The organism is Bacillus sp. 01N42_2 (assembly GCF_056399565.1).
The window spans coordinates 225981-317155 of sequence record NZ_JBFTRO010000004.1; the positions used below are offsets into that span (position 1 = coordinate 225981).

A 91175-nucleotide genomic window follows, 5' to 3' on the forward strand; every position below is an offset into this window, starting at 1 on the left:
TTTTCCTTTTAATAAATGAAACACAGCACTCGGAGTCCGTTCGCCGTCTATTTTGTCCAGACAGTCGAGAACCACGGTATCAAAGTAGTTTATCGCCAATCTAAACACACCTACATTTCTTCTGTGACAAGTTTCGTTTTTTGGTTCTTTTTATTTTAACAGATTTTCATATAAATTTGACGTTTAAAGTCATCTTTTGGGGGGAAGTGCTAAAGAGAATCCCTTATGTGATAAGCATTCTCAATCATTTTTCTGTTGAAATTTGACACTAACATCATTACAATAAGTAAGAGGAATAGGTGTTATATTTAAAAAATATATAAGGTAAACCATTTGTTCCAACACGAACAATCTGGGAGGTTTTTTTTCATGGCAAAGTACACAATCGTAGATAAAGATACGTGTATTGCATGCGGCGCCTGCGGAGCTGCGGCACCAGACATTTATGATTATGATGATGAAGGCATTGCATTCGTTACACTTGACGAAAATAAAGGTGTCGTCGAAGTTCCGGAAGTGCTGGAAGAAGATATGATTGACGCATTTGAAGGATGCCCTACTGATTCAATCAAAGTTGCGGATGAGCCGTTCGAAGGCGACCCGCTGAAATACGAATAAAAAAGCCCTCCCCGTGAGAGGAGCTTTTAGTTCTTGAATAAGACTCCGGCTGTTATCGGCCGGAGTCTTATTTTTTTGCGTGATCAAACAATTAAAAAAGCGCCCGCCTGTGTTTTACAGAGCGGGCGCTTTGGAGCGGCTATTGTGTCTGGATGCTGCGTTTTTGTTCAATCCAAGGTTTAAGCTTCGTAAAGATGAACGTAAAGACGATGGTGATGATAACGCCTTTTACAATGTTAAACGGCAGAATTCCTGCCACAACCGCCGTTTTTAGTTGGCTGTTTGACAATGCCGGTGAATGTAAAAACCAAGTATACGCGGGCAGGATGAGAATATAGTTCAAAATACTCATCAGCACGGTCATTGCTGCGGTTCCGGCCAGCAGGCTCACTGCAAGTCCTTTAGCAGATTTGAGCTTTTTAAACATAAACGCCGTCGGCAGAATAAACAGCGTCCCCGCGATAAAATTGGCTGCCTGCCCTACAGGCACGCCGGCCATGCTTCCTTGAATGATATACTGCAGAATATTTTTAATCGCTTCAACCGCAATCCCCGCCGCTGGCCCGTAAACCAAAATGGCAATAATTGCAGGAACGTCACTGAAATCAATTTTCAAGTAATCCGGCAGACCCGGAAACGGGAAATTTAACAGCATAAGCACAAACGCAATGCTGCTAAGCATACTGATGACAACTAATTTTTTTACTTTCACAATGCTCTCTCCTTTTCGATCAAATCTCTCGAAAAGAGGAAAGGTTCTTTTGCACCTCAATAAAAAAACCGCTTTTAATAAAAAGCGGGAGCTTACTAAGGCTTGGCAAAGAAACGTTAGATATAAGCATCAAAACGTCTGCTGAACCTCCATCTTCTCCCATCCAGACTATACTGTCGGCTCCGGAATCTCACCGGATCCTGCCGCCGAAGCAGCTCGCGGGCTTAGAGCATGACGCTCATCACCGCCGGTAGGGAATTTCACCCTGCCCCGAAGATTGATCTTATGAATTTATTCACATTATATATGATCAAATTGTAATTGTATAGAGAACTGCTCAATTTTATATAAAATATTGATAAAGCCCATTTTAACTGAATTATCGGCTTCCTTTTCTCCTTTACTGCGTCAATACACATTGACACTCAATTAAGAATATGATAAATTATCAGATATTTAGTCAGCTAAACTAGGAGGAAATCTAACAATGTTTCGAGTTTTGGTCTCAGATAAGATGAGCAATGACGGCTTAAAGCCGCTGATGGAATCAGACTTTATAGAAATTGTTCAAAAAAACGTCGCGGATGCAGAAGATGAATTACATACCTTTGATGCCCTGTTAGTCCGCAGTGCCACAAAAGTAACCGAAGAATTGTTTAAAAAGATGACTTCTTTAAAAATCGTCGGCAGAGCCGGTGTCGGCGTAGACAACATCGACATTGATGAGGCCACAAAACATGGAGTTATCGTGATAAATGCGCCGAACGGAAACACCATTTCAACGGCAGAGCATACATTCGCGATGATTTCTTCATTAATGAGACACATTCCGCAAGCTAATATTTCAGTCAAATCAAGGGAATGGAACCGGACGGCTTTTGTCGGAGCGGAACTTTACGGAAAGACTTTAGGTATTATCGGTCTGGGCCGGATCGGAAGCGAAATCGCCCAGCGCGCCAGAGCATTCGGTATGACTGTCCATGTATTCGATCCGTTCTTAACCGAGGAGAGAGCCGGCAAAATCGGCGTGAACAGCCGGACATTCGAAGAAGTGCTTGAAAGCGCGGATATCATTACCGTTCACACGCCTTTAACAAAGGAAACAAAAGGTCTGCTTAACAGAGAAACCATTGCCAAAACAAAAAAAGGCGTCCGCCTGGTCAACTGTGCAAGAGGCGGAATTATTGATGAAGCTGCGCTTTTGGAAGCGCTGGAAAGCGGGCATGTCGCAGGCGCTGCGCTTGATGTGTTTGAAGTGGAGCCTCCTGTTGAGTCAAAACTCCCAGATCATCCGTTAGTGATCGCCACACCTCACTTAGGCGCATCAACGAAAGAAGCACAGCTGAATGTCGCGGCGCAGGTTTCTGAAGAAGTGCTGCAGTTTGCTAAAGGTCTGCCTGTCATGTCGGCGATCAATCTGCCTGCGATGACGAAGGATGAATTCAAAAAAATTCAGCCTTATCACCAAATTGCTGATAAAATCGGAAGTCTCGTGTCACAATGTATGAAGGAACCCGTCAAGGATGTTGCCATTCAATATGAAGGCACCATCGCAAAACTTGAAACATCATTTATTACAAAAAGCCTGCTGTCCGGCTTCTTAAAACCGCGTGTAGACTCAACTGTCAATGAAGTGAACGCCGGCGGTGTAGCAAAAGAACGCGGAATCAGCTTCAGCGAAAAGATTTCCTCCAATGAAACAGGATATGATAACTGCATCAGCGTAAAAGTGACCGGAGACCGGAGCACCTTTACGTTAACAGCTACGTATATCCCTCACTTCGGTGAACGAATCGTTGAACTGAACGGCTTTAATATTGACTTAAATCCTGCCGGCCACCTCGTTTATATCCAGCATCAGGATACGACCGGTGTAATCGGACGCGTCGGACGCATCCTCGGCGATAACGATATCAATATCGCTACCATGCAGGTAGGCCGTAAAGAAAAAGGCGGAGAAGCCATTATGATGCTTTCTTTTGATAAACATTTAGATGACAAAGTCGTCGATGAGCTGACTTCCATTCAGGATATTGTCTCAGTTAAATTGATTGACCTTCCGTAACAAACAAAAAACCCAAAACATTCATATGTTTTGGGTTTTTTACATTTAATGGTTTGGAAGCGGATTAGGCGCGGCAGGCACAGCGATCGGTTTTGTCACATCATAATTGCCGATTTTCTTTGTATGTGCATGTGTGAACAGCACCTCAGAATAACCGAATTCCTTCGCAGTTAACAGAAGCCCTTCAATCATTAAAATGCCTTCCAACGAATCTTCAATTTTATGTTTTTCGGACAATTGGATCCGCAGCTGCTCGCCGTATTCCCTTTCCGATACCGATGCAATCGCATCTGCTTCTATGACGCTCGCGGTCTGTGAGTCCCCGTCTGTTGTTTTCATCCCGTCAATGGCCTGATAAACTGAATAATAGGTTTGTTCAGACGGGATGAGATACTCTTGTCCCAGACTGTCGCGGTAAGAAAAATACGCCCGGTTGGCCTGCTTATGTACGGACATCTCAGCCGAAAGGCCGGAAGCTTTAAAAAAATCCTGACCTTCTCCGTTTTGAATCTTTGTCAATTTTATCCGCTCGTAAGGACTCCAGGTCAAAGTCTCTTCCAGCATCTTTTTCAATAAATCCGCTTCGGCAGCTGATTCGATTGAAAGCCGTCCGTTTACCTGCACAAGCAAATCTTTCTTAACCGCGGTTACTTGCACACCGTCCAAAAGCTGAGGAACAGAAAGGAAAGATTCGGGCACTTCTAAGTTTTCTGCATCAGAGAATGCCTCTGAAACCGATTCGTCAGGCTTCTTTTTTTCAAAACTGACCGGAATGACGGCGGATGTATCTGAATCGGCAAACGCCAAAGTAATGTAATTGTTTTTGTTTTCGTTAGAAACGACAAACGTCTTCTGATCCGGCTTGACAGCAGCTGACTGACTGGCTTTTTCGGCTTGACCGCTGTCAGCTGTAAGATCACCGGCAGATTCGTTTTTTGTCATCAGGTGAGGAGATATAATAAGAGCGATGCACAATGCGCAGATGCCGGCGGCGGCGGGGCCAACCCAGCTTCGGGCCGGTTTTTTCCTGTACTGTCTACCCGTTTCAACATTCCGGTAAATGGCCTCTGGTGAACGATGATCTCTAACCGCCGGAAGTTGTCTTAACAACTCCTCTACCCTTTCTTCGTTCCAATATGACTTCATCATCCATTAGCTCCTCCCTCAAAAGCTCCATCTGTTTCCGAAGTATTTTGAGCCCTCTGTGTTGGGTCGTTTTGACTTTGCTTTCCGAGAAGCCAAGAGCGGCGGCTGTTTCCTGAATGGAATATCCCTGAATAAATCTCAGGATAATAACAGCTCTTTGATCTATAGTGCAATGATCAAGCGCGGTATAAATTTCCCGGACATTTTCATGCTGTACGGCGAGTTCGTCCGGAAGCAAATGCTGATCTCTGACATCTTGTGTATCCCAATCAAACGTACCCATAATACGCTGTCTGATCGTCTGCTGCTTGCGGAACCAGTCAATCGCCACATGGCGCGCGATGGACAACAGCCATGTTTTTTCACTGCTTCTTCCTTCAAAAGTATGATAAGAATTTAAGACGCGGATATACACTTCCTGCGCCAGATCCTCAGCCTGTGTCTTATCTTTCACCATATAAAATAAAAATTGGTATAAATCTTGATGGTATGAATCATATAATATCTGAAAGGTTTCTTCCATGGGAAGCCCCTCCGTTCACTTTTTTGTCGTAAAAATGCGTTGAAAAGTTACATTACAACTATATTACGAGAAACTGGAATTTGGAAGGGAATTTATATTAACATATTCTTAAATTTTTTAAAGAAGAAATAAACAAAAACACCCGCATGTTCTGCGGGTGTTTCGTATGGAACAAGATTGTTCGTCAATTTCAGACGCCATCCTGCACTTTTGTCGGAATATAAAATGTAAATGTCGTTCCTTTGTCAATGCTGCTGTGCACCGCAATTGAGCCGCCGTGGGCTTCCACGATATTTTTCACGATGGCAAGTCCGAGTCCGGTTCCTGCCCTGCCCCTTGTTCTCGCCTTGTCCGCTTTATAAAAACGTTCAAAAATAAAAGGCAGGTCCTCTTCAGGTATTCCCGAGCCGGAATCTTTAATATCGATTTTCAAACCGTCTTTCACGGTCTGAACCGCGATATGAACGTTTCCGCCTGACTCTGTGTGACGCAGCGCATTATCTATAAGGTTGGTAAACACCTGCTCCATTTTGTCTTCGTCAAAAACACACTCCGGCTGAGACACGGCAATGTCTTCTGTAAGCGAAACCTCTTTTTCTTTCGCTACACCGGAGAATTTCCGGGAGATCTTCTCCAGAAATTCATGCAGATTCACCGTCTCATAATGCAGGCCCGTATGTCCGGATTCCATTCTGGCCAAATCCAGCAAATCATTGACGAGCCGGCCCATGCGAAGGGATTCATCATAAATGATCTGCGCGATTTCTTTTTTCTCCTCTTCGGTGCTTGCAATGTCGTCCACTATTGCTTCGCTGTATCCCTGCAGCATAGAAATCGGGGTTCTGAGTTCATGACTGACATTGGCAATGAAATCTTCACGCAGCTTATCAAGCCTGCGCTCTTCGGTCATATCACGGAGCACGGCTACGGCGCCGCGGACGTGTGATTCCGCATAAAGAGGCGACATTAATAAAACCCATGACCTTCCTTGAAGCGTCATCTCAATCATTTGCTCTTTTTCTGTGCTTACGGCATTTTGGAAAAGCTCTTTTGCCTCAGGCGGAAGGTTGTCTCCTTCTTTAATATTCATATTCTGCTCATAATACCATGCCTGCAGAAATCGTTCAGCCGGCGGGTTAGTCACCAAAATGGTGCCGTCGATATTGATGGTGATAACTCCGTCTGCCATACTGCTTAAAATATTGGACAGCTGTTCTTTTTCCTGATTCAGCGCGTTGATATGAAAATTGAGCTGCCGGCCCATCTGATTAAAGGCGATGGCAAGCTCCCCGATTTCATCTTGAGTAAGAATCGGAATCTTTGTATCAAACTTTCCTTTCGCCAAGTCCTGGGCGCCTTCCCGCATTTTCCGAAGCGGGTATGTCACCCTGCTGGACAAGAAGAAGGCGAAAAACGTTGTCAAGACAATGGCGATGCCCGCCGCAAGAAAAATATAGCGTGTCGTATGTTTCGTCGTATCTTTGACGGCAAGCAGCGACTGAGATAAAAAGACCATGCCTTTTTTGCCGTCTTTTTCATACGGCACTCCGACGATCAGCCGTTCGTTATCCGAACCGGCATTGTTGGGCACCGCGCGTTTGCTTACTTTTTTGCGGTCTGTCAGCGCCTTGTGCAGATCCCGGTCGTGTTTGATCTGTTCCAATGTAATAGAGGATAAATGATTATCGTCATTGGGCGAATACCAGACATGCTTATCATCCTGAATGATCGCGATGCTCGTTAAATTGTCCGCCAGCTCCCACGTGATGGATCTGGCAAGCGGCTGGTCTTCATGATTTTCTATAATGACCGCAATTTTATCGGCAAGCTGCGTTAAATCTTTTTCCGCTTCTTCTACGTGGTAATTTTCTATAAACTCCAGAAGCAGCACCGTTAAAATAAACAAAACAATTAATACGAGTGAAAGAATGGTAAACCAAAGCTTTCCTACTACGCTTTTCCAAAACTTCATTCAGCGCCTACCTCGAATTTGTATCCGACTCCCCAGACGGTAACAATTTTTTTCGCCGCTCCCGGGGATACTTTGTTTAATTTTTCACGGAGCCGTTTGACATGAGTGTCAACCGTTCTCAGGTCACCGAAGAATTCATACTGCCACACTTCTTTTAAAAGTTTTTCTCTGTCATACACTTTGTCCGGTGTTTTTGCCAGAAAGTACAGCAGTTCATATTCCTTCGGCGTCAGGCTCACCTCTGTGCCGTCCGCGGTCACTCTATGAGCATCGTGATCGATGGAAAGATGTGAAAAGACGAGCACATTTTTTGTCGGCGTATTGGCTGTCAGATAGGATGTTTGGGAAGCTCTTCTTAAGAGCGCCTTTACCCGGAGCACCACTTCTCTCGGGCTGAAAGGCTTCACGATATAATCGTCCGTGCCAGCTTCAAACCCCTGGACGCGGTTGGCTTCTTCCCCTTTTGCCGTCAGCATGATAATCGGCGTCGCTTTTTTTTCTCTGAGCTGCCGGCATACTTCTATTCCGTCCGTTCCCGGCATCATTAAATCCAAAAGCACCAGATCATAATCTGATGCCAACCCCATTTTAATGGCCTCATCACCGTTTTCCGCTTCTTCAATCACATAGTTTTCCCGTTCAAGGTACATTCTTAAAAGGCGTCGAATTCTGGCTTCATCATCTACTACTAATATTTTAGTTTCATTTGTTTGATCCATCGTTTTCCCCCTGCTTTCCTTCTGTTACTATCATTTTAACAAACTGTACGGCTGCTTGAGAACTGTATCGGCTTTCGGCTCTATGCGTACGAATGAAGTCCGGCAAGCACGAGATTCACAAAAATTAAGTTAAACATAATAATGGCGAAACCGATGACGGCAAGCCACGCGGACTTTTCGCCATGCCAGCCTCTCGACAGCCGCAAGTGCAAGTACGCTGCGTAAAATAAAAAGGTGATCAGCGCCCATACTTCTTTCGGGTCCCAGCCCCAAAAACGCGTCCATGCAAGCTGCGCCCAGATCATCGCAAACACAAGCGCGCCGAGCGTAAATACCGGAAAGCCGATAGAAACGGCGCGGTAGCCGACTTCATCTACCAAGTCCAGATTCACATTTTTGACGAGCGGGCTTAAAAGAGCGCTGATTCTCTTTCTGAATATCAGTCTGAGGGCGCCGTATAAGACGAGACCCGCGCCAAACGACCAGATCACCGTATTGACCTTTCTGCCTGAAAAAATAGCCGGAAGCTCAATAAACGGCTTCATCGCGCCTTCTGTAAGCAGTTCTCCCTCATGCGGGCCGACAAGCGCAGGCATATCATATATCATGACGCTTTTGGCGTCTTTTTTATCCACCCAATTAAATTCGGCTTTGTAGTCCGCCAGCCGGAATGCCGAGGTGACGGCGATAAATGCCACGGTCGTCACGATAATAAACATGATGAACTCGAGCCAGAACGTTTTTTTGACCGGTCTGGACTGGTCGACATGCTTTAACAGGAAAATGACGCCGGCTACAAAGCTGATCGCAAGAATCGCCTGCCCGAGCGCCGCCGTCGTGACGTGAATGTACAGCCAATTGCTCTGCAATGACGGAATAAGCGGCGTAATATCGGCGGGAAACATGCTTGCGTACGCGATCAGCAAAAGCGCGACAGACAATGTGAACATGCCTAAAGACGGCAGTCTGTAAATAAAGTAAATAATAATAAAAGCGAGAACAAGCATCATGCCGAATGACGTTGTAAATTCAAACATATTGCTGACAGGCGCATGTCCGCTTGCCGACCATCTCGCAATGAAGTAGGCGAGATGGCAAAGAAATCCGACAATGGTTAACGTGATTCCGATAGCCGACCAGCGGCCCTTACTGTCCTTTGCGCCTTTTGTTCCCCGGATGGCGCCGCCGAAAACCGGGACGGCGATTAAATAAATCAAAAAGGCAGCATAAAGAAAATTTGCGCTCAGCTCCGCCATGACACCACTCCTTTTTCATTAGGCCTGATTTTTGACCAGTTCTTTTTGATCGGCCGGTTCTTTAATCTCCGTCCCGCTAAGAACATATCCGATATCCTTTTTCAAACCGAACCAGTTTTTGTTCGTATGCCCTGCCACAAGCACTTCGCTGTCACCGGTTTTGATCCAGATCCTTCTGTGCTGCCAGTACATCCCTTGAATGACACCGATCATAAATATCGCGCCCCCGACGGCAAGCACCCATAAGGTTAAATCTTTTCTGACGGTGAGACCTGTAATGTTTTTCGTTTCCACATGGTCGAATTTTAATTTGTACTTGTTATTTGCGGAACCTTCAACAGTCTGCTGAATCGCAACAAAGCTTTTCTCCCCTTTCGGCTTGTCAGGAGCCGTGACTTTAAAGACGAAAGCCGGATTGTTTGGGACCTTTGTTTTCGTGCTCGGTTCTCCGTCCTTATTAAAATAAAAATCGGGAAGATAACTGGCAATCTGCACTTTGTAACCGTTACCAAGATCATAGTCCGTGTCGGGATCAAGAAGATTGATCTTCAGTTTGCCGAATGACCGTTTTGTTTTTTGGTCGATCAGCTGGAATACCATCCGATCGAGCTGGTTTTCTTTATAGTCCACCTGATACACAGAATAGGAGTCAAACCGCAGCGGTTCATTGACGCGGATATCGTTTTCTTTGACTCTTTTAAGCTTTGGCTTTTCACCGAATACGATGTCGCCCTCCCTCTTGTACAAAACCGCATCCGTTGTGAAGGATTTTGCGACTTTGCCGTTTCCGGCTCTGTCAATGGCATCGGCGAATACTTTTTTCTCAGTGTTTTTATTATACGTCTCCATGGTGAACCGGTTGTTTTTTAAGTAATATTGGCCGTCGGTGCCGGGAATCTGGGCGGTTTCGCCTTCACGGACCCAGAGCGTTTCATCGACGTACATACCGGGTACAAATCTCAGCATGGCTCCGATCAGAAAAATGATCAGGCCGATATGATTAACGTAGGGGCCCCACCTTGAAAAACGGCCCTTTTCTGCGAGAATACTTCCCTCTTGTTCCCGCACTCTATAATGCTTTTTTTTCAATCGTGATCTGATGCCATCAGCCGTATCCCCGCTCAGCTCAGTTTCTGTCCGGCTGTATAGACGCTGCCGTCTTAAAAAGACCGGATTCCGCTGAACGCCTTGGTTTTTCAGCGCCCTGTACAACGGAATCACCCGATCCAGGCTGCAGATGACAAGTGATACGCCGATTGATGCGATCAAGAGCATATACCACCATGAACCGTACAGGTGATGAAACCCCAGCAGATAATACAATTGGCCGATTGTGCCGTACTGCTGTTCATAGTATGTATCCGGCTGAGCGCCCGGCGGCAGATAAGCTTCCTGCGGAAAAACCGTGCCGAATGCCGACGCCGCCAGAGTAATGACGATCAGCCATATTCCGACTTTAACGGAAGAAAAGAAATTCCATACCTTATCTACAATTGTTTTGTTATATGTTTGCGAACGTCTTGCGCTGCCGTCGTACCGCATATCGGCAAGCGGCGACTTTTGATCATCAAGCGGCTTTCCGCATGACTCGCACAATACCGTCCCGGCTGGATTCACGTGTCCGCATTCACATTTGACCTTTTTCATGAAGACGCCTCCGGCTTAATTAAATTCATATAGTCATGAACCATGCGTTCTGTCATCGTGCCGGTCACCACTTTCACGACTTTTCCGTCGGGATTGATCAAAAATGTCGTCGGGATAGGCGAAACGCCGTACGCGTCCAGCACTTGCCGGTCAGTATCAAGCGCAACAGGGAAATTGACGCCGTATGTTTTCATAAAATTATGTACTGCAATTTTTGATTCGCCGACATTTACCGCAATCACCTCGACACCGAGGTCTTTAAAATGCTTGTATTGATTCTCCATATAGGGAAATTCCTGCTTGCACGGCTCGCACCACGTTCCCCAGAAATTCAGAAAAACACCTTTTCCTTTTAACTGACTCAGTTCTATGAGTCTGCCCTCTGTATCTTTCAGCGCGAAATTCGGGGCTTTGGACCCCTCAGATATACGCTCGCCGTTTGAGTAAACAGCATTATAGACGGTATATCCGAGCGCGCAGAGTAAGATGAGAAGGATGCCGGTCCGAATGAATAAACGCCGCCGTTTTTTGTTCATTGTACACTGCTCCCCTCCCCTGCCTGCAAATCCATTCAATTATATCATCTTCGCGTTTTGTAATTTTTGAAGGTTATGTGAAAATTAGAAAGCGTTTTTACCGTGTTCAGCTAAAGCCCGCAGCCTTTTCACCTCATGCGGCGTCAATTCTCTTGCGTCTCCTGTGTGAAGGCCTCTTAAATCTAAAAAGGCGTATTCTTCACGTTTGAGCTTCAGCACGTCATGACCGATCGCCTCAAACATGCGGCGGACCTGTCTGTTCCGTCCTTCATGAATTGTCAGCTGAATAATGCTCGTCTGCTTTCTTTTGTCCAGAGAAAGCATTTTCGCTCTGGCCGGCGCTGTCTTGCCTTCTTCAAGCTGAATGCCGCGCTCAAGCTTCCGCAGAAGTTCCTTGGAAGGAATCCCCTTCACTTTGGCGACGTACGTCTTATCAATTTCGTATTTCGGGTGCATGAGTTTGTTGGCAAACTCGCCGTCATTTGTCAGTAATAAAAGACCGCTCGTATCATAATCAAGTCTGCCGATCGGATAAATACGCTGCGGCACTTCTTTGAAAAAGTCGGTTACCACTTTCCGCCCTTTATCGTCATCAGAAGCTGAGATCACTCCTCTCGGTTTATAAAGCAGGAAGTACACGGGTTCTTCCCGCTCCACCTTTAATCCGTTTACTTCAATCTGATCAGAACCGGTCACTTTTACGCCGAGCTCTGTTATTACTTTTCCATTCACCTTTACTTTTCCTTCTTTTATCAGCTCTTCTGCCTTTCTGCGTGATGCCACGCCGGCATGAGCAATAACTTTTTGCAGTCTTTCCATGTCGTTCACCTCAAGTATAATCTTACTTTTTTCCCCTTGAACAAACAAGCTTTTTCAAGGAGCATTATTCTGATATATAAAAAGCGCCTCAATCAGGCGCTTCCAAATAATAACGTAACTATGATGATTGATGCAACCACCCCGATCAAATCAGCAAGAAGACCAACCTTTAAAGCATCCCCCATTTTTTTGATGCCGACCGCACCGAAATACACAGTCAGGACATACAGCGTCGTGTCAGTCGATCCCTGCATGACCGACGCCAGTCTGCCGATAAATGAATCAGGCCCGTACACGGCGATCAAATCCGTCGTCATGCCGAGCGCCGCCGTACCCGAAATCGGACGGATCAGAGCAAGCGGCACGACCTCTGCTGGAATACCGAGCGCCGTAAAGAAAGGCTTGCAGAGCCCCATGACAAAATCAAGCGCGCCCGAGGCCCGGAATACGGTTATCGCCACAAGCATCCCGACCAAATACGGAATGATGGAAAACGCAATCTCAATTCCTTCTTTTCCGCCTTCAACGAATGATTCATAAGTCGGCACTTTTTTGATCGTGCCGTATATCAATATACCGGCGATAATAATCGGAATCATGGCTAAAGACAGCCAATTCACCATTTCCATTCGCTTACCTCCCTTTTCTTTTGCGGCGGTACCAGAAGTAGCGGTCAATGAAAATCGCGCCGATACCCGAAATTAAAGTCGCTAAGATGGTCGGTCCGACGATATCGGTCGGTGATTTCGCCGAATAAGCCATGCGGACGGCAATGACGGTTGTCGGTATCAATGTAATGCTCGAAGTATTTACCGCCAAAAAGGTAATCATGGAACGGCTGGCCTCAGACTTGCCTCCGTTCAGCTTTTTCATCTGCTCCATGGCTTTAATGCCGAGGGGCGTCGCCGCATTTCCCAATCCGAAAAAGTTTGCCATGAGATTTGATAAGATGTATCCCATTGCCGGATGATCAGGGGGGATATCAGGAAACAGCTTAGAAATAAACGGACGGCACATTCTGCTGAATATATCCAAAAGACCGGACTGCTCAGCTATTTTCATCAGGCCGAGCCAGAACACGAGGACGCTCATTAATCCGAACGAGATCGTAACCGCTTCTTTCGCTCCTTTAAAAACCGCTTCATTCACATCCTGCAAGGTTCCGTTAAACATCGCAAAGACCAGTCCGATTACCGTCAGACAGACCCAGATTAAATTGACCATGCTGAACCGCCCGCCGCGCTCATAAACAGGCTCGTAAACGTTTCAATGAAATGCTTTTTCGGTTTTTTAAGGTGCTCGTTTTCATAATAGACGGGGACCTTGGCGATCACTTTCCCATCATGCATAACAGTCATCCGGCCGACGACATCAGGAATGAGAGAAGCATCCTTTTTCCAGGCTTTTTTCGGCTTTATTAAGGTTGTGCTGATTTTCACATCATCGATTTCATCCTCTTTTAACAAATACTTGACATCCCGGGAAATAAAAGCGTGTTTTCCGTAAAACGTCTTTTTCAGCTTCGGGATGCCGCCTTTTTTGGCGACGATATAGGTTTTATAGTGCTCAAAGACATAATTAAACATATTCATATGGTCATCCCAGTCATCCGGATCATTTATGGTGACTGCGATAAGATCCGTTCCGTCTTTTGAAGCCGTCGAAACGAGTGTCCGTTTCGCGATTTTTGTGTAACCCGTTTTTCCGCCTGTGCTGTAACGATAAAGCCCTGTCAGAAGCTTGTTTTTATTTTTCCATACCCGGTCCATCGTTTCCGCTTTATACACTTTGGTGCCCGAAACAGTTCGGTATTCCTTGATCTTCATCGCGTATTTAGTCAAAAGGGCCATATCATACGCCGTTGAATATAAATTTTCATGGTCGTCCAGCCCGTGGGGGTTTTGAAATTTTGTATTATCCATTCCGATTTGCTCGGCTTTTTGGTTCATCATAAATACAAAACCGTCAAGACTTCCGCCGACATATTCAGCAATGGCCGCAGCGGCGTCATTTCCTGACCTCAGCATAAGCCCGTAAACGAGATCTTTCAGTTTCACTTTTTGTCCCGGCTGAAGATAAATGGCTGAGCCTTCCGTTTTTACGGCATTCGGCGAAACCGTCACCATCTCTTCCATCTTCCCTGATTCAATCGCCAGCACCGCCGTCATGATTTTCGTAATGCTCGCGATCCGCCGCTTATGGTGTTCGTCCTTAGCAAACAACACCCTGCCTGATGCACCGTCGATAATAATTGCGCTTTTTGCGCTGACATGTATTTGGGCATGTGCCGTATTTCCGTCTGTAATGGAAAACAAAATAACAAAAGTCAAAAGAAATACGGCAGCTTTTTTGAGAAAGCGCATGAATGCTCACGTCCTTGTTGTGGGTTTGTACAAGTTTATGCGCATGTCCATGACTTATGAATACCAATTGCATCTCTTTTACGTAAAAAAACTCTCCCTTTTGGGAGAGTTTTTTATCTGGATGATACCATATTCGAGCCTGATGCTTCATATTGCGCCAATTCTTCACGCATGCGCAGAAACTCACTGCTCAGTGAAAGCAGAAGGCTCCGCAGCGAATCGGGCACATGCTGATAAAATTCAATCGCACTTTGGCCTGTATAAGCGGCGCGGCTGTTTTCGTACCACGTATCCTTTTTCGGCATGAAAAATTCTTCCACGCACTGATGATACACCTTATAAAGCGTTTTTTCCGCTCTCGCCTCATGAAACGGCTCCTGCATTAAGAGCCGGCGGCAGGCTTCCTGGGCGCCTTCGCAAAAGACGGTCATCCTTCTCAGCACACTGAGCACGTCGCGGCAGTATGCCTCATCCGCCTTTCCAGAAGCCTGCATTTCCGGTAATGTCGTATGATTTAAATAACTGTTGACCATCGTGACAACCTCGGCTAAAAATTCACCAGTTTCTTCAGTATGGGCCCTCACAATCGAATTTCCCATTTCCGTCCGTTTCCTTCCTCTCTTGTACTTCGTCAATTTGCGTTATTCATCAATGGCCTTTCCCTATTATCGTATGATGAAAAACCGTTATTATTTAATATCCTCAAAAGTTTGGTTGAAGTTTTCAAAGAATAAGTCGGCTTCCTCATGGAGAACGTCTTCTTCCGCATTTTCAGGAAGAGGCGGAAGCTCGTCCAGTGTTTTCAAGCCGAATTGTTCAAGAAATACCGGGGTCGTGCCGTATAAAATCGCCCGGCCGGGACCGTCGGCGCGTCCCACCTCACACAGCAGCGCTTTTGACACGAGACTGTGCAGAATCCGCTCAGACTTCACGCCCCGGATATCTTCAATTTCCGCCCGTGTAATCGGCTGCTTGTATGAAACGATCGCCAGCACTTCTAAAGAAGCCTGTGACAGTCCCTTTGACGGCACCTCGATTAATTTTTTCAAATAAGGCACGAATTCTTTTTTCGTTGCAAGCATATACGTATCCGCATATTCGGTCAGCTCAATGCCCCTGCCGTCTTCCTTGTACTGGGCGGCCACTTCTTCCATGATTCCGGCCAGTTCCGCTTCTTCTATTTCAAGCACCGTCACCAATTGCTTTTTGGTCAGCCCTTCATCACCCGCCGCGTACAGCAGGGCCTCCACAATCGCTTTCCAATTCACGATATCAAGCGCCATGAATGGATTCACTCCCCGTAATGTATATATCTGAAAAGTTTTCTTCCTGTTCGATGATAATCTGCTGATTCTTCATCAGCTCCAGAACGGCTAAAAACGTCACGACGAGATGGTCTTTTTGCCGAGAAGGAAAAAGCTCCGTAAAGTTGATTCTTCTTCCCGCCGTCTTTAAGCTTTTTACGATTTCGTTCATTCTGTCTTCAATCGGTATTTCCTGTCTTGTAATGGTGGTTTCTTTCGGCCGCGAGATTTTTTTACGCTGAAGCACCTTTTGAAACGCACCGATCATGTCATAAACGGTCACCGACAGCCTCTGCTCCGTCTGTTTGATTTCTTTTGCATACTCACTTAAATCACTCGGCGGCTTTGTAAATGACTTTTGTCTTTCTTCTTCCCGCTCTTTTAAATCCTTCGCAGCGGTTTTATATTTTCTATACTCAATCAGCTTTTCAATCAGTTCGTCCCGAGGGTCTTCCTCTTCAAGCATTTCATCTTCAAACAGCTCTTCCTCTTGTTTTGGAAGCAGCATTCTGCTTTTAATGCTGAGAAGCGTCGCCGCCATGACCAGATATTCACTGGCGACATCAAGTTCAAGCACTTGCATTGTATGTACATATAATAAATATTGTTCAGTAATGGTTGCCACGGGTATGTCGTATATGTCGATTTCAAGACGGTTAATCAGATGAAGCAGCAGGTCCAATGGGCCTTCAAACGTATCAATTTTCACTTGATATTCTACCATTATCTCACCATTTTCAATATCACTCTCATTGCCGGAAAAACTGGCTACCCTTTAGTATAATCCACCGAAATGCTCTCGTCCAATACTTTTCTAATTGTGCTTCGTTATTTAGAAAATACTGAAAAAAGAAGGTATACGCCTATACCTTTAAAGGCGGATGCACATATGATAGCCGTGTAAACATGAAACAAAGGGAGGCTGATTTCAGATGGGCGGAGCTTGTTTCGGCGGAGGTTTTGCATTAATTGTCGTTCTGTTTATTTTGCTTATTGTCGTAGGGGCATCTTATATCTGCTAGTTCTTCACGTTTCAGACACCAAGCCGCTCTTTTTTTCCTTTTCATAACGCTGTGGTACACTGGTTTTAGCAAAAGGAGGAAGCGGCTTGTATCCAAAAGCTTATATCGGCTTTTTGGCCGAATTTCACGCATCAAGAGATTATTTTGAGTGTCATGAACTGTTAGAAGAATATTGGAAAGAAAGCCCGCCTGAGGAGCGGAGCATTCATTGGGTCGGCCTGATTCAGCTAGCCGTCGCTCTGTATCACCAGCGGAGGGGAAATGAAGCCGGGGCGAAACGGCTGATCGCCAACAGCTTACGCATTCTGAGGGCTGAAAAACAGGCTGTCAGCTCTCTCGGCCTCAGCCATCCAAAGCTGATAGAGCTGATAGAATCGCTGTCAGACGATATAAAAGCCGGCCGGCCGTACAAAAGTGTTATGCTGCCGATTACAGATGACACTCTGAAAGAAGCGTGTCTTGCCGAATGCCGCCGCAAAGGCTATACATGGGGGCAGGCCGGCGTATCAGATACCTTTCTTATTCATAAACACCGCCTGCGGGACAGGACGGATGTCATTAAGGAACGCGAACGGGAAATGGAGAGAAGAAAAAAAAGCAGAGGCTGACGGACAGCCCTGCTTTTTCTGCATAAAAACAGCTCCCGAAACCGTGAAGATTCCGGGAGCATTTGTCAGTTATTATATGAAATATCCTGATCTTTTTGATGTTGACAGCGTTCAAAAAAGCTTTGCGTTAATTCATTCGGAACGAGTGCCTCCGTTTTGAACAGACGTTTTAAGGCGTCCATCATTTGCTTTCCGATTCCTTGATGGCGGTGAGAAGGATTCACGCTGATATGGCGGATTTCAACCTCTGAGTCTTTTTTTTCGACTCCGATCGCTCCGACGATATCTTCATCCTCTTTCCAAAGAAAGAGCTGGCGGCCAGTATCCGTTTCATAGTCCTTTATTGTCTGCTGAAGCTGCTTGAGATCTTTTTCATTCGGCATAAATGACAGAAGACCCATTGCAATCTTTTCAAACGATTTTTTATAACGAATTAACATAAAAACCCCTCTATATCCAAAATGTCCATTCATGTCCTAGCAAACGGATGAATAAAGGCGATCCGTTTCCTCACATTATATCATTTTCGCCGCTGTTTTAAACGCTTTTCAACAAATTATTCAAATGAACGGTTTAGATTCGCCATTTCAATGGCGGATACTGCGCAATCCGCTCCCTTATTTCCGGCTTTTGTTCCGGCGCGTTCGATCGCCTGCTCAATGGTTTCAGTCGTTACGATACCGAAGATAACCGGGACGCCCGTCGCCGTGCCCGCTTGAGCGATGCCTTTTGCCGCTTCGTTGCAGACATAGTCATAATGCGTTGTCGCTCCTCTGATCACCGTGCCGAGTGTAATAACGGCATCGTATTTTTTCGTTTCCGCCATTTTTTTTGCCGCAAACGGGATTTCAAACGCTCCCGGCACCCAAGCAACGTCAATGTCATTTGATTCTACACCGTGGCGAAGCAATGTATCTTCCGCTCCGCTTAACAGCTTGCTCGTAATAAATTCATTAAATCTGCCGACGACGATTCCGATTTTAAGTCCTGTTCCTACTAAGTTACCTTGTATGATATTCATATGTTATCCATCCTTTTTTGTGAGATTTGTTTTTAGAAATGAAGCAAGTGTCCGAGTTTGTTCATTTTGGTTTGTAAATAATTCCTGTTATGCTCACCCGCCTCCATTTGAAGCGGCACCCGTTCTGAAATGCTCAGTCCGTATCCTTCAAGGCCGGCGATTTTCCGGGGGTTATTGGTTAAAAGTTTCATATGCTGAACCCCCAAATCGCGGAGAATCTGGGCGCCGATCCCGTAGTTGCGCAGGTCAGGCAGAAAGCCGAGCGCTTCGTTCGCTTCAACCGTGTCATACCCCTCTTCCTGCAATCGATACGCTTTCAGCTTATTGATTAAACCGATTCCTCTTCCTTCCTGACGCAAATACAATAAGACGCCTCGGCCCGCTTCGGCAATTTGCGCAAGCGCGGCATGAAGCTGAGGCCCGCAATCACAGCGGTGGGATGCAAACACATCGCCCGTCAGGCATTCTGAGTGCACTCTGACAAGAACGGGTTCGCTGCTAAACGGGACATCGCCCATAACAAAGGCGAGGTGTTCTTTTCCGTCAACCTCGTTTGTATATCCGTAAACCCGGAACGTGCCGAAGTCAGTCGGCAGCGTAATGTCAACTTCTCGGTTCACAAGTGTCGTAATGTTGTAACGGTATTCTATTAAGTCTTTTATCGTAATCATTTTCAGCCGGTGGCGTTTGGCGATTTCTGATAACTCCGGCACTCTGGCCATTGTGCCGTCTTCATTCATAATTTCACAAATGACGCCCGCTCCTTGAGAGCCGCATGCTTTTGCAAGGTCAACGGCTGCTTCCGTGTGGCCCGCCCGCTTCAGGACGCCTCCTTTTTTTGCGATTAAGGGAAAAATGTGGCCCGGACGCTGAAAATCGTCAGACACAGATTCCTCGTTCAACAGCGCCTGAATCGTAAAAGAACGTTCTTGAGCGCTGATTCCTGTTTTTGTCAGTCTGTGGTCAATGCTGACCGTAAACGCGGTTTCATGTGAGTCCGTATTATGATCGACCATCGGGTGAAGATCCAGCCGGGCGGCAATATCTTCAGAAAGCGGCGTGCAGATCAGGCCCCTCCCATGGGTCGCCATAAAATTGACCACTTCAGGTGTGGCATGCTCAGCGAGCGCTAAGAAATCTCCTTCATTTTCTCTGTCTTCATCATCGACAACGATGATGACTTCACCTTTTTTCAGCGCCTCTAACGCCTCTTCTATTGGATGAAACATATTGATCTTCCTTTCTAAAAGCCGTTCTCGCTTAAAAAAGCTTCTGTGATCGTTTGATTGCTTTTCGTTTGTTCTGTTTTGTGCAAAAAGCGGTATAAATATTTGCCGATCATGTCACACTCAATATTTACAGTCGAACCGACTGTTTTCGTCTGAAAAACCGTTTCTGAGATGGTATGCGGAATAACGGATACCGTCACGCTTTCGTCTGATAAACCGAAAATCGTCAGGCTCACGCCGTCTACCGTAATCGAACCTTTCAACACGAGCGTTTTCGTCAATTCGGGCGAAAGTTTCAGATCGTAATAAACCGCGTTGCTTTTTTTCTCGATCCGGGTAATTTCCGCCGTTCCGTCCACATGCCCGGATACAAAGTGGCCGCCGAAGCGTCCGTTGGCGGACATCGCTCTTTCCAGATTGACTTTGCTGCCTTTTGACAAGCCGTTCAGTGAAGTGGCTTTTACGGTTTCCGGCATGACATCAACTGTAAATTGTTTATCAGAAAATCCGGTTACGGTCAGGCAGATGCCGTTTACCGCGATGCTGTCGCCAAGTTTCACATCGCTTGTCACTTTTGAAGCGGCGATGGTTAATGCCATGGAAAGGCCTGTCTTTTTGATTGCTTGGATCGTGCCTGTTTCTTCAACGATTCCTGTAAACATCGTCACCATCCTTTCCGTCTTTAGGTATGGCCGTCAGTTTTATATCCGGCCCGATTTGGGTGATTTGTGTGAATTGTAAATGGGGGACATCTTTCATTGATTGAAAACCTTCACCGGAGATCAAGCTGGGAGCAAGCGTTCCTCCGATTAATTTAGGGGCGAAATAGAAATGAAGCTCCTCGAAACAGCCTTCCTTGACAAAACTTCCGTGTACGGATGCGCCGCCTTCCACATAAACGGACATTATGCCGTTTTCAGCGAGAATGCTGAGCACCTCAGGAATGTGAATGCGGTCTGTTTCAAGCGAAAAGACTTTTATTCCGAGTGCGGTCAGCCGGTCTTTCTTTTGCACGTCAGCGTCTTTGGCCGTAAATATCCATGTCGGCGCGGCGCCGTCAGTGACCACATTTGCCGTTTCCGGAATGGTCAGCTTTGTATCGAGAATGACTCTGACCGGCTGCTTGACCGCATCGGGCAGCCTGCAGGTCAGGCTCGGATTATCGGCTTTGACTGTGCCTGCTCCGACAAGAATGCTTTGATGCGATTTCCTGTATTGCTGGGCATCAAGCCTTGCCGCCTCTGAAGTAATCCATTTGCTGTCACCGGTTTCAGTCGCTGTTTTCCCGTCAAGGCTTGCGGCCGCTTTCAAGGTGACATACGGAAGTCCGGTCCTCATGAAGTGAAGAAACATTTTATTCAGCTCTTCTGCCTGCTGCCTGAGAATCCCGGTTTTCACTTCGATGCCCGCTGCTTCCAGCATTCTGATGCCTTTTCCGGCGACTAGCGGATTTGGATCCCTCATAGCGACAAATACCCTTTTTATCCCCGACTTTATCATCAGTTCGGCGCATGGCGGTGTTTTTCCGTAATGGCTGCAAGGCTCGAGCGTCACATACATATCTGCGCCTTTTGCGTGACTGCCTGCCATATTGATCGCGTGCACTTCCGCATGGGCTTCTCCGTATTGCAAATGGGCGCCCATTCCGACGATCTGGCCGTTTTTGACGACGACAGCACCGACAAGGGGATTGGACTGCGTCTGCCCTTCACCGCGTCTGGCAAGCTCTATTGCCGTATTCATATAATATTCTTCCATCGTTATCCCTCCCTTCTTCCACGCAATTTGGCGTCAAAAAAGCCCCGAATGTTTACACAGTTCGGGGCTTTGCCAGTTTTAATCCATAGGAAATAAGACTATACAGTATGATTATTTTTTGCATAGCTTCTCTCATCCTTCTCCCATCCAGACTTTCACTGTCGGCTTCAGCTTTTCACTGAATCCACCGTATACAGATGCATACGGGTCACGGGCTGTAAAGCGCAAAACGCCTTATTACCGCCGGTCGGGATTTTCACCCAGCCCCGAAGGATACAATCAATATTTTTTTGTCCTTATCCGCTATTATAACATCCTTTGCGGCAGGCGCAATGAATTTGCACCTGCTTTTTCAGAAAAATAAAAAGCGCCCCTTTCCCAAAAAAGGCGCCTTTACTTATTCGTTTACTTTAACAACCTTCAATAAGCCGTCAATCCGGTTTGATTTGCTGAAATACGCTTTAATCTTATCTCCTTTTTTCACATCGGAGAGATCCTGCTTCAGCTTGTCGCCGTTAAAAATGATTTTTGTGCCGTTTGCTGCCGTGCCGTGGTATTCGGTTCCTTCTATTTTCGTAATTTTATATGTTTTCACTGTATATTCTTCTTTTTCCTGAGACAGGGTTTGTCCGATAGCCGTCGGCACGTCTTTCAGCTCAATATCGTTTATGACCATAAAACCGCCCGCCAATAACAGCAGCAGTACAAGTAAAATGGCTGCTTTTGTTTTAATTCTTCCCATTTTTCTACCTCCAGCCGTATCAATCTATTCATTACTATGTCATATTCCTTTTTTTCATGAATAGAAAACCGTTCTTCCCTGCGTGAGTTATTCATATAACGTTTCGTCAAGGGAAGATGTTTCATGTATCTGTAAAACTTTCTATCTATTAAATAGATATACGAATTTATGTTCTGTTTTTGTGGGTAGGGAGATTAATTTATATAAAAAAAAGCAGTTTTCTCATAAAGAAAACTGCCGTACGGTTTATTTCGTCTTGCGGATTTCGTTAAACGGGAAGAAGACGAATTTTGATGTGCCCGCGATTTGTTTTTTCGTAAAAAGACCGAGGCCGTTGCGGCTGTCCATAGATTCTCTGCGGTTATCACCCATGACGAAATATTTGTCGTCCGGCACTTTCACCGGGCCGAAGTCTTCCGTCAGCCGGTCATAGCCGTCTTGCTTCGCTTTTTTCTTGTTTGCCGCTAAATACGGTTCGGACACTTTTTTGCCGTTGATGTACAGCTGGTCGTTTTTCATTTGCACCGTGTCGCCGGGAAGTCCGATAATCCGTTTGACATAGTGTTCATTTTCTCCGTTCAGAACGACGATCTGGCCGCGTTTGAAGTCGCTTATGTATTTGACCGTCATATTGACAAAGATCCTCTCGCGGTCATGCAGCGTCGGTTCCATTGATCTTCCGTCAACGAGATAAGGAGCAAATAAAAAGTTGCGGATGAGCAATGCGAGAACGACAGCGATGATAATGGCTTTCGCCCAATCAAGTACGGCGCTTTTTTTAGAAGTTTTTTCTTTTTCTGATTTCAAGTGATTTCCTCCCAATAGCCATGGTCGTTTTTATTTTACCATGAATCCCTGCACAGAGGGCAAATAAGCCCCGCACCTCATCCATTTTTTTCATTTTATAAGCCGGATCTGCTGATTTTACGGTATTTTACGAAGCTTCCGATCCGCCAAATGCACAAATACACAAAAGCAAGCTCCATTGTTAAAACGGCAAATTCCGTCGCGTCAATGTTTTTGAAATATTGACTGAGTACGATACGGATCGCAATAATCGCGATAATGACATATTTAAAGTTTTTATTCCGCTTAGAGTACACAAAGCCGTCTTCCCGGATTTCATATGCGGTTTGCGACAGCATGATGAAGCCAAATACTGCGCCTAACAGCCCGGCGATGGCGAGCTCCCAAACAGCGGGAAGATGAAACGGCTTTCCGGGGATATTCATGAGCTGGCTGATGCTCAATGAAAAAATGACGGCGATAATCAAAAGCGGGAGAATGATGCCGAAGCCGCCGCCTTTAATCGGCCTGTTTCCTTTTTTCAGCCTGAACCAAAAAATAAGTGCGATAATGATAATGACAAATAAAACGGTTGCCAATTGAACCAACGTTTTTACCTCTTTTCATTCTTGTAATCGGTCTTTTACACTATACCAGAGTGACTGCCGAAGTTCATATATGTATTTTTTCATGATTTACACATGAGAATTTTCATATACATAAAAAAACCCGCCTCCAAAAGGCGGGTTTTTCCGTCATTAACCTTCTACACGGACTTCTTTCATTTTGTCTCCGTTAGACATGTTTTTCGCGTGCTCTAAACCGCTTGTCACTTTTCCGAATACAGTATGAACGCCGTTTAAGTGCGGCTGCGGGTCATGTACGATGAAGAATTGGCTTGAACCCGTGTCTTTACCGGCATGCGCCATTGATAAAGAACCGGCTTCGTGCTTATGCGGATTGCCTTCTGTTTCACATTTGATCGTTTTTCCGCTTCCGCCCATGCCTGTCCCAGTCGGATCTCCGCCTTGGCTGACAAAGCCCGGAATCACACGGTGGAAAATAACGCCGTCGTAGAAGCCTGTATTCGCCAGGTTTTCAAAGTTAGCGACTGTATTAGGCGCTTCATTCGGATAAAGTTCAAATTCGATTCTGCTGCCGTTCTCCATTTCGATGTAACCAGTTTTCATTCTCATTCCTACTTCCATATGTTTTTTGTCAAAGCCTTCTTCAATATGAATTTCAATTGTAAGCCGGCTTTCTTTTTGATATTCTTTTGAAGGAAGATGCGTCTGCTCTTCTTTTCGCGGCTATTATACCACACCTTCAGCCGGAAAACGAATCTCCCCGCTTCCAAAGAAAGAAAATGAAACCAGAACAGCATCACAGCCGTCTATGTAACGGAACTGCTTCACGCAGTCCCTCACAAACCGCTTCAAAACGGCATTTGTGAAAAGAAGGAGGTTAACCGCTTTGAAAAAAATGTGGATTGGATTGCTGGCGGCGGCCGCAGTATTGTGCACAATACCGAAAATCAGCCTGGCCGATGCCGCAGTCGGAGATGTTATCGTCACACTGGGGGCAGATCTGTCAAACGCAGACCGTCAGAAAGTGCTTGACGAATTAAATGTCCCTGATAACGCGACAAAGGTGACAGTCACGAATAAAGAAGAACATGAATATCTGGGAAAATATATATCGAATGCCCAAATCGGCACAAGAGCCATTTCTTCATCATCCATCACGGTGGAAAAGAAAGGGTCCGGACTTGACGTCCAAACCCATAATATTGATTCCATTACGGATGAGATGTACTTAAACGCCCTGATGACAGCAGGCGTGAAAGATGCAAAAGTATACGTGACGGCGCCGTTTGAGGTATCAGGAACCGCCGCATTGACAGGAATCATTAAGGCGTATGAAGTGTCATCAGACAAAGCGATTTCAGAAGACGTAAAACAGGTCGCCAACCAAGAGCTTGTCACAACTTCAAATCTCGGGGAAAAAATCGGAGATAAAAACGCCTCCGCGCTTATCGCAAACATTAAAGACGATTTCGCGAAAAACGGTGTGCCCGATACAAAAGAAGGAATCGAGAAAAAAGTCGATGATGCGGCATCAAACCTTAACATTACACTGACTGACGCTCAAAAAGACCAGTTAGTTTCATTGTTTAATAAAATGAAAAATGCCAAGATTGATTGGGGCCAAGTCGGCAATCAGCTCGATAAGGCAAAAGACAAAATCACAAAATTCATTCAATCCGATGAAGGCAAAAGCTTTATTCAAAAAGTCATTGATTTCTTCGCTTCAATTTGGAATGCGATCGTGTCTGTATTTACAGGAGACAGCGGATCAACTTCTTCAAACAGCTGAGACAAAAAAGAGACCGGACTCCATTGTCCCGGTCTCTTTTTTTTATTTATTGTTTGACCCCCGTCTTAAACGGCAGATCCAGCTTTACGATGTCTTCATAAGTTTCCCTTTTAATGACAAGATGCGCTTCGCCGTCTTCCACAAATACGACGGCAGGCCGCGGAATGCGGTTGTAGTTGTTAGCCATGCTGTACCCGTATGCTCCCGTGCAGAAGACGGCGAGAAGATCGCCTTCTTTCACTTCCGGAAGATCTATATCCCAGATGAGCATATCTCCGCTTTCACAGCACTTACCCGCAATGGACACCGTCGTGTCGTGGTGTTCTCCGATTCTGTTTGCCGAAACGGCTTCATATTTGGCCTGATAAAGCGCAGGACGGATATTGTCGCTCATGCCTCCGTCAACCGCTGCATATTTACGGGTGCCGGGAACTTCTTTTTGCGAGCCGATGGTATAAAGCGTCGTTCCGGCGTCGCCGACGAGCGAGCGCCCCGGTTCAATCCAAATTTCCGGAATGTCAAAAGCATGCAGCGCTGCGTTTTCTTTTACAGCTTCGATTATTTTTTCTACGTAGACGGCAGGATGAAGAGGTTCATCCTCTTCCGTGTAACGGATGCCGAAGCCGCCCCCTAAATTCAGCACTTCAGAGACGAAACCGAAAGATTCTCTCCATTCACTCAGTTTTGCGAAGATTTTTTCTGCGGCCAGCACAAAGCCCGCCGTATCAAAAATTTGTGATCCGATGTGGCAGTGAACACCGAGAAGATGGATATGGTCTGACTGCAGCACTTGCTCAATCGCCTTTTCTATTTGCCCGTTATGCAGATCAAAGCCAAATTTGGAATCTTCCTGTCCGGTCGTAATATAATCATGCGTATGCGCCTCTACCCCCGGGGTGATGCGCAGAAGCACATCCATGGTGCGACCTGATTTGCTGCACAGTTCCGCGAGTAAGGATATTTCATAAAAATTATCAACGACGATGCAGCCGATTTGATGATCGAGCGCCATTTTCAATTCTTCTCTGCTTTTGTTATTGCCGTGAAAATGAATCCGGTCAGCCGGAAAACCAGCCGAAACCGCCGTAAACAGCTCTCCGCCGGATACAACGTCCAGTGAGAGCCCCTCCTGCTCAGCAAGCTGTATCATTGCAACGGAGGAAAACGCCTTGCTCGCGTATGCGACCTGCGCTTTTAAATCCGCGTCAATGAATGCCTGTTTAAAGCTTTTAGCGCGCTCACGTATTAAAGCCACGTCATAAACATAAAGAGGCGTGCCATAATGCTCAGCTAAATACAGGGCATCCACACCTCCGATTTCCAGATGACCTAGTTTGTTTTGTCTGCTTGTGCCATGTAAGAACAATGCTCATTCCCTCTTTCTGATCCGCATATGGGTGAAAAGGACAGCTTTTTTTGAGCTGTCCTTATACAAGTCCCGCATAAGTTAAGACATACAATATCATAATCTTCTGTCGGTTTCAATGCGATTATGAACCGCTTGGCTGTCTTTGACGGTCTTTCGGGTGAACAATGCTCGGTCTGACTTTCGCTCCCGGCACTGTCGTCCTGACGAGCACCTGCCACAGCGCCTTTCCGTTAAACGGTAAAAACGGCCATAAATACGGTGTATGAAACGAGCGGATACCCGCCATTAAAATCAGCAGCAATGTAAAGCCGATAACAAAACCTTTTACTTTAAAAATGGCCACGAGCACCATTAATATGAGACGTATCATTTTATTAGCGAGGCTGAGTTCATAGCTCGGCGTGGTAAATGATCCGATTGCGGCGATCGATACGTACAGAATCACTTCGGCAGAAAACAGCCCCACCGCTATGGCAATTTGTCCGATCAGCACCGCCGCTATCAGGCCCATGGCAGTCGATAAGGCGGTCGGCGTATGGATCGCGGCCATCCTGAGAAACTCAATCCCCAAATCAGCCAGAAAGATCTGCAGAATGATCGGAATGTGCGTATTTTTATTTAAACCGATAAAATCCAATCTTTCAGGCAAAAGTGACGGGTCGAGAACAAAGAGGAACCAGATCGGAAGCAGAACAGTTGAAGCGATAATACCGAAAAACCTGATCCATCTTAAAAATGTTCCGACAGAAGGCGCCTGTCTGTATTCTTCCGCATGCTGAACGTGGTGAAAAATCGTTGTGGGCGTTATGATCACGCTCGGTGACGTATCAACGACGATAATGACGTGCCCTTCTAATATATGATTGGCGGCCACATCAGGACGCTCCGTGTATCTGACCATCGGAAACGGGTTGTAGCCTTGTTTGACGATAAATTCTTCCACCGTTTTATCAGCCATCGTCAGTCCGTCAATGTCAATCGCATTCACTTCGTTTTCAACGATGCTGACAAGGTCCGGATCTGCGATGTCCTCTATATACACAATGGCAAGATCCGTTTTAGAACGCTCGCCGACTTTCGTAATTTTGACGCGGAGCCTTTCGTCTCTGATCCTTCTTCTGATTAACGCTGTATTAATGACGATACTTTCGATAAATCCGTCTCTTGCCCCGCGAACGACTTTCTCTGTATCCGGTTCTTCGGGTGTGCGTCCGGGGTAATTTCTGACATCAACGACGAAGGCGAAACCGGCGTCTTCTACGATAACGGCCACAAGTCCGGAAAGCACTTGATCCGTCGCTTCGTCGAGCGTTTTGACTTTTTGGACCTGCTGGTTCACAAGCCTGTTTTCAACAACATCAAGCGCATCATCCGCGTTCTCGTCATAATTATTGACATCGACGAGCTGTTCTATTAAATGAATGATAAACAATGTATCGGTTAACCCATTGACAAAGTAAATCTGGACTTCCCGGTCTAATACTTGAACTTTGCGGACTCCGATATCGTAGCTCGTCCCCATACCGACGCGGTCTTTAAAAAATTGTTCATTTTTTCTAGGATCCCGGTATACTTTTATCATGTTTTCCGGTTTTTCCGGCATGATATTCGCTCCTTTCTAAAATGAATTCGACAGCCTTCATCGTGATCGGCGAGCCTTTGGATATGTCATCTTTTCTTCCCATTTTTCCTATATCGCCGATGCCCACAACGAGGGGAACGTCCAGTTTGTCAAGACAATACACCGTATCTCCGTTCATTCTGTGCTCGTCCATTTCTCTCATTCCGGTTTTATCGACGCCAAACTCCGTCACTTCTCCATCACGGTCAATGGAGACATCGACTTTTGTCCATTCAGCCTGATGGGTTTTAGAAGCGACGGCAATCACCCCAAGCACTTCAATGTCTTGATGTGAGGCGACATATTTCAGCGCCGTTTCGCCCGGCCCTTCCCCTTGCAGGCCGGAATCGTCAAACATGACAAACACCGGGTCATGCGGCGCGGCTTTAATCAGCTGAACGAGTTCCGGACCGGTTCTGGTTGACGGATTGCCTTTTGATTGGGAAATACATCGTCCGCCTGCTTTTTCCGCGGCATATTCAATCGTTTTAGCGGCGTATACGTCTCCGTCTGTCACAAGGATGACCTTCCGTTTCGTCATCAGACATTATCCTTTCGGTTTAAAAATAACGGCAACAAGAAATGCAAATAAAATCGCTGAAGATATACCGGCGGAGGTCAGTTCAAAAATCCCCATGGCGATCCCGATAAATCCATGCTCGTGAGCCTGATGCATGGCGCCGTGCAATAAGCTGTGACCGAAGCTGACGATGGGAACCGTCGCGCCCGCACCTGCGAATTCGATAAATTTGTCATATATTCCGAACCCATCCAACAAGGCGCCGATGACGACAAAAGTTGTCATCACATGGGCGGGTGTCAGTTTAAAAATGTCAAGCAGCAGCTGACCGATAATGCATATGATTCCTCCGCAAACAAAAGCCCACAGATATTCCATTTATGATGCACCTCCCGCTCGCTCAAATACCACACCGTGGGCGATGGTCGGAATGGTTTCCTTCTGCTGAATCATTGTCGGACTTAAAAGCGCTCCTGTCGCGACAACGAGAACCCTGTTAAGAGAGCCCGATTTCAGTTGATTAAAGATATGTGTGTACGTAACGAGCGCGGAGCAGGCGCAGCCGCTTCCGCCCGCAAACACCTGCTGATCCGGCGTATAGATGAGAAGACCGCAGTCATCGTGTTTCGTTCCCGCGGGATAGCCTTCTTCCTTAAGCAAATCTTTTAAGATCGGCGAGCCTACGCCTGAAAGGTCTCCCGTTAAAATCAGATCGTAATCATCCGCCGTGCGGTTCAAATCCTTCAGGTGCTGTTTGATTGTATCGGCGGCAGCGGGCGCCATGGCTGAGCCCATATCAAACGGGTCTGTAATTCCGAGGTCGCTTACTTTTCCCACTGTCGCGCTTGTAATCCGGATATCAGAAGGGTTTTGGCTGATGATGACCGCCCCGCCCCCCGTGACCGTCGAAGTGGCAGTATCCGGCTTTTGCCCGCCATACTCCGTCGGATTACGGAATTGTCTTTCAGCCGTCGCATTATGGCTGCTCGTCGCTGCAATCGCCCGGTTCGCAAAACCGCCGTCAATAAGCGCGGATGCGACGGCGACCGTTTCCATTGACGTCGAGCAGGCGCCGAACAGGCAGAGGAACGGAATTTTCAGATGTCTTGCGACGTAATTGGCCGTCACATTTTGATTTAAAAGATCGCCAGCGAGTAGCAAATCGATGTCGCTCTTTTTCAAATTCTGTTTTTGCAAAGCGGAGTTGATGGCATCTTCCATTAATTGACGTTCCGCCATTTCCCAGTTTTTCTGATTGCAATGCATTTCATCGTATGTTTTATCAAACAGCGAGCCGAGCGGGCCGTCTTTTTCTTTCGGTCCGGCTGCCGTTCCCGCCGCATTTATAAATAACGGGTTTTCAAACACCCAGGTTTGCTTTCCGGTCAATTTCATTTTTTCTCCTCCTATGAAAACAGTTTTTCACAAGCAAACCGTATCAGGCCTACGATATAGGCTGCCACGACGCCGAATACAATGACGTTTCCCGCCAGTTTAAACATGTTTGTCGCTACACCGAGCACAAGCCCTTCACTTCTGTGTTCCAGAGCCGCGCTTGTCATACTGTTTGCAAACCCCGTCACCGGCACGGCTGAACCCGCTCCGGCAAACTGACCGAGCCTGTCATAAATGCCGAATCCGGTCAAGAGGGCGGAAATTAAAATAAGAGTGGCGGACGTCGGGTTTCCCGCTGTTTTCTCATTAAAATTAAAAAAATGGATGTAAAAGTCTTGAAGAGCCTGCCCGATCAGACAAATCAAACCGCCGATCAGAAAGGCTTTGACACAATTCCAGACGTATGGCGGTTTCGGCTGATAGTCTTTCACTTTTGTTTTGTAATTTTCTTTTAAGTTTGTCACGTCTGTTCCTCCTTATGAATGATGGATAAAATACAGCCAATGAAATAATGAGCCGGCTATTTTGCCGAACACGATGGCCATCAGCAAAATGATGATTTTGCTCCCGAAACCGATCCGTTTGGCAAGAATGGGAAGCACGTTCAGCACTTCTGTAAGCGCCGCGGCCAGCATGCCGACAAACATGCCGGCCAGAAGCCCGACCGGAACGGCAAGCCATTCAGATAAAAAAAAATGATTCATATTTAAGGTTTCCCAGCCGCCGAACACCGCCCCGGAAATAACAGCCCCTTCGTAGGCCTGTACAAAGCGCATGGTTTTTGTCAGCTGCATAAGGCGGGGGATGATTCCCATAACGGTTAAAAAAGCCACAAAGCCCGCTCCCACGGTCAGCCCGCCGCCAAGCCCGACAAACATAACGAAAAGAATGCTAACGATCATGCAGATCTTTCATCGTCTCTTCGTTTTCGTGTATTGCGACATAATGATCGAGATCAAGCTGATAATTAAACATCTCGACCTCCAGCGGGCTTGGCTCTTCATTCAGGCGTTTTTTAAAGATGTGATTAAAAAAGACGATCATCCCGAGACCGAGGCCGATGCTGTACGGAATCTGAAGCAGGTACGGATACTCATTGCGCCTGCCCGTTATGATTTCATATAAGGCAATATGAACTTCTCTCATGCTGACATCTTCATGAAAATTCATAATGGCGAGACATGAACCGATAAAAAGCAGCAGCCAGACACCGACAAACAAAACGGCTGACAGCTGCTTTTTCTGGTAATGGATTTCCACTATCGTCTCAGCGCCGCCGACGGTCTGCACATCAAGAGCGGGAAAAGCGGTATGAATGGCCTTCAGCACTTTTATGATGTCCAGCACGACGATATTTTTGTCTTTTTTCGTGATCTGATACAGCGGCAGTGCCGACAGTTTTTTTTTCAGCTTTTGCTGTCCTGCGATCTGGGCGGCGTCACCGACTGTGATGATATCTCCGGTATGAGCCTTCACGCGGTGGCGAAGTCTGAGAAATATTCGTCTTTCCATCTTGCATCACCATCTTTCGGGTGGTTATATATGTAGTATGTGGTTCACTTTTGTTCTCATTCATCAGCAGCAAAAGACCATAAATTACCATTCGGGCGCAAATAAAAAAAGCCGGCCTGTAAAAGGTCAGCTTTCCGTATGATCCATCTGCACTTTAATCTGCTTTAATATTTTTTTCTCCAGCCTCGATACCTGCACTTGTGAAATCCCAAGCCGTTCGGCTACTTCCGACTGCGTCTGATCCTTGTAATACCTCAGATAGACAATGAGCTTTTCCCGTTCTTCCAAATCACTGATCGCTTCCTTGAGAGCGATTTTGTCAAACCATTTCTCTTCTGAATGATCGGCGATCTGATCGAGCAGGGTGATCGGGTCTCCGTCATTTTCATACACCGTTTCATGAATGGACGAAGGCGCCCGCACCGCTTCCTGCGCAAGCACCACGTCCTCCGCGTCAATTTCCAGGTGGTCAGCGATTTCCTGGACGGTCGGCACTCTTCCGTATGTTTTTGACAGTTCATCTTTCGCCCGGCGGATTTTATTGCCGAGCTCTTTCAAAGATCTTGATACTTTGACGGTTCCGTCATCCCGGATGAAGCGCTGGATTTCTCCGATAATCATCGGCACGGCATAAGTTGAAAAACGGACATCATAGGACAAATCGAATTTATCAACGGATTTTAACAACCCGATACAGCCGATCTGAAACAGATCGTCCGGCTCATAGCCTCTGTTTAAGAACCTTTGCACGACGGACCATACAAGACGCATGTTTTTTTCTATGAGGAGGTCTCTTGCCTGCTGGTCGCCCTCTTGGCTCTTTTTGATCAATTCTTTGACTTCATGGTCCTTGAGCTGCGCGTTTTTGCTGTTTTTCTTAACCTCCACATCCATAACAAATCTCCTTAATTACAAAGCGCTTTGCTTTTTGATAGGTGTTTTGTTAAGCGTATCGTCGTCCCCATCTCCGGCGAGGAATCAATCGAGACATCATCCATGAAGTTTTCCATAATGGTAAAGCCCATTCCGGAGCGCTCAAGCTCGGGTTTTGTCGTAAAGAGCGGCTGGCGCGCTTCCTCAAGATCCGTGATCCCGAGGCCTTCGTCACGTATGGTCAGATAGACGACATGATCCTCCAGGGTAACGGAGATGTACACCTTTCCGTCGCAGTTTTCTTCATAGCCGTGGATGATTGCGTTTGTTACCGCTTCTGATACGACGGTTTTGATTTCTGTCAGCTCGTCCATCGTCGGGTCGAGCTGCGCGATAAAAGAAGCAACCGTTACACGCGCAAACGATTCATTCTGACTGAGGGCTGAAAATTCAAGATGCATCTCGTTTTTCATGATGCCACCCCCAGCGTTAAAAGCGCTTTTTGTTCTGATTGTTCGAACCTGATGATTTTAAACAGGCCCGACATGTCAAACAGACGTCTCACCGCAGGAGAAATCGCGCACACGACCATCTCTCCGCCGAGCTGTTTAATTTGTTTATAACGCCCTAAAATCACGCCGAGGCCGGAGCTGTCCATGAAGGAAAGATCTTCAAGGTTCAGCACGATGTGACGGATGCCGTCAGCCTCCAGCGATTCAGCAACCTTTTGTTTTAATGATTCTGCCGTATGGTGGTCGAGTTCACCAGTTAATCGAATACAAAGCACGGATTCTTTGACATGTAAGTCAATTCCAAGGCTCATGCTCATTCCTCCTTGATATGATCGGATAATGAGTGTTTCGATTTTCGGGAATGCAATTCCTTCACTATGACAAAACTAGTGCCCGTTCGCCACGATTATTTAAATTTTGTCCAATCTCCCATCGTCCGCTTCAGAAAAGTGAGAAAACCCGCTTTTTCCATGTCGTCTTTTGCCGTGACCGGGCTTTCAACGAGCACTTTTCCGTCTTTTTTCAGCACGAGGCTGCCGAGCACCTCCCCTTTTTTAACCGGGGCCGTTATATTGCTGTTGATTTTCACTTCTTTTTTTACTTTGTCCATGTTCTCTCCCTTTTTGGCCAGGAGGGAAATCGGTTCAGATGTGGTCAGCTTGATCAGTTTCTGTTTTCCTTTTTTCACTTTTACCGTTCCGATGATTTGATTCCGTTTATACAGCGGGTGTGTTTTGAACTGGCTGAAGGCATAATCAAGCATTTTTGTCACTTGGGCATTTCTTTCTTTCGGAGTGCTGGCTCCGAAAACAACTGCGATGACCCTCATATTTCCTTTTTTAGCGGTGGCGGTTAAACAATACTTTGCTTCACCTGTAAAACCCGTTTTCACACCGTCAACACCCGGATAAAATTTGATCAGCCGGTTTGTATTGACGAGCCAGAACTTTTTGTCTGTGTTTTCTCTTAAATAGTCTTCATACGTTCCCGTAAATTGAGTGATTTTATCATACTTCAATAATTCCTTCGCCATTTTCGCCATGTCATAAGCAGAGCTGTAGTGGCCTTTTTCAGGCAATCCCGTCGGGTTTTTGAAGGAGGTATCTTTCAATCCCAATTCTTTTGCTTTTTTGTTCATCTGATTGACGAAATCCTCTTCCGAACCGGCGATATACTCTGCCATCGCGACGGATGCGTCATTTCCGGAAGCTATCGCAATTCCTTTGAGCATTTCTTTTACCGTCATTTCCTCACCGGGTTCGAGGAAAATCTGCGATCCGCCCATGGACGCGGCATGCTCACTCGTCCTGACTTTATCGCTCATCTTAATGTTACCTTTGTCAAGCGCTTCCATGATTAAAAGCATGGTCATGATTTTTGTCATGCTCGCCGGCGCCAGACGCTCCCGGCTGTTCTTGTTGTAAAGAATGTTTCCCGTATCGCGTTCAATCAGCACGGCGCTTTTGGCTTCATGAGCGAGCTCCGATGTATGTTTTCCGTCCGGCTTTGCAAAAGCGGACGGTGCTGATGCGGTTATTAAAATGCCAATCAACAAAGTGGATATAAGACGTTTCATCTCCAAAGCCCTCCATTTCATAATCCTTTTTATTTTTTCCAAGCCCGGTGGTTTTATACGCCTCATCTGGAAAATGTTTCGTTTTGAGGACATAAAAAAACAGCTGCTTCCGAAGAAACAGCTGATCTATGCTGATTTAGTTTTGAGATCGTGCAACTACGGCTTTTACAAGCTTCAAAAAGCCGCCTTTTACTTTTTCCGTCATTTCCATTACTTCATCATGGGATAACGGCTGGTCAAGAATGCCGGCTGCCGCATTGGAAATGCACGAGATGCCAAGCACACGCATTCCCGCGTGGTTGGCGACGATGACTTCCGGCACAGTCGACATTCCGACAGCGTCAGACCCCATCGTTCTTAAAAACCGGACTTCAGCCGGCGTTTCGTAAGATGGCCCCGTAACAGCCGTGTATACACCTTTTTGAACAGGGATGCCAAGCTCAGCCGCCGTTTTTTCAGCCAAGCCTGACAGCTCTTTGTCATAGGCTTCTGACATGTCCGGGAATCTGGCTCCGAATTCCGCTTCGTTCGGCCCGATTAACGGGTTGGTACCCGTAAAGTTGATATGGTCGGTAATAATCATCAGATCACCGGCGCGGAAGTCAGTGTTGATACCGCCCGCTGCGTTCGTCACGATGAGAGATTCAACGCCGAGCGCCTTCATCACGCGGACCGGAAACGTTACCTGATCCATTGAGTAGCCTTCATAATAATGAAAGCGGCCCTGCATCGCGATGACCTGCACACCTTCAAGCGTTCCCATCACAAGCTGGCCGGCATGGCCTTCTACCGTTGAGACCGGAAAATCAGGGATCGTTTCATATGTAAGCTTGACGGCTCCTTCAATTTCATCGGCCAATACGCCGAGCCCTGAACCTAAAATCAGACCGATCTTCGGTGTTTCTTTCACGTGTTCTTTAATAAATGCAGCAGCACGTTCGATCTTTTGTTTCAAAAAAAGTCCCCCTACTGTAATCTTGATAAAAAGCTTTTTCCGTATTCCGGCTTTTCCGTTTTGAAATTATCCGCAATGGTTGCGCCGATATCGGCAAATGTATCCGCAAGCGGCAGCTGTTCAGTGTGTTTATGCTTTTTGCTGTAGACAAGAAGCGGCACATACTCCCGCGTGTGGTCCGTCCCGTGATGGACAGGATCATTGCCGTGATCCGCCGTGATGATGAGCAGATCGTCCTCTTTCATTTTTTCAAACACTTCCGGAAGCCTTGCGTCGAATTCCTCAAGCGCTTTTCCGTACCCTTCCGGATCACGGCGGTGTCCGTACAGCGCATCAAAATCAACGAGGTTGGCAAAGCTCAGGCCCGTAAAATCTTCACCGAGTGTTTCAATCACTTTGTCCATGCCGTCCATGTTAGATACCGTGCGGCGGGATGATGTGATGCCTTCTCCGTCGTAAATATCAGAAATTTTTCCGATGGAAATGACGTCTAATCCGCTGTCTTTCATTCCGTTCATTACCGTGCGGCCGAACGGTTTGAGCGCATAATCATGGCGGTTCGGTGTGCGTTTGAAGCTGCCCGGTTCTCCAATAAATGGTCTTGCGATAATCCGGCCGACCATGTACTTCGGATCAAGCGTCAGTTCTCTGGCTGTTTCACAGATGCTGTACAGCTCGTCAAGCGGAACGACATCTTCGTGAGCCGCAATCTGCAAAACGGAATCGGCTGATGTATAAACGATCAGCGCACCCGTTTCCATATGTTCTTTTCCGAGCTCGTCCAGAATCGCCGTCCCTGAAGCCGGCTTATTCCCGATGATTTTGCGTCCGGAACGCTTTTCAAGCTCCTGAAGAAGCTCATCCGGAAATCCTTCCGGGAACACTTTAAACGGTTTTTCAATGTAGAGGCCCATAATCTCCCAGTGCCCCGTCATCGTATCTTTTCCGTTTGACGCCTCCTGCATTTTACCGTAGTACGCCAGAGGCTGCTCCGTTTTTTCCACACCCTTAATATCCCCGATCAGTCCGAGACCGAGCTGTGCCATATGGGGCATATGTAAACCGTTCATGTGCTCTGCGATATGTCCGAGCGTATTTGCGCCTATATCATTAAAATCGGCGGCGTCCGGCGCTTCACCGATTCCGACCGAATCCATTACGATCAAAAACACACGTTTATATTTGTATTCAGACATCATAAAAGCCTCCTTTTCTTCCATCTGTCCATTTTAGCTTACAGAGGTCAGACAACTCAAGTATAAACCGTTTACATTCTTGTTGACAATGCCTATTCAAATAATAAGAACCTTCTCTGTATTCCGCCAATCCGACAGAAAAAAGCCGCGGCACCTTTGCCAGCGGCTCCTAGGCGCGCGGATGATACTGCTTGTACACGTCCTTCAGCCTTGTTTTCGTCACATGCGTGTAAATTTGCGTCGTGGAAATATCAGCATGTCCGAGCATCTCCTGCACGGCGCGCAGGTCCGCCCCGTTTTCAAGCAGGTGCGTTGCAAAAGAGTGCCGGAGCGTGTGCGGTGTCAGTTCTTTTTTAATGCCAGCCTCAAGGGCGATTTTCTTCAGGTTTTTCCAAAATCCCTGACGGCTGATCTGCCTGCCGTGATGATTCAGAAAAAGCGCTTCGGTCACATTTTTCTTTAATAATTTCCCTCTGGCTTTTTCGATGTATGCTTCGATCGCATGGGAGGCGGCTTCACCGATCGGCACAATCCGCTCTTTCCGGCCTTTTCCGAAGCAGCGGACAAATCCCATCGTCAAATGAACGTCGGATAATTTCAGCTCAATCATCTCGCTGACCCTGATGCCGGTTGCATACAGCAATTCGAGCATGGCTTTATCCCTGAGACCGAACGGGCTGTCAAGCTTAGGCGTGTCCAATAACCGCTCTACTTCGTTCAGCGCCAGCACTTTTGGGAGGGCCCGCTCTGTTTTTTGTGTTTCAATATGTACCGAAGGATCTTTATCCGCGGCTTTCTCCCTTAACAGAAATTGATGAAAAGACCGGATTGACGCCAAATGCCTGGCAGACGTCTTCCCTGATTTCCCCGAATCCTTCAAATGCTTTAAATATTGAATAATATGAAGACGGGTCACATCATTCCAAGAAGTGATCTGAAGGGTTTCAGTTAAGAAGAGAGAATAACTTTTCAGATCACGCTCATAGGACATCATCGTATTTTGGGACAGCCCTCTTTCAACCCTCACATAATGGATGAAATCCTTAATTTGATCCTTCACTCTTGATCTACTCCCCGTTTTGGTAAAAAAAGATCAACCGGCCGAACCAGCCGTCCTTCTCCTCATGTTCCGTTTTGGCCACTTTGACGGCGGAGCCTTCCGGTTTATCGTACCGATGATAGTTTTCATACTCTGAATTCACCCATATCATAGCATAATAGAACAGCGCGGTAAAACCTGTGAACAGAATAAACACTTTGATCGTATCCGCTGCTGTTTTTAGGAATCTGCCCATCTTTCGATCGATCCTTTCTTTGGCGGCTGTTAGTACACCTTATGCCAATTTCAAAGGCTTTTATACATAAAAACAGCAAAAAACCCTTTCCTGGCAGAAAAGGTTCATAGGCTTTTATTCTGTTTCATTCCCGCCGCAGCGGTGGCAGATTCCGTGAAAAGTCAATCTATGATCTTTAATTTTAAATTTCCAATCACGTTCAATCACTTCTTCAACGTCTTCAAGCAGATCTTCTTCAATTTCATCGACGGCTCCGCACTCCATGCACACCAGATGATGATGGAAGTGGGCCGCGCCCTCTTTGCGAAGGTCGTAGCGGGATACGCCGTCCCCGAAGTTAATTTTATCAACGACTTTTAATTCTGTTAATAATTCTAATGTACGGTATACTGTAGCGAGACCAATTTCAGGAGATTTCTCTTTTACGAGGAGGTATACATCTTCTGCGCTTAAATGGTCTTCTTCATTTTCAAGCAGCACCCTTACCGTTGCTTCACGCTGTGGCGTAAGCTTGTAGCTTGATGAGTGCAGCTGCTTTTTAATTCGATCAATACGGTTTTCCATGTCTTTCCCTCCTACGCCGCATTCCATGACTCATTATAACAAAATACGCGCAGAGTTCCAACTATAATTATTATAAACTGATAAATAAAAGTATTATTTTGTGATAATTATTCTAAAAGATCCGTGATGAAAGCTTTTCCATAAACAACGGAGACACATACGCTTCCAGCAGTGAAGCGATGACCGAGAAGAAAATGATGAGAATCAGCACGAAGGCGTAGCGTCCGAACCATTGGATCGGCGTGTCGTGGAGGCTGCGTTTGACAAACAGCTGCCGGATCAGTTTCAGCGAAAAAGCGATAGAGCATGTCCCCATGATAAGGTATGCCGGAATGAGAACGATGTTTTGCGGCAGCACCGAGATGAAAGACAGGAAAAATCCGTTCATCCCCATTTGATTCACTAGAAATCCGACCGTAAAACCGACGACGATTCCTTTCAAGAACACCATGATGAAAATCACCGGGAGACCGATTACGGAAATACCCAGAATCCACATCAGCCCCAAATATTTTACATCATGAAAGACGGCCTGCCAAAACATGTCTGAGGCGCCGGCATGTTTTCCGTCAGACAGCTGTCCGAAGAATTTGCTTAAATAGTAATACAAATCTTCTTTCTGCGTGATTGTCATGCTGTTGACAATGATCGCGCCGAAAATGACACCCATTAAAAACAAGACAAACACAAATATATAAAGTGACAGATGATCCTTCATATGGCGAAAAAACAGTTCTTTGTACGATTGTTTCCTCATACCGCTTTCCTCCCGCTAATCTATTGACTTGATTTAGTAGATTGTATGAAAGAAAAGAGAAAACATGACAGAGAAATCATAGAAAGGCACCGAGATTCCGGCAAAAAAAAGAATCCCCTCCATCACTCCGGTGATCATGGGGATTCCTTTTTTTATGCTTTATTCTCTCCAGCCTGTCTTTTTTGGTTTTTGTCACTCTTTCATGCGTGCTGAAGAACGGCGCCGCCCCTCTTGATAAGACTGCATCACGCATCCCGTTTCTTCTGAGATGCTCCCGCATTTTTTTCGCTTTGCTTTTCGCCATGTGCAGATCGTTCCTTTTTGTCTTTTCTCTATCATAACAAAAAAATCCAGGTGTGTTCATGAATAGGGCTCATGTTTCTTCCGGTAGGCGCGCAGAGATGTTTTGGCAGATGAAAAACTCCCCATTGCGGCGTATCCGTAAAAGAATCCCATAAAACTCCCCTCATACACGTGTTCGTGGTGACCGAAAACGATAGACACAATATTTCCGACAACAAGGGCAATCGTGGGAACGAATATGCCGGGAACCCTGCAGAACACTTTGATCAGCTGTGTAACGCATAAGACGACCGGCACGCCGATCACAGCATCCCAAATATTTGTATGGATCAGCGGAAAATAATCCACATTGACACCTCTTTATTCCGTCTTTTTCTATATGTTAGCCTGCCAAAGAATTCCGCTTCCTATTCATGATAAAAAAAGCACCGGATACATATCCGGTGCTGTGAGCGTTATTTATTTTCCCGCCGCGGCCCGCTCTACAGCTGCCGATACGGCCTGATGCACGTCCGCGTCCAAAGGCTGAGGCACGAGATCACCGTGTTTCGTACAAGAAGCGATGGCTTCAGCGGCCGCCACAAGCATTTCATGGTCAATTTTCTTGCTTTTCGCGTTCAGCGCGCCGCGGAAAATACCCGGGAAGCCGAGAACATTATTGACTGAACGGCCGTCGGCTGCATAAGCGGCTCCGGCCTGCAGCGCCTCTTCCGGTTCAATCTCCGGCTTCGGATTAGATAAGGCCAGAATGACTTGTCCTTTTCTGACATCCTCTTTTTTAATGAGCCCCGGAACTCCTGTCGTGCTGATCACAATGTCACACGTGTCCATTAAATCTTTAATGCTTTCAAGCGGCTGACCTCCGTATTGAGCGAGGCGGTTCATTGCTTCTTCTGACTTGTCCGTTCCGCAGACCGCTTTGACTCCGTATGCCATAAACATGCGGCAGATGGCGACGCCCGCCGCGCCGAGACCGATCTGTCCGACTTTCGCTTCTTTTAAATCAAGACCTGCGCTTTTACAAGCGGAAATGGCGGCGGCGAGAGTGACGACCGCCGTGCCGTGCTGGTCGTCGTGCATAACCGGAATGTCCAATTCTTCCTTCAGGCGGTCTTCAATGTCAAAGCAGTGAGGCGAACCGATATCTTCAAGCAGAATTCCGCTGAATCCCGGAGAAATATGTTTTACCGTGCGGATGATTTCTTCCGGATCAGAAGTGTCGAGCAAAATCGGAATTCCGCTGATGCCCGCCAGCTGGTCAAAAAGCGCTGCCTTCCCTTCCATTACGGGCATTCCGGCGACAGAGCCGATGTTGCCGAGACCGAGAATCGCCGTTCCGTCGGTGACAATGGCGACAGAATTGCTGATGGTCGTATAGATGGATGCTTTTTCAGGCTCGCTTTCGATCAGTCTGCACACATCGGCCACGCCCGGCGTATAAACACGGCCAAGCTCAGCCAGTGTCCGGATCGGCATTTTGCTTTTCATCTGAATTTTTCCGCCTTCATGAGCAGAGAGCACTTCATCTGAGACGGTATGAAGCCGGATGCCTTCACCGAGAGCTTCAATGGCTTGAATGATTTCCTGCAGCTGCTCCTCATTTTCGGCCTGCACCGTAATGTTGCGCATGGTGTAGTTTGGGCCGACTTTAACGGTTTCAACTTCCCCGATATCTCCCCCCATCACTCCGATGGCTGTTGCCACTTTTCCCAGATTTCCGGGAACAGTCGGCGTTTCTATCATTAACGTCCGAATCATATGCTTTGTAATCATAAAATACCTCCCTAACCCAGTTTTTGAGATTGCAAGGATTTTTCTTTCGTGTACCAAATGAATTTACCCGTGTATCCGTACAATATGGCCAGTCCGATAGATACAAAACTGAGCCACATGAACGGCAGATAAGAAAACGTGGACACGCCGAGAATGCCGGCCATATAGATGCCGTTGTCAGACCATGGCACCATCCCTGAAGTAAGCGTGCCGCCCACCTCGGCATTCCGGGATAAAATTCTTCTGTCAAGTTTCAGTTTATCATAACTGTTCTCCATAATTTTCGGCGTCAGTATCAATGACACATACATCGCACAGCCGAAAATGTTGGCTAAAAGGGCGACGATCAGCGTCGAAAGCGTTACATTTCCCGGTGTGGTCAGTTTTTTCTCAAAAGTTGAGACAATCACTTTTAATACGCCGAGCTTCTCCAGAATTCCTCCAAACCCGAGACCGAAAAGGATAACGACCAACGTATCCAGCATGCCGGTGATGCCTCCGCGGTTTAACAGGCCATTTAAAAATTCGACATCCGTTTTAATGGAAAAACCATTGTAAGCAGTCGCGATGGCACTGGCAAAATTCATTCCCTGAAAAACAGAAGCCCAGATGGCGCCAAGCAAGGCGCCGATGACGATAACGGGCATAGACGGCTTTTTCAAAATCAGCAGGACGACGACGACAACCGCCGGGATAAGCATCCATATATGAATATCAAACGTTTTCTGCAATGCAGACTTTAAAAATTCCACTTTATCAAGATCAATATTTTTTCCGCCGTATATAAATCCCGTTACGGTAAAAAGAATGGCCGTAATGATATAGGACGGAATGGACAGATACATCATCGCTCTGACGTGTGACAGCACATCCACCTTAGAAAGCGTGGAAGCAAGCACCGTACTGTCAGACAGCGGTGAAAGCTTGTCCCCGAAGTAAGCGCCGGACAAAACGGCCCCCGCTACGATCGGAAGCGGTATGCCCATTCCCTCTCCGATGGCAATCATGGCGATTCCCGCAGTCCCCACGGTTCCCCAGGACGTCCCGGTCGCAACGGACATAACCGAACAAATAACCAATGTAGCAAGCAGGAACACATGAGGATTAATAAACTCTAAACCATAATAAATTAAAGTCGGCACAACGCCGCCGGCAATCCATGTCCCGATAAGGGCACCGACTGAAACTAGGATCAGAACGGCTTCAAGACCGTTTGATATCCCGGTGACAATGGATGACTGCAAGTCTTTATATGAATGTCCCAGCCTGATTCCGAGAATAATAGCGATAAACCAGGATATAAAGAGAGCAAGCTGGATCGGCAGGTCTAAAAACACTGTGAATGACAAAACAAGCGCTAAAAACCCGAATAATAAGATAATAATTTCCAATAAATTTGGCAATCTGACCTCTTTCACAAAAAAATCCCCCTAGAAGAAAAAGCTAAAACGCTTTCATCAAATGATATAACAAATTATACTATACTTCCTCATCCCTTTGTATGGCAACCGCCTATTCACTGAAAAACGTGAAAAGGCGGCTGTTGTTGCTTCAAAATTTATTTTTCTAAAAGGTCTTTTCCGGCAATCCCCGGTTTTGTCATTTCATACGGATTCAAAATGATATCCAATTCTTCTTCTGTCAGTACATCGTTTTGGAGACAGAGATCTCTCACAGATTGCCCCGTCATGATTGCTTCACGGGCAATTCGCGCAGCCGCCTCATATCCAAGGTGCGGGTTGACCGCTGTAATGACGCCGACGCTTTTTTCCACGTATTGCTTCAGGCGTTTTTCGTTGGCTTCAATCCCCGCCAGACAATGATCGGTAAATGATCGGAAACCGTTGTTCATAATACTGATGGATTGAAGCAGGTTAAATACGAGCACCGGCTCCATCACGTTAAGCTCCAGCTGGCCCGCTTCTGAAGCGAGGCAGATCGTATTGTCATTCCCGATGACCTGGAAGGCGATTTGGTTGATCAGCTCTGCCATGACAGGGTTGACTTTCCCCGGCATAATGGATGATCCCGGCTGACGGGCGGGCAGTGAAATTTCCGCTAGTCCCGCGCGCGGACCTGAGGCCATTAAGCGCAGATCGTTGGCGATTTTAGACATATTCATCATGCATACCTTCAACGCGGCTGAAACTTCCGTATAAGCATCAGTGTTTTGTGTGGCATCAACCAAATGGCCGGCGCCGACAAGAGGCAGTCCGCTGATGTCAGCCAGGTGCTTTACAACCTGTTCTATGTAGCGCGGATCAGCGTTAAGTCCCGTACCTACAGCCGTTGCCCCCATGTTTACTTCATACAGATGCTGGCGGGATTGTTTAATTCGCTTTATATCACGCTCAAGCACGCGGCTGTACGCTTCAAATTCCTGTCCGAGACGGATCGGCACAGCGTCCTGAAGGTGTGTGCGTCCCATTTTAATGACAGAATCAAATTGTTTCGCTTTATCTTTAAAGACACTCAGCATATGCGCCATTGTATCAAGGAGCTTATCCAGAAGTTTTAAGGTAGAAATATGAATCGCCGTCGGGAACACGTCGTTTGTCGATTGTGACATATTGACGTGTGTGTTCGGGCTGAGATGAATGTATTCACCTTTTTTATGTCCCATGATTTCAAGCGCTCTGTTGCCGATTACTTCGTTGGCATTCATGTTCATGGACGTTCCGGCTCCCCCTTGGATCGGATCGACGATGAATTGGTCATGCCATTTACCCTCAAGAATCTCGTCTGCGGCCTGGACAATCGCGTTGCCGATTCCTTCATAGAGGCGCTTTACATCCATATTGGCAAGCGCCGCCGCTTTTTTGACGATGGCGAGCGCATTAATCATTTCTTCATGGATGCGGTAGCCGGTAATCGGAAAGTTTTCTTTCGCGCGCAGCGTTTGGATTCCGTAATACACATCAGCTTCAATTTGTTTTTCTCCGAGGAAATCTTTTTCCTGACGATATTCTTTTTGCGCGTTTGTCATGCTAAAACCCTACTTTCTCTTTGATGGTGGTCTTTTTTACAGTACAACGTCGTCTGCGATCGGTGTCTCCATAATGTTTTTGACTTCAGCCAAATTGTAAGACTGGCCGAGCGCCCACATTAATTTCGGCACGATGGCTTCTGTGTTCATATTTCTTGAACGGATGATGAGATCTTGATTGACTCTCCGTCCGACTTCATAGACACTCATGTCTTCTCCTTCTTCAAGACATTGTGTCGTAATGACAACGACAATGCCGCTTTCAATCATTTCATTGACTTTGGCGAGAATGTCTCTTCCTTCAAACGGCACGCCGCCGCTGCCGTAGCTTTCAATGACGATTCCTTTGTACATACCCTTTAACGCGTCAAACATTTCCGGTTTAAGACCCGGATGGAGCTTGAGCAGGCACACGTCCGTGCAAAGTGACGTATTGACCGTAAAGGCGTCGTCTTTTGGCATGTGCACGTGTTTGTTGTATTCAATTCCGTTTTCGGTAATAAACGCGATATACGGGTAGTTAATACTCTCAAATGCATCATAGCTTTTCGTTCTTAATTTAATGGCGCGGGTGCCTTGAATGACTCTGCCGTCAAATACGACGTATACGCCGCCCACCCCTTCACATGCGAAGCGGATCGCGTCCGTGATATTTTTTTTGGCATCGGTTTTCTGAAATGTAATCGGGATTTGCGAACCCGTAATGACGATCGGTTTATCGGCATGCTGAAGCATATAAGACAGCGCCGCTGATGTATATGCCATTGTATCTGTGCCGTGCGTGATGACGAACCCGTCGTACGCGTCATATTTTTCTTTGACAGCATCAGCTATTTGGACCCAATATTCAGGCTGCATATTGGTGCTGTCGATGTTCATTAACGAATGGGTTTCCATCGTGTAATCGTTATCAAGTTTTGATACGTAGGTTAACAATTCGTCTGCTTTTACCCCGGGTGCAAGCCCGTTTTCTCCTTCGACTGAGGCGATTGTTCCTCCGGTTGTTAACAGCAATAATTTTTTCATACCCTGCACCTCTTCATCATTTCTCAAGATGTTTAAGCATTCGCTTTTCGCATACTTTTAATCAAATTATAGACAGACGAATGAAATTAATCAAGTGATTATTATTCAATTCGCGTACACTTTTACACATCGATATGATATAATTTTGCTCAAGTGAAAAGGAGCGGTTTTGAATATGAATTTAGATCGTTTAACTGAACTGAGAAAAAAGAAAAATTGGTCTCTTCAATATACGGCTGACCGGCTCGGCATCGCAAAAAGCACGTACGCCGGGTATGAATCAGGCTACCGGCGCCCGTCATTCGAAGCGCTGGGCACGCTTGCCGATCTGTTTGACACGACGTGCGACGATTTACTGGGGCGCACTGAAAAAAAGGCGGAGCCGTTTGCCCAGACCATCGAATTAACAAAAGCCGCACAAGGCCGCGGCACACTGACCGTTGACGGGGAACCGCTTAATCAGGATGAAATCATCGAATTGATTGCGTTTGTCCGTACGAAAAAAAAGGTACAGGAGGAGCTCCGCTAAAAACCGGCTTTACGGCTTGATCCGGCCGTATGTTCCTCCGCCTCCCGCCTCAAGGGCGAGCTGCCCGGTGCGAGCTTTATGAATGACAGCCGCTATTTTGGGCTGCACGATGCGTGCCAAGTCCTCTTCTTCTGTCTGATGAAGAATCGCCATTTCCGTCCCGAAAGTCCGCTTTAGTTTTTCCAATGTTTTCGGTCCGACCCCGGGAATGAACTGCAGAGGGATTTGATGAATATACGGAGGCCGCGGCACGCGGCTTTTTTTCGGTCCGCTCAGTTCCTCCAGCCGTTCACTGACCCCTTTTGTCATTGTTTTCCCGCCGCATTCCGTACATTTTAAAGCTCCTTTTTCAGCCGGGCTGCCGCAGCGGTCGCAAGCCGTCCTGTAATACTTCCCGAGCTTCGGGTTCAGTCCGTAATTCGCCGTGATTCTTCTTCCGCCCTTCCCTTTCAGAGCCAGCGAAAATTCCGTAAAGTTCGCTTTCTTCAGAAGCATTTCATTATATTCTCTGCCGATTTTTCCTAAGGAATGCGCATCAGAATTTGTTAAAAATGTATACGGATCAAGTTCCGTTAATCGTGAAGCCATGTCAGTGTCGCAGCTTAATCCGAGTTCCGCCGCGTCAATAAGCGCCGGGTCGAAAACTTCTGTCAAAGAAGATCTGACCCCTTTTCCGTACAGGCTTTTATGCGGGGTGAACATATGGGCGGGAATAAACAGCCCGCCCAATTCCTTTGTTTTCTTTTGAAGATTCAAACCGGTCTCGTAAATACGCTGGGAACTGAGATGGATATTTTTAAGCCTTTTTGCGAGCCACTCAGAAAACATCTTCATTTCGGCAAGAGCCGGCATAAAGACGAGAACGTGAATCGGTCCGCGGCATGTGTGATCATAAATTTCAAGCTCACTGCCCAACAGAAGCGTCGTATTCCGATAGCGGATGCCGCCTTCTTTCAGCTCACGGTATCTGCCTTCATCAATTCCGAGCTCGATTTCTTCCAAGACTTCCGGGGAATGGCAGTCGATGATGCCCAATAGTTCAATTCCCTTCCCCTCGCTTGCTTCTTCCAAAATCCGCTGCAGCGTCAACGTTTTAGCCCCGGTGATTTTGACCGGTCTTCCCGTATAGGTGCGCCCGATATGAATATGCAGATCCGCATAAACGGTTTTCATCATTTTTCCTTCAGCGCTTCTTTCAGCTGGAGATACTGAATCGCGTATGCCGTTTTAGCGTCATACACCCGGCGGGATTCAACCAGCTTCACGGCCTCTTCAAGCGTGACCTGCATCACTTCGACAAATTCATCCTCATCCAGTTCGCGCTTTTCTTCAAGCAATGAAAGCCCTTCAGCAAGAAAGAGGTGCACGATTTCATCAGCAAATCCGGGTGATGTATAAAAAGCGGTGATTTTCGTCAAGGTTTCCGCCGTATATCCCGTTTCTTCTTCGAGCTCTCTTAATGCGGTATGTTCGGGCTCTTCTCCTTTTTCCAGCTTGCCGGCCGGAATTTCAACGATTGTCCGTTCCAGCGGCTTTCTGAACTGGTTCACCAAAATGATTTTTCCTTCTTCGGTTATCGCAAGTACGGCCACCGCTCCCGGATGTTTGACGATTTCCCGCTTGCTTGTTTTTCCGTTCGGGAGCTCTACATCCTCTAAGTAAAGATCTATGACTTTCCCGTCATACAGCTTTTTTTTCGCAAGTGTTTTTTCTTCTAAATGTTTCATCATGTCATCTCCCGTTCTGTCTCTCTATTATGCCTCATATATTTTATCATACATGCATAAGAGGGAGGTGCTTTTCGATTGAAGGTGTACCGGAAGGATAAGAGCATCGTATTGGTCGGAAAGGCTTGGGAAGTGCGGGCTAAATTGAAAGAGTACGGACGGACATTCCGCTATGTCGGAGATTGGATCACCGGGCCTTAACAGTTGAAAACTTCGCGCCTTTATATTACGGTCAATAAAAGACCATAAAAAGGAGCAAAATGATGAGAAAACGCAAATTGGGACGTTCTGATTTAGAAATAAGCGAAATCGGGCTCGGCTGTATGTCGCTCGGCACGGATAAAGCTAAGGCGCTGTCTATTTTGGATGAAGCGATCGAGCTTGGTATCAATTATTTAGATACCGCTGATCTTTATGATTTCGGCAGAAATGAGGAAATCGTCGGGGAGGCCGTCAAAAACCGCAGACACGACATCATTTTAGCCACGAAAGCCGGAAACCGCTGGAATGATGAGAAAGACGGCTGGCATTGGGACGCTTCCAAAGGATACATAAAAGAAGCGGTCAAAAACAGTCTGCGCCGGCTGAAAACGGACTATATCGACCTTTATCAGCTGCATGGCGGCACGATGGAGGATCAGATTGATGAAACGATCGAAGCGTTCGAGGACTTAAAACAGGAAGGTGTCATCCGGTATTACGGCATTTCCTCGATTCGTCCGAATGTCATTAAAGAATATGTGAAAAAATCAAATATCACAAGTATTATGATGCAATACAGCCTGCTGGACCGGCGTCCAGAGGAGTGGCTTCCCCTTTTAGAGGAGAACGGAATCAGCGTCGTCGCCCGAGGGCCTGTCGCTAAAGGGCTTCTTACGGAAAAACCGCTCGATCAAGCGGCCGCAAGCGTAAAAGAGAACGGCTATTTAACATATTCTTTTGAAGAACTGGCAGAAACTAAAAAAGCGATTAACGCTGCCGTGCCTGATCTGAGCATGACGGAGCTTTCTCTTCAATACTTGCTTTCACAGCCGGCCGTCGCTTCTGTCATCACCGGAGCAAGCTCGCCTGAACAGCTGAGAGAAAACTGTTCGGCTGCAGAAGCCCGGCGTTTAAGCAGTCAGGAAATCAAAGCCCTGCAATACCATACAAAACAGGACGTATACGAAGCCCATCGTTCTTAAACAATAAAACCGGCACCTTGTCAGATGCCGGTTTATTTATATTTGTGCCAATCGAGACTGCTTTCATTCAGCAGCTCTTCAAAGCTTTTATTTTTTTCTTTTTCTTTTCGTTTTCTGATTTGTTCCGCCTTTTGCTGCGCTTGTTTTTTCTCGTCTTCTTCCTTCAGCTCACTTTTCATTTGCAAAAGCCTGGCCTTCAGATCTTCCTCCAGATTATCTTTTAAGCTGTGTTTTTCTTTAGGCAGCTGCTTTTTCATCATTATACCCCCGTATCTGAATAATGGTGAAGTAAGTGTACCATGGAGCGCCGGAGGCCGGCAACGTTCATAGGGAAGGATTTTTCATATTAAAGGAGGGTGTCTGCGTGAAAAAATGGCTGGCGGTGTTCGGTTCGGCTTGTGCGGTCTTTTTGGCCGCCGGATTTGCTTTTACGAATCTGATCATGTTTATGAAGAAAAAGACGGATGAAGACATTATGAAAAGAGAAAGGGCAGACTGGAATGGGGTCTTTGATTCCTTTCAGGCCATGGAAAAAGAAGAGGCCGTCATCTTGTCACGCCACGGGTATGAGATCAAAGGCTTTTACATCGCCCCGCATCGTACGGCAAACACGATGATTATTTGTCACGGTGTTACCGTCAATTTGTTTAATTCACTGAAATACATGGATCTGTTTCTGGATTTAGGCTGGAATGTGCTCGTATATGACCACCGCCGGCACGGAAAAAGCGGCGGCCGAACAACGAGCTACGGTTATTTTGAAAAAGATGATTTGGAAGAAGCCGTGAATTGGGTGAGAAACAAAATCGGGGACGGCGGTCAAATCGGTATCCACGGCGAATCAATGGGAGCGGTGACGGCCTTATTATACGCGGGAGATCATCCGGATGGAGACGGCGCTGATTTTTATATTGCGGACTGTCCGTTCGCAAGTTTTCACGATCAGTTAGCCTACAGGCTGAAGCGGGAATTCCGGCTGCCTCGGTGGCCGCTGCTGCCTTTGGCTGATTTCTTTTTGCTGGTGAGAGAAGGATACCGCATCCGTGACGTCTCGCCTTTATCGGTTATCAGCCGCATCCGGCAGCCCGTTCTGTTTATTCACAGTAAGGAGGATGATTATATACCTCCCGCTTCCTCCGAAATGCTGCACCGCAGAAAACGCGGCCCGAAGATGCTGTATCTGGCCGAATCGGGCGGTCATGCCATGTCGTACACCAAAAATCCGGAGAGCTACCGCCAAGCCGTGCAAACCTTTTTAGATGCCATAACGCAAACGTAAAAAAGCGAAAGAACGTATACTTGTTCTTTCGCTTTCCCGTCATAAAACGTCGGTAATCCCGTCCATATTTTCTCCGATCCAGTCAATGGCGAGGTCAATTGTCGTAAACTCCTGCGCTTTGAAGGTCATCTCATCCTGAAGCAGCCAGACATCCTTTTGTACGGATTCAGCGCCTCCGATGGACCAGTGCAGCAGACTGTACGGATGGTTGTTGTTCAAAAAGGATACCCACGTTTTATGCTGTGCCGTCTGTTTAATGGCTTTCAGCTTTTGATTCACTTTCAGTTTCTCCCTGCTTTACTAATATGCTCATTCTCGGGCTCAGCATTTCTGCCGGGCTTTTTAAGACGAGCGTTTTTGCCTTTTCATTGTAATCGATTGTCATTTCCTCGTCAAAAAACACTTTTTGAGAAGTCTGGATGTAAAGCGGAAGTCCGTTGGTTTCAATGCGTTCGCATTGTCCCGTTAATTCGTCCGCCAGCCAGATGGCCGGCACGCCGCTGACCGCGCACCCGCAGCCTTCTGCGTCATAGCGGAGCTGCGCTTTTTTCTCCGGGTTGGCGTCCATTGCCTGCAAAAGCGTGTGTTTCGCGGCATCTGTCACATGTATTTGCATAGGTGATCCTCCGTGTTTCATTTTTCGCCATTGTAGCATACCGGACCGCTGTATGCATTGTTTCTGCTTTCTTTACAGCAGCCGGCTCTCCCAGTCCTTTGCCTCTTGTTCAGCCGCCTTGATCCAGTCCTTTTTCCCTTCAATATACTTTGCCATATCGTACGGGTATGTCTCAGCGAGCCCATTTTTCAGCTTCATGTATTGAGCCGCTTTTTCAGGCTTTGCGGTGAGGTAATCCCGGAACAGCAGATGACGCCCCACGTCCGGATGGCCTGTTTCATATATGTGGACGTGGTGTGTGCGCTTGTTGCCGCCTTTTTGAAAGAAACGCCGGCCCTCTATCCCGTTTTCTCCTTTCGCCTCATAGCCGAGTGCTTCCAGCTGAGGACTGAATCGGTCAGCGTCCGAAATCTCTTTAACCTCCGCCAGTATATCAATGACGGGTTTTGCGGCCATCCCGGGGATGGAGGTGCTGCCGATGTGGCTGACCGAATGGAGTGCGCGGCCGAAGATTCGGAGCAAATTCGCTTTCTCTCTTTCAAACATCTCTTTCCATTCCGGCTGGTGCGGTATAACTTCCGCTTTTCTCTTCGGATAAAGATGAAAAAATGAGAGGGTCAGCCCTTCCGGCGTCTCAGTCTGTCCGGCTTCCGTGAACCCTGCTTTTAAATAGAGAGAGACTGCCGGAACGTTTTGACTGGCGGTAGCCGCCTCTATTTTTTGGGCATCCCGGTTTTGGTCTATCACAAATTGAATAAGCGCCCGTCCGATTCCTTTCCGAAAGCCGGACGGGTGCACCGTCAGCCTGCATATGACAAGGTTATATCCCTTTTTTTCATACGAAATGACGCCTGCAAGCCGATCTTTTTCCTTGAAACCGGCAAACGTCTCCCGTGACCGCTGTATGTCTTCGGCTGTTTCATGCAGCCCGGGAATGCCGAAAAAGCCGATCAGCTCGGCTTCTTTTTGATAAGAGCAGCGCTGAACCGCCGCAATTTCCCGCGCCGTCTGTTCTTGTGTATGCTGTAAAAATGCAATCAATCTTCCGCTCCTTTTGACGCAAACATCCGCTGCGGCTCCGTCCTCGTCATGCGGAACGCGTACGCTTCATACCAGGCGCTTTTTCCTTTTTGTTTTGCCGCCCGGTGGTCAGTATGGTCTTTCCACCTTTTAATCGCCTCCAGGCTGTCCCAGCAGGGAACCGTGATGCGCTCTGCCGTTTGTTCATATTCCTCATCATATTCTCTCTTGATTGATGAAAAAATGACCGCATCATAAGGCGGTTTGGGCGTGTCAGCTAAAAAGCCCATTTTCAGCCTCCTCTATATGTATTTCACAAACAGAATCCGGTCTTCTCCCGGACCGTCATAATTCGCAAAAACAGGGATTCCGTTTACGGTTTTGGTTCCTTTTTCAACTTCAAAGCCTAATTTTGTATGATAAGCGATTGATACTTTATTGACAGGCGCCGTCACGCAATTGACTTTTGTGCAGCCTCTTTCTTTCACCGTCTCCATAAATCGATCGTAGAGCTGTTTTCCAATTTGCATTTTTCTGAAATCCGGATGCACTCCGGAAAAATGAATGTATGCCGTCTCAGGGTCTGATTGTGACTGAAACCCGATTAAAAAACCGGTCATTCCCTCCGGCCCGAACGTAATAAAGCTTGTGTCCTGAAAATGTTCAAAAAACAAGCGCGGCAGTTTGTCTTTCATCTGCCTGCCGCCCCACCATTCATTCAAAACAGACGTAACCATTTCATAGTCTTCAGAGGTAATTGTTCGAATATCCATTATCGATTGACTCTCCTTTTCGTCCGGCAAAATGAATGTCAGCTCTTCTCATTGGAATATAAAAAATTATATGTGGGTTGTTTGCAATTGTAAATGATTTCTTTTCAAGCGGACGAATCAGCCCGTCTTCCAACCGGGGAATGATTTACCAGTATGAACGCGGTCATTGTTCGGGTAAAATGAAAAACAGAACAAACGTTCCCGGAGGTTTTTTTATGGCTGATATTCTTCTTGTTGATATGCAATCGTTTTATGCGTCTGTGGAAAAAGCGGAAGCGCCTCATCTTAAAAACCGGCCCGTCATTGTCTCGGGAGATCCCGAAAGACGCAGCGGCGTCGTGCTTGCGGCTTGTCCGCTCGCCAAACGATACGGCGTAAAAAATGCTGAACGGCTGGGGGAAGCGCAGGCCAAATGTCCAGACGCCGTTATCGTCCGGCCGCGGATGCAGCGGTATATTGATGTCTCCGTTATGATTACCGAGCTGTTCGAGCGGTATACCGATCTTGTAGAACCCTACTCCATCGATGAGCAGTTTCTCGACGTGACCGGGAGCAGGCGGCTGTTCGGTGATCCTTTTACAATCGCCAAAAACATTCAACAAGCGATTATGCGTGAATTCGGAATTTATGCCCGTGTCGGCATCGGGCCGAATAAGGCGCTCGCGAAAATGGCTTGCGACCATTTTGCCAAAAAAAACGCATCCGGCATCCACAGATTGGATATGTCAAATATCAGGCAGGATCTGTGGCCGCTGCCGGTCGGAAAATTATTCGGCATCGGAAAACGGATGGAGCATCATTTAAGGCGGATGGGCATCAGCACGATCGGCGGGCTTGCCGCGCATCCTCCCGAACTGCTGAAAAAGCGCTGGGGCATTAACGGCGAATTGCTTCAGCGGACAGCCCGGGGCATCGATCCCTCTCCGGTCACCGTCAACACGCACAGCCGGCAAAAAGCGATCGGCCATAACATGACTCTTCCGAGAGACTACAGCCGCTTTGAGGATATCAAAGTCGTATTGCTGGAGTTAAGCGAAGAAGTGGCCCGCCGCGCCCGTTTTAAACAATACATCGGCCATACGGTTTCAGTCAGCATCAGGGGCGCCGATTTTGATTTCCCTTCAGGTTTTCACAGACAGAAAAAGCTCGTCTCTCCGACCAATTTCGGAATGGATATTTTTAAAACGGCGGTCAAGCTCTTCAAAGAGCACTGGAACGGGGAGCCCGTCCGCAGCGCCGGCGTCGCCCTTTCCCAGCTGGAGCCCTGTGATTATGTTCAGCTGAGCCTGTTCGATGCCCAGGAAAAAAAGATCAGTCTCGGCAAAGTATTGGATGATATCCATGAGCGGTACGGCCCTGCGTCGCTGCTCCATGCCGTGTCGCTGACAGAGGCCGGCCAAGCCTTTCACCGGGCTGAAAAAATCGGCGGGCATTACAAATAATTGAGGTGATATACATGAATCCGAACAAATTAACACCCGGATATAATGTCATGTGGGAGTCAAGCCGGATGATGCTCCCCGAACACCGGGAGCAGCTGCTTGCAAAGAAACGAAAAGAACGGGAATTCCGGCCGCCGGAACTGAGCGAAGAGCAAATGAACGACATGAACCGCATCATTGCGGCGGCGATTGAAGAAGACAGGGCCATCTCAGTCACCTACGCTTCCGCACACGGCCCCCGCCGGTTTTGGGGATGGGTAAAACAAGTGAAGCATGACGAAAAACGTTTAAAAATCATAAACGATGAAGATGCGTTAACCCTGCCGTTTCATCTTATTCTCTCAGCTGAACTGGAATAAAAGAACCTAAAGCGGCCTGACAGAAAATATGATAGAAGAGTGGGAGGATCACATGATATTTAGTAGAATAAGGATGAATGATAAGAATAGGAGAATATACGATGGATCAATTTGTAGAAAAAATGCTGGGACAGGCCCTCCGCCAGTATGGACGGAATGTATCGACAGATCCGCTGAGCCCCTATGAAAAACAGAGTTTGAAAAAAGCTTTAGAAGAAAGAAGGAACGAAGAACCCGATGAGGACCTCCATGCCCATGTAGAAGATATTATCTACGATTATGTCACCAATCAGGGGCAGTTCTCCTGACACAGACGTTTATGCGCCGGGCGATAAGGGAAACGTCCGAGAGTAAACCCTTAAAGATTGCGTGGTGCAGAATATGCCTGTCGGGCCTTATTTCAAGATCGGCTATGCCGTTCTTCTGTTATTTCTCATCATTTATCTCGGAACATTAATAGACTTTTTGTTCCAGCCTGTTGTGATTACGGTTAAAACCTTGTTTCCGCCCATTGTGTTATCGGGCGTCCTTTACTATTTGTGCCGCCCGCTCGTCACAGTGCTGCATGCGAAATTAAAGCTGCCTGAAGGAATCGCAATTTTAGCGATTTATGCGGGAACAGCCGGCCTTTTTGTCCTCTTCCTTTACACGGCGGGCCCTGCCGTTCAAAAACAGTTTACAGCCTTCACAGATCACATTCCCGAGCTTTCCGCAAAAGCTGAAAATTGGATCGGGCATCTCCAGGACAGTAAATGGTTTTCCCGGCTTCAGCATGAGGATTCCTTCAAAAAATTAGCAGACAAAGCTGCAAATTATTCCGGTTCAATCGCTGATTCTCTCAGCAGCCTGGCCGGTGCGGCTGCCAATGCCGCCATCACCGCCGCCATTATTCCGTTTGCGCTGTATTACATGTTAAAAGAAGGAAATAAAGCGCCCCGGCGGCTGCTCCGGCTTCTTCCGGAAAAACATCAAAAGGAAGGAAAACAAATCCTCCGGGACATGGATGAGGCTCTCAGTTCATACATACAAGGACAGCTGCTCGTCAGTTTCTGTGTCGGCGTGCTCGTCACGATCGGCTATTTCATCATCGGGCTCGATTATCCGCTCGTTCTGGGCGCGTTCGCCATGGTGACAAACCTGATTCCGTTTATCGGACCTTGGATCGGCACATTTCCCGGAGTCATTGTCGGATTGTTGGATTCACCGACCGAGGCGGTGCTTGTGATTACGGTTGTCGTCATTGTCCAGCAGCTTGAAAGCCAACTGATTTCCCCGCAAATTATGGGCCGGAAGCTGGACATTCACCCGCTGACCATCATTTTTCTTCTGCTGGCCGCCGGCAAATTCTCGGGTATTGCCGGGATGCTGCTGGCCATTCCGGGATATGCGGCCGCAAAGGTGATCATAAGCCACATGCAGAAACTGTTCATACTCAGAAAAAAACAAGGCTAGAGAGACACTAAAATGAAAAATGGCGGGCTCAGAGAAGCGCCCGCCGCACACGGAGGTAAAAAGATGAACATCGGTGATGTCATTTTTCAATTGATTTCATTCGCCGCAGCCGCGGTTTTCCTGTTTGCCGTGATATATGTATTCAGAAGCTTGAACAAGCGCCGCATACAATTGGACAGAATCGAAAAGAAACTCGACGCGCTGCGCGAAGAAAAAAACGAAAAGGTATAGTTCATTCAGAATCAGAGGCAGGAGCAGCCAGCTCCACCTTTATCCGATCCGGGTCCTCCGTGTATACGGCGTAATGCGTGCTTCCGCCTGCATATGGATGGCGGTCCCTGTAAAGCACGGGGCATCCTCTGGCAAGCAGCTTTTCTGTCATCTCGTCAACCTGCTCTCTTGATGAAGCATGAAAAGCCAGATGGTTCAGCCCGACCCGGCATCTGTGGTACTCCGGTGTTAAAAAACGCTCCTTTGTCTGGACAAGCACAACATAAAATCCTGCGTTTTTCCAGCTGATGCCGGAGTCCCAATTTTGAAATTCCCTATAACCGAGCTCACCTAAAAACCATCCCCAAAACCGGGCGGAGGCTTTCAAGTCAGATACATACAATTCAATATGATGCATCATAATATTGGCTTCCTCCTTACATCACACACGCCTTACCAGCACCTCTTCAACTTTATGGCCGTCACCTTTTCTCAAAATCAAATCCGACCTGAATTTTGTCGGCAGAATATTTTCATACAGATTCGGACGGTTGACGCTCTCCCAAATGGAGGCGGCCATGGTATCCGCTTCTGCATCAGATAAATCCTTAAATTTATGAAAATAAGAGGCCGGATCCTGAAAAGCGGTTTCCCTCAAAAGACGGAAACGCTCCAAATACCACGTGAAAATCCGGCTTTCTTCAGCATCCACATAAATCGAAAAATCAAAGAAATCCGATACAAAAATCCGCGGATTTTCCCTGTCGTCCTCTAAGGTCGGCGACTGCAGGACGTTGATTCCTTCGATAATAACGATATCCGCACCTTCGACCACTTCGACGGCGCCCTCTTCCCTGTCATAAGTAAGATGGGAATATACGGGCGCCTCCACTCTCTCTTTCCCTGATTTTATATCATTCAGAAACTCAAGCAGCGCTTTCACGTCGTAACTTTCCGGGAATCCCTTTCTGGACAGAAGGTTTTTCCTTTTTAATTCCGCCGTCGGATACAAGAACCCGTCAGTTGTCACCAGGCTCACCTTCGGCCTGTCGGGCAGACGGGAAAGAAGCTTTTGCAAAATTCTTGCGGTGGTGCTTTTGCCGACGGCGACGCTGCCCGCGATTCCAATGATAAACGGGATTTTCGCTGAATGCGGATGCTTCAAAAACACGTTGACATGCTGATTACGTTTTGCGGCAGACGTGACATGAAGATGGAGCAGTCGCACAAGCGGAATATAAATCGTTTCTACTTCTTCCACCGATAGGTAGTCATTCAGCCCCTCTACGGCCTTGGCTTCTTCTTCTGAAACGGCAATGGAAAGATGACCGCCGAATCCGGCCCAAGACTCGCGGCTGTGCTGCGTGTACAATGTATGTAAGTTCAATTCTTTACTTTTCACAATTCACACCAATCTCTCTGTATGGCTTTCCGGTAAAAAAACAAACGCTTACAAAGATTGTAACGGAAAACCGCTTCACTGTCTGCCCATTTTTTTCGCAAATGAGGAACCGAGCTTGCTGTACTCTTCCATTTCCTTCTCCGGAACCATGCTCCCGCCGGTGCTCCACACAAGGTGCACGGCATTTTCCATCTCAATCCCCCGCTCTTTTATGTAACGGTTTCCCGCTTCAGTCTGAACGAACTTGACAGCTCCTGCCATGCCGGCGAGGGCAGAAGGCTCAAGGCTCTTATTCTCAGCCGTTCTTAATTGATAGAGCAGCGAAAAAAGCGTGCCGTCATCGGCGGTATAACAGCCGCTGAGTATAGGTTCCATCAGGGGGCCGGCCAGTCCGGACGGCCTTCCCACCGCAAGTCCGTCGGCGGCCGTTTGATTATCAAGACCGATATCCTGCACGCTGATTCCGTCATGCAAGCCGGAAAACAGACCCAACAGCATACACGGTGAATGCGTCGGCTCACCGAAAAAAATATGGACATGTTCGCCATAGATCAGCTTTAGCGCGAGCGCGACGCCGCCCGGTCCTCCTCCGACCCCGCACGGCAGATAGACGAAAAGCGGCTCATCTGCAGCAGGCTTAATGTTCATTTGATCCAGCTGCTTTTTTACACGGCTTCCCGCAACTGCATACCCCAAAAACAGATCCCGGGAATGCTCATCATCAATAAAATAACAATAAGGGTCCTGCTCCGCCTGAATGCGCCCTTCTTTGACAGCCAGACTGTAGTCTGCTTCGTATTCGATGACCCGAACCCCTTTTTCCCGGAGCAGCTCTTTTTTCCACTGCTTGGCGTCACTGGACATATGCACGGTCACACAAAAACCGAGCTTCGCGCCGATTATGCCGATACTCAAACCTAAATTACCCGTAGAACCGACGGCTATAGAATATTTCGAGAAAAAAGCGGTAAACCGTTCCTCAGTCAATATGCTGTAATCGTCGTCTGCTGAGAGCATTCCCGCTTTTACCGCGAGATCTTCGGCATGCTTCAGCACTTCGTAAATCCCGCCGCGCGCTTTAATGGAACCGGAAATCGGAAGTTCATGGTCGCACTTCAAAAGCAGGCGCCCGGGGAAAGCCTGAGCAGCGCTGTGTTCCAGACGCTTCTTCATTTCATTAATCAAGACAAGCGGAGATTCAATGAGGCCCCCCGCCTCTTCCGTCTCCGGGAAAGCCGCCGCGATATAAGGCGCAAACCGGCGCAGCCTTTCTTCCGCTTCGGCAATCTCCTTTTTCCATTCAGCGCCATGTTTTACTGGATCATCGGTTTTATGCGGGTTGATCCAAAATACTTCCCGCGCCTCCGCCATTTGTCTGACTAAAGGCTCTTCCATCAATGCCGTGCGTATATCCCGATCGGACATTTACTGTCTCCCCCTTGTTACTTTTTCTTTAATGCGCGGCCGGCCAGTTTTTCTGTAAACGATGGGAAAAGCTGATACAGCTTCGTCCCGAAACTCATCCATCGCGGAAGATTCATTTCCCGTTTATCCGTCAAAATCACGGACGTAATGCGCTCTGCCACATGGTCGGCATCAAGCATCCATCTGCCGACGCTTTTCACATAACCGCCCTCTTTATCTGCAATTGTAAAGAAGTCTGTTTTGATCGGGCCGGGATTAACCGTTGTCACAGCTACACCCGAACCGGCCAGTTCGAGCCGCAGCGCATTGGAATACCCTAAAACGGCGTGTTTCGTAGCGGAATAAAGGCTTGATTTCGGTGTCGCCAGTTTGCCGGCCTGTGAAGCGATATTGATAATATGGCCGCTTTTGGCGTGAAGCATCACCGGAAGACAGGCTTTCGTACAGGCAATTAATCCGAAGACATTGACTTCAAACATCGCCTTCATATCATCCAAAGATGCATCAGCGGCAGTTTCAAAAATGCCGAACCCGGCGTTATTGATTAATACATCAACATGGCCGATCAAACGCCTTACGTTTTCAGCCTCTTCTGCATGCCGGACGTCAAACGGAATGACATCACACTGTCCGCCCCGCGCAGTAATCGTTTTTTTCACTTCCTGCAAGCGGTCCTCCCGCCTTGCAGATAAAAAAACATGAGCCCCTTCCGCCGCGCAGGAATATGCAAGCCGTTCTCCGAGTCCGCCGGATGCCCCGGTGATCCAAATCCGCTTATCCGTTAATCTGCCCATTTCCTTCACCCCTTCACAGCTTTAAACATCAGAGTATTTCCCGACTGAAAGGATTCGGCCTTCCCTTTTGCAGCCAGCACGTCAAGATGGCCGATCGTTTCTGACATCGTTAAAAATAATTCATTTTCGTACACAGCCGGAAACAGCCGCCTGCATACTTGGAAAGCCGTCAGCGTTTCCTCTGACAGCAGGTGCAGCACATATTCCGCCCGGTTTCGCTGTTTTTCGAGCCGCCTGTCAGCAGCAGACCTTACGTCTTTCAGCAGCTCGCCGTGTCCAGGATATAAAAGGGACGGGTTGATATCATACAGCCGCTTCATTGATTTCAAATAGTCCAGCATCGGAGACGTGCGCACGCTCCCCTTTTCCGGAGCTTCCAAAATCGGATTTGTGGAGCTGTTGGACAAAAGCAGATCGCCGCTGAACATTTCACCGTTTTTTTCATGGTAAAGCGCAATGTGGGAGGCAGCATGCCCCGGGATTTCGAGCACCGTCCAGCCGTCCAGCCCGTCAATTTTTCCGCCTTCTCCCACTGTTTTCGTTAACGGACGGTTTGCAGAAAATAAGTATGACAGCTTAACTGTTTTATGTATGTCTTCATATGTCAGAGGAACGCCCATTTCTGTCATAAGCGACAGAAAAAAATCCTCCTGCCGGGCGATATACGACTGGTTTTGAGTAATGTACCTGTCATTCAGCGGATGCCCGATTACTTCCGTATCATCGGAAAAAAGGTGCAGCAAACCTGAATGATCTGCGTGATGATGAGTGAGCACCACCTGATCTATATCTGCTGCAGAAACACCGTGTTCTTTAAGCTGCATGAAGAGCGATTCAGCCGCTTCCTTTGTATTCGGGCCGCAATCAATGAGGGTTAAGGCTTCATCTTTTACTAAATAAACGATAACGTCGCCGACTGCAAACGGAGTCGGTACACGTATCGGAATGATCTTTCTCGCTGCCATATTTACGCTCCTTCGTTCTTTTCATTCCTGAATACTCATATTTTAGCCTTTTCTCTTCCCTGTGTCATTATTGCCGTATATCAGAAAAAAAGATTGACATCCCGCTCTGCCGCATAGCATAATGAACAACAAACTAGAAAAAACGGAACGCGATGACGAGGAACTAGTATATAAACAACGGCAGCAGAGAGCAATGTCCCCGGCTGAAAGACATTGCGGCCCTCTTGTTTACAGAACCTGCCCTCAGAGCGGTTAGGAAAACCTAAACGTATCCCCTCGTTACGGGATTTGAGCTGAGCACGGCTGATTCGTGCTAATGTAAGGTGGTACCGCGAAACCTTTTCGTCCTTTTTGACGGGAAGGTTTTTTTGTGTTTTGGAAAGAAGGAGGATTTATATGAAGAAAATCGGTTTTATCGGAGCCGGATCAATGGCGGAAGCAATGGTGAACGGACTGCTGCAAAGCGGACTGACGGCCCCCGGGCATATATATATGACAAACCGGTCAAATGACAGCCGGCTTGAAGAACTCCATAAAACGTACGGAGTGAAACCGTGCCGGGATAAAGAAGAGTTTTTCAGCAAGACCGACATTATCGTTCTCGCCTTTAAACCGAAAGATGCGGCAGAAAGCATTGAAAACATTCGCGAATACGTGAAAGATCAGCTTGTGATTTCTGTCATCGCAGGGCTGACGATTCACACCATTCAGCAATATTTCGGCAGAAAGCTCACCATCATCCGGGCGATGCCGAATACATCCGCGGCCATTCAGCAATCGGCGACCGGTTTTTCCGCAAGCTCTGAGGCGAGTGAGGCAGAAATCCGGACGGCAAAAGAGCTGCTGGAAACAATCGGAGAAGCGACGCTCTTTGAAGAAAAACACCTTGATGCCGTCACAGCCATCGCCGGGAGCGGGCCCGCCTATGTATACCGGTATGTCGAAGCGATGGAAAAAGCCGCCCTTCAAGTCGGTCTGCCGGAAGAAAAGGCAAAAGAGCTGATTTTACAAACCATGGCCGGGGCGACGGAAATGCTCAGAAAAAGCAGCAAACGACCTGAGCGCCTGCGCAAGGAAATCACAAGCCCTGGCGGCACAACTGAGGCAGGCCTTCGCGCGTTAAACGAGCGCCGCTTTGAAGAAGCCATCATTCACTGCATTACAGAAACCGCAGCCCGAAGCGCCGAAATTAAAGAACAATTCGCAGGCTCCGTGCTGCAAAAGACGGACCAATCATAAAGCATGGGGGCTCCCCATGCTTTTTTCATTCTGTTTAACTGCCGTATAAGCGGCTGATTCTCTCTTTTACTTCAGGAAGATGGAATGTGGCTTCGTGCATGTTCACCTCTTCCTCAACCGCTTTTGTCAGCTCTCTTTTGATCCGTGCGGTCACATTGGTTTTCAGCGCAACCAGTGAGGCTCTCGGTTTATCCGCCAGCAGCCGGGCCAATTCGCGGCCTCTTTGAAGGACGTCTTTTTTGGGCAGTACTTCAAACGGAACTCCCCTTTTTTCCAGAGCGGCGCCGCTGAAATTCGCGGCCGTAAACAGCATTTCTTCCCCGAGGACAATCCCCAGTTTTTCAGGCACAATATACGTCGCGCCCATTCCCGGTGTAAATCCGTACTTCATATAATTACAAGAATAAAAACTCTCTCTGCTTAAAATCACGAAATCCGAGCTCAGACCGATCGTAAAGCCGGCTCCGATCGCATGCCCCTGCATGACGGAAATCACGGGAATCCTGCAATCCAATAAAAGACTGTGAAGCTTTAAATCTGTAAATTGGAGCTTTCCGCTCTGAATGATCAAAAGCCCCTCCTGCGTTCCTCCCGTGCAGAAATAATTTCCGTAACCCGTCAGAAGGACGGTTTTATAGGACGGATGGGCATTGATGTCTTGGAATACCCGGTGCAGCTCTCTTACAAACTCTTCTGACAGCCCGTTTTTCCCGGCCGTATCCTGCATTGTGACCTGCACAATGCCCGGTTCTGTTTCCTGTACATCAATCATTGGATTCATGTTTATTCTCCGCTTCTTTAAAAATATTCAAGCCTTTCCGGCTCTGAGTGTTTCTGATATTAGGTCTTCCATTCATACTTTCTGTGAAACTCTTTTATTTCAGTCAGCACCAATCGCGTTTTTCCTTGATGCGCATTCGGGATGTCTGCTGCGGGCGCGGCATTTCTTGTGCCGAATTTTACGATGCCGCTGTCTTGGAGCAGCCGGTCATAATCAGCCATCGATAAACGGACGCGTTCATCCAAATGCCGGCTGATCTGAAATTGATTCTGCCGCGTCCGGCTTTGCGGCATAACGACACCGCTGTAAAATTCAGAGCAGCAGCCCGAACCGTATGAAAAACAGCCGACGCGTTTCGGCGTTTCAAAAGAGCCATTATCAATCGTGCTGGCAAGAGATAAAAATACGGTGGCTCCCATGATGTTGCCGACGCGCTGACAGTATTGAATCCCAGGCAGCACGCGTTGCTGAAAATCCGCTTCAATGTCTTGCGGCTTAGCCTTTGCCAATTTTCTCATCATCGTCCGATGCGCTCCTTTTACCATTCCGCCAAACGGAGTATGAAAAGAAAGGTATTGAAATGTACTCTTATAATCCGCCCCGCTCACACGCTTTCGGTATTCCTGAAATGATTTTTCACAGCAGTCCAAATAAGACATGAGCGACAGATCAGCATCCCCCGCTTCACTATCCGGAATCGGGCGGCAGGTATCCATGACTTCATACCCGTAATACCCGCTTGCGCCTTGATCAAGCAAAAAGACATGAGGGGTGCTGCTGACTAAAAGCGCCACAGCTCCCGCCCCCGCACTCGGTTCGGCATAGGACCATTCCTCCGTCAACGCGTCACCGCCTTCAGCCACTAAAAAGCGGGAAATATCCGTTCCGATGATGAGCGCTTTCGCTCCCGGTGATGTTTGCGATAAAATGAAATTCACGCCCATCTGAAACCCGGCCGTTAAAGAATAGCAAGCCTGTTTCACCTCAAATAACCGGCAATTCCGCTTCAGCTGCAAATAATCATGGACGTATGTACTGATGGATTTGCCAAAATCAATCCCGGATTCCGTACAGGTGATCACCATTTCAATCTGATTCCGTTCCTCTTCTGACAGAGAGTCGATAATCGGTTTTGCGGCATTTACAGCGAACGTAATCGGATCTTCAAACGGAAGCGCCACCACTTTTTCTTTCATCAGCAGGTTCTCAAACCTTTTTTTATCCAGATTCCGATGTTCCGCAAGCTCCATGACGTCTACATACGCGGTTCCGCCAAACACGTTCATTGCTTCGATTCCTACATTCATTTCTCCAAGCCCCCAGAGTAAAGAGGCTTCCCATGAAGCCTCTTTTATTTTTTCGTTCAAAACTCGACAAGCAGCCTGTCAACGCCGTGAAATACAGGGCTCGGAACCAGATTCGGTTCTTGATCCTCAGTAAAACGCCATGCGGGCATCTGTTCAAAAAAGTGGGAAAGCGCGATTTTCGCTTCAAGCCGGGCCAGCGGCGCTCCTAAACAATAATGGCTGCCCTGGCCGAATGACAAATGCTGATTCGACTTTCGTCCCAAATCAATTTGATCGGCATTTTCAAACTTCTTTTCATCTCTGTTCGCCGATCCAATCCACGCATACACTTTTTCTCCGGCCGGAATCGTTTTTCCGCCAATCTCGCTCTCAACCGCGGTGTAGCGGGTTACCCGCTGAATGGAAGGTCTGAGGCGGATGACTTCCTCAATAAAGTCAGGGAGAAGCGCCTTATTTTCAAGCAGCCGGGGCAGAATATGCGGAAACTCCTTGAGACTGAGAAATGAATTTCCGATCACATTTTCCGTCGTTACGTGCCCCGCGACGATCAACAAGCCGCAAAAACCGATTAATTGCTTGTCTGACAGCGGCTCTCCGTCTAAATCAGCTGAAATTAAATGGCTGATTAAATCATTTTCCGGCTGTTTTCTCCGCTGTAAAATAAACTGCATGAAGTATCCGATCATCTGCTTTTGCACTTCATTCATTTTCTTTTCATCTTTTACATTCTGGCTTTGGTCGACCCAGCTTTTAAAGATATCCCTGTCTTTCGGAGGAAATCCTAAAAGCTCTGCGATCACGATAATCGGAAGCGGAAATGCGTAATCTTCAATAATGTCCATCCTGCCTTTTGAACGGACGGCCTGAAGCAGGTCATCAGCGATAGCGGCTATACGCGGTGTAAGAGTCTCAACCGATTTCGGCATGAACGGCTGATTGACCAATTTTCTGAAGACGGTGTGTTCAGGCGGGTCCATTTTCAAAAGGCTGTCTTTGTTAATATGCCGGATCATTTTTTCCTGCTTGTCCGCACTTAAGTATTTATGATCGGAAGAAAAATGACTGTAGTCAGAAATCACCCGCTTCACTTCATCATAGGTGAAGATTTCCCAGCAATCTTCCTTTTCATTGTAATGAACGGGAGAGGTTTCTCTCATCGTTTGGTACCACTTGTACGGCTGCTGCTGTCTGATTTTTGTTAAACTGGTCATTTTCATTCCTCCAAGATGTGATCAAGATTTGAAAAGACCCGCCAAAGCTTACGAGTAAACCCGGCGGGCGGAAATGTGAATCTACAGTCTTGTTTTGGCGGGCTTCAGCATCTCACCATGCACGTTCATTATCTTTTCCTGCAGCTGCAGGAAGCTGTGTTCTGTCATTCCGTCTGCCGAATATAAACCGCCGCAAAATTCAGAAATCGTTTCGGATGCGCTGTCTTCAGCCAATAACGTCATATGGTTGGATACTGCCACATCCATGATGGCGATATTTGTCATATGCTCTTCCCACTGGCTCCAATAGTTGACGAAATCAGCTGATAAAATATCGGCCCTGATCGTAAAATACGGATCAAGCTCACCCAAGAAAATACCGTTTTTATTTCGGAAATAATAGCATGTCACCCCGTTCGGATCCGGAAGCGGCAGGAGTTCGTAATCAGTGATTTCGTAAGCGTCCTGAACGTTTATATTCTGCCTGATCAGATTTTTCACCAACGCGTCCGTCTTCGTTAACCCCCGCTGTTTGGCTTTTGCTATTAATTGCTCTAAAAATATGTCTTCATGAAGATCGGCATCTAGTTCATCACGGTGAATCAAGGTTTCAGAAATGCGTTCCGGATGTTGATAAATTGGTGCAAATAAAGCCATGTTCACCGTCTGCAGCATCATATTTTTATCAAATAATTCATCAGGAATGTTTATTTCCCGCGCACCCGCTGAGTCAAAGGAGTCTAGCATGACGATTGACTCAACGGTTTCTCCAGCCAGCTGCAATTGCCGGGTGACTTCATAAGCGAGCATACCCCCTAATGAATAGCCGCCTACATCGTAAGGACCCCGGGGCTGCACGGTACGTATGAGCTTAACGTAATATTCCGCCATGTGTTTAATGCCGCGGATCGGTTCCCGGTCTGTCATCCATCCTCTTGCCTGAATTCCGTAAAAAGGACGCCCGGTCCGTTCGGCAACAGGCTGGTACAGCTCCACTGCCCCCAGTGCGGAATGAAACCAGAAAATCGGTCTTCCCTTTCCTTCCGGGTTAAGACAGATCAGCTCGGGCGGCTCTTGATCATCTGTCTCTTCTGATATATCGTTTTGTTTCGTATGTTCCCCATGTACTTCCTCAGTATCTTTTTGGACAGAACCGGTCAGATAGCCGGCTAATTTTGCGATTGTCGGATATTCATAGACCAGATTTGCCGTAATAGACGCTTGATAGGTTTTATTAATGGACTGAACCCATTCCACACCGATAATAGAATCCAGCCCCATATCAATGAATGCCTCATGCTCATCAATATCTTCCGGCTTCAGAAACAGAATGTCCGCAAGGCTTTCTTTGAGCTCTTTGCGCAAAGTGCCGTCAGAGATGCCGGCAAGGGCAGTTTCTGCTTCCGGGATTTGCGGACGTACCGCTGTTTCCTCCGCTTCAGCATACTCGGGTTTCTTTATTTGCCCCGCTATATATTCCGCAAGCTCCTCAAGCGTCGGGTGTTCATACACCTTATTGGCAGTAATCTCAGTGTGGTACGTTTTATTTACTGTTTGTATCCATTCAACCCCGATAATGGAGTCAAGCCCCATATCGATGAAAGGCTCATCAGCATCAATATCTTCCGGTGACAAAAATAAAATATCTGCCAGGCTTATCCTCAATTCTTCAAGCAATGTTCTATTGTCTTCGGAAACGGCTTTTTCTGGCTGCTGGACAGAACCAGTACAATCCAAAGGCTGTAACACGATCGGTTTTTGCAATGTCTCCGGTTCAAACGCTGTCATTTCGATCTCAGTTAAAGGACTCAGAGAAATCAGCCCTTCATGTTCAGGCTGTAGCGAAGACGGGAGAACGGTTTGCGTTTCAGACTTTTTCATGGCTTGACCTGATAAAGAACTGTTTACATCAGCCGCCCAATACCTTTCTTTTAAAAACGGGTAGGCAGGCAGCGGCGTTTTATAATATTGCCCTCCGTCAAAAAGCCGTGTAAAAGGAAGATCATATCCTCTGCAAAAAAGGTCAGCGATATGTGCCAGGCTTTCTCTGTACTGTGCGGGCGAAGCCGCCGAGCGGCACTGTTCAATGCACTCCATTCCGAATGTTTTCATTCCGGCTTCTTCTGCCGGCTTCTGCTCCTTCAAATTGGACACAAACACACCCGGAAGCTCTCTTTTTACAAGCCACTCCGATAATACCCGCTTCAGTTCGTCCGCACTGCTTACGATACAGGCAAATCGGTGATGCAGATGCTTTCTGCCGAGGAGGAGCGTATAACTTATATTTCCCAGATCGCTATCTTTGTTCTTGCTGAGTACATCCAGCAGGCGTTCTGCCTGAATTTCCAGCTGACGCTCCGTCCGCGCAGATAAAGGAATGAGGCAGGCCGGTTTTGCCGGTGACCGGCGCACGGTTTGCGGCGCCTCTTCAATAACAAGATGGGCATTTGTTCCGCTGAATCCGAATGAACTGATGGCGGCTCTGCGCGGTGCATTCGGATTCCGTTCCCACGGTATCAGCTTTTCATTAACAAAAAACGGACTGTCGGCAATTTGAATATGCTGATTGGCTTGATGAAAATGCAGGGAAGCCGGAATCTGCCGATGCTTCAGCGACAGCAGGATTTTAAACAGTCCGGCCATCCCCGCGGCCGCAGCGGCATGTCCGAGATTGGTTTTCACAGAGCCGATGGCGCAATATCCTTTTTTATCCGTATAGCGGCGGAAAGCACGCGTTAAGGCGCCGAATTCGATCGGGTCGCCCAGTGCAGTGCCCGTTCCGTGAGCCTCCACCATTTGAATGGTTTCCGGATCAATGTGAAAAGTATCATAGACATGCCGTTCCAATCGTTCTTGAGAAAGCGCGCTTGGAGCGGTTATTCCGTTTGTAGTGCCGTCCTGATTCATTGCAGAGCCTTTTATGACGCCGTACACATGATCTCCGTCACTAACGGCGTCGCTAAGACGTTTCAGCACCACGGCTCCCACGCCTTCACCCGGCACGAAGCCGTCCGCGCTTTGATCAAACGTATGGCAGCGCCCGGTCGGCGACAGCATATTCGCCTTATTTGACGACTGATAAAAAGCGGGAGTGGATTGAATGAAAACCCCGCCCGCCACCGCCATTTCCGTTTCTTTCGTCCAGAGCCCCTGACATGCCAAATGAATGGCTGTCAGCGAACTGGAACATGCTGTATCAACAGTGATCGCCGGACCTTGTAAATTAAGGTGATAGGCGATCCTTGCCGGAGTGACAGAATTATGATTTCCCCAAAAAGCCTGCGCGGGCCCCTGCTGTTTAAAAATGGCTTGGTAATCTCCGCCGCAGGAGCCGGCATACACGCCGCATTCCCGGCCTCTTACCGAGTCTCCCGCATATCCCGCATCTTCAAGCGCTTTCCATGTTTCTTCCAAAAACAGCCTCTGCTGAGGGTCCATATAGGTCGCTTCACGTCCCGATATATTAAAGAAAACGGGGTCAAAACATTCAATGTCCTCTATAAAACTGCCATACCGGCATTGGCTGTCAGAGAGATCCCATCTGTCTGCTTTTTTAATCAGATCCCGTCCGGCGGCTAAGTTTTCCCAAAACTCATGGACATTCTCCGATTCAGCAAACCGCCCGCTCATCCCGATAATCGCGATCGGTTCTTTTTCAGGTAACACAGCTGCTGATTTGACTGTATCGGCCGGACCCTTTTGTTCGGGGCGGTACGTCCTTTGATACGGCTCAGAAACGCTGATGACGATTTTCCCGATATTTCCGCGGTCATCCAGACAGTGATACGCTTCTTTTATGTCTTCAAAGGAAAAGATTTTTGAGATGACAGGCTGAATGACTCCCTCTTCCGCCAGCCGCTGCAGTTCCAATTGATAGTCCTTGACCTGATCCGGATTTTGAAGGGACAGCTTCCGCAAATCCACGCTGTGAAACGATTGATTGTTATGAAGGACGGACAAGTCGACTGACTTAGCGGATTTCAGCGCAGTCATGGCAATTTCGATATATCTTCCGCCCGGCGCCAGGCAATTCATTCCTTTTTGCATGGCATCACCGGCCAGGGTATTAATGACTACATCCACCCCGCGGCCGCCGGTCATTCGCATGATTTCCGTTTCAAAGTCTTCTTCTAAATAGCAAATGGTATTGCGGATCCCGAGCGAATGCAAATACTCAATTTTTTTCTGTGATCCGGCCGTGGCATATATTTCCGCGCCGATATGCCGGGCCATTTGCACCGCGATCAGCCCCGTTCCTCCCGTCGCGGTCTGAATTAATATTTTTTCGCCTTTTTTAAGTCCGGCTTTCCGGAAGGCGTCTATCATTGTCACCGCCACGGTGGGAAGAGCGCATGCTTCTTCAAAGGTCAGCCGGGCCGGTTTATGATAGACTTGATGTTCTTTACATGTGATAAGATTCGCCTGAGATCCAAATTCCTCTCCCATGCCGACAATCACTTCATCACCTGGAATGATGGATGTTACATGCCTCCCTGTCTTGATCACGACGCCGCTTGCTTCAAATCCGGGAGTGAATGGATAAGGCGGCATCGTCGGGTACAGCCCTCTGACACAAAGCAAGTCTCCGAAGTTTAAAGAAAAGGCGCGGACGGCTATTTGAACTTCGTCATCTTTTGTCTCGGGCACTTCACTGCGGGCAATCGTCAGATCTTCAATGCCGCCCGGACGGTCAATCACAATCCGGAACATTCCCGAGTCATCGGGCTTTGCGAAAGAAGGCGGCATACGTTCTTGTTTCGGTTTCTGATAATCGTTTTCCTTTCTTTCCGTCTGCAAAGGTTTTTCAGCAGGCCGTTCTTCCTGAAGCGCCGGACGGATTTTCGCTCTTTCGGTCTCCAAAGATGAGGCTATAGTGGTTTCATATTCTGCCGAGATATAACCGGTCAGCAGTTTCACATGATAGTAATCAAATAAAATCGTTGTCTGCAGTGTAAGATTCAATCGCTTATTCATCTCGTTAATCACATTGACGGCTAAAATGGAATCAATGCCGTATTCTGAGAAATTCAGTTCTTCCTGAATATCCTCTTCTTTCATTTTTAATACATCGGCAATACTTGTTTTGATGACAGAGCTGACATGGGAAGCGACCGATTCCCCATCAGCCTTAACAGCTTGATGCTCCTCTGGCGCGCGGCTGCGGGAAACAGGCTGTGCGGGCTTTCGGAAAACTTCGGCCGGGGCGGCGTATGGCTTTCTGCCGTCTCTGATCCCTTGCATCCGGACGAGTCCGTCACTCTCAGCTGCGATAATCTGCTGACCTAAATCATGAGCCGTTTCAGCAGGGAAACAAACCGCTCTGTATCCTTCCGAATACAGCACACGCTCCCACGATTTTGGATATAAGCCGGGACTTCCCGGAATCCGAAGCTCATCATCCTCATAGGACCACCAGCCGTCAAGCAGCCCGAAGGTTAAATGGGTAAAAACAGAACGATCGCTGATTTCGTTTATCAGAATCATCCCGTTGTATTTCAGGAGCGCTTTCAGACGGCGCAGTGTCAAACCAATATTTTTTGTGGCGTGAAGCACATTGGCGGCGATGACAATATCGTAAACACCCGTTTTGATATTTTGTGATTCGCAAGGCTCCTCCGCATTAAACAAGGCTGTTGTCAAATACGGCACATCAGATCCGTATTCCTGTTCGGCATGCATTAAAAAAGCTTTAGAAACGTCCGTATAACAATATTCCGCAATCTGTTTTGCAAATGGTTGCAGTTTTGTAAACAGCATGGCGCTCGTTCCGCCCGTCCCGGCCCCTACTTCTATCAGCCTGATGCCGGCATCGGGATGTTCTGTAAGATAGGCTTTCAGGTAAGCGGCCGCGGAATCTGCTAACACTTCATTAAAATAATCCGCAACGGGATTATGCTTATAAACACCTTCAACGAGCCGCATTGATGAATCGGGAAATACGATATCCGTAGCCGGACGTTCCCCTTTTAAAATTGAAGGCATCGCTTTTATCGTCGCTTCGGCCAATTCAGCTTGCGCAAGCTCCCCATTTGGAAGCAGGCGTTTATGGGCATTCCACTCATTCCAGACTGTGCTGCCGTCCGGGCGCTGATCCGTGAGAAGAGTGATCGTGTATCCGTCATACGCGATATATCCGTTTTCTTTTAATAGATTCAGGCTTTCTTCCAGCCATTTGCAGTATGTGCCGATCACGCCGGCGTTCCGCATGGATGCTGCAGCGGTGGTGACAGGCTCGCTGAAAAAACCGAGTGATTGTAATTGGTAAAATAGCAGTTTGCAAAGAAGGCTGTTCATATGCGCAACTCCATTTCTCGTTTTAAAGTCTCAAGCCGTTCATTCCGATCCGGATTTTGCCGCTTGACGCTTTCCATAAATGAAGGCTCCGGACCGGATACAACCGATATTGCATCTTGATCCGTCAGTGCGGCTAAGCCGTGCGGAGCAGCTTTGATGAATGCCGCTTGGCTGAACGGTTCTGATAGTAAGACTTCCAGCGCCTCCATTGCTTCATCGGGTTCGATAGAACCGATCCCTGACGCCTCCATCCGTTTTCTGTAAGACGGGTCTGATACAACGCCCAGACTGCCCCAATATCCCCAATTCATGACTTTCACTTCACAATCAAGCAACGAAGCGATATGGCGGGCAAAGGCGTCTTGAAATGTACACCCTGCCGCATAGTTGCTTTGCCCGGCATTTTTTGTGAAAGAATTAACGGATGAGAAAAACAGCACAAAATCAAGCGGTTCTCCCTTAAAAGCTTCGATCATTCGGACGCTCGTATTCACCTTAGCTGAAAAAGCGTTTCTGAAAGAAGCTTCATCCATATTAGCCATACTTTTATCGGCAAGCGTTATCGCGGAATGGATGACTCCCGTTATATTGCCATATTGCTCTCTTACGGAACGGACGGCCGCTTTAAGCGCTGCGGCATCTTGAGCATCAGCCTGTATATAATGCGGGGCGGGGCCTGATATCGCCAGCCTGTCTATTTTGCTCTGAATCTCCTGATCCTTCGGCCGCCTGCCGATCCATATAATCCGTGCCTTGTAACGGGTGATCATGTATTTGCTCCATGCTTCTCCGATGCCGCCCGCTCCGCCGATGACAGCATAAACGCCGCCTTCTCTGTACGACATACGCGGAGCGGAACTTGTCAGCACCCGGACTGTTTTTTGCTTGTGCCAAGCTCCGTTACGGTACGCGGCAGCATTTCCGTCCGGATCTGGAGGAAGGCACCAGATGTTTTTCATCTCAGACGAATCACTGCCTTCTTCTGCATCAATCAGCCTGATGTCCCAGTTCGGATATTCTTTTGCCAATGAACCGATCAAACCGTGTACGCCTGCATGCTCAGTCTGCGGCAGATCACCCGGATACACGGACTGTGTCTGCCGGGTGACCGCCGTAAAGCTGATGTTTCGGTTTCCATACCCGAGTGACAGCAGCGCTTTGATGAAACGGAAACATTGAATCACCCCATTCTCCTGCTCATCAAGCATTTCCTGACTGACGGATGCAGGTGCGAAACGATCCGGCGCAATCCATAAGAAATGGCGGATATCCTGATACCCGGCTGTCAATTCACGTAATGTTTGCTCGCTTGAATGATCCGGCGTCTCCTCCAGATGGGCGCGGGGCCACATTTTTGCCGCAGCCTTTATGGTATTTCCCGGCTTCCCGATGATCAGCAATTGTTCCTGATCAACCGCTCGATTTTCTTCCAGAGAAAAGAAAGTTTTGTCCCACACAGGGGCAAGCATCGCCGTCTGAACTTCCTGCCGTTTGCTTTCGGTTTGGTTTGTCTGCCGGACAGCCCGGCAGGAGAAGCCTGTCAATCTCATACAAACAGCGCCGTTTTCATCACATAAATCAATATCCAGCGTCAGCGCTTCGTTATCTGACCGATCGCTCTGTTTGCGGACAAGCGCCCACATCGTTTTCTGAGTCGGCTGAAATATTTCTGCCTGCCGCAGGGAAAACGGCAGCATCGGAGTGTCTCCGGCAGTATCTGAACCGGCACCCAGTGACGCCTGAAACGCGGCATCTAGAAGGCTCGGATGGATGACAAACTGATCGGCGGTACTGTCTGCCGTTTCCGGCAGCGACAGCCGGGCTGCAGCACCCCTTTCTCCGATCATCAGCTGGTCAATTCCTTGATGGCTCGGCCCGTATATCATACCCGCATGCCGGAAAGCCTGATAAACCTCGTCAGACGTCATAACCGATTGGCTGCAGCCGGACAGCCAGCCCTCTAAGTGAACTGACGGAACCGCTGCTATCTCTCCTGATACCGCGGTGCCTTTACTGTATAAAATCCGTTCTCCCCCAGGTTTTTCCGATAGGCTGTAAATCGTAAATTCAATGTCTTCATTTTCCTTAAGGATAAGGCTGATATGGATTTCTACATCCGTCCCCTGATGAACGACAGGCCTCATCCATATGAGATCTTTCAAATACATTCCTTTACGTCCGTCCGGCACAGCGTATGCGGCACGCTCAACGGCCGCCCTGGCCATTTCGATCACGGCGGCTCCCGGGAGCACCTTCTGCCCATTGACTGTGTGATCAGTGAAAAAGAATTCCCGTCCGGTAAAAACAGAGGTGAATTTCAGCTCCCAAAGATCGGATGTGTTTTCATGAAGCAGCGGATGGATCACCGTTTTGCCGCCAACCCTTTTTGAAACCGCCTCGGCTTCATCTTGAATCCAGCATCTGATCTTTGCAAACGGATAGGCGGGAAGACTGATTCTCCGGGGTTTTTGTCCCGAATATAACAAGTTCCAGTCCACATCGACTCCCTGCACCCACATTTTCAGCAAATGATCGTACTTTCTCTTTTTCAGCCATTTGACCATGGCTTCCTGCAAATCTTCATCAGATTCAAACACAGCCACTGTCTCATGATTTCGCTTCGCCCGCCCCCTGTAAAGATACGGTGCGTTTTCATTTTCCAAGTACGATCTGAGCTTGTCCTCCAGCTCCTTAAGGGAGTCCGCAATGAGAGCCAGCCGCTCATCCATCGCTTCCCGCCCCGCTTGTAAAGTATATGCGACATCAAATAAGTCCGGCTTATCCGTATGCTTCTTTTGAAGAAAAGCAAGAAGGCGCTCCGCATATTCTGTCAGACGCTCCCCATTTTTTGCAGACAGCAGAATGACAGCCGGCCCTTGGCTGCTGATTGCTTGTTTTACAGGAGCCTCATATTCTTCAATAATGATATGCGCGTTAGAACCGCCCGCACCAAAGCTGCTGATCCCCGCCCTGAGCGGCTGTTCTTCTCCGTCTGCTGAAATCCGTTTCCAATCTGTTAATTCACGGCAGACGGAAAACGGTCCTTCATCAAATTGGATATTCGGATTTAAAATATCTGCATGCAAAGATGGGACGATTTGTTTGTGCTTCATCTGCAGCAGCACTTTTGTGACAGCAGCGATGCCTGCTGCCGATTCCCCATGTCCGATATTTGATTTGACAGACCCGATGAGACATGTTTCAGGAACATCACCGAATGCATCGGTTAAAGCCCGGATTTCAATCGGATCGCCTAATTTCGTCCCTGTCCCGTGCGCTTCCACATAGCTGATCTGGCTCGGAGATACCCCCGCTTCCTGTAAAGCTTGAGAAATGACTTCGCTTTGCGCCTTGGGGTTCGGTACGGTGTAACCGCTCGCTCTCCCGCCATGATTAATGGCAGCTCCTTTAATGACGCCGTAAATCCGATCTCCGTCTTGTACGGCGTCTTCTAAACGTTTAAGAAGCAGCACCCCGACCCCTTCTGCCGGAATATAGCCGTCACCCCCGGCGCCGAAACTCCCGCAGTGTCCTTTAGATGAGATGAACTGCCCCTGGCTCAGCATGAAGTACTTGTTAGGATGAACAGTGAGATTCACTCCGCCGGCAAGCGCCGCGCGAATCCGATGATCCCGCAGATCCCGGCACGCCATGTACAATGAAGTCAGCGAACCCGAACACATCGTATCGACCGAAATGCTCGGCCCTTGAAAATCACAAAAATAGGAGACACGGTTAGCAATGGATGAAATCCCGCCTGGGAGCCCGATATGCCGTCCTTTCACTCCCGCTTCAGCCGCGAATAGCGGGTATTCCTGATACATGACACCGGCATACACACCTACCTGACGGCCCAGTTCAGGTGATGTCCTCGTATATCCCGCATCCTCCATGGCCATCCACGCATGCATTAAAAACAGCCGTTCCTGAGGATCAAGGTGTTCCGCTTCACGTGGGGAAATCTTAAAGAACTCAGGATCAAAATCGGCGATCCCGTCAATGAATCCGCCCCATTTGCTGTAGATCGCTCCCGGCGCCGTCCGGTCCTCGGAAAAGTAATGTTCCCATTTCCAGCGGTCTTTCGGAATTTCGGTAATACAATCCTTTCCTTGTTTGAGATTATCCCAAAACGCATCGATATCATCTGCCTGCGGATACTTGCCGGAAATTCCGACAATGGCAATATCCAGCGGGTTTCCTTTCGTTTTCTGACGGCTTTGATTCCCGGACGGGGCAAAAGACGCATTTTCAAGCCGATTTGGCTGAAGCACTTCTTTCACAGACGCATTTTTCAATTCCGCCAGCTGTTCCCCGTTATGACTGAGGACTGCGGCATCAAATGAGAGAAACCCGTCTTTTTTATGTTTGATTGTATTCACCACATAGACGGTATCAGACATGACAGGTCCGTAAAGCGTCAGTCTCTCAATCATGAGCGGTACGTGAATCCGCTTTTTCAGCTGCAACTCTTCTTCACCGAGCGACATATAACAAGAATTCAATATTAGCGGGTCAAATGCAAAGTGATGGAGATCGACTTTTTCTTTTTTTCCTGATAAGTCCAGCTGCAATAAAAAGGAGCTCTCACTCATTTTGTATCCCGCCGTTACTGTTTTCAGCATCGGTCCTATCGTGAAGTCGGCAACCGAATCGTACAGACGGGAAATGACATCCGGCGCCACCTTTTGTGCATGCGACTTCATTTGTTCAACGTCATATGATTTTTTTATGGGTGCCTCTGTATATCTGCTTATTTCTCCTTCGGCACATGTCTTCCGGCTTTCTTTACCGGAGACAGTGCAGCTTGCGGTAAAGCGTTCGGCACTCTTTTCTGCCGTAAATGAAATGTCAATCTGCGCGGCCTCTCCCGGCTCCAGCGTGACGGGCCCTCCCGTAAAACGGATATCTTTCAGCTCGGCGGGATACGTGCCGAAATGAGACGCTCCGGATGCTTCAAGCACCAGACACGGATACACTACACCCATCAGTGCCGGTTTGCCGAAAACCAGATGATCCTGAAGGAATGCTTCATGTTCATAGAAAGTAAATGTCTGACTGCCCGATTGCGTTTCAGAGACCGGTGCTGCATTCGCGACAAGGCCGGAAGATTCATCTGTTCCTTTTGTTTTTATGTCTTCAAGCAGTTCGGATATGCTGCTGCACTCAAATAAAAGAGTCGGATTCAGCCGCAGATCAAACGCTACTTCGATGTCTTTAATAATGGCCAGAAGCTGTGACGATTCAAGACCTAATTCAAAAAACACGGTGTGCGCATCATTTCTTGTGACAGGACGGCCTGCGTGTGTCGAGAAAATGCGGTATAAGGTTTCCTCCATCTGCTGAACGCCTGGTATCAGCTGCCGGTCTGTCCGCACCTTTTTGGCTGTCAGGCCGAGCAGTGAAGCAATATGCACACCGCTGGGGTTGTAAAAGTCAATATCCATTTTCACCATTTCTGAAGGTGTGCCGGATTTTTTCGAAATCACCGCGTAACAGCGCTCCGTAACGGTCTCAGCGGCAATAAACGACTCATAATAAATCGGTAAAAACAAACCGGCGCCTGCAGCTGTCTGCAATACGCCGGAAGCCATGGCGGCACCGTCCATCAGCGCGGGGTGAAAGAGAGCGCCGGGGAGATTTTCCTGGCATGAATCAGACTGCCGAATATCTAGGAAACATTCCGCTTCATTTGCATAGATCTCTCCCTCCGGCTTCATCAGCCCGTCATGCGACAGTCCGCGGCTTCTCGCGGCTTCGTAAACTGTATGCAAAGAGACTGACGGAAGTGCGGCTTGTTGTTTTTTCTCCCCTGCGTCAAGGCGTCTATCTGATGAGAAGACTCCTTCATGCAGCTCCGCTGATAAGAAAACCGTCCCGGAATCCGCCCCGCAAATCGAGGCTGTCCAGAACTCCTTTTCTTTACTGAATATGACACTCACATCAAGCTGCTCTGACCGTTTCACTGATAAAGGATGATAAATGGTCACCCGTTTCAGACAGATGGAACGGAATGAAAGATCAAGGCATTGCTTTGCCAGCTGATACAGCATATCAATATAGGCCAGACCGGGCATGACAGATTCTCCGTGAACAAGATGGTTTTTCATAATGGGATGTTCTGCCGTCAGGCGCAGATTCACTGTTTTTTTCATGGTTAGTCCCCTTTTAAAAACGTCACGTTGTCACCTGCCAAAACGAGTCTGCAGGTGCAGTGCTTGTCTCTGCTTTTTTCTCATATTTCTTTAAAAGATCCGCAATGTCCGTTTTTTCATTACTTGTTTTTTCCGCTTCATTCTCCGTGCTGTTCCAGCCGCCCAAAAACGGGTAGTGTTTTTTTCTGAATTCCGGCGGCTGGGGCGCCCGGTGATGTTCCCGCTGCCTTTCACCTCTGTATTCTTCAACGAGGATATGAGCATTTGTCCCGCCGTCAGGAAATGAACTCTGAGCTGCGACGCGGGGTTTCTTCTCTGAATGCCAATCAACGGGTTCACGATTAAAATGAATACGTGACGCTTCAAAGTCATAATGTTCAAATGGCTCACGCGCTGATAAGAAAGGCGGAATCCGCTTATGATAGACGCTCAGCACACATCGGATGAAGCCCGCAAGTCCTGAAGACAGAAGCAAATGCCCTACATTCGGTTTCACCGATCCGATCCGGCAGGGCAGAAGCGTTTTCCGGTTCAGCTGATAGACATCTGAGAGCGCCTTGATTTCCACCGAATCAACGATTGGGGAACCGCCTCCGTTCACTTCTATATATCCAATGTCTTCGGGCGACTTTTCCGCCATATTAAGCGCAGTTTGAATGACGTCTCTCTGCGCCCTTATATTCGGTGAACCGGGACCAAGCGTCCGGCCGTCATTGTTTACCGAGACGGCTTTTATGACGCCGTAAATACGGTCTCCGTCCCGCACCGCATCGCTCAATCGCTTGATAAACACCGCCCCCGCTCCTTCTCCGAGCACTTCTCCCGCTGATTCACGGTCGAATATATGAAACACGCCGTTCTCATTTAAAATATGGCGCGCTCCGAATAACCGGTGCGCGGACGGAGATAAGAGCAGACTCACCGAACCGACTAAGGCCGCGTCAATCCTGCCGGCCAAAAGGGCGTCTTTTGCAAAGGACAGCCCGATCAGCCCTGAGGAACATGCTGTATCCACGACAAGGCTCGGCCCTGTGACATTCAAAAATCGTGAAATGTTGGCCGCCAAATAGTTTTGCCCCGCCCCCAAAATCGGGTTAGGCGCCTGCAGAATATGCTCCATACCGGCTGAAGGCTGTGCCCTGCCGCCGATGTATACGCCGACTTTCCGTCCCGATAAATCCTTTTGGCCGTACCCGGCATCATAAACGGAATGAACCGCTTCTTCTAATATGATCCGCGCCTGCGGGTCCATAATTGCCGCGTCTTTTTCAGAGATGCCGAAAAAGCCCGCATCAAACATGTCGATATTATCAATCCACCCCGCATAATCCTTTGTATGTGCTGTTGCATGCCAGCGCGATGCGGGGACAGGCCGGATGGCGGTGTTCCCTTTCATCAGCAGCTCCCAAAAAGCATCCGTTCCGCCCGCCCCCGGAAAACGGCAGGACATGCCGACGACGGCAATATCGTCTTCGGTATCCGCTTTCGGCTTCATGGATGTTCTCTCTTCAGCGGCGGCGGTTAAATCAGGCTGGAGGTCCCTGTCTTGAACGAAACCATTTTCTTTTGTCACAAAATCGGCTTTATGATGCACTGCGAAATAGTCAACCATTTCTGTAATCGTTTGATATTGAAGCATTAAGGACGGTGTTAGCTTTATGCTGATCCGTTTTTGCAATGATTGAACCAATTCCGCAAAGAGTATTGAGTCAATCCCGTATTCATCAAACGGCATATCATCTTTTATCTGCTCATCCGTCATTTTCAGTTCTTCGCTGAAAACGGTGCGCACCCATTGACGAATTGTATCCTTCACCTTTTGGTCACTGGAAATGCTTTTTTTCACGGGAGGTTCAGATTTCTTCACCTTCAAAAGATCACCAAAATCAGCCTCACTGTCTTCGGGAATACAAGGAATTCCGCAGCTTTGTCCGTTTAATATGATGTAATCTAAAAACTTCAGTCCGTCCTCGGCAGACAGCCTGGAAAGTCCTGATTTTTGATAAGCAGGTGTTTCCGGCAGGCCTTCAGCCATGCCGGTTTCTTTCCAGACGGGCCATTGAACGGCTTTAACAAACACGTTCCCTTTACCTGCTTGATGATTTGCAAAAGAGTCCATAAATGAGTTAGCCATCGCGTAGTCACTTTGCCCCGCAGCAAGCGAAGGGATCTGACCCGAAACGGATGAGAACAAAATAAAAAACGACAGCGGCTCATTCTGAACGGCTTCATAGAGACCGCGAAGCCCTGTTACTTTCGGCGCGCAAACGCTTTCGATTTCCGTTTCGGTTTTGTTATAAAAAGCGGGGTGTTCTCCCATTGCACCCGCGCAATGAAAAACGCCGGTAATCGGTCCCATCGTGCCGCGGATGCTGTCTGTCATTTTCCGGAGGCCCTTTTGATCCGTAAGAGAAACGCTGTAATAACGGATCTCCGCGCCCCGCTCGGCTAACCTCTGCATCCGCTCGGCCTTTTCCGGGAGAATGCCGTCGTTTTTCATGTCTGCCCACTTTGAGGAATCGGGAAGCGGCTCCCGCCCCATGATGACCAGTTTCCTGCATCCGCGTGAAACGGCATGCTCCGCCGCAATTGCGCCGATCCCGCGCGATCCGCCCGTTATTAACAGCACATCATCAGACGAATAGGAAAGCTCAGGCGCAGCCGAAACATTCATACCCTGCTTCAGAAACGGCACATAACGGCGATTCAGCCTGTAGCAGCATTCACTGCCGCTTTTGGCCCGCGGCTGTAAAAATTCAGTCTCAATCTGTCTGCTTAATTCTTCTGTGTGCTCAATCGCACAATCGCTATCTATCGTAAAAGAATGAATGTTGGTATACTCAGCGCCCAGCATCCGATACAGTCCCGCCGTTTTCGCCCCTTGCATCAGAGGTTTACTTTCCTTGAAAGGCTGGAGGCGGTGTGTCACTTGGCTGAACACAGCGCCGCTATGACGGAATGATTCAAGAGCCTGCTGTAAAAAGGCAAGCTTTCCGTGTTCTATCTCTTCCTGCCGTTCATATTCCGCATCATATGCGGTTATGTCGATGACCCCGAGTATCTGTTTGTTTTTAAGAGACTCCCGCACTCTGCCGTAAAGGTTTCGCCCCGATGCGGCGGCGTAATAATCGGCGCCGTCTTTTGCCTGATGGATGAAGCAGATCGTTTCAATATGGCCGTTTCCTTTAAAAAGAGCATCGGCCAATCGGCTCGTCTTATCAGTTGCAAGTATCATGACTGTTCCTGATAATGCTTCAGATTCCGCCGGATCTTGCTGCTTCCATTCTTTTTGAAGAATGATCTTTTGGTTTTCCGCCGGTTCGTCTGTCTGTTTCCGGATATCCGCAGGCACAGGCACCCAATACCGCTCCTTCGCGAACGGATATACAGGAAGGCTGACCCGTTTCGGCTTCTCTCCTTCGTATAACCGGCTCCAGTCAACGGCGGCTCCTTTTGTCCACTCAGTGAGCAATCTGGAATATTGCTTGTTTTTCAAAAACTCGGCCATTCCACTTGATGACATATCGTCGTGAGCACGTCCGCGGAAACACCCTTCAATTTCTGTTTTCCGTTCAAGCACATCTTTCAGTTTCGCTTGCAGGCCGCAAACGGATGTAACGATAAATGCCAGCCGTTCAGGCATCGCTTCTCTGCCAGCTTGAAGCGTGTAGGCCAGGTCTTTAAGGTTGACTTCTTTTTCCCGTAAAAAGCGGTCATACCGTTTTACATATTCTAATAGGCGTTCTTCATTTTTTGCCGAAAGCAGAAACAGAACCGGCTCGTCTTCCCGTATACTCACCGATTTCTTTTCAGCCTGCTTCGGCAGATATTCTTCTATGACAAAATGGGCATTGCTCCCGCTGGCGCCAAAAGAACTTAAACCCGCTCTTCTCGGCTGGTCAGGATGTAACGGCCGTTCCCATTCTACCAGCCGATCCGCCACATAAAACGGCGTGTCCGAAAATGGAATATGGGGATTCAGCGTGTCCGCGTGCAATGACGGAAAGATTTCTCCATGCTTCAGCTGCAAAAGCACCTTTGTTAATCCGGCGATTCCGGCGGCTCCTTCTAAATGGCCGATATTTGATTTGGCAGAGCCGATGGCGCAAAACCGCTTCTTGTTTGTCCATTTGCGGAATGCGCGGCTCAGCCCTTCAATTTCAATCGGATCACCCAGAGACGTGCCTGTTCCGTGGGCTTCAATATAGCTCAGTGTCTCCGGATCAATGCCGGCACTCTGAAAAGAATCTGTAATGACTTCCGCCTGTGATGCCGGATCAGGCACTGTCAAACCGGATGTTTTTCCGACATGGTTTAAAGCGGAGCCTTTTATGACGCCATATATCGGACAGCCCATTCTTTCCGCTTCTTGAACGGTTGTCAGCAACACCGCGCCGACGCCTTCTCCCGGCACATAGCCGTCACCGCCGGCGGCGAAGCTTTTGCAGACGCCTTCTGAAGACAGAAATCCGGCATTCGCCAAAAACGCATATTTATGCGGATGTGTGACCGCATTAACGCCGCCGGCAATGGCGAATTCGCACTCTCCCCTTTTAATGCTTTCACATGCCAAATGTATGGATGTGAGCGAAGAAGAGCACATCGTATCAACAGCCATTGACGGCCCTGTAAAGTTCAGGCAGTGAGACACGATATTCGGAACAGAGGCAGGCGTCACGCCCATAGACATCGGTGTGCCCCGCTGTGTGATTTCAGCGCCGAACAGCTCATAATGGCTCCAAAACACACCTGCGAATACCCCGACGCGTTTTCTCTTTTGTGAAGATGGCCCGCGCGCCGTTCTGTCCTGATAAAAACCGGCATCTTCACAAGCTTCCCAAGCCGTCTCTAAAAAAAGCCGCGCCTGCGGGTCCATCATTTCAGCCTGGCGCGGAGTCAGATTGAAAAACAGCGGATCAAAGCAGTCTATGCGATCTAAAAATCCTCCGTAACGATAGAACTGATCTGCTTCATAGGAGAAAGGATAACCTTTCCACCTGTCTTTCGGCATTGTTGTGATGCAGTCTTTACCTGAGCGCAGATTCTGATAAAATTCATCGATGCTTCCCGCCTGCGGGTATCTTCCTGCCAATCCGATTACCGCAATATCGTGCTCTTCTGTGTGTCTCTCTTGTTTTTGGCTCCTTCTCTTGACAGCTGCATGGGATAATGAAGAGCTGTTCTTGTCTGCCATCGGAACCAATCGGGCCATGTTTTCAGTTACAGCCGGCTCCTTCCCGTATAAAATAACGGATTGCAGCTTGCCGAGACGCAGCATATATTCAAGTGAAGCCATCCCTTCCCCGGCCGGAATCGGGCTGGTGCCGGTTGCATCATTCATGATCTCTTTCATTAAGCTGTCAACCTGCATGCCGCCATCTTCCCAAAGCGGCCAGTTGATCGTCATAGAAGCCCCGGCCCGTTCGCCTTTTTTCGCTTTGCAGTCGCGATATTTCATATATTCATCCATAAAAGCGTTCGCTGCGGCATAATCTGTCTGGCCCGCATTTCCGGCCAACGCCGAGAATGAGGAAAATACGGCGAAAAATTCAAGCGGTTCATGCCGTGAAGCTTCGTCCGCATGAATCAGGCCGCTGATTTTCGGCAGGAACACTCGCTTCAAGTCAGAACTGTCTTTTTGGATGATAAATTGATCTTTTAAAACACCGGCGCAATGAAAAATGCCCGTCAGCCGGCCGAAAGTTTCTGTAATCTGAGCAAATGCCCGCTCTGTTTCGGCTTTGCTGCCGATGTCCGCTTGAACGTAAAGAACTTCTGCGCCCAATGCTTTCAGTCTGCTGATCTTCTCAGACTGTTCCGGCGAACGGCCGATGAGTGCGAGCTTCACCTTTTCTTTTTCTGCAAGGTGACGGGCAAGCAGAAATCCAAGACCGCCGAGGCCTCCTGTAATGACATATACGCCGTTTTGTTTCCAAGGAGACTGTGTCTGCCCGTCCGGTTTCTCAATACGTTCGAACAATCTGATCTGCCGCATATTGTCTTTATACCGAATGTCTGTGCAGCCCGCATAAGAGCCGTCTGCTTCTGTTCTAATGATTGCAGCCGTCTCACTTGGCAATCTCTCATTCTTGTTACAGAAGGTGATCACCTGAGTGCGAAAAGCCGGATTTTCAAGATGTGCCGTTTTCAGCATAGCCCCGAGAGCGGAAGACAATGCCGCTCCATTCTCAGCGGCGCATACAAGCTGAATCAATGTATGTTCTTTCGGATGGTCTGTCAGTTCCCGTTTGAGCATACGAAATATGCGCTCGGCATCTGCTTCAAACTGCTCATCTGCAGCCTCATGCTCCTTTTTTAGTTCTATCACTTCCGCTTCCGGGCAATATGTGCCGAGTTCATCGGTGAGACGGGGTCCTGCATCGGCAGCGATAATGAGATGACGGGTGTGTTTTTGCCCGTTCTGCACTGCCGTTTCCAGCGGCTGATCTTTCCAGGCGGGTTCAAAAAACAGAACCTCATCAGCAATGTCAGCGTCTGATGTATGCCGTTCTTCGGCCGAATCTTTCAGCACACAGCCCGCTTCATTGCTAAGGTAATCCGCAAGGCGGCGGACAGATGAATATTCAAAAAGCAGTGTCGGATAAAACTGCTGCTGAAAAGTCTGCTCTAATATCTTTACAAGCTTCAGCAAATGCGCCGAGTCAAGCCCCATATCATAAAAGCCTTTCCGCACATCAATATCCTGTGCCGGACGATTGATCAACCTGGCGATTTCCGACTTTATGTAAGTCACCATGTTTTGTTCCGGCGTTTGTTGTTCAGACACGTCTTCTGCGGCCACATGACTTTCGGGCTCGCCACGGCCGCTTCTGTTCTGCTGAGGCGGCTTCTCTTTGTCTATCAGATGGGTAATCATATTCGCTTGTCTGACCCTTTTTACTGTCAGTTTCTCACATTCGGCCAATACGTTCCCTGCCCTGTCGTAAATCGTGAAGTCGGCCGAATAAAAATCAGGTTCGCTATCTGATGCGCCGCTTTCAGTGCGGCTGTTTTTCGCAGAATAAGTGTAAATCGTTTTCGGAAACGGCTGATATATGCAAAAACGATTGATCATAAAAGGAATATAAGGTGTGTCATTCTGTTTTTGGGCCGACAATGCAAAGGAAGAGCCGGCAAGGGTGGACGCATCTAAAAAAGCCGGATGCGCCTTAAATTTCTCCCGGAATCCTTCAGCCAAATCACTCAGACTGAGCTCCATTAATTCTTCTTTATCCTGAAGCTGATAAACGGCCCCTTCATTTTTCATAAACTCGCCATGTTCAATATGGCTTCTTCTTGCAATTCCGTAAATGTCATGCATGTCCCATTTTCGGCTTGCGTTTTTCATGAATGCTTCAATATTCAGCTCTTTTGCCCGGGGCGTGTTTTTTTGCAAATAAAGCTGACATTCCATATTCTCATCCCGTTTTCCGCCAAGCGGTGTGCCGTTTTTTGCTTTTTCGCTTGTGATCTCAACTTTCCAGCTGTCACGCGCCGGCGTAAAGGTGACATACAGGTGTTTATCAAACTCTTCAGATGTTACAACAGGCTGCTTAAAAATAATCTGTCTTAATTCTATAGGCCGTTCACCGAGATACCCGGCGGCGAGCCGATACAGCATATCTATTAAAGTCACGCCCGGGAGGACGCGGATTTGATGAACGCGATGATCCCGGACGATATAATTCGTATGGCTGATTTTCTGCAGGAACGTTTTGACTTGATCGGTAGCAACTGCCAATCTATCACACCTCGCTTATTTCAAACATTGCTTCTGTGCCCGCCTCATTTTCTTCCGCTTCGGACAACTGTGCTTTTTCAGGCCAATACCGCTGTTTTCGGTATACTGTCTGGCCGCCTTTCGGTTCCATGGCCGCTTTTCGTTCTTTCGGAATTCCTTCGTTGCTGACAATAATATGAGCGTTATTCCCGCCCAAACCGAACGCGCTGACTCCGGCCCTGAGTATCTCTTTTTTTCCTTTCCACCGCTTCAGCTCAAGCACAGGATAAAGCGGCGAATCATTAAATTGAAAGCGGGGGTTCGGTTTATGACAATGCAAAGTCGGCGGCAGTTCTTCATTGGCAATCGCCAGCAAAACTTTGATGATTCCCGCCGCGCCCGCCGCACTCAGCAAGTGGCCGATATTGCTTTTGACGCTTCCTACACCGCAAAATTGTTTTTCATCGGAATAAGCAGACAAGACATTGGTTAATCCTTTTAATTCAATCGGGTCGCCGATCAATGTACCGGTTCCGTGCGTCTCTACGTATGTCATGGTGTCCGGATCGATTTCCGCCGATTGAACCGCCTGCTCAATCAAGTCCTGCTGTGCCCGGGGATTCGGCGTCGTCACGCCCATTGTGCTGCCGTCATTATTTATCGCAGAGCCATCAATAACGCCGTATATTTTATCTTCGTCTTCTATCGCTTTTTCGAGCGGCTTCAGCATCAGTACACCGCATCCCTCTCCGATTCCTGTTCCGTCCGCATCGGCATCGAAAGATTTTGAACGGCCATTTGGCGATAAGATTCTCGCCGCGCTCATGGTGAGAAAAGGTTTTTCATCAAGCAAAATGTCAACCCCGCCCGCAAAGGCCGCCTCCGCTTCTCCATTTTGAATAGCCTGCACGGCCAAATGAATTGCCGTAAGCGAACTGGAGCAGGCCGTATCTACGACCAGGTTGGGCCCTGTAAAGTTATAAATGTGCGCCATATGTGCGGTAATAAAATTTTGCCCCGCGCCGATAATCGCGTCTTTTTGCAAATATTGAAATTTCTGATGAAACGCACCTGCCCTTGCACCGGCAAAAACGCCGATACGGCGGCCCCAGAGATCCTCTTTTTTATAACCGGCATCGGCCAAAGCTTCCGCGCTCACTTCGAGCCACTGCCTTTGCAGCGGGTCTATCATCGGTGCCAGCGTTTCTGAAATATTAAAATACCCCGGGTCAAATTGATCAATATCGTGAATAAAACCGCCCCATTTACTGATGCTTTTTCCTTCTTGATATTCACCCGGCCGATAGTGTTCCCCGGCATTCCATCTGTCCGGCGGAACTTCAGTGACGGCATCCGTTCCGCTGCGGAGATTCTTCCAAAATTCTTTTATATCCCCCGCTTTCGGAAAATGACAGGCCATGCCGATGATCGCAACCTTTCCCCGTTTCCCGGGCTTATCTGCCGTTTTTTTGCTCCGTTTCGGCGTCTTCTGCAAAGGGAACTTCTCCGCGGGAACCGCTGCATCTGCCGAAAAAGCTTCCGGACAATGTGCGGCTAAATAATCCGCGAGCTGTTCTATAGTAGGGTGTTCCAGAAGGACAGTCGGATCAATTGAAACAGACGGCAGTTTTTGATCAATCTTTGTCAGCACTTGCGCCAGAAAGATAGAATCCATTCCGTATTCCTGAAAAGGCACATCGATATCCATATGCGTTTCATCGATACTCAGCTCTTTTGCCAAAAGCGACTTCAGCCAAGATTGAATGTCAATCCGGTTATGTTCCCGTTTTTTTGTTTCAGGAGGTTTGGCAGCTGTTCTCATTCCTTTATGGGCGGCTGGCTTGGCGTTTTCCAGCGCTTTGATGTCCCAATCATGTTTCACTTGTGCCGGCAGCACGACAGCTCCGGGTCTTTCTCTTAAAATGTAATCAAGCATCTTGAGACCTTCCGCGTCAGAGTGCCGCAGCAATCCCGTTTGCTGATACATCCCGCTTTTTGTATCCCTGCTCATGCCCGTCTCATCCCATGCCGGCCATTGTATGCTAATAATGCCGCTCTCATTGTTTTCTGCAAAATAGTCCATATAAGAATTTGCCATCGCATAATCGCTCTGACCCGCCGCAAGAATCGGAACGGCTGCCGAGACAGATGAAAACAAGACGAAAAATGCCGGCGCATCATCCTTTACACTCTCATACAGACCGTGGAGGCCGTCTGCTTTCGGGGCGAGCACCCGCGCGATACTGTCTTTGGATTTGCGGAGAAAAGCAGGGTTTTCACGGTCCGCAATTCCCGCGCAATGCAGAATGCCTCCGATAGGTCCGAGCGTTGAGGTTACCTCTTTTATAAGCCGTCCGACGGCCTGCTTATCCGTCAGATCAACTGCTGAGACGCACACTTTTACGCCTTGTGATTCCAGCTGCCGGATAAGCTGTATTTTTTCCGAAACAACAGGGTCTGTTTGCTCAAGATCCCACTCGGTTTTCGGCGGCAGCTCCTTTCTGCCTGTCAGAAGCAGTTTCTTCACACCGTATGCGGAAACGAAATGCTTGGCGCATAAAGCGCCGAGTCCGCGCGTTCCCCCGGTTATCATCAGGACGGCGTCTTTTGGAAATACAGTCCGGTCTGTTTGCACGGCTCCTGGTTCAATCTGATCAGTCTGCCGAAGAACATAGCTGAAGCGCATGCCGTCCCTGTAGCAAACAGCAGACTCCGTTAAGTCTGATTCAATTTCTTTTTTAATAAAAGCGGCTGTCTGCTCCAGCGGCTCTTCAGGATCAATATCGGCGTGACAGGTGAGAATATGGCTGTATTCATGCCGCAGCATGCGATAAAGCCCCGCTTTTTCAATACCATGCATAGCGGCAGCCTTATTTTTGAAAGATTCAAGCCCTTTTGTAAGATAAAGCATTTTCATGTTTTCTTGTCCGCGGCCGTATTCAATCAGCTGCTGCAGCGATACCGCCCAGCTGACGTCCTGCCGCTTTTGTCGGGAGCCGCAGCCGGTGAAGTCAATAAACCCGGAATAGATGGCCGCATTCGGATCCTGTAAGAAAGAGATGAGCTGATTTTCCTGCACAATGTCAGCATCATTCAGCTGTTTTTTCACCTCGGCGGCAAGGTCTTTTGTATCCTCAGAGACGATGAGCGCTAATTTGCTGAACGGCTCGGATGAAGACACTGCCTCGCAAGGCTCCCATGTTTTCTGCAATAATACTGTTTTTTGATTCGAAAGCGGCAGCCGCTCCTGTTTCGGCACCCAATAACGGTCTGCTCTGAACGGATAGGAGGGCAGGCTGATGCGGCGCGGCTTACTGTCCGTATACAGCTGCTCCCAATCCGTGTCAAATCCGTTTGCCCAGAGCCGCAGCACTTTCTTGTATTTCTTTTTCTCAATCCAGGCGCTGACGAGGTCAGCAGCGTCTTCATCGTCTGAGAACATGGAGATCGTGTTATTCTCGCGTTTTTTACGGCCGCTGATGATATCTTCGCTGTTTTTTCCCATCAGAAACGCGTTCAGTTTTTCAGTCAGTTCCTCTGCGGAGTCTGCAATGATTCCCAGCCTCGCTTCCATCGCGTCCCGTCCGGTCTGCAGTGTGTATGCGGCATCTGCAAGATCGATATGACGGGATGATCCGTTTTTGATAAAATCGCGAAGGAGACGCGCTCTTTCTTTCAGCCGCTCTTCATTTTTAGCCGACAAAACAAAAAGAGATGACGCTTTCTCACGGGTTTCCGGCTGTTCCGTTTCACTTTTGCCCATGTATTCTTCAATAACGATATGCGCATTGACACCTCCGAAACCGAATGAGCTTACACCCGCCCGGCGGGGCAGGACCCGGCCGTTTTCATCACGCAGCGCTTCCCATTCCTTTGTTTCTGTCACAACGTAAAACGGGCTGTCCTTCAATTTGATATGGGGATTGATGTTCTCGCAATGCAGACTTTTAGCGAGCGTCCGATGTTTCAGCTGCATCAATACTTTGATAACGCCCGCAATGCCTGCTGCGAGCTCCAAATGTCCGATATTTGTCTTCACTGAGCCTATCCCGCAATATCCGCCTGGAGCCCCGTCTGTTTGGAAAGCTTTTTTCAATGCATTGATTTCAATCGGATCTCCGAGTGCCGTTCCGGTTCCGTGCGCTTCTATATAAGTGATCGTTGACGGGTGAATACCGGCTTTTTGATAAGCGCTTTTCAGCACATCCGTCTGAGCCTGCGGGTTCGGCGCGGTAAGTGACGCTGAGCGTCCGCCGTGATTTTCCGCTGTACCGCGGATGAGACCGTAGATGTGATCCCTGTCATGCTCAGCCTCTGAAAGCTTTTTCAAGACAATCATGCCGGCACCCTCTCCTCTGACATAACCGTCAGCCTGATCAGAAAATGTTTTGCAGCGCCCGTCTTCACTGAGCATGCCTGCTTTTTGAAAACCGATATGCCCTTCAGGCGTGACGATCGTGTTGACGCCTCCTGCGACCGCCATATCACAATCTCCCGTTTCAATGGCTTTTACCGCGCGGTGAATGGCGACTAAAGAGCTTGAACAAGCGGTTTCTATCGGCTCGCTCGGCCCGTGGATATCAAGAAAATAACTCATTCGGTTCGGCCCGACGGACGGCACGATTCCGGTCATCGTATACCCCTCGACAGGAAGACCCGCCTTATTGATTAAGGTTTGATATCCGCTTCCCAATGTGCCGGTGAAAATGCCGGTTTTTGTTCCGACAATCCGTTTTGCTGAGTACCCCGCGTCTTCAACGGCTTTCCACACATACATCATTAATAGACGCTGCTGAGGATCCATCATTTCAGCTTCTTTCGGAGATATCCCGAAAAACAGCGGGTCAAACCCGGCAATTCCATCTATAAAACCGCCCCATTTAATTGACGTTTTATTTGCATCCGCTGCCGGTTCGCCGTCATATTCACGCCAATCCCAGCGATCTCGGGGAATTTCTGTGATGCAATGCTCTCCTTTTGATAAACGTGTCCAGAATTCATCTATGTCTTTCGCTTGCGGAAAAATACCGCTGATTCCGATAATGGCTATCGGTTCGGTTTTTTCTTCTGATTTTCCTTTTACGGATACGGGCGTTTCCCGCTTGACATGAACGGCCGCCGGAGCTTCAGCTTTTCTTTTTCCGGCTTTTGGGGCGGTTTTTAAACTCTCTCTTTCTAAGCCGCTGAATGCTTCTTTCCATTCAGATATCAAATGGCCGCTCAGTTTGCGCAATGTCGGAAATTCAAAGAAGATAGTCGGGCTGAGCTCAAGCTGGTAAGACCGATTTAATAGATTTGTAAATTCAGTGAAGATGATCGAATCAAATCCGTATTCCGTCAGTTCGCTGTCAGCCTCAATATCTTTAATGCTTACCTTTAAAAGATCTGATACATGCCGCTTTAGTTTCTCTTGAACCCGATCTTTCAGATCTCTTGCATCTGTCTCTGCCGCAGCTTGTCCGGCGGCGCTTTGTTCTTCGCCCAGATCGAAAATATGGCTGCGAATCCGTTTTTCGTCGCCCTCTGCCACCATGACCTGGTGTTCTCCGGAGGCAAAAGCGGCATAAAGCGCCTGGATGCCTGATGCCGATCGCATGGCTTTCATTCCGGTCTGTTCATACATCAGCCGTTCGGTCTCTTTGTCCACGCGCATACCGCCTTCTTCCCAAAGCGGCCAGTTGACGGACAGAGTCTGCCCGCTCCGCTTGTTGTCCCGCACGAGACGGTTTCGGCGGGCTGCATAAACATCCATAAATGCGTTGGCTGCCGCATAACCGGCCTGTCCCGGATTTCCCATGCCTCCCGCCAAGGAAGAAAACAGAATGAAAAAGTCCAGCCG

The 91175-nt window shown here is 47.9% G+C and carries 84 protein-coding genes and 2 riboswitches (1 of these 86 only partly in view); of the genes, 15 read left to right on the forward strand and 69 right to left on the reverse strand.

Going from position 1 to position 91175, the window contains the following annotated elements:
* On the reverse strand, nt 1–99 hold the start of the coding sequence (locus AC1DN5_RS11770; RefSeq protein WP_366969212.1) for a YpbB family protein. It extends 960 nt beyond the left edge of the window; only the first 99 of its 1059 coding nucleotides appear in the window; it begins with the start codon at nt 97–99; the stop codon falls past the left edge of the window.
* Nucleotides 100–369: 270 nt separating this feature from the next.
* Here AC1DN5_RS11770 and AC1DN5_RS11775 point away from each other — a divergent pair, with 270 nt between their 5' ends.
* Nucleotides 370–618 (forward strand): ferredoxin, encoded by a 249-nt coding sequence (locus tag AC1DN5_RS11775; protein ID WP_003153403.1) that lies wholly within the window; start codon nt 370–372, stop codon nt 616–618.
* Between the two features lie 139 nt (nt 619–757).
* Here AC1DN5_RS11775 and AC1DN5_RS11780 read toward each other — a convergent pair whose 3' ends face one another.
* Nucleotides 758–1330 (reverse strand): ECF transporter S component, encoded by a 573-nt coding sequence (locus AC1DN5_RS11780; protein ID WP_015240114.1) that lies wholly within the window; start codon nt 1328–1330, stop codon nt 758–760.
* A 147-nt stretch (nt 1331–1477) separates the two neighbouring features.
* Nucleotides 1478–1612: riboswitch (FMN riboswitch) on the reverse strand.
* A gap of 205 nt (nt 1613–1817) precedes the next feature.
* On the opposite strand from AC1DN5_RS11780, the gene serA reads away from it, so the two are divergent.
* Nucleotides 1818–3395 carry a phosphoglycerate dehydrogenase gene (gene serA, locus AC1DN5_RS11785; protein WP_016939129.1) on the forward strand — a complete coding sequence of 526 codons (1578 nt, stop codon included), beginning with the start codon at nt 1818–1820 and terminating at the stop codon, nt 3393–3395.
* A 45-nt stretch (nt 3396–3440) separates the two neighbouring features.
* Here serA and AC1DN5_RS11790 read toward each other — a convergent pair whose 3' ends face one another.
* The 14 genes from AC1DN5_RS11790 to AC1DN5_RS11855 form a co-directional block, all read right to left on the reverse strand.
* Nucleotides 3441–4544 carry a sugar dehydratase gene (locus AC1DN5_RS11790; protein ID WP_462804743.1) on the reverse strand — a complete coding sequence of 368 codons (1104 nt, stop codon included), beginning with the start codon at nt 4542–4544 and terminating at the stop codon, nt 3441–3443.
* On the reverse strand, nt 4480–5064 hold the full coding sequence (gene sigX / locus AC1DN5_RS11795; RefSeq protein ID WP_016939131.1) for an RNA polymerase sigma factor SigX: 585 nt from the start codon (nt 5062–5064) through the stop codon (nt 4480–4482). The genes AC1DN5_RS11790 and sigX overlap by 65 nt, the downstream gene beginning before the upstream one ends.
* A 190-nt stretch (nt 5065–5254) precedes the next feature.
* Entirely contained in the window at nt 5255–7036 is a 1782-nt protein-coding gene (locus AC1DN5_RS11800) for an ATP-binding protein (protein WP_016939132.1), read from the reverse strand.
* Nucleotides 7033–7755 carry a DNA-binding response regulator ResD gene (gene resD, locus AC1DN5_RS11805; RefSeq protein WP_003153397.1) on the reverse strand — a complete coding sequence of 241 codons (723 nt, stop codon included), beginning with the start codon at nt 7753–7755 and terminating at the stop codon, nt 7033–7035. The genes AC1DN5_RS11800 and resD overlap by 4 nt, the downstream gene beginning before the upstream one ends.
* Nucleotides 7756–7835: 80 nt before the next feature.
* Nucleotides 7836–9011 carry a c-type cytochrome biogenesis protein CcsB gene (ccsB, locus tag AC1DN5_RS11810; RefSeq protein ID WP_366969211.1) on the reverse strand — a complete coding sequence of 392 codons (1176 nt, stop codon included), beginning with the start codon at nt 9009–9011 and terminating at the stop codon, nt 7836–7838.
* An 18-nt stretch (nt 9012–9029) separates the two neighbouring features.
* Nucleotides 9030–10658: a cytochrome c biogenesis protein ResB gene (gene resB, locus AC1DN5_RS11815; RefSeq protein WP_366969209.1), complete on the reverse strand. Its 1629-nt coding sequence runs from the start codon at nt 10656–10658 to the stop codon at nt 9030–9032.
* Complete coding sequence (gene resA, locus AC1DN5_RS11820; RefSeq protein WP_045925489.1) at nt 10655–11194, reverse strand: thiol-disulfide oxidoreductase ResA; 540 nt, start codon at nt 11192–11194, stop codon at nt 10655–10657. The genes resB and resA overlap by 4 nt, the downstream gene beginning before the upstream one ends.
* A gap of 84 nt (nt 11195–11278) precedes the next feature.
* Nucleotides 11279–12013 carry a 23S rRNA pseudouridine(2605) synthase RluB gene (gene rluB / locus AC1DN5_RS11825; protein WP_016939136.1) on the reverse strand — a complete coding sequence of 245 codons (735 nt, stop codon included), beginning with the start codon at nt 12011–12013 and terminating at the stop codon, nt 11279–11281.
* Nucleotides 12014–12105: 92 nt separating this feature from the next.
* Complete coding sequence (spmB, locus tag AC1DN5_RS11830; RefSeq protein WP_003153387.1) at nt 12106–12642, reverse strand: spore maturation protein SpmB; 537 nt, start codon at nt 12640–12642, stop codon at nt 12106–12108.
* A gap of 4 nt (nt 12643–12646) precedes the next feature.
* Nucleotides 12647–13237: a nucleoside recognition domain-containing protein gene (locus tag AC1DN5_RS11835; protein WP_003153385.1), complete on the reverse strand. Its 591-nt coding sequence runs from the start codon at nt 13235–13237 to the stop codon at nt 12647–12649.
* Nucleotides 13225–14376, reverse strand: coding sequence for a D-alanyl-D-alanine carboxypeptidase family protein (locus AC1DN5_RS11840; RefSeq protein WP_366969208.1), 1152 nt, complete (start codon nt 14374–14376; stop codon nt 13225–13227). The genes AC1DN5_RS11835 and AC1DN5_RS11840 overlap by 13 nt, the downstream gene beginning before the upstream one ends.
* A gap of 113 nt (nt 14377–14489) precedes the next feature.
* Nucleotides 14490–14975 carry a DUF3907 family protein gene (locus tag AC1DN5_RS11845; protein WP_016939138.1) on the reverse strand — a complete coding sequence of 162 codons (486 nt, stop codon included), beginning with the start codon at nt 14973–14975 and terminating at the stop codon, nt 14490–14492.
* A 90-nt stretch (nt 14976–15065) separates the two neighbouring features.
* The gene (gene scpB, locus AC1DN5_RS11850) at nt 15066–15659 is read right to left on the reverse strand and encodes an SMC-Scp complex subunit ScpB (RefSeq protein WP_198697823.1); all 594 of its coding nucleotides are present in this window, start codon (nt 15657–15659) and stop codon (nt 15066–15068) included.
* A complete protein-coding gene (locus AC1DN5_RS11855) occupies nt 15649–16404 on the reverse strand; it encodes a segregation/condensation protein A (protein ID WP_016939140.1) in 756 nt (251 codons plus the stop codon). The genes scpB and AC1DN5_RS11855 overlap by 11 nt, the downstream gene beginning before the upstream one ends.
* Nucleotides 16405–16612: 208 nt before the next feature.
* Between AC1DN5_RS11855 and AC1DN5_RS11860 the strand changes: the two genes are divergently transcribed.
* On the forward strand, nt 16613–16702 hold the full coding sequence (locus AC1DN5_RS11860) for a YjcZ family sporulation protein (protein ID WP_016939141.1): 90 nt from the start codon (nt 16613–16615) through the stop codon (nt 16700–16702).
* Nucleotides 16703–16788: 86 nt separating this feature from the next.
* Nucleotides 16789–17310, forward strand: coding sequence for a DUF309 domain-containing protein (locus tag AC1DN5_RS11865; protein WP_047475701.1), 522 nt, complete (start codon nt 16789–16791; stop codon nt 17308–17310).
* Nucleotides 17311–17375: 65 nt separating this feature from the next.
* Here the strand turns inward: AC1DN5_RS11865 and ribT are convergent, their stop codons facing one another.
* The 9 genes from ribT to AC1DN5_RS11910 all read right to left on the reverse strand — a co-directional run bounded on the left by ribT (nt 17376) and on the right by AC1DN5_RS11910 (nt 24036).
* Nucleotides 17376–17750, reverse strand: a complete 375-nt coding sequence (gene ribT, locus AC1DN5_RS11870; RefSeq protein ID WP_003153373.1) for a GNAT family N-acetyltransferase RibT — start codon at nt 17748–17750, stop codon at nt 17376–17378.
* 116 nt (nt 17751–17866) lie between these two features.
* Complete coding sequence (gene ribH / locus AC1DN5_RS11875) at nt 17867–18331, reverse strand: 6,7-dimethyl-8-ribityllumazine synthase (RefSeq protein WP_003153372.1); 465 nt, start codon at nt 18329–18331, stop codon at nt 17867–17869.
* Between the two features lie 32 nt (nt 18332–18363).
* Nucleotides 18364–19560, reverse strand: coding sequence for a bifunctional 3,4-dihydroxy-2-butanone-4-phosphate synthase/GTP cyclohydrolase II (locus tag AC1DN5_RS11880; protein WP_366969207.1), 1197 nt, complete (start codon nt 19558–19560; stop codon nt 18364–18366).
* A gap of 14 nt (nt 19561–19574) precedes the next feature.
* The gene (gene ribE / locus AC1DN5_RS11885; protein ID WP_366969206.1) at nt 19575–20222 is read right to left on the reverse strand and encodes a riboflavin synthase; all 648 of its coding nucleotides are present in this window, start codon (nt 20220–20222) and stop codon (nt 19575–19577) included.
* On the reverse strand, nt 20203–21318 hold the full coding sequence (ribD, locus tag AC1DN5_RS11890) for a bifunctional diaminohydroxyphosphoribosylaminopyrimidine deaminase/5-amino-6-(5-phosphoribosylamino)uracil reductase RibD (protein ID WP_366969205.1): 1116 nt from the start codon (nt 21316–21318) through the stop codon (nt 20203–20205). The genes ribE and ribD overlap by 20 nt, the downstream gene beginning before the upstream one ends.
* A gap of 131 nt (nt 21319–21449) precedes the next feature.
* Nucleotides 21450–21596, reverse strand: a riboswitch (FMN riboswitch).
* A 119-nt stretch (nt 21597–21715) separates the two neighbouring features.
* Nucleotides 21716–22060 (reverse strand): hypothetical protein, encoded by a 345-nt coding sequence (locus AC1DN5_RS11895; RefSeq protein WP_016939146.1) that lies wholly within the window; start codon nt 22058–22060, stop codon nt 21716–21718.
* Between the two features lie 246 nt (nt 22061–22306).
* Nucleotides 22307–22867 (reverse strand): signal peptidase I, encoded by a 561-nt coding sequence (gene lepB / locus AC1DN5_RS11900; protein WP_064779053.1) that lies wholly within the window; start codon nt 22865–22867, stop codon nt 22307–22309.
* A 95-nt stretch (nt 22868–22962) separates the two neighbouring features.
* On the reverse strand, nt 22963–23454 hold the full coding sequence (locus AC1DN5_RS11905) for a CcdC protein domain-containing protein (RefSeq protein ID WP_016939148.1): 492 nt from the start codon (nt 23452–23454) through the stop codon (nt 22963–22965).
* A 150-nt stretch (nt 23455–23604) separates the two neighbouring features.
* The gene (locus AC1DN5_RS11910; RefSeq protein ID WP_366969204.1) at nt 23605–24036 is read right to left on the reverse strand and encodes a peptidylprolyl isomerase; all 432 of its coding nucleotides are present in this window, start codon (nt 24034–24036) and stop codon (nt 23605–23607) included.
* A 283-nt stretch (nt 24037–24319) separates the two neighbouring features.
* On the opposite strand from AC1DN5_RS11910, the gene AC1DN5_RS11915 reads away from it, so the two are divergent.
* Complete coding sequence (locus AC1DN5_RS11915; RefSeq protein ID WP_016939151.1) at nt 24320–25222, forward strand: DUF1002 domain-containing protein; 903 nt, start codon at nt 24320–24322, stop codon at nt 25220–25222.
* Between the two features lie 46 nt (nt 25223–25268).
* Here AC1DN5_RS11915 and lysA read toward each other — a convergent pair whose 3' ends face one another.
* From lysA to AC1DN5_RS12035, 24 genes are all read right to left on the reverse strand, one after another.
* On the reverse strand, nt 25269–26588 hold the full coding sequence (gene lysA, locus AC1DN5_RS11920; protein ID WP_016939152.1) for a diaminopimelate decarboxylase: 1320 nt from the start codon (nt 26586–26588) through the stop codon (nt 25269–25271).
* A 124-nt stretch (nt 26589–26712) separates the two neighbouring features.
* Nucleotides 26713–28194, reverse strand: a complete 1482-nt coding sequence (locus tag AC1DN5_RS11925; protein ID WP_099744098.1) for a spore germination protein — start codon at nt 28192–28194, stop codon at nt 26713–26715.
* Nucleotides 28148–28756 carry a stage V sporulation protein SpoVABEA gene (gene spoVAEA, locus AC1DN5_RS11930; protein ID WP_095241744.1) on the reverse strand — a complete coding sequence of 203 codons (609 nt, stop codon included), beginning with the start codon at nt 28754–28756 and terminating at the stop codon, nt 28148–28150. The genes AC1DN5_RS11925 and spoVAEA overlap by 47 nt, the downstream gene beginning before the upstream one ends.
* Nucleotides 28757–28759: 3 nt before the next feature.
* Complete coding sequence (gene spoVAE / locus AC1DN5_RS11935) at nt 28760–29110, reverse strand: stage V sporulation protein AE (protein WP_016939155.1); 351 nt, start codon at nt 29108–29110, stop codon at nt 28760–28762.
* Nucleotides 29111–30127 (reverse strand): stage V sporulation protein AD, encoded by a 1017-nt coding sequence (gene spoVAD / locus AC1DN5_RS11940; protein WP_016939156.1) that lies wholly within the window; start codon nt 30125–30127, stop codon nt 29111–29113.
* A gap of 11 nt (nt 30128–30138) precedes the next feature.
* The gene (spoVAC, locus tag AC1DN5_RS11945; RefSeq protein WP_007612334.1) at nt 30139–30591 is read right to left on the reverse strand and encodes a stage V sporulation protein AC; all 453 of its coding nucleotides are present in this window, start codon (nt 30589–30591) and stop codon (nt 30139–30141) included.
* Between the two features lie 12 nt (nt 30592–30603).
* Nucleotides 30604–31029: a stage V sporulation protein AB gene (locus tag AC1DN5_RS11950; protein WP_007409413.1), complete on the reverse strand. Its 426-nt coding sequence runs from the start codon at nt 31027–31029 to the stop codon at nt 30604–30606.
* Nucleotides 31019–31639: a stage V sporulation protein AA gene (locus AC1DN5_RS11955; protein ID WP_016939157.1), complete on the reverse strand. Its 621-nt coding sequence runs from the start codon at nt 31637–31639 to the stop codon at nt 31019–31021. The genes AC1DN5_RS11950 and AC1DN5_RS11955 overlap by 11 nt, the downstream gene beginning before the upstream one ends.
* A 126-nt stretch (nt 31640–31765) precedes the next feature.
* Nucleotides 31766–32533, reverse strand: coding sequence for an RNA polymerase sporulation sigma factor SigF (gene sigF, locus AC1DN5_RS11960; RefSeq protein WP_003153348.1), 768 nt, complete (start codon nt 32531–32533; stop codon nt 31766–31768).
* A gap of 11 nt (nt 32534–32544) precedes the next feature.
* Nucleotides 32545–32985, reverse strand: a complete 441-nt coding sequence (gene spoIIAB, locus AC1DN5_RS11965) for an anti-sigma F factor (protein WP_016939159.1) — start codon at nt 32983–32985, stop codon at nt 32545–32547.
* Nucleotides 32982–33335 carry an anti-sigma F factor antagonist gene (gene spoIIAA, locus AC1DN5_RS11970; RefSeq protein ID WP_016939160.1) on the reverse strand — a complete coding sequence of 118 codons (354 nt, stop codon included), beginning with the start codon at nt 33333–33335 and terminating at the stop codon, nt 32982–32984. The genes spoIIAB and spoIIAA overlap by 4 nt, the downstream gene beginning before the upstream one ends.
* Nucleotides 33336–33430: 95 nt before the next feature.
* Nucleotides 33431–34600: a D-alanyl-D-alanine carboxypeptidase family protein gene (locus AC1DN5_RS11975; protein ID WP_045925499.1), complete on the reverse strand. Its 1170-nt coding sequence runs from the start codon at nt 34598–34600 to the stop codon at nt 33431–33433.
* Between the two features lie 136 nt (nt 34601–34736).
* Complete coding sequence (locus AC1DN5_RS11980) at nt 34737–35555, reverse strand: purine-nucleoside phosphorylase (RefSeq protein ID WP_045925500.1); 819 nt, start codon at nt 35553–35555, stop codon at nt 34737–34739.
* A gap of 11 nt (nt 35556–35566) precedes the next feature.
* Complete coding sequence (deoB, locus tag AC1DN5_RS11985; protein WP_016939163.1) at nt 35567–36751, reverse strand: phosphopentomutase; 1185 nt, start codon at nt 36749–36751, stop codon at nt 35567–35569.
* Between the two features lie 169 nt (nt 36752–36920).
* Complete coding sequence (gene xerD, locus AC1DN5_RS11990; protein ID WP_045925501.1) at nt 36921–37811, reverse strand: site-specific tyrosine recombinase XerD; 891 nt, start codon at nt 37809–37811, stop codon at nt 36921–36923.
* 7 nt (nt 37812–37818) lie between these two features.
* Nucleotides 37819–38046 (reverse strand): YqzK family protein, encoded by a 228-nt coding sequence (locus tag AC1DN5_RS11995; protein WP_003153331.1) that lies wholly within the window; start codon nt 38044–38046, stop codon nt 37819–37821.
* A 114-nt stretch (nt 38047–38160) separates the two neighbouring features.
* On the reverse strand, nt 38161–38610 hold the full coding sequence (gene fur, locus AC1DN5_RS12000; RefSeq protein ID WP_016939165.1) for a ferric iron uptake transcriptional regulator: 450 nt from the start codon (nt 38608–38610) through the stop codon (nt 38161–38163).
* Nucleotides 38611–38722: 112 nt separating this feature from the next.
* The gene (spoIIM, locus tag AC1DN5_RS12005) at nt 38723–39367 is read right to left on the reverse strand and encodes a stage II sporulation protein M (protein ID WP_016939166.1); all 645 of its coding nucleotides are present in this window, start codon (nt 39365–39367) and stop codon (nt 38723–38725) included.
* Nucleotides 39368–39443: 76 nt separating this feature from the next.
* The gene (locus AC1DN5_RS12010; RefSeq protein ID WP_366969203.1) at nt 39444–39671 is read right to left on the reverse strand and encodes a hypothetical protein; all 228 of its coding nucleotides are present in this window, start codon (nt 39669–39671) and stop codon (nt 39444–39446) included.
* Between the two features lie 56 nt (nt 39672–39727).
* Entirely contained in the window at nt 39728–40018 is a 291-nt protein-coding gene (locus AC1DN5_RS12015) for a hypothetical protein (protein WP_016939168.1), read from the reverse strand.
* 111 nt (nt 40019–40129) lie between these two features.
* Complete coding sequence (locus tag AC1DN5_RS12020) at nt 40130–41443, reverse strand: NAD-dependent malic enzyme (protein ID WP_099744101.1); 1314 nt, start codon at nt 41441–41443, stop codon at nt 40130–40132.
* A gap of 11 nt (nt 41444–41454) precedes the next feature.
* The gene (nhaC, locus tag AC1DN5_RS12025; RefSeq protein ID WP_016939170.1) at nt 41455–42861 is read right to left on the reverse strand and encodes a Na+/H+ antiporter NhaC; all 1407 of its coding nucleotides are present in this window, start codon (nt 42859–42861) and stop codon (nt 41455–41457) included.
* A 140-nt stretch (nt 42862–43001) separates the two neighbouring features.
* Nucleotides 43002–44429 (reverse strand): aspartate ammonia-lyase, encoded by a 1428-nt coding sequence (gene aspA / locus AC1DN5_RS12030; RefSeq protein ID WP_003153322.1) that lies wholly within the window; start codon nt 44427–44429, stop codon nt 43002–43004.
* Between the two features lie 36 nt (nt 44430–44465).
* Nucleotides 44466–45455, reverse strand: a complete 990-nt coding sequence (locus tag AC1DN5_RS12035) for a type I asparaginase (RefSeq protein ID WP_366969202.1) — start codon at nt 45453–45455, stop codon at nt 44466–44468.
* Between the two features lie 175 nt (nt 45456–45630).
* On the opposite strand from AC1DN5_RS12035, the gene AC1DN5_RS12040 reads away from it, so the two are divergent.
* The gene (locus AC1DN5_RS12040) at nt 45631–45984 is read left to right on the forward strand and encodes a helix-turn-helix domain-containing protein (protein WP_016939172.1); all 354 of its coding nucleotides are present in this window, start codon (nt 45631–45633) and stop codon (nt 45982–45984) included.
* Nucleotides 45985–45993: 9 nt separating this feature from the next.
* Here AC1DN5_RS12040 and AC1DN5_RS12045 read toward each other — a convergent pair whose 3' ends face one another.
* A complete protein-coding gene (locus AC1DN5_RS12045; protein ID WP_366969663.1) occupies nt 45994–47157 on the reverse strand; it encodes a TIGR00375 family protein in 1164 nt (387 codons plus the stop codon).
* Nucleotides 47157–47711, reverse strand: coding sequence for an NUDIX domain-containing protein (locus AC1DN5_RS12050; protein ID WP_016939174.1), 555 nt, complete (start codon nt 47709–47711; stop codon nt 47157–47159). The genes AC1DN5_RS12045 and AC1DN5_RS12050 overlap by 1 nt, the downstream gene beginning before the upstream one ends.
* Nucleotides 47712–47789: 78 nt before the next feature.
* Between AC1DN5_RS12050 and mciZ the strand changes: the two genes are divergently transcribed.
* Both mciZ and AC1DN5_RS12060 read left to right on the forward strand, forming a co-directional pair.
* Nucleotides 47790–47912 (forward strand): Z-ring formation inhibitor MciZ, encoded by a 123-nt coding sequence (gene mciZ, locus AC1DN5_RS12055; protein WP_003153315.1) that lies wholly within the window; start codon nt 47790–47792, stop codon nt 47910–47912.
* A 62-nt stretch (nt 47913–47974) separates the two neighbouring features.
* Entirely contained in the window at nt 47975–48895 is a 921-nt protein-coding gene (locus AC1DN5_RS12060) for an aldo/keto reductase (RefSeq protein WP_016939175.1), read from the forward strand.
* A 32-nt stretch (nt 48896–48927) separates the two neighbouring features.
* Here the strand turns inward: AC1DN5_RS12060 and AC1DN5_RS12065 are convergent, their stop codons facing one another.
* Nucleotides 48928–49152, reverse strand: coding sequence for a YqkE family protein (locus tag AC1DN5_RS12065; RefSeq protein ID WP_016939176.1), 225 nt, complete (start codon nt 49150–49152; stop codon nt 48928–48930).
* Nucleotides 49153–49259: 107 nt separating this feature from the next.
* Here AC1DN5_RS12065 and AC1DN5_RS12070 point away from each other — a divergent pair, with 107 nt between their 5' ends.
* The gene (locus AC1DN5_RS12070) at nt 49260–50174 is read left to right on the forward strand and encodes an alpha/beta hydrolase (RefSeq protein WP_366969200.1); all 915 of its coding nucleotides are present in this window, start codon (nt 49260–49262) and stop codon (nt 50172–50174) included.
* Nucleotides 50175–50213: 39 nt separating this feature from the next.
* Here the strand turns inward: AC1DN5_RS12070 and AC1DN5_RS12075 are convergent, their stop codons facing one another.
* From AC1DN5_RS12075 to AC1DN5_RS12095, 5 genes are all read right to left on the reverse strand, one after another.
* Entirely contained in the window at nt 50214–50453 is a 240-nt protein-coding gene (locus tag AC1DN5_RS12075) for a DUF2552 family protein (protein ID WP_003153307.1), read from the reverse strand.
* Nucleotides 50428–50790 carry an iron-sulfur cluster biosynthesis family protein gene (locus AC1DN5_RS12080; protein ID WP_047475681.1) on the reverse strand — a complete coding sequence of 121 codons (363 nt, stop codon included), beginning with the start codon at nt 50788–50790 and terminating at the stop codon, nt 50428–50430. Before AC1DN5_RS12080 ends, AC1DN5_RS12075 begins: the two co-directional genes overlap by 26 nt.
* Nucleotides 50791–50862: 72 nt before the next feature.
* Complete coding sequence (locus AC1DN5_RS12085; protein WP_366969199.1) at nt 50863–51831, reverse strand: bifunctional GNAT family N-acetyltransferase/GrpB family protein; 969 nt, start codon at nt 51829–51831, stop codon at nt 50863–50865.
* Nucleotides 51828–52100: an antibiotic biosynthesis monooxygenase family protein gene (locus AC1DN5_RS12090; RefSeq protein WP_327815315.1), complete on the reverse strand. Its 273-nt coding sequence runs from the start codon at nt 52098–52100 to the stop codon at nt 51828–51830. Before AC1DN5_RS12090 ends, AC1DN5_RS12085 begins: the two co-directional genes overlap by 4 nt.
* Before the next feature lie 12 nt (nt 52101–52112).
* Complete coding sequence (locus AC1DN5_RS12095) at nt 52113–52583, reverse strand: GNAT family N-acetyltransferase (RefSeq protein ID WP_064779041.1); 471 nt, start codon at nt 52581–52583, stop codon at nt 52113–52115.
* Between the two features lie 215 nt (nt 52584–52798).
* Between AC1DN5_RS12095 and AC1DN5_RS12100 the strand changes: the two genes are divergently transcribed.
* The 5 genes from AC1DN5_RS12100 to AC1DN5_RS12120 all read left to right on the forward strand — a co-directional run bounded on the left by AC1DN5_RS12100 (nt 52799) and on the right by AC1DN5_RS12120 (nt 56067).
* Complete coding sequence (locus tag AC1DN5_RS12100) at nt 52799–54025, forward strand: DNA polymerase IV (protein WP_188154184.1); 1227 nt, start codon at nt 52799–52801, stop codon at nt 54023–54025.
* A gap of 14 nt (nt 54026–54039) precedes the next feature.
* Nucleotides 54040–54384 (forward strand): YolD-like family protein, encoded by a 345-nt coding sequence (locus AC1DN5_RS12105; RefSeq protein WP_045926984.1) that lies wholly within the window; start codon nt 54040–54042, stop codon nt 54382–54384.
* 101 nt (nt 54385–54485) lie between these two features.
* Nucleotides 54486–54692, forward strand: coding sequence for a YqzH family protein (locus AC1DN5_RS12110; RefSeq protein ID WP_016939183.1), 207 nt, complete (start codon nt 54486–54488; stop codon nt 54690–54692).
* Between the two features lie 73 nt (nt 54693–54765).
* A complete protein-coding gene (locus AC1DN5_RS12115) occupies nt 54766–55836 on the forward strand; it encodes an AI-2E family transporter (RefSeq protein WP_047475679.1) in 1071 nt (356 codons plus the stop codon).
* 63 nt (nt 55837–55899) lie between these two features.
* Nucleotides 55900–56067 (forward strand): DUF4083 family protein, encoded by a 168-nt coding sequence (locus AC1DN5_RS12120; RefSeq protein WP_095241772.1) that lies wholly within the window; start codon nt 55900–55902, stop codon nt 56065–56067.
* Nucleotide 56068: 1 nt separating this feature from the next.
* On the opposite strand, the gene AC1DN5_RS12125 is transcribed toward AC1DN5_RS12120, so the two are convergent.
* The 5 genes from AC1DN5_RS12125 to AC1DN5_RS12145 all read right to left on the reverse strand — a co-directional run bounded on the left by AC1DN5_RS12125 (nt 56069) and on the right by AC1DN5_RS12145 (nt 60632).
* On the reverse strand, nt 56069–56464 hold the full coding sequence (locus AC1DN5_RS12125; RefSeq protein WP_029575378.1) for a VOC family protein: 396 nt from the start codon (nt 56462–56464) through the stop codon (nt 56069–56071).
* A gap of 24 nt (nt 56465–56488) precedes the next feature.
* The gene (gene coaA / locus AC1DN5_RS12130; protein WP_016939187.1) at nt 56489–57448 is read right to left on the reverse strand and encodes a type I pantothenate kinase; all 960 of its coding nucleotides are present in this window, start codon (nt 57446–57448) and stop codon (nt 56489–56491) included.
* Nucleotides 57449–57523: 75 nt separating this feature from the next.
* Complete coding sequence (dsdA, locus tag AC1DN5_RS12135; protein ID WP_188154185.1) at nt 57524–58873, reverse strand: D-serine ammonia-lyase; 1350 nt, start codon at nt 58871–58873, stop codon at nt 57524–57526.
* Between the two features lie 17 nt (nt 58874–58890).
* Nucleotides 58891–59667, reverse strand: coding sequence for an SDR family NAD(P)-dependent oxidoreductase (locus tag AC1DN5_RS12140; RefSeq protein WP_188154186.1), 777 nt, complete (start codon nt 59665–59667; stop codon nt 58891–58893).
* A gap of 5 nt (nt 59668–59672) precedes the next feature.
* Nucleotides 59673–60632, reverse strand: a complete 960-nt coding sequence (locus tag AC1DN5_RS12145; protein WP_060964838.1) for an MBL fold metallo-hydrolase — start codon at nt 60630–60632, stop codon at nt 59673–59675.
* Between the two features lie 396 nt (nt 60633–61028).
* Between AC1DN5_RS12145 and proC the strand changes: the two genes are divergently transcribed.
* Nucleotides 61029–61871, forward strand: a complete 843-nt coding sequence (gene proC / locus AC1DN5_RS12150) for a pyrroline-5-carboxylate reductase (protein ID WP_049628734.1) — start codon at nt 61029–61031, stop codon at nt 61869–61871.
* Between the two features lie 34 nt (nt 61872–61905).
* Here the strand turns inward: proC and AC1DN5_RS12155 are convergent, their stop codons facing one another.
* The 7 genes from AC1DN5_RS12155 to AC1DN5_RS12185 all read right to left on the reverse strand — a co-directional run.
* The gene (locus AC1DN5_RS12155; protein WP_366969198.1) at nt 61906–62652 is read right to left on the reverse strand and encodes a polyketide synthase; all 747 of its coding nucleotides are present in this window, start codon (nt 62650–62652) and stop codon (nt 61906–61908) included.
* A 59-nt stretch (nt 62653–62711) separates the two neighbouring features.
* A complete protein-coding gene (locus tag AC1DN5_RS12160; RefSeq protein ID WP_366969197.1) occupies nt 62712–63959 on the reverse strand; it encodes a hydroxymethylglutaryl-CoA synthase family protein in 1248 nt (415 codons plus the stop codon).
* 56 nt (nt 63960–64015) lie between these two features.
* A complete protein-coding gene (locus tag AC1DN5_RS12165; RefSeq protein ID WP_366969196.1) occupies nt 64016–65170 on the reverse strand; it encodes a cytochrome P450 in 1155 nt (384 codons plus the stop codon).
* An 81-nt stretch (nt 65171–65251) separates the two neighbouring features.
* Entirely contained in the window at nt 65252–71464 is a 6213-nt protein-coding gene (locus AC1DN5_RS12170; RefSeq protein ID WP_366969195.1) for a beta-ketoacyl synthase N-terminal-like domain-containing protein, read from the reverse strand.
* The gene (locus AC1DN5_RS12175; RefSeq protein ID WP_366969194.1) at nt 71461–77616 is read right to left on the reverse strand and encodes a type I polyketide synthase; all 6156 of its coding nucleotides are present in this window, start codon (nt 77614–77616) and stop codon (nt 71461–71463) included. Before AC1DN5_RS12175 ends, AC1DN5_RS12170 begins: the two co-directional genes overlap by 4 nt.
* A 22-nt stretch (nt 77617–77638) precedes the next feature.
* Nucleotides 77639–85357 carry an SDR family NAD(P)-dependent oxidoreductase gene (locus AC1DN5_RS12180; protein ID WP_441397054.1) on the reverse strand — a complete coding sequence of 2573 codons (7719 nt, stop codon included), beginning with the start codon at nt 85355–85357 and terminating at the stop codon, nt 77639–77641.
* A 4-nt stretch (nt 85358–85361) separates the two neighbouring features.
* Nucleotides 85362–91175: beta-ketoacyl synthase N-terminal-like domain-containing protein (locus AC1DN5_RS12185; protein ID WP_476982768.1), on the reverse strand; the 5814-nt coding region annotated here is incomplete at its 5' end.

Coding starts and splice junctions, on each gene's coding strand:
- AC1DN5_RS11775 (WP_003153403.1), top strand. CDS start 370: ATGGCAAAGTACACAATCGTAGATAAAGATACGTGTATTGCATGCGGC.
- serA (WP_016939129.1), top strand. CDS start 1,818: ATGTTTCGAGTTTTGGTCTCAGATAAGATGAGCAATGACGGCTTAAAG.
- AC1DN5_RS11790 (WP_462804743.1), bottom strand. CDS start 4,544: ATGATGAAGTCATATTGGAACGAAGAAAGGGTAGAGGAGTTGTTAAGA.
- sigX (WP_016939131.1), bottom strand. CDS start 5,064: ATGGAAGAAACCTTTCAGATATTATATGATTCATACCATCAAGATTTA.
- AC1DN5_RS11800 (WP_016939132.1), bottom strand. CDS start 7,036: ATGAAGTTTTGGAAAAGCGTAGTAGGAAAGCTTTGGTTTACCATTCTT.
- resD (WP_003153397.1), bottom strand. CDS start 7,755: ATGGATCAAACAAATGAAACTAAAATATTAGTAGTAGATGATGAAGCC.
- ccsB (WP_366969211.1), bottom strand. CDS start 9,011: ATGGCGGAGCTGAGCGCAAATTTTCTTTATGCTGCCTTTTTGATTTAT.
- resB (WP_366969209.1), bottom strand. CDS start 10,658: ATGAAAAAGGTCAAATGTGAATGCGGACACGTGAATCCAGCCGGGACG.
- resA (WP_045925489.1), bottom strand. CDS start 11,194: ATGAACAAAAAACGGCGGCGTTTATTCATTCGGACCGGCATCCTTCTC.
- rluB (WP_016939136.1), bottom strand. CDS start 12,013: ATGGAAAGACTGCAAAAAGTTATTGCTCATGCCGGCGTGGCATCACGC.
- spmB (WP_003153387.1), bottom strand. CDS start 12,642: ATGGAAATGGTGAATTGGCTGTCTTTAGCCATGATTCCGATTATTATC.
- AC1DN5_RS11835 (WP_003153385.1), bottom strand. CDS start 13,237: ATGGTCAATTTAATCTGGGTCTGTCTGACGGTAATCGGACTGGTCTTT.
- AC1DN5_RS11840 (WP_366969208.1), bottom strand. CDS start 14,376: ATGCGCTTTCTCAAAAAAGCTGCCGTATTTCTTTTGACTTTTGTTATT.
- AC1DN5_RS11845 (WP_016939138.1), bottom strand. CDS start 14,975: ATGGGAAATTCGATTGTGAGGGCCCATACTGAAGAAACTGGTGAATTT.
- scpB (WP_198697823.1), bottom strand. CDS start 15,659: ATGGCGCTTGATATCGTGAATTGGAAAGCGATTGTGGAGGCCCTGCTG.
- AC1DN5_RS11855 (WP_016939140.1), bottom strand. CDS start 16,404: ATGGTAGAATATCAAGTGAAAATTGATACGTTTGAAGGCCCATTGGAC.
- AC1DN5_RS11860 (WP_016939141.1), top strand. CDS start 16,613: ATGGGCGGAGCTTGTTTCGGCGGAGGTTTTGCATTAATTGTCGTTCTG.
- ribT (WP_003153373.1), bottom strand. CDS start 17,750: ATGTTAATTCGTTATAAAAAATCGTTTGAAAAGATTGCAATGGGTCTT.
- ribH (WP_003153372.1), bottom strand. CDS start 18,331: ATGAATATCATACAAGGTAACTTAGTAGGAACAGGACTTAAAATCGGA.
- AC1DN5_RS11880 (WP_366969207.1), bottom strand. CDS start 19,560: ATGTTTCATCCAATAGAAGAGGCGTTAGAGGCGCTGAAAAAAGGTGAA.
- ribE (WP_366969206.1), bottom strand. CDS start 20,222: ATGTTTACAGGAATCGTTGAAGAAACAGGCACGATCCAAGCAATCAAA.
- ribD (WP_366969205.1), bottom strand. CDS start 21,318: ATGGAAGAATATTATATGAATACGGCAATAGAGCTTGCCAGACGCGGT.
- AC1DN5_RS11895 (WP_016939146.1), bottom strand. CDS start 22,060: ATGGGAAGAATTAAAACAAAAGCAGCCATTTTACTTGTACTGCTGCTG.
- AC1DN5_RS11910 (WP_366969204.1), bottom strand. CDS start 24,036: ATGAAAACTGGTTACATCGAAATGGAGAACGGCAGCAGAATCGAATTT.
- AC1DN5_RS11925 (WP_099744098.1), bottom strand. CDS start 28,194: ATGCCGGAAAAACCGGAAAACATGATAAAAGTATACCGGGATCCTAGA.
- spoVAE (WP_016939155.1), bottom strand. CDS start 29,110: ATGGAATATCTGTGGGCTTTTGTTTGCGGAGGAATCATATGCATTATC.
- spoVAD (WP_016939156.1), bottom strand. CDS start 30,127: ATGAAATTGACCGGAAAGCAAACCTGGGTGTTTGAAAACCCGTTATTT.
- AC1DN5_RS11950 (WP_007409413.1), bottom strand. CDS start 31,029: ATGATCGTTAGCATTCTTTTCGTTATGTTTGTCGGGCTTGGCGGCGGG.
- AC1DN5_RS11955 (WP_016939157.1), bottom strand. CDS start 31,639: ATGGAAAGACGAATATTTCTCAGACTTCGCCACCGCGTGAAGGCTCAT.
- sigF (WP_003153348.1), bottom strand. CDS start 32,533: ATGGATGTGGAGGTTAAGAAAAACAGCAAAAACGCGCAGCTCAAGGAC.
- spoIIAB (WP_016939159.1), bottom strand. CDS start 32,985: ATGAAAAACGAGATGCATCTTGAATTTTCAGCCCTCAGTCAGAATGAA.
- spoIIAA (WP_016939160.1), bottom strand. CDS start 33,335: ATGAGCCTTGGAATTGACTTACATGTCAAAGAATCCGTGCTTTGTATT.
- AC1DN5_RS11975 (WP_045925499.1), bottom strand. CDS start 34,600: ATGAAACGTCTTATATCCACTTTGTTGATTGGCATTTTAATAACCGCA.
- deoB (WP_016939163.1), bottom strand. CDS start 36,751: ATGTCTGAATACAAATATAAACGTGTGTTTTTGATCGTAATGGATTCG.
- AC1DN5_RS11995 (WP_003153331.1), bottom strand. CDS start 38,046: ATGGGCAGATTCCTAAAAACAGCAGCGGATACGATCAAAGTGTTTATT.
- fur (WP_016939165.1), bottom strand. CDS start 38,610: ATGGAAAACCGTATTGATCGAATTAAAAAGCAGCTGCACTCATCAAGC.
- spoIIM (WP_016939166.1), bottom strand. CDS start 39,367: ATGAGGAAACAATCGTACAAAGAACTGTTTTTTCGCCATATGAAGGAT.
- AC1DN5_RS12010 (WP_366969203.1), bottom strand. CDS start 39,671: ATGGCGAAAAGCAAAGCGAAAAAAATGCGGGAGCATCTCAGAAGAAAC.
- AC1DN5_RS12020 (WP_099744101.1), bottom strand. CDS start 41,443: ATGATTACAAAGCATATGATTCGGACGTTAATGATAGAAACGCCGACT.
- aspA (WP_003153322.1), bottom strand. CDS start 44,429: ATGACAAACGCGCAAAAAGAATATCGTCAGGAAAAAGATTTCCTCGGA.
- AC1DN5_RS12035 (WP_366969202.1), bottom strand. CDS start 45,455: ATGAAAAAATTATTGCTGTTAACAACCGGAGGAACAATCGCCTCAGTC.
- AC1DN5_RS12040 (WP_016939172.1), top strand. CDS start 45,631: ATGAATTTAGATCGTTTAACTGAACTGAGAAAAAAGAAAAATTGGTCT.
- AC1DN5_RS12045 (WP_366969663.1), bottom strand. CDS start 47,157: ATGAAAACCGTTTATGCGGATCTGCATATTCATATCGGGCGCACCTAT.
- AC1DN5_RS12050 (WP_016939174.1), bottom strand. CDS start 47,711: ATGAAACATTTAGAAGAAAAAACACTTGCGAAAAAAAAGCTGTATGAC.
- AC1DN5_RS12060 (WP_016939175.1), top strand. CDS start 47,975: ATGAGAAAACGCAAATTGGGACGTTCTGATTTAGAAATAAGCGAAATC.
- AC1DN5_RS12065 (WP_016939176.1), bottom strand. CDS start 49,152: ATGAAAAAGCAGCTGCCTAAAGAAAAACACAGCTTAAAAGATAATCTG.
- AC1DN5_RS12080 (WP_047475681.1), bottom strand. CDS start 50,790: ATGCAAATACATGTGACAGATGCCGCGAAACACACGCTTTTGCAGGCA.
- AC1DN5_RS12090 (WP_327815315.1), bottom strand. CDS start 52,100: ATGGGCTTTTTAGCTGACACGCCCAAACCGCCTTATGATGCGGTCATT.
- AC1DN5_RS12095 (WP_064779041.1), bottom strand. CDS start 52,583: ATGGATATTCGAACAATTACCTCTGAAGACTATGAAATGGTTACGTCT.
- AC1DN5_RS12100 (WP_188154184.1), top strand. CDS start 52,799: ATGGCTGATATTCTTCTTGTTGATATGCAATCGTTTTATGCGTCTGTG.
- AC1DN5_RS12105 (WP_045926984.1), top strand. CDS start 54,040: ATGAATCCGAACAAATTAACACCCGGATATAATGTCATGTGGGAGTCA.
- AC1DN5_RS12110 (WP_016939183.1), top strand. CDS start 54,486: ATGGATCAATTTGTAGAAAAAATGCTGGGACAGGCCCTCCGCCAGTAT.
- AC1DN5_RS12115 (WP_047475679.1), top strand. CDS start 54,766: ATGCCTGTCGGGCCTTATTTCAAGATCGGCTATGCCGTTCTTCTGTTA.
- AC1DN5_RS12120 (WP_095241772.1), top strand. CDS start 55,900: ATGAACATCGGTGATGTCATTTTTCAATTGATTTCATTCGCCGCAGCC.
- AC1DN5_RS12125 (WP_029575378.1), bottom strand. CDS start 56,464: ATGCATCATATTGAATTGTATGTATCTGACTTGAAAGCCTCCGCCCGG.
- dsdA (WP_188154185.1), bottom strand. CDS start 58,873: ATGTCCGATCGGGATATACGCACGGCATTGATGGAAGAGCCTTTAGTC.
- AC1DN5_RS12140 (WP_188154186.1), bottom strand. CDS start 59,667: ATGGGCAGATTAACGGATAAGCGGATTTGGATCACCGGGGCATCCGGC.
- AC1DN5_RS12145 (WP_060964838.1), bottom strand. CDS start 60,632: ATGGCAGCGAGAAAGATCATTCCGATACGTGTACCGACTCCGTTTGCA.
- proC (WP_049628734.1), top strand. CDS start 61,029: ATGAAGAAAATCGGTTTTATCGGAGCCGGATCAATGGCGGAAGCAATG.
- AC1DN5_RS12155 (WP_366969198.1), bottom strand. CDS start 62,652: ATGAATCCAATGATTGATGTACAGGAAACAGAACCGGGCATTGTGCAG.
- AC1DN5_RS12160 (WP_366969197.1), bottom strand. CDS start 63,959: ATGAATGTAGGAATCGAAGCAATGAACGTGTTTGGCGGAACCGCGTAT.
- AC1DN5_RS12165 (WP_366969196.1), bottom strand. CDS start 65,170: ATGACCAGTTTAACAAAAATCAGACAGCAGCAGCCGTACAAGTGGTAC.
- AC1DN5_RS12170 (WP_366969195.1), bottom strand. CDS start 71,464: ATGAACAGCCTTCTTTGCAAACTGCTATTTTACCAATTACAATCACTC.
- AC1DN5_RS12175 (WP_366969194.1), bottom strand. CDS start 77,616: ATGAAAAAAACAGTGAATCTGCGCCTGACGGCAGAACATCCCATTATG.